A 115,343-nucleotide genomic window follows, 5' to 3' on the forward strand; every position below is an offset into this window, starting at 1 on the left:
CAATAAACCTGAATACATCGATAAACCTCTTTTCCGACATTACCTTTCAATATCCGAAAGCGGTACTTTGGTGTCCAGACTATATGATATTGACATCGCCAGAACACATGCGATGCTTGCTCGTATCTACTCATGTTATTTGCCTCTTTTGACTTCGCTAAAAATCAAAGATGCATTTAACATGGGTAGGTATACAGGCAAAGCCTCAAATGATGATAACCACCTACTGAAGTAGGTGGTTTTGGGCTAAAAATAAAATCCCGCTTTAGAGAGATTTAATTGGCCGCAACCTAATGCAGCCGATGGTTCTAAACTGGACTGACGCTATATCAACTAAGGTTAATTAGCCTAGGCTCATATGAACCTAGACTGCAATTAGCCTCCACTTCAATTAGCTAAGCTTGCTCGTATCTACTCATGTTATTTGCCTCTTTTGACTTCGCTAAAAATCAAAGATGCATTTAACATGGGTAGGTATACAGGCAAAGCCTCAAATGATGATAACCACCTACTGAAGTAGGTGGTTTTGGGCTAAAAACAAAAAGCCCTGCATTTGCAGGGCTTAAGCTATCTCACTAAACGAGATTATTTAGCATTCATTAACGCAACCGCGTTATCTAACATACGGTTACTGAAGCCCCATTCGTTATCGTACCAAGCCATGACTTTGACTAAACGGCCGTTAACACGGGTTTGCGTCGCATCGAAGTTAGATGAAAACGCGTTGTGGTTAAAGTCGATAGACACCAGTGGCTCTTTGTTAACAGCTAACACTTCGCTCAGTGGTGCAACCGCTGCTGCACGTTCGATAATTGCGTTAACTTCTTCAACAGTAGTATCACGTGAAGCAATGAAAGATAAATCCACTAAAGACACGTTAACGGTCGGTACACGTACCGCTAAACCATCGAATTTACCTTGCAATTCAGGCACCACTAGACCTACAGCCGCCGCAGCGCCCGTTTTAGTAGGGATCATTGACAGTGCTGCAGCGCGGGCACGGCGTAAATCTGTGTGATATACGTCAGATAAACGTTGGTCGTTGGTGTAAGCATGAATGGTAGTCATCAAACCTGATTCAATACCAATTTCATCGTTTAACGGCTTAGCGAAAGGCGCTAAACAGTTAGTGGTACATGACGCGTTAGAGATAACTGTCATATCCGCGGTCAACACATTGTTGTTAACGCCATAAACGACTGTTGCATCAACGTTTTTACCTGGTGCAGAGATAATGACTTTCTTCGCGCCCGCCGCTAAATGTGGCTGTACAGATTCTTTAGAAGTGAAGATACCAGTACATTCGAACACAACGTCAACTTGTAAGTCGCCCCAAGGTAATTTACCTGGGTCGCGTTCTTGGAAGGTGAGGATCTTGTCGCCGTTAACATAAATTGCTTCCGCATCGTGCTCAACTTTGGCATTGAAACGACCATGTACAGAATCGTATTTTGTCAGGTGAGCGTTGATTGAAGCGTCGCCTAAATCGTTGATGGCAACAATTTTGATTGGGTAAGCTTTTTCGCTTTCGTACAGGGCGCGTAATACGTTTCTACCGATACGGCCATAACCATTTATTGCTACACGGATAGTCATCTCATATCCCTCTGGTGATTATAAAATTCAACTGGTAGTAAAATTACCAAACTGACAGCTATCGTCAAGTTAATTCGGCTATTTTGCCGGGATTCGGTTAACAAATTAGGTGTTTTTTTTACATCGGTCGCGAAAACACCATTTTTAGCACGGCATTTGGATAAAAAATTACAAGATGGCAAACATTTTGCCGAGATTCCTCAAAACACCAGTTAAGGCGAATTAGGCTTCTCTGGCTCGACAGTTGCTGCCGCGGGCGCCTCGACGGATTGAGGCGCTAGCCAAAGCGCAACAGGACTAGTCGAATAGAGGCCATCTTCTAACGCATCGATCAAGTTCTGGGCGTATTCATCTAGTTTTGTCGCCAGTGTTTTGTTGCCACCGATTAAGGCTAGCATTTTATCTTCAGAATACTTCTGCTGCGTAAGTAGTAAATTGGCTTTTGTCAGCATATAAGTTTTTTCAAGCGCTTGGGTTTGGCGATAAGCAGAGGCAAGCCCAAGCAACCAATTGGGGTCAAAGTCAGCGTATTGGATCTCTGCGAACACTTTAAGGTAAAGTTGTTGCGCTTTGATGGCATTACGGTTGCTGTAGTAGGTAGCTATTTGCGCTAAAAGAAATGGCTCAGTGACTTCGCCAGCATTTTCTTGCGCCAAGAGTCGGTTTAACGCATCCGTGTCACCAAAGCGTGTCCATTGATAATAAGACATAAAAGGGTCTTGCCGCTCACGAGTTTCATCCTGTAGGCGACTGAGGTTTTGTGTACTTAGTCGAAAGGCTCTGGCTCTATCTGCTGTGCGGCTTGTATGGATAATGTGTTGAACGCCTGAAGCTAATTCAATACAACGACTATAATCTTCGAGGTAAGTTAACTGTTGATAGAGTTGCTTGCCTGTTGGATTTTTATTGTCCATTAGGTCGTATCGACTTTGGATCAGCTTTGTTTTCTCGGCTAAACACCAGCCATCCTTATGCAAATCGGCACAAATTTCAGGATTATTTTTACAAATCGTTTCGATGTTTCGGCCATTATCACAACCGAAAAGGCTTATTGCGAGGGAAAATGATGTAATTATTACTAGATTTTGTCTCAAAATACGCTCCAAAATGCAATTTTCTCTAATAAAATTACAGATTTACAGAAAATATCTTACTGGCAAGCTGGGTCAGTTTTCATTACAATGGCGCCGACCAAAACAGAGGGTTTCCCCTAAAACCTACATAAGATTATTGGTCTTTTCGTCATGTTACTCAAACCTTTCAATATTTTTAATTGAAAAGTGAGATAAAGGATCTGTAAATGAGCGCTGATAAACACCTACAAAGTTGGCAAGAACGTTTTGAAATGGCAGAGGCAATGCAACCTTTGCTAGGCAAGTTGTACCGTAACCAAGGCGTCGAAGTTGTGGTTTATGGTAAGCCATTACTCAATGCTTCTACTATTGAGATTATTAAAGCGCACCGTTTAGTTCGCCGTCATGTCGGCGAGAAATTACGTTTACGCGAGAGTTTCCCATTTGTTCAAGCCTTAAGCAGACTCGCTGTTAAACAATGTAAAGTGGATATTGGTAAGCTCGCCGTTAAATACTGGGCTGAACATACCGATACCAACGAAATTGAAAGCTATATGGCACGCGAATTAGCGGCGGCGATCGATCATGCTGATGATATCGCACCGCGTGATGTAGTGTTGTATGGTTTTGGTCGTATCGGCCGCTTATTAGCGCGCTTATTGATCGAACGTACTGGCCGCAGCAACAAGTTAAGACTGCGCGCTATCGTATTACGTGGTGGTAAGAAGGGTGATTTAGAAAAACGCGCTAGCTTACTGCGTCGTGACTCTGTTCATGGTCCATTCAACGGTTCAGTTGAAGTGGATGAAGAGAACAACGCCATTATCGCTAACGGCACCTATATCCAAGTCATTTACGCAAACTCGCCAGATGAAGTGGATTACACCAAATATGGTATTACAGATGCATTAGTGGTAGACAACACGGGTATTTGGAAAGACGAAGCTGGCCTTGGCTTACACTTAAAGAGCCCTGGTGCCAGCAAAGTGTTACTGACAGCTCCAGCAAAAGGCGCCATCAAGAATATCGTTTACGGCGTGAACGAAGGCGACGTTACGCCAGAAGACATTATTGTATCTGCGGCGAGCTGTACTACTAACGCCATCACACCAGTACTGAAGGCAGTAAACGATAAATACGGTATCGAAAATGGTCACGTTGAGACTATCCACTCATACACCAACGATCAAAACCTAATCGACAACTATCACAGTGCTGACCGTCGTGGTCGCAGTGCGCCATTAAACATGGTTATTACTGAAACAGGTGCGGCTAAAGCCGTTGCTAAGGCACTACCAGTATTAGCCGGTAAACTGACGGGTAACGCGATTCGCGTGCCAACACCAAACGTATCTATGGCGATCATCAGCATGAACCTCAATGCTGAGACCAACAAAGACGAATTAAACGAATACTTAAAAGATACGGCGTTGCAATCACCATTGCAGAACCAAATCGATTACACAGACTCAACTGAAATCGTATCAAGCGATTTAGTTGGTTCTCGCTATGCGGGTGTGGTTGATTCACAAGCGACTATCGCTGAAGGTAAACGTGCCATTCTGTACGTATGGTATGACAACGAATTTGGTTACAGCTGCCAAGTCGTTGGTGTCATGCAGACAATGTTAGGTCTGACAACACTGTCTCTGCCTGCTTAATTACACTCGTTCACAAAATAACAAAAAGCCCACGAATGTGGGCTTTTTCATGCATAACATTTCGATATTTAATCGGGGCTGAGTTCACCAACCAAGTTTTGCAACATCGCGGCTTTAATTTCGTTCGGCTTTAGATTTTTCGACAGCAGATAATGCAACTTAGCCAGTGCGGCTTCAATGGTCATGTCTGCACCACTGATCACCCCCGCTTTGGCGAGGGCATTGCCCGTAGCGTAACCCCCCATATTCACTTTGCCTTGGAAGCACTGAGTCAGGTTCACTAGCACAATTCCCCGTTCATCCGCTTGCTTTAGGGTATCGAGTAATGCCGCATCTTGGGGGGCATTGCCCACGCCAAAGGTCAGTAAAATCAGTGCCTTCACGGGTTGCTGTAGAATATTCTCAAAAATCTGCGTCGAAATGCCGGGGTAGAGAGTCACTACACCGACAGGCTGCGGGCTGATATTGGCGACTTCTAAGGCTTTATCGCTTGGCGTGGCAATTTTACCTGCACGCAGATTAATCTTGATCCCCGCTTCAAGCAGTAAGGGAAAGTTAGGCGAGGCAAAGGCATCGAAGCCGTCGGCGTGGGCTTTGGTAGAACGATTGCCACGAAACAGTTTGTTATTAAAGAATAAACACACTTCAGCCACCGGATAATTGGCGGCGATATACAAAGAGTTGAGTAGGTTGGTTTGACCGTCGGATCTCAGCTGTGCTAAAGGAATTTGAGAGCCGGTGACAATAACAGGCTTTGACAGACCTTGAAGCATAAAGGATAAGGCTGATGCGGTATAGGCCATGGTATCTGTGCCGTGGAGGATCACAAAGCCATCGTACTTGTCGTAATTTGCCTTGATATCATCGGCGATCATTTGCCAGTCGGTTGGTGCCATGTTTGATGAGTCGATGAGCGGGCAGTACTCGTGGATCACAAACTCAGGCATTTCGTCATGGTAAAACTCGGGCATGGATTGGACGCATTGGGTCAAAAAGCCTGCCACCGGTGCAAAACCATTCGCGGTTTTTTGCATGCCTATGGTGCCGCCCGTATAGGCGACGTAAATGGAGCGTTTAGTCATTCTTGTCGTTATCTTAGCTGCAAGTGAGCTAATTATACGATTTTGCAGGCATAAACCCAATAAAAAAGCCCGAGGCAATCGGGCTTTTGTGTCCTTCATCTTGAGTCTGCGTTAGTTGATCGCACAGCTGTCACAATATACATACACATGGTTAGGATCGTTAAAGGCCGCGATAGTCTTTAAGCTGCCAGTCCATTGAGCCAGCATTTGCTCAAGCAGTGTTGAATGGCTGAGTGATGCGGGTAAATAGGCTGACACAGAGGCAAACATTTGCTGCACAAAACGCTGCTCAGGCGTGAGTTCTTGTTCAATTACGCGGGTATCGAACAGGCTTAAATCCGCAAGTTTAGCGGCTTTGGCAACGGCTTGGTCGATATCGCCAAGTTCGTCCACTAAACCTAACTCTAGGGCTTTTTTACCACTCCACACTCGGCCTTGAGCGATGCTATCCACTTGTTCTAAGGTCATTTTACGTTCCTTAGCGACCAGTGAGATAAAGTCTAAGTAGCCACGCTCGATATGGCGCTGGATAACCGATTCAATTTGTGGCGAGAGGGTGCGAGTCACTGACAATCCCGCCCATTCTGAAGTCGATACACCATCGGTATGAATGCCTAAGCTGGCGAGTGAATCTTCGAAGGTGGTGATCATCCCGAAGATCCCGATAGAGCCAGTCAGCGTGGTTGGGGTTGCGAAGATATAATCGGCGCTGGCCGAAATCCAATAGCCGCCGGACGCCGCAAGGCTGCCCATACTCACCACCACTGGTTTACCCGCCGCTTTGAGGGCAAGTAATTCTTGGCGGATTTGCTCCGAGGCAAAGGCGCTGCCGCCAGGGCTGTCGACTCTAAGCACCAGTGCTTTGATATGTTTATCAAATCGCGCTTTACGTAACAGCTCTGCGGTGCTATCACCACCGATTTGGCCGGCGGGTTGGCTGCCATTTAAAATGGTGCCGCTGGCAACGATAATGCCGACACTGTCTTGTTCAACGAAGCTTGGCAAAGGCGTCACTAAGGTTAAATAGTCGTAGAAGCTGACTTGTTTAAAGCTGTCACCCGACTTCTCTTTACCCACGCTATCGAGCATGACTTTACGGAACTCTTCATCGGTCGCTAGGGTATCGACCCATTTCATATTGATGGCCATAGTGGCGGAGTCGCCTTCGGCCTTATCGAGTTGCGCGAGGTAGTTTGCCGAGTCGAGCACTAAGGTATTGGCATCGATTTGGCGATTTTTTGCCACCGTTTGAGTGTAGCTTTGCCAAACATCGGCGAGTAGGGCGCTGCTGGCCTCTCTGGCCGCATCCGACATATCGTCACGCATGTATGGTTCTACTGCCGATTTAAAGGTGCCGACGCGAAAAATGTGGGCCTTTATCTTGAGCTTCTCAAGGGCGGACTTGAAGTATTGGTTATACATACTTAAGCCATCGAGAGAAACACTACCTTGGGGATTGAGGTAAATGGTATCGGCAAAGCTGGCAAGAAAGTATTGGTTTTGCTCGTAATAGTTTCCAATTGCCACCACCTTTTTGCCGCTTTCTTTAAAACGGTTTAGGGCATCGCCAATGGATTGTAATTTGCTAATCCCTGCGCGTTTCAGCTCGGCTAAGTCTAAGACTATGGTGCTGATCCTGTTATCGTGCGTCGCGTTATCAATCACATAGATAATATCTGCCAGCAGGATTTCGCCATCGCTACTGCCGTTATTGCCTTGCTTTAGTGCGGCTTCAATTGGGTCGACCTGCTGTTTTTGATCGACAATGGAACCCGCCAGATTAAGCACCAATGCTGAGTTCTCTTCGACCTGAATATCCTCACTACTGCCAATAGTGATGAGGATGATGGCCAGGAAGCCAAAAAAAATCAGGTTGAGTATGAATTTACGGATCCCGTTGAGGGTGTTCCATATAAATAAACATATTCTCTTGAAAAACGATGGGTTAGCGGACATTAGCCACTCCTTTGCTTATCGAATGTGCCAATGCTAACTGAAAATCTCCTCACTGGCTAAACACAATTGTAAAGGATTTTAACTTTTAACCCCCTAGCAACAGTTGAGCTTACATTTGACTCAAGGTATGCTCATTTAAATCACTTGTTTAAAAAGGATGTTTGAATGTCGTTTCCCCATTTATTAGAACCCTTAGATCTGGGATTCACCCAGCTCAAAAATCGTGTGTTAATGGGCTCCATGCACACGGGTTTAGAAGAAGAAAAGGGCGGATTTGAGAAACTGGCAGCGTTTTATAAAGAGCGCGCGTTAGGGGGCGTCGGTTTAATTGTCACCGGCGGTATCTCACCAAACCTACGTGGCCGCTTGACTCCCCATGCGTGTCAGCTGAGTTTCCCCTGGCAAGTGGGTAAACACCGCATTGTGACTCAAGCGGTGCATGAGGCTGGCGGTAAAATTTGTATGCAAATCCTGCATGCGGGGCGCTATGGTTATCATCCTTTTTCGCAGGCGCCGAGTAAAATTAAGTCGCCTATCACTCCCTTTACGCCTTCTGCCATGTCGAGCCGTCAAGTTCGCGCCACCATTAAGGATTACGCCAGTTCCGCAGCGTTAGCGAAAAGAGCGGGGTACGATGGTGTTGAAGTGATGGGCTCTGAGGGCTATTTGATCAACCAATTTATCAGTTCGCGCACCAATACGCGCACCGATGAATGGGGCGGCAGTTTTGAAAAACGCGCGCAATTCCCGATTGAGATTGTGAATGCGATTCGTGCCAAAGTAGGCAAAGATTTCATTATTATCTTCCGCTTATCCATGCTCGACTTAGTCGATAACGGCTCCACTTGGGATGAAGTCGTGCAATTGGCCAAGTGGCTCGAGCATGCGGGGGTGTCGATTATCAATACAGGCATTGGCTGGCATGAGGCCCGTGTGCCAACCATTGCGACCAGTGTGCCCCGCGGCGCCTTTGCTTGGGTGACTGAAAAACTTAAACAGTCGGTTTCAGTGCCTCTGATTGCCACAAACCGTATCAATACGCCTGAGATTGGCGAGCAAATCATTGCCTCTGGTCAAGCGGATATGGTGTCTATGGCGCGGCCGTTTCTAGCCGATCCTGAATTTGTGAATAAAGCGGCGGCCAACACGCCAGAGCTTATCAATACCTGTATTGGCTGTAATCAGGCCTGTTTGGATCATACATTCTCTCTGAAACGTGCCACTTGCTTGGTCAACCCTCGCGCCTGTTATGAGACCGAAATTAACTTTTTACCCACCAGCAACAAGAAGCGTATTGCGGTGATGGGCGCGGGCCCCGCAGGGATGGCATTTTCGGTGTATGCGGCCATGCGTGGCCATGAGGTGGTGCTTTTTGAAGCAAAATCCGAGGTGGGTGGGCAGTTTAATCTGGCACGTAAAATCCCAGGAAAAGAAGAGTTTAACGAGACGATTCGTTATTTCCTCAATCAAATCAAACTGCATAAAATCGATTTGCGTTTAAATACCCGTTTGGATGCTAAGGTGCTGGAAACCGAAACCTTTGATGAAATCGTTATCGCCTCGGGCGTGGTCCCGCGTGAGTTAAGCTTGCCAGGATTTGATAGCCCCAAAGTGGTGGATTATCAACAGGTACTGACGGGCCAAGCCACGATTGGCAACAAAGTGGCCCTGATTGGTGCCGGCGGTATCGGCTTTGATATGGCGCATTACCTCTGCGAATCTGAGTCGAGCACCCTCAATCCTGAAAAATGGTTAAAGCAGTGGGGCATTGACAAGCAATATCAGCATGCGGGTGGGTTAGCCGAGCCTGAAGTTGATAATAGCGATCATAGACAAGTCTACTTGCTGCAACGTAAGACTTCTAAGATGGGCAAAGGCTTAGGTAAAACCACCGGTTGGATCCACCGCTTAGTGTTAAAACAGCACAATGTGAAGATGAAAACTGGCGTCAACTATGAAAAGTTTGATGACGCAGGTCTGCATATCCGCGTTGGAGAGCAAACTGAAGTGTTGGCCGTGGATAATGTTATCCTCTGCGCCGGACAAGAATCTAACCGCATCTTAGTCGATGAGATGAAAGCAACGGGTATTCCGGTGCATTTGATTGGCGGTGTCGATGTGGCCGCCGAGCTCGATGCAAAACGCGCCATTCGTCAAGGCGCCGAGCTTGCCATGCGACTGTAGTTGTTAAGAGGTTTACCAATAAAAAGCCTGAGTTTAACTCAGGCTTTTTTGTTGATTGATATGAAGATAAGAGCCTATCTGCATGAGTGGGTCATTTGCTTAGTTGGGTAAATGCCCATAACTGACGACCCGCGTGACTTGCCACTGGCCATTGGTGCGTTGCCAGACCATCAAAAATTTGGCCTTGCCGTCACAACTACCTGTTTCTTGGCTGCAAAATTTATGAATGCCCTCAGTTATCGCGCCAAAGTCTTTGATGGGATAGGCTTGAAAGCTTTCTTCAACCAGTGAGCGGGTGTATTTACCACAGGCATAGTTTTTAGTGTTGTTGATCATCGATTGGCGATCCCAAGTAACGCCACCATTATCATGGTAAAATTCGACCTTCTCGGCAAAGTAACTTTCGTGTAGCTTGAGTTGTTGCTCATCGGCACAATGATTAAATGAATCAAATACCTTACTATCCATGTCTTTCATCTCGGCAACGAGGTTATCTTCACTCGAAAATGCACTCATTGACACAAGCAGCAAGCTGATTGCGATTAACTTATCCATAGCTCTCCTTGGTATAAATGGGTCCAGCTAAACAAAGTAAAAGTAATTCAAAAGCAATAACATAATGATCTTTTGGCAAGCTAACAAGGGCGAGTGGTAAAGCGTTTGGGATGCTGTAAAGATTTGTCTTTCGCTTATCAGTAAGCGTTATACAGGGAAGAGGGTCGTGAATACCCATTTGTTGTAGACGACTCTGTTAGTCTTCTACTACTTCTTGCTGTGGCACGGCTTTTAGATTGGCGGATTTACGCGTCGATGGGGTTTGGCCGCGCCTGTTACCGCAAGGATAGGTCACCACGGCAGCACCTTGGGGGGATAAATCGAGTTCTAAATCTTCGCTAGGAATACAGCAGCAGGGCAGGCATTCGTCGGCATTAAGCTCGGCTAAAGGCTCGGTTAAATAGCTGACGCTGCCGCTAATAATACGGGTCTTGCAAGCGCCGCAAAAACCACTGCGGCACTCAGAGAAAATGGTCACTTTTTTGGCTTCGAGTGCTTGCAACAACGAATTGTGCTGCTCGGTAAACAGCAGCACAGGTTGCCCTTGAAGGCGCACAATGGGCGCCTTCGCAAAGGGGTTGTTTAACAGCAGGTTCGATTTAGCCATAAGCAATCAAATCCCGTTAGAGATCGAAATCGAGGAATTCGTCACTGTCGACGGCCGAATCGATTTGACCAACAAGATAAGATGACACTTCGACTTCCTGTGGCGCCACTTGTACCGCGTCACTCTCTAACCAGTTCTTCATCCAAGGCAGTGGGTTAGACTGCTCAGCATAAGGCAGTGGCAGGTTAACGGACTTCATCCGTTGGTTGGTGATGTACTCAACGTATTGGCAGAGGATTTGCTCGTTGAGACCGATCATCGAACCGTCTTTGAACAGGTATTTCGCCCATTCCTTTTCTTGCTCGGCTGCCTTGAGGAATAGGTTGTACGCTTCCTGTTGGCATTCTGCGGCTATCTCGGCCATTTCAGGATCGTCTTTGCCGCCCTGCATAATGGTTAAGATATGCTGGGTGCTGTTTAAGTGCAGCGCTTCATCACGGGCGATAAGACGAATAATTTTCGCGTTACCTTCCATGAGCTTACGCTCTGCAAATGCGAATGAACAGGCAAAACTGACATAGAAACGGATCGCTTCGAGGGCGTTCACTGACATCATGCACAGGTACAACGCTTTCTTCAGGGTACGAGTGTTGACTTCAATCGGCTCACCATCGATCACATGGGTGCCTTCGCCTAACAGGTGGTAAACTTGCGTCAGCTTGATCAAGTGATCGTAGTATTCGGCAATGTCAGTCGCGCGGCGTAGGATCTCTTGATTCACCACGATATCGTCAAAAATCACCGAAGGGTCGTTCACGATATTGCGAATAATATGCGTGTATGAGCGCGAGTGGATAGTCTCGGAGAATGACCAAGTCTCAATCCAGGTCTCTAATTCGGGCAGCGACACTAAGGGCAAAAAAGCCACGTTAGGCGAGCGACCTTGGATAGAGTCGAGCAGCGTTTGGTATTTTAGGTTCGAAATAAAAATATGCTTTTCATGATCTGGCAGTGAGTTGTAGTCGATTTTATCGCGGCTCACGTCAACTTCCTCTGGGCGCCAGAAGAAAGACAACTGCTTTTCAATCAGTTTTTCAAACACTTCATATTTTTGTTGGTCATAACGAGCGACGTTAACCGATTGTCCGAAGAACATAGGTTCACGGGTGGCATCGTTGGGTGTTTGGCAAAAAGTAGAGTAGGTCATGGTACGAGTATTCCAATAAGTCGGGATCCCTTTGGGATCCCGCAACCGTTAACATTGAAGATTAGATTTTGCAGGCGCCGCCAGCACAGCCGTCATCTTCTTTCTCTATGTTGGTAATGTCATCGTGTTGATCCGATGCACCATCGCGAGTGTTATGGTAGTACAGCGTTTTAACACCTAACTTATAGGCATTGAGTAAGTCTTTCAGCAGAGTCTGCATCGGGACTTTACGACCTTCAAAACGCGCTGGATCATAGTTAGTGTTGGCCGAAATGGCTTGGTCAACGAATTTTTGCATGATACCCACGAGCTGTAAGTAACCTTCGTTGCTTGGCATTTGCCATAACAGCTCATAGTTGTATTTCAGCTCATCAAAATCAGGCACCACTTGCTTTAACTGACCATCTTTACTTGCTTTAACGCTGATCAAACCGCGTGGTGGTTCGATACCATTGGTTGCGTTTGAGATCTGTGATGAAGTCTCAGACGGCATCAATGCAGATAGCGTCGAGTTACGTAAACCGTACTCTTTGATATCTTGGCGCAGTGTTTCCCAATCTAAATGCAATGGCTCGCTACAAATTTTATCTAAATCACGTTTGTAGGTATCGATAGGTAAAATACCTTGGGCGTAAGTGGTCTCATTAAATAATGGGCACGCACCTTTTTCCTTCGCCAGATTCATTGATGCTTTGAGCAGATAAAACTGAATCGCTTCAAAGGTCTTGTGAGTCAGGTTATTCGCGCTACCATCGGAGTACTTCATGCCATTCTTCGCTAAGTAGTTAGCGAAGTTGATAACACCAATACCTAAAGTACGACGATTCATTGAAGAAATCTGCGCCGCTTTGATTGGATAATCTTGGTAATCCAGTAGGTTATCCAGTGCTCGTACCGCTAAATCGGCTAATGGCTCAAGCTCGGCTAAGTTTTTGATCGCACCTAAGTTTAATGCTGACAGTGTACACAGCGCGATTTCACCGTTTGGATCGTCAATGTTGTTCAATGGCTTGGTCGGCAGCGCGATTTCAAGACAAAGGTTAGATTGTCTGATCGGGGCAACTTTCGAATCGAACGGACTGTGGGTGTTACAATGGTCGACGTTTTGGATGTAGATACGGCCGGTTGAAGCACGTTCTTGCATCATCAATGAGAATAGATCGACCGCTTTCAATGACTTCTTACGAATACTGCTGTCTTGCTCATATTGCAGGTACAGACGTTCGAATTCGTTTTGATCTTCGAAGAAGGCATCGTAAAGACCTGGTACGTCCGATGGGCTAAATAGGCTGATATTTTCGCCTTTGATCAGACGTTGGTACATCAGCTTATTGAGCTGCACGCCGTAGTCTAAATGACGGATACGGTTATCTTCAACGCCACGGTTGTTTTTTAGTACCAGCAGCGATTCAACTTCTAAATGCCAAATAGGATAGAAAAGGGTGGCTGCACCGCCGCGCACGCCGCCTTGCGAGCAAGACTTCACTGCGGTTTGGAAATACTTGTAGAATGGTAAGCAACCCGTGTGGAATGCTTCGCCGCCACGGATTGGGCTACCTAGTGCACGGATACGACCCGCGTTGATACCAATACCAGCGCGTTGGCTCACGTATTTCACGATAGACGATGCGGTCGCATTGATAGAATCTAAGCTGTCGCCACATTCAATCAGTACACATGAACTGAATTGACGCGTTGGCGTACGTACACCCGCCATGATTGGCGTGGGCAGCGAAATCTTAAAGGTCGATACCGCGTCGTAAAAATCTTTAACGTATTGCAGGCGCGTTTCCTTTGGATAACGGGCAAACAAACAGGCTGCCACCAGAATATAGAGGAACTGGGCGCTCTCGTAGATCTCGTGGGTCACACGGTTTTGTACCAGATACTTACCTTCGAGCTGTTTTACCGCCGCGTAAGAGAAGTTCATATCGCGCCAATGGTCGATATAGCTGTCCATGATATCGAGTTCTTCGCGGGTGTAATCCTGCAGAATATGCATATCATACTTGCCAAGCTCAACCAGTTTAGTCACATGGTCGTATAACTTTGGCGGTTCGAACTGACCAAAGGCCTTCTTACGTAAATGGAATACGGCTAAGCGCGCAGCCAGAAACTGATAATCTGGAGATTCTGGGGAAATTAAATCCGCCGCAGATTTGATGATCGTTTCGTGGATAGCTTCGGTTGGGATCCCGTCGAAAAACTGTAAATGCGTGCGAAGTTCAACTTCAGAAACAGAAACGTTGTTTAATCCCTTGGCTGCCCAAGTAATTACGCGGTGTATTTTGTCGAGATCGATTGTCTCACGTGCACCACAGCGTTTTGTGACTGTCATATTGCTATTCATTGAAGAGAGGCCTTGGTTCTGATATCTATTCAGGTGAACTCAATCACCGTACGTTTCCTTGTAAAACAATCAACCTGAAAACCCTTAATACTGCTGACTATGCAGGAGATAGTCGATTTAACGGGGAACTTCTAGTGTGTCTGATTGCTACCTATACACAAGATATGGTGTTTTAAATAATCTGAGATACAAGATAGTGAGGTTTGCCGTCATTTGCAAGTCTCAATTCAGGGGGTATCTTGTGGATATCTTGAGGATAAAGAAAAGCGTTAGTGATGACTAACCCTGAAGCTCAAATTGAGATTAGCGTGTGGCATTGGTGGCGTTTTTTCACTCAAATTTCACAGTGTGATCGATCGCTAAAATAAGCAGCGATCGGGATCGCAAGGATTGACCCTTAGCCTAAATTGCATTACCAACAAATGGGGCAGAATTTCGCCGTTAACGGTTCAGTTGCGCAATTAGCACGAGTCAATTCGTTACCGCTATTTCGCTAATGCTTGTCTTAATGCTGTATGCAAACTCGATGGCGAGTTAAATTGTGCATAGGCAGGCCATGCATCGGGCGTATCGGCTTCACCTAAGTATCCCCACAGCGCCACACCGCCGAGCATGCCCGCCGCTTGGGCCGCGAGTAAATCCCGCTCTGCATCGCCTAAATAGAGAATTTGCTGTGGCCGGCATTGTAATTGCTGTGCGCCCAATAGCATAGGTGCGGTATGGGGCTTAGGGTAACGAGTCGAATCGCCACTGATCATCACCGGCATACGCGAGCTGAGCTTAAGCTTATGTAATAGAGGTCGTGTAAAGCGAGCGGGTTTGTTCGTGATCACCCCAAATGGCACGCGGCACAACTCGAGCCAGTCGAGTAGGGGGGCGATACCATCAAACAACTGACAATGGTCGCCATTGATCCTTTGATAATGGGCGAGGAGTCCTTGCTGTACTTGAGTGCGCAGTGCGTTATCCGCGCCTGGAATCGCCGCATCGACTAAGGCAAAGCTGCCATGGGAGGCGGCGCTACGCATGTCTGCGATGGGTTTTGCCGCGATACCGACATCCGACAAACTGAGGTTAAGGGCCTGAACCAGATCCGGTGCGGTATCGGCAAGGGTACCGTCAAGGTCGAATAAGACCCCTTTAACCTCAGCTAAACTCATCTTAATCTACCTTTTGCGTCGCGATCATATAGTTAACATCGACCTTTGGGGTGTACTTAAAGATCCCCGTCAGTGGGTTATAGGTGATCCCAAGTGCATCTTTACAGAGAAGATCGGTGTTATCGACCAAGGCCATGAGTTCCGATGGCTTGATGAACTTATTATGGTCATGGGTGCCAATGGGCAGCATCTTTAATAGGTACTCGGCGCCGATAATGGTCTCGACGAAAGACTTAATGTTACGGTTGATGGTTGAGAAAAACACAAAACCGCCGGGTTTAACCATATCGCAGCAGGCTTGAATTACTGATTGCGGATCAGGCACATGCTCGAGCATCTCCATGCAGGTCACCACATCGTAGTATTCGCGGTGTTCTTCCCGATGGGCCTCTGCGGTGTTTTTGACATAATTGATGCTCACACCCGTTTCCAGTGCATGTAAACGCGCTACTTCTAATGGTTCTTCCCCCATATCGAGGCCGTCAACGATCGCGCCGATGCGCGCCATGCTTTCGGATAAAATGCCGCCGCCGCAGCCGACGTCGAGCACTTTCTTACCAAAAATCCCGCCTGCGGTTTGATCGATATAGTTAAGGCGCAGGGGATTTAATAGATGCAGCGGCTTAAACTCGCCGTTGAGATCCCACCAGGTTTCGGCCATACGTTCAAACTTTGCGATTTCCTGCGGGTCTACATTGGTATTCTGTTGCATGCTATTACCTATTACGGCTGTCATTGTGCGGCTATTATAACGACAATGGGGGATAAACACAGTATTGGCTAATCCTAAGTCTTTGTGGTTGAGTGAAATTTCAGCAATTATCATTAATTCTTAAACACTTTGTGAAGCAGAGCGGTTTTTCTGCTCAGAGATTAATCAAGTCTTGGCCTCAATTTCGCCATTAACAACGGATTTTATCGGGTTTAAAAGGGCAAATTGACAGTGTTTTCATCTATTAAGCCACATCCTTCGCAATTCACGTAGGATAGGTCTGGCGACATTAAATAACTGTGTTAGAATGCCAAATCACGTTTTTGGGCCGCTCAATGATACGGATTATACGTTGTCGGCTAATTTTCAGGGGAACGAGCAGTTTATGACTGATCTGGCATCATCTATTTCGCCAATTAATATCGAAGACGAACTAAAGAATTCGTACCTTGATTACGCCATGAGCGTCATCGTGGGACGTGCATTACCAGACGTGCGTGATGGCCTTAAGCCTGTGCATCGCCGCGTGCTGTTTGCCATGAGTGAATTGAAGAACGATTGGAACAAGCCGTACAAAAAGTCTGCCCGTGTGGTTGGTGACGTGATCGGTAAATATCACCCCCATGGTGATTCGGCGGTTTACGATACTATTGTACGTATGGCTCAGCCTTTCTCTCTGCGTTACACCTTAGTCGACGGTCAAGGAAACTTCGGTTCGGTTGACGGTGACTCCGCAGCGGCAATGCGTTATACCGAAATCCGTATGGACAAGTTAGCGCACCAGCTCCTCGCCGATCTTGAAAAAGAAACCGTTGACTATGTGCCCAACTACGATGGCACAGAACAAATTCCCGCTGTATTACCGACACGTGTCCCTAACCTGTTAATCAACGGTTCATCGGGTATTGCGGTAGGTATGGCGACAAACATTCCGCCTCACAACTTAACCGAAGTGGTCAAAGGCTGTTTAGCGCTGATCGCCGATCCTGCGCTGTCTATCGAACAGTTAATGGAACATATTCCAGGCCCTGACTTCCCAACGGCTGCGATTATCAACGGCCGTAAAGGCATTATCGATGCGTATAAGACTGGCCGCGGCCGTGCAGTGATGCGCGCACTGGCTGAAGTCGAAACCGAAGATAACGGCCGTGAACGCATTATCGTCACCGAAATTCCTTATCAGGTGAACAAGGCGAAACTCATCGAGAAAATCGCTGAGTTAGTGAAAGATAAGAAGATTGAAGGCATCAGCGGCCTGCGCGACGAGTCTGACAAAGACGGTATGCGTATCGTTATTGAAATCAAACGCGGCGAAGTGGGTGAAGTTGTCCTGAACAACCTCTATGCCCAGACACAAATGCAATGTTCTTTTGGTATCAACATGGTGGCCTTGACCAATGGTCAGCCTAAGTTGTTCAACTTAAAAGAGATGCTCGAGTGCTTTATCCTGCACCGCCGTGAAGTGGTGACTCGCCGTACCGTATTCGAACTGCGTAAAGCGCGCGAGCGCGCCCATATTCTTGAGGCATTAGCGGTCGCGCTTGCTAACATCGACCCTATTATTGCGCTGATCAAAGCGTCGCCAACCCCAGCTGATGCGAAAGTTAAACTGGTTGAGCAGGGCTGGGCACTGGGTCATGTACAGGGCATGCTTGAAAAAGCGGGTGATGATGCGGCGCGTCCTGAATGGTTAGAGCCAGAATTCGGTATCCGTGATGGCTTATATTACCTGACTGAGCAACAGGCTCAGGCGATCCTTGAGCTGCGTTTACACCGTTTAACCGGTCTTGAGCACGATAAGATCATCGCCGAATACGAAGAACTGCTCGAGTTCATCGCGGGTCTGCTGTTTATTCTGCGCAGCCCTGAGCGTTTGATGGAAGTGATTAAAGAAGAGCTGGAAGAAATTCTTGCTGAATACGGTGATGCTCGCCGCACTGTCATCAACGCCAATGAAATTGATATGAGTCTTGAAGACTTAATCAACGAAGAAGACGTGGTTGTGACCCTGTCACACTTAGGTTACGCCAAGTACCAACCGCTGAGCGATTACCAAGCCCAGCGCCGTGGTGGTAAAGGTAAAGCCGCAACTAAAGTGAAAGACGAAGATTTCGTTGAAAAACTGCTGGTTGCGAATACCCACGATACTATTCTGTGCTTCTCAGATTTCGGTAAGATGTACTGGCTCAAGGTCTATCAATTACCGCTGGCGAGCCGCACATCGCGCGGTCGTCCGATTGTTAACTTGCTGCCGCTGGCCGATGGTGAGCGCATTACGGCGATTCTGCCGGTGCGTGAATACGCTGAAGATAAGTACATCATTATGGCGACCTCTAACGGTACCGTGAAGAAGACTGCGCTAACGGCCTACAGTAACCCACGTGCAAACGGCATTATTGCCGTTAACCTGAAAGACGGTGACCAACTGATCGGTGTCGATATCACCAATGGTGATGATGAGATCATGTTGTTCTCCAATGAAGGTAAAGTGGTTCGCTTTAAAGAAGGCGAAGAAGTGGCCGTACTCGATGAAAATGGCAACCCAGTGTTAGACGAAGAAGGCAACCCACAAATCAACTTCAAGGGCGTGCGTCCAATGGGTCGCGGCGCGACGGGTGTTCGCGGTATCAAGCTCGAAGAAGGTCAAAAAGTAGTGTCTCTCATCGTACCTAAGGGCGATGGCGCTATCTTAACCGTGACCGAAAACGGCTATGGTAAACGTACTGAACTGTCTGAATACCCATCGAAGAGCCGCGCGACCAAAGGTGTGGTATCGATCAAGGTGAGCGAGCGTAACGGTGCGGTGGTTGGCGCGGTACAAGTTGGCGGTAATGATGAAATCATGCTGATTAGCGATAAAGGTACCTTAGTCCGTACGCCTGCGAATGGTGTGTCTATCATCGGTCGTAACACTCAAGGTGTGACTATTATCCGTACCGCAAGTGACGAAAAAGTGGTCGGTCTGCAACGTATCGATGAGATCCAAGGCGACGAAGATGAAGTCGAGCTGGATGAAAACGGTATGCCAATCGTCCCAGTTGTCGCTGAAGGTGACTCTGTTCAAGAAGAGCCTTTAGAGGAAGAGAATGAGCTGGAAGAAGAATTAGACGAAGACGAAGAGCTTGACGACGAGCAAGACGAAGACTAATTCGAGAGTATGAAAACGAGCGTCCAATTGGACGCTCGTTTTTTTCATGGCAACGTTTTATTTTATGAATTCTAATATCATGGTTTGTAAATAAGGAGAGTGGCAGTGAGCGCGATTTATAATTTCTGTGCAGGTCCTGCGATGTTACCCGCAGCGGTAATGAAAAAAGCACAACAGGAATTACTCGATTGGAATGGGCTAGGTGTCTCCGTGATGGAAGTCAGCCACAGAGGTAAGGAATTTATCGCGCTGACCAAGCAAGCTGAGGCGGATTTACGCGAGCTGATGCACATTCCACAAAACTATCATGTGCTGTTTATGCACGGCGGTGGTCGCGGTCAATTTTCTGCCGTTGTGAATAATTTTTTAGGTAACCAAGGCCGAGCCCTGTATTTAGTCAGTGGTCAATGGTCTTCTGCAGCATTAGCCGAAGCACAAAAGCTGGCGGGTGACACGCAAATTGATAGCCTTAACATTGTTGAAAAACATAATGGACTCAATGCGGTAGTATTGCCTGAACTACATAAGATTGATGCTGATTACCGTTATGTGCACTACTGCCCAAATGAGACAGTTGATGGTATCGAAATTTTTGATGAGTTAGACAGTCCATGGCCGATTGTCGCCGATTTATCGTCAACCATTATGTCGCGTGAAATTGATGTCAGCCGTTATGGTTTAATCTATGCTGGTGCACAAAAGAACATTGGTCCTTCGGGCTTATCCATCGTGATCGTGCGTGATGATATGTTGAAACTGCCGAGTTTAACCCAATCATCGATCATGGATTACCGTTTAGCGGTAGAGCATGACTCTATGTTCAACACCCCTCCAACCTTTGCTTGGTACTTAGCGGCGGAAGTGTTTGCTTGGCTCAAATCCTTAGGTGGTGTAGCCAGTATCGCGAAAATCAATCAGCAAAAAGCGCAAATGCTGTATGCCTGTATCGACGCCAATCCTTTCTATAAAAATGGTGTGGTGGCTGCGAACCGCTCACAAATGAACGTGACTTTCCAACTGGCGGATGAGTCCCTCGATGGCGCCTTCTTAAAAGAGGCCGAAGCGGCGGGCTTAGTGGCTTTAAAAGGGCACCGAATCGTCGGTGGTATGCGTGCAAGCCTATACAATGCAATGCCACTGGAAGGTGTTGCCGCGCTGGTGACATTTATGAATGAGTTTGCAGCGAAACATCACAAGATGTAGTCCGCGCTCGCCCAAGGCACATAAGTTTTAAGCTGTTATATGCAAAAGCGAATGCACATATGCATTCGCTTTTTTGTTGGCTGGATTTGGTTATACCAATCACATTAAATATCTAATCAGTTCAGAGCCTCACAGGCATCTCAATCCAAGGCGCATTGACGAAGAAATGGTTATTCCCTTTTAAGTCAATGTAACACGGGAGTGAGATGCCTGTGAGGCTCCCGAAGGGCGGGGTTGAACGGGCTTTATACTGCGTTTAAGGCTTTCGACAGAGCGCCACTATGTCTTCAAGCCTTAGCCTTGTCTAAAGCGCGTTTAACTCCCGCTGAATGAACAGATATTTAATACGATTGGTATTAGATGCAACCCAGATAAGCTTGGTGCAATGGCACTTGTACCGAGCAAGCCTGTGAGCCGGCACGCATAACAGACTAATATACTTAGCAATCTATTGGGTAAGTTTTATCTTATTGTTTATCATGATTAAAAGTTGATATTTTGATTTTTACATAAGATAAATTACTAGGAAACCACTGATGGATTTAGCCAAGCTTTCGCGCATTAGTATGAAGCACTTAATCACTTTGCATGTGATGCTCGATACTCTGAGCGTTACCGCTAGCGCCGAACGTTTATGCTTAAGCCCTTCATCTGTCAGTAAAACCTTAAGCCAGCTTCGAGACAGTTTGAATGATGAACTGTTTTACCGTAACGGTAACTCACTGGTTGCAACGCCTTTAGCCAAACGATTAGGCCCAAGCGTGCAACAAATGATCAATGATATGAATCAGATCATGAGTCAAGATGCGTTTACCCCAACAAACTATGAGGGGCGGTTTACACTGGCAATGCGCGAAAGTACTTTTGAGCTGCTGGCCGCCAAACTCAGCGCCCATATTTTGGGTTTGGCGCCCCATATTCATCTCGATATTTACAGCAAAGACAATATCGGTTTTGATGGACTCATTAATGGCTCGTTAGATTTTGTACTGTTACCCCATGATTTGAGTCAGCCTAATCCTTCGCAAAATGATCTCGTGTGGGAAACCTTGTTCAGCGATGAAATGATTTGCTTAATGAACTCATCCCATCCCTTGGCCAAACAATCGCATATCAGCTTTGATGATTATCTCAGCTTCAGCCATATAGGCATCACAGATACGGATCTGAGTACGCCTTATTTTGATATTTTACTCGCTCAGCAATCTCAAAAACGTGCGGTACCTATTTCGGTGCCAGACTTTGGCAGCGCGGCGTTAATGTGTCACCACAGTGAGCTGCTGTTTACCTGCTCGCGCCGCTGGGCATCTATCGCGAGCCAAGCCAAAGGTTTAACCGTCAAATCGTTACCCATCGAATATGGAAAAGTGGCTTATAGCCTCGTTTGGCATAAACAAAGTATGAAGGATCCCGCACTACGTTGGTTGTACGAGCAGATCCTGCTTTGTAGCCGTTAAAGGTAGATGGACGGTAACACGATATTTGTTAAACCTCGCTGGGCAAGGGAGGCCGCTAAGGCTTCAATATCAGTCTGTGTGCAACTAGACCAAGTTAACGCCTCATCAACCACGCCATGGTGGTGAAAGGCGTTTAATTTCACCCGGATATCGGCACCAAGTGTCAGTAAATAGCAAGATAGCGCGTCTATTTCCTGCTCAAAATCCGTAATACCCGGAATATGCAGCAATCTTACTTCATACAGTTTTTGCTGCTGCGCTAAGAGTTCAATCGATTTGAACACCGCATGGTTATCTCGCCCGGTAATGTATCTATGGGTCTCTCTTTGCCACGCTTTAAGATCCACCATAGCGCCGTCTAAAAAGGGCAGCAGTTTATGCCAGCCTGTGAGGCTCAAACTGCCATTGGTATCGAGCATACAGGTTAACTGTGATAACGACGTTGAGGCCTTAATTGCTTTAAATAATTCAATAATATATGGCAGTTGTAGACTTGCTTCGCCGCCGCTCACCGTAATGCCATTAATAAAGTGACGCTGATGGTGGATAATCGCCAAGATCTCTTCAACAGTGTATCGGGTGACTTTAGGATTGGCTTGTTTTGGACACACAGCAAGACAAGTATCGCACTGGCTACAACGATCTTTGTCCCAATGGATTTGATGCTTATTGTTAGCGGTTATCAACGTCAGTGCCTTGTCAGGGCAGGTGGCGATGCAATCGCCACAGCCATCGCATAAGCCTATGGTATGTGGGTTATGGCAGTTTTTACATTGATAATTACAGCCCTGCAGGAATAATACGAGCCTGCTGCCAGGCCCGTCGACGCAGGAAAACGGCAATAGCTGACTAACTATTGCCTGCTTATTTATGGCCGGTTTAGTAAATGACACAGGGAGAATGCTCATGGGCAATTACGCGTGCTTGGCGTTGTAATATGCCGGTATTTTGTGCTGCTTCAGCCCCTAACCCCGTGGTATTAAGGCGCGAACCGCATTGTTTAAATGCTTCAATATCTGAGCGTTTTACCATATAGCCAGTGACACGCATTAAATCGTTAGAGGCCACATTGGCGGTAAATTCCCTAAAGCCTAACTCCAGTGCCGCTTTACACAGCTGGAACATAGCTTGAGGATTGGATTTGACGGTTTCATCTATGGTCAAAATATCGCTGATCCCCGCCGTATAATACTGGTGATGCTGCGCGAGGGCTTGAATATGGGCGATGGGATTGGGTTCCGTACCATAGGGAATACGCACGCCGGGCGTCACGTCTTTATCGAGACTGATACCGCCCTGTGAATGCAGCAGCGCTCGTCCATGGTAGCCATAGGTGACGGGCGTGGATTTTACTATGCTATCGAGGGCGGCAGAAATACGGTAGCCAAGTTGGTTCGCATCCATGCTATGACCATAGCCTGTGGGTTTGTTTGATTGAGATGATGTGTCTGTCTCATTTGTCATCTGAGTTTGCAGAATATTCACCGCTTCAGCCATACCGTAAATACCAAACATGGGGGCAAAGCGCGATTCATCAATCAATTGTTCTTTAACTAAAAAGCTATCAAAGAAGTGCGACTCTTGATGTAAAAAGGCCGAACGCGCCTCGATAAGTTCGAAGGTGAGTGAGCAGTAATAGGGCAAGACACGCTCAAAAAAGTCATTGATTGACGTTGCCTTCAATGCCACTTCTTTCAGATTGAGTCTAACCAAGGTATTAGCGCCGCCTGCTAATGGTAAGGCATTGTAGCAACTCACAATACCAAAGCCGCGCTTGTCAAATGCACTGGCATGCAGAGGATAGTTGGCGATATGCGGTTTACTACACTGACAAATATTGGTTGCCGCAATTTGTAATAATTCATCCGGTGTGATGGCGGGGTCATACATAAAGGTCAAATTGGGGGCAACTTGTTTAAGTTCGGCATCAATGCGCAGTAGGGTTCGGCAAACAATATTGTCTGTTGGGCCAATATTGACGTGCATAAAGGCGTCGGGCAGGGTTCTGTCGAGCATGATCCAGAACAGCTTTAGTTTACGATAAAGGACATCCGCGTCCATTCCTTCCACGAAAGGCATCAAAATGTCGTCCAACTGACCTAAATACACGGGGATATTGGTCACCGATGGCACATGGTGATACAGAATCGTTAAGGCATTGAGGGCTTCGTCTAAATTCTGCGCGGTAACAAGCTCTAAATATTCAGAGCCTTGCTCAAGATAGCGGGCATAATCTGGCAATACATAGCGCGGTTTAAACGGTGTATGGCCTTCAAACATATCGCAAATAACGCCGTCTTTCATCGCTGTTTTTACTTCATCTGATATTGGCATGTAGGGCAAACTCGCCTCCGCCTCCAACGCTAAATAGTTAGATTTTTGCTTAGGAGAAAGCTGCGGACTGGTGACGATTTGCATTAATTTATCTTGTAATAACATGGCGAAATATCCACAAGTTCAATAATGATGATTAATCTACTGGGCGGCTTTGGCTTTAAAAAGTGAAAATTGCCGTAGCCCCGATTGATAAAATGGAAATCCGCCGATTGAGATCACAACGTGCGGTTTATTGTGATAAGACCGTGGTGTCAAAATCACTTGAATTAGTTTTATGATTGAAAATAAATGCTTAACGGTGAGGATGGCGTGGCTAATGAGGTTTTGGGGTGTAGAAACGAAAAGGAAGATTCGTTAATCCAAACTAAATAGACGAGTGTAATATTGACAAGCGGTAGAGCAACTCTGCTGCATCCTAAATCGAGAATACAGCAGAGTAAACTGTGTAGAAAAAATACTAAAGTGCTTGTATTTAAAGCACTTTAGCAATCGACTTGGCTAAGTAATCCACATTGTCTTCGCTAATGCCTGCAATGCTAATACGGCTCGAACCCACCATATAAATGCTGAATTCTTTCTGCAGGCGTGCCACTTGCTCAGGATTAACTCCTAGGAAAGAGAACATACCTTTTTGGCGAGCGATAAAGCCAAAGTCACGCTCAACGCCATTGGCCTTGAGTTTTTCCACTAAAATCGCGCGGTTACCATTGATGCGGTCGCGCATCACTTTGAGCTCATCTAACCATTCTTGCTTTAGTTCTGCCGAACCGAGAATGGTTTCGACAATCGCCGCGCCGTGGGCTGGCGGCATGGAGTAGAGGCAGCGAACCACGTAAAGCAGCACAGATTGCGCGATGTTTGCCGTGTTCGCATCCTTTGCAACCACAGAGCAAGAACCGATACGCTCACGGTACAGACCGAAGTTTTTCGAGCAAGAGCTACACAGGATCATATTATCGACCGCCGCGGCCATTTTACGCACGCCATAGGCATCGATATCGACACCATCACCAAAACCTTGGTAAGCCATGTCGATAAGCGGGGTAAAACCTTGCTCCTTGGTGAGGGCAACCACTTTATCCCATTGCTCTGTCGTTAAATCCATCCCGCTCGGGTTATGGCAACAGGCGTGGAACAGCACCACATCGTTCGGGCCAACTTGAGCAAGCGCGCTGAGCATCTCATCAAACTTTAATGATTTAGTGTCGTAATTATAGTAAGGGTAGGTTTTAACGGTAATGCCTGCTGCCTCAAACAAGCCTGTGTGGTTCGCCCAGGTGGGATCGCTCACCCACAGCACCGCATTAGGATTGCAGCGCTTAATAAAATCACCGGCAACGCGTAGGGCGCCCGTACCACCAGGAGTAGAAACAGTACGAATGCGGTTGGCGATAATCGCGCTGTGATCACTGCCAAAGGCTAATTCTGTTATCAGGGTATTAAACTGAGGTGAACCGGTTGGGCCGATATACACTTTGGTGGTTTCTGTGTCTAAACGGAATTTTTCGGCTTTTTTCACGCAATTAAGGATGGGAGTGTTTCCAGCGGGATCCTTATATACGCCCACACCTAAGTCGACTTTTTGAGGATGTGCGTCTTCACGGTATTGGGTTAATAGGCCGAGGATAGGATCCGCAGGCATTGCGACGAGTGAGTTAAACATGGCTCCATCTACCTTTTTGGTTATATTGCGACAACAGGAATTGCAAAGAATATGCGTGATTTATCGTTTGAAACCTAGAATAGCGTGGATAGATGAAAAATTTAAAGCAAAAACTGTGAACTATGGCCAATTAATCTGGCAAAAAAGCCTGCCAAAAAACGCTTTAGATCACAATTTAACCGCTGATATTTTGTATTTTTGTTATTTTTAGACTGACTTGAGTAATTTTCCGGTTTAAAAAGCCGTTTTTTAGTAAAAAACGGTTGAATCCTGCGTCACTATCGGTAATTTTATAACGACGAAGCACCAACAAGGTCCCCAATCTCCTTTAATTTGTAATCTTAACTTGACGCCATGTAGCGTGAGGTTGCCATTTACCTATTTTCAATCAGCGTGCCGTCGATGGTTACGCCCTAAGAGAAAGAAGATTTATTCATGAAGCAATTACGTCTTGAACCTGTTGTGCAAGTCCGCGGTGAGATCAACATTCCGGGCTCAAAAAGCATTTCTAACCGCGCGTTATTATTAGCGACCTTAGCCAAAGGCTCCACCACGCTAACCAATTTGCTCGACTCGGATGATATTCGCCATATGTTGGCGTCTTTAAAACAGTTGGGCGTCGAATACCGCTTATCGCAAAATAATACTGTCTGTGAACTGACTGGCTTAGGCGGCGTGATTTCTTCAGATACCGCGCAAACGCTGTTTTTAGGCAATGCGGGAACAGCAATGCGTCCATTGTGCGCTGCGCTCACCTTAGGTCGTGGCGAATTTACCTTAACTGGCGAGCCGCGCATGGAAGAGCGTCCCATTGGCGATTTGGTCGATGCTCTGCAACAATTGGGCGCCAATATTGTTTACCTTAAGAATGAAGGATTTCCGCCTCTAACCATCAATGCAACCGGTCTTAACGGTGGCGATGTGGAAATTGCTGGCGATCTGTCCAGCCAGTTCTTAACCGCGCTGTTAATGGTTGCGCCCCTAGCTAAGGGCAGCGTGAATATTCATGTTAAAGGTGAACTGGTTTCAAAGCCTTATATCGACATTACCCTAGCCCTGATGGCACAGTTTGGCGTTCAGGTGATTAACCATGACTATACCCGCTTTGAAATCCCAGCCGGGCAGCAGTATGTATCTCCGGGTAAAGTGTTAGTGGAAGGGGATGCCTCTTCTGCATCTTACTTTTTAGCGGCGGGAGCCATTAAAGGCGGTGAGGTGAAAGTCACGGGTGTTGGCCGTTTAAGCATTCAGGGCGATGTGAAATTTGCCGATGTGCTGGAAAAAATGGGCGCCGATATTGAGTGGGGCGATGATTACATTATTGCCCGTGGCGCACCGTTAACCGCGATTAATTTAGACATGAATCATATTCCCGATGCGGCGATGACCATTGCCACCGCGGCCCTGTTTGCTAAGGGCACGACCACTATACGCAACATCTATAACTGGCGCATTAAAGAGACCGACCGATTAGCGGCGATGGCAACAGAGCTGCGTAAAGTTGGCGCGTTAGTGGAAGAGGGCCACGATTATATTCAAATCACCCCGCCAGCGGTGCTCAATACCGCAGAGATTGACACCTATAACGACCATCGCATGGCGATGTGCTTCTCCATGATGGCCTTTGCCGATTGCGGGATCACCATTAATGATCCCGATTGCACCTCGAAAACCTTCCCTGACTATTTTGCCCAATTTGCCAGTCTCAAAGCCTAACCGCTTTCTGTAACAGACTGACTTTGAGTCATATCAAGATGATGAAGCCGCATTTGAGCGGCTTCTAAACTTCATAAAAAATCCACGGATTTTATTTGTATAGTATTGTACAATGCGGCGCTCATTTTCGGGGCTCTAGTTAAGAACTCACGGATGATGATTATTTTTTGCGGAGGAATGTATGTCTGAACGGGCTCCTGTAGTCACAATCGACGGCCCAAGTGGTGCTGGTAAAGGGACAATTAGCCAATTGTTGGCTAAGCATCTCGGATGGCAACTGCTTGATAGTGGTGCTATTTACCGAGTGCTTGCGTTAGCTGCAATTCACCACGATGTAGAACTGGAAAATGAAGAATCCATCACACTCCTTGCTGCTCACCTTGATGTGAAATTTTTAACCGGCAATGAGAAAGACCCAGTTCAAGTGATCTTAGAAGGTGAAGACGTCACTACTGCGATACGTACCCAAGAATGCTCAAATGCGGCCTCTAAAGTGGCGGCATTTCCCCGTGTACGGGAAGCCTTATTACGTCGTCAACGTGCCTTTAGAACGGCACCCGGATTAATCGCCGATGGCCGCGACATGGGCACGGTTGTTTTCCCAACGGCATCGGCTAAATTATATTTAACTGCTTCTGCAGAGGAGCGGGCTCAAAGACGCTATAATCAGTTGCAGGACAAGGGCTTCGATGTTAATATCGAGCGCCTTTTAGCTGAAATTATCGAGCGTGACGACCGCGATATGAATCGTCCAGTGGCCCCTTTGGTCCCTGCCGAGGATGCGCTCGTTATCGATACCAGCGATAAAGGTATTGATGAAGTACTTGAGCTTGCGCTCAACTACATCAACCAAAAATTATCCAACACTAACTAAGTTATTGTTTGGATAGGTATTCGTATTAAGGATGATACGGATAATTTGACTGACTCCACGTCTAGGATTGACTGTGGTTTATTACATTAAAGTAACTTAAACATGACTGAATCTTTTGCTGATCTATTTGAACAATCCCTTCAAACTCTGGAATTCCGTCCAGGCTCTATCGTTCGTGGTACTGTAGTTGCTATCGAAAACGGTATGGTTCTGGTTGATGCAGGTCTGAAGTCTGAAAGCCCAATCCCAGCTGAACAATTCAAAAACGCTCAAGGCGTTTTAGAAATCGCTGTTGGTGATGAAGTTGACGTAGCTCTTGACTCTGTTGAAGACGGCTTCGGTGAGACTCAACTGTCTCGCGAAAAAGCGAAACGTCACGAAGCTTGGATCGTTCTGGAAAAAGCTTACGAAGATGCTGAAACTGTAATCGGTATCATCAATGGTAAAGTGAAAGGCGGTTTCACTGTTGAATTAAACGGTATCCGTGCCTTCTTACCTGGTTCTCTAGTTGACGTGCGCCCAGTTCGCGACACCGCTCACTTAGAGTACAAAGAATTAGAATTCAAAGTTATCAAACTAGACCAGAAGCGTAACAACGTAGTTGTTTCTCGTCGTGCAGTTATCGAATCAGAAAGCAGCGCTGAGCGTGATGCACTGTTAGAAAACCTGCAAGAAGGTCAAGCAGTTAAAGGTATCGTTAAGAACCTGACTGACTACGGTGCATTCGTAGATTTAGGTGGCGTTGACGGTCTGTTACATATCACTGATATGGCATGGAAACGCGTTAAGCACCCATCTGAAATCGTAAACGTTGGTGACGAAATCAACGTTAAAGTTCTGAAGTACGATCGTGAGCGCACTCGTGTGTCTCTAGGTCTGAAACAACTTGGCGAAGATCCATGGTTAGAAATCAGCAAACGCTACCCAGAAAACACTAAGTTAACTGGTCGCGTAACTAACCTGACTGACTACGGCTGTTTCGTTGAAATCGAAGAAGGCGTTGAAGGTTTAGTTCACGTTTCTGAAATGGATTGGACTAACAAGAACATTCACCCATCTAAAGTGGTTAACTTAGGTGACGAAGTTGAAGTTCTGGTTCTGGACATCGATGAAGAGCGTCGTCGTATTTCTCTAGGTCTGAAGCAATGTAAGACCAACCCATGGGATGACTTCGCAACTCGTTACAACAAAGGCGACAAGGTTTCTGGTAAGATCAAGTCAATCACTGACTTCGGTATCTTCATCGGTCTTGACGGCGGTATCGATGGTTTAGTTCACCTGTCTGACATTTCTTGGAACGGCACTGGCGAAGACGCAGTATCTGAGTACAAGAAAGGCGACGAAATCCACGCAGTGGTTCTGTCTGTTGACCCAGAGCGCGAGCGCATCAGCTTAGGCGTTAAACAAACTGAAGACGATCCATTCAACGCTTACTTAGCTGACAAGAAGAAAGGTACTATCGTAAACGGTACTGTTTCTGCTGTTGACGCTAAAGGCGTTACTGTTGAACTAGCTGACACTGTTGAAGGTTACATCCGTGTAGCTGACATCAGCCGTGAGCGCATCGAAGATGCATCTACTGTTTACTCAGTAGGTGATGCTATCGAAGCTAAGTTCATGGGTGTTGACCGTAAGAACCGTTCTATCAGCCTGTCAATCAAAGCGAAAGACGAAGCTGAAGAAAAAGAAGTAATGGCGACCTTGAATAAACAAGAAGACGCTGTTATTAGTAATGCAATGGCTGAAGCGTTTAAAGCAGCTCGCAAATAATCGCCTGTTGTATGGGGAGTTTTTCTCCCCATTAGGTGACTGTGTTTGGCTTGATAATAGGGGATAGCTAGGATGACAAAATCCGAACTGATCGAAAAACTCGCCACCAGGCAGTCGCAGCTGTCGGCGAAAGAGGTTGAAGGCGCAATCAAAGAGATGTTGGAGCAAATGGCAACAACATTAGAAAGCGGAGATCGTATCGAAATCCGTGGATTTGGTAGTTTCTCGCTTCATTATCGTGCACCGCGTACTGGCCGTAATCCAAAGACTGGTTCATCAGTTGAATTGGAAGGCAAATACGTCCCGCACTTTAAGCCAGGCAAAGAACTGCGCGAACGCGTTGACGCAGTTAATGTATAATTGACCGCATTACAAAAAGCCTCCGTAAGGGGGCTTTTTTATATCTAATGCAAGGCAAAGCTGGTCAGCTCAGTAAATTTCTTGGATAATCAGAAAATTGAAAGGCGTTTAAGGGAGTGCGACGTGAAATCTTTTGTAGCGACAGTCCTTGTGGCACTGTTATTTATTGTGGCATTGATTTTTGGTGCGCGTAATGAACAAGTAGTGACGATCAGCTACTTTGTGGCTCAGGGTGAGTACCGTTTACCCGTAGTATTAGCCGTGGTTTTCTTTGCAGGCTTTATGCTGAGTTGGCTCGTGGCCAGTTATTATATTGTTAAACTGAAATTGGCTTTAGCGACGACCAGAAAGAAATTAACGGCCCAAACCGCTAAAACTCCTCAAGGTGTAGACGCCTAATATGCTTGAGATCCTCTTTCTGTTGCTTCCTATTGCTGCCGGTTACGGTTGGTATATGGGGCGGCGGAGCATAAGGCAAAACCAGAGTAATCAGCGTAAGCAATTAAGTCGTGATTATTTCACCGGCTTGAATTTCCTGTTGTCGAACGAGTCAGACAAAGCGGTCGACTTGTTTATCAGTATGCTCGATGTGGACGATGAAACCATCGATACCCATCTTTCCCTCGGGTCGTTATTCCGCAAACGCGGTGAAGTTGACCGCTCTATTCGTATCCATCAAAACCTAATCGCACGCCCAACACTCACCAATGAGCAGCGTGATATTGCGATGATGGAACTGGGTAAAGATTACCTTGCCGCAGGATTTTACGACCGCGCGGAAGAAATTTTCCTGAATTTAGTGAGTCAAGATGACCATAGTGAAGAGTCTGAGACGCAGCTGATTGCCATTTATCAAGTTATTAAGGAATGGCAAAAGGCTATCGATATCACCAAGCGCTTAAGTCGTAAGCGTCAGCAGGTGCTTAAACCGATTATCGCCCACTTTTATTGCCAGCTTGCGGATGAAACCAGCGACGATGCCGACAAGATCAAGTTATTACAACAAGCCTTAAAACAAGATCCTAAGTGCGGCCGAGCCTTACTCACACTAGCTAAAAAATTCCTCGACGCCAAGGATTACAACCAGTGTAAATCTATGCTGATGGCACTGAAAAAGGCCGACATAGAACTCTTTGCCGATGCCTTACCAACGGCCAAGCAAGTTTATCGTGATACCCAAGATAAAGAGGGCTATCAAGAATTATTAGCGGGCGCGATGGCCGAAGGGGCGGGCGCCTCCGTGGTGGTAGCGCTTGCTCAGCATATGATTAGTCTCGATGAGATAAAAGCTGCTGAAAACATGGTGTTAGATGCCCTGTATCGCCATCCCACCATGAAGGGATTTCAGCACTTAATGCAGATGCACCTGCGTCAAGCAGAAGAAGGGCAAGCCAAACAAAGTTTGACTATGCTTGAGCAACTTGTTGAACAACAAATTAAATTCCGTCCAAGTTACCGCTGTAAAGAATGCGGTTTCCCATCCCACACCCTGTATTGGCATTGCCCCTCCTGTAAAAAATGGGGCACCATTAAACGGATCCGTGGCTTAGACGGTGAATAACCTTTAGAAATACCTTGTTAGTGTAACTCAGTTGGAGAGATGATGACGACCAAACCTATCCTCGTAGCGCTTGATTACGATAATAAAAACCACGCCTTACAACTGATAGATCAACTCGATCCTAACATGTGCCGCCTCAAAGTGGGCAAAGAAATGTTTACCCTATTTGGCCCACAATTGGTTAAAGACATTCATGACCGTGGTTTCGATCTTTTCCTCGACTTAAAGTTTCACGATATTCCGAATACCGTCGCTAAAGCGGTCTCGGCCGCGGCAGAACTTGGCGTGTGGATGACAAACGTCCATGCCAGCGGTGGCTTGGCCATGATGGAAGCGGCGAAAAAAGCGTTGCAGCCCTATGGTAAAGATGCACCTCTGCTCATCGCAGTAACGGTTCTGACTTCAATGAGCGATGAGGATTTAAAACTCATTGGCATCGATGTCCCAGCCTTTGAGCATGTGCAACGTCTCGCTAAACTCACCAAACAGGCAGGCCTTGATGGTGTAGTCTGTTCGGCGCAAGAGGCGAGTGTACTTAAATCGCTCTTAGGCCGAGATTTTAAACTTATCACCCCGGGGATCCGCCCTGTGGGCAGTGACGTGGGTGACCAACACCGGGTGATGACGCCACCGGAGGCGCTTGCCGCTGGTTCTGATTATTTAGTGATTGGTCGACCAATCACTAAGGCCGCCGATCCTCTGGCGGTGCTGCAGGCGATTCATCAATCTCTCGCTTGAGTGGCATGATGAAAGCCATTGCGGTTTAAGCACTTGTTCGCACGTTAATTTGACCGTTCATGGAGAATGCCCATGCTGAATACTACGATGTTTAATTATCAAGGTAAGAATGTTGTCGTTGTCGGTGGTACGAGTGGAATTAACCTCGCGATAGCCAACGCCTTTGCGCAGGCTGGCGCGAATGTGGCGGTGGCGAGTCGCAGCCAAGATAAGATTGATGCCGCCGTGTTGCAGCTCAAACAGTCAAATCCAGATGGGCTCCACCTCGGGGTGAGTTTTGATGTGAGAGATTTAGCTGCGGTTGAGCAGGGCTTTGAAGCCATCGCCTCTGAATTTGGCTTTATCGATGTGTTAGTAAGTGGTGCGGCAGGTAACTTTCCGGCGACTGCGGCAAAACTCTCTGCTAATGGCTTTAAGGCCGTGATGGATATTGACCTGTTGGGCAGTTTTCAAGTGCTGAAGACGGCTTATCCTTTACTGCGTCGCCCCCAAGGGAATATTATTCAAATCTCGGCGCCGCAGGCATCGATAGCCATGCCAATGCAAGCCCATGTGTGCGCCGCCAAAGCGGGCGTAGACATGCTCACTCGAACACTGGCGATAGAATGGGGCTGCGAAGGGATCCGTATAAACTCCATTATTCCAGGCCCAATCGCGGACACTGAAGGATTTAACCGTTTAGCACCGAGCGCGGCGCTGCAACAGCAAGTTGCACAGTCTGTACCGTTAAAACGTAATGGTGTCGGGCAGGATATTGCTAATGCCGCGATGTTTTTAGGATCAGAGTATGCCTCGTACATTACAGGGGTTGTGTTACCCGTCGATGGTGGCTGGTCACTTGGCGGTGCGAGCATTGCAATGACGGCATTAGGCGAGTTGGCGATTAAAGCTCAGCAGTAATAGCGCAATATTTGAACGTTGTAACTTATTTATTTGATAGAGAAATCGGGTGAAAATCCATGGCGAATGCATTACAAGAGCAGCTGCTTAAGGCTGGCCTTGCCAGTAAACAAAAAGTACGTGATGTGAAGACGCAAAAACGTCGCGACAAAAAGGCGCGGGTGGATGATGGTTCGAGTGCATTGAAGAATGACATTGCCGAGCAAAAACGACTCCAAGCTGAAAAAGATAAGGCATTGAACGAGCAGCGCTTTGCCGAAGCGACGGCCCGTGGGCAAGTGCGTGGCTTGGTGAGTGAGTTTACTCAATTTGCGATTAAGATCCCAAGCCATGCCGAGGTTAAATTTAACTATACCCTCGACAATAAAATCTATTCAGTCTATATCGACGAGAAGATCCAATCAGAACTGCTTAAAGGCCTGTTAGGAATTGTTCGATATGAAGATAAGAGCTACCTAGTCCCCCATAAATTAGCCGAGCGCGTCAATCTCTTGGTGCCACAATGGTGCGGTTACTTGTGGCAACAGGATGAAGGTAAAGCGGTTGAGGTTGAAGATGACCCCTATGCCGATTATGCGATCCCAGACGATTTAATGTGGTAATCAATGCGTTAATCGTGAGCTAAGCCGACGACGCATCGCTTATCTCTGGCTACACTAAAACCCTTAAGGCAACTTAAGGGTTTTTTATTGCCCGTATTTCACATTAACGGTTTTGCTAGTTCTGAGTTGCAAAGTGAATTTGTAATGAGATTGTTTTCTGTATTGAACTGGTATAAATTAAAACAACTGTTTAAATCCTACGTTTAAGAGTCTACCCATGAATCCTTACCAAGCTCCGTTAGCGGATATGCGTTTCTTATTGGAACAGGTTTTTGATGCGCCAAATACTTGGGCACAACTCCCTGATATTGCTGAAATGGTCGATATGGATACGGCCGGCGCGATTCTCGAAGAAGCCGCGAAAATCAGTGCTGAATTAATCCATCCGCTTAACCGTGCTGGCGATGAGCAAGGCGTTCTTCATCAGAATAATCAAGTAATTACGCCCGATGGTTATAAAGCCGTTTACGATCAATATTCCCAAGGCGGCTGGGTGGGCCTGTGTGGTGAACCCGAGTTCGGCGGTATGGGCATGCCGAAAATGCTTGGGGTGTTAGTCGATGAAATGGCTTATAGCGCCTGCAATGCATTCACTCTGTATGGTTCACTTACGGCGGGGGCGGCATTGTGTATTAATGCCCACGGCAGTGAAGAGATTAAAGAAACCTATTTGCCAAAACTTTACAGCGGTGAATGGGCTGGGGCCATGGACATGACGGAGCCTCAGGCAGGCTCAGATCTACGTAATATCCGTACCCGTGCTATCCCACAGGATGACGGCAGTTATGCCATTAGCGGCAGCAAAATCTTTATCACGGGTGGCGATCATGATTTGACCGAGAACGTCATTCACTTAGTGCTGGCAAAGCTTCCTGAAAGCAAAGGGATTTCGCTGTTCCTCGTGCCTAAAACCACGGTCAATGCCGACGGCAGTTTAGGCCAAGCGAACGGTGTGAGCGTGGGTTCCATCGAACATAAAATGGGGCTTAAGGGCTCTGCCACCTGTGTAATGAACTTTGATGAGGCAAAAGGTTACCTGATTGGTGAGCCAAATCGTGGTTTAGTGTGTATGTTCACTATGATGAACTACGAGCGCTTAGCCATCGGTATTCAAGGGCTTGGCAGTGCGCAGGCCGCTTATCAAATGGCCGCCGATTATGCTAAAGAGCGCAACCAAGGCGTTGCCGCAGGCGGCTCGCCCACGGGGAGCGACTCCGATCCTATTATCGTGCATGGCGACGTGCGTCGTATGTTGCTGACCATACGTGCGATGACGGAAGCGGGGCGCGCACTCTCGGTATTTACCGGTAAACAACTCGATTTAGCAAAATATGCCGAGGATGAGGTTAAAGCCAAGGCTGCTCGTTATGTGGGCTTGTTAACACCCGTGGCGAAAGCATTTTTAACCGACAGAGGTTTAGATACCACTATCATGGCGCAGCAAGTGTTTGGTGGCCATGGCTATATTCGCGAAACCGGTATTGAACAGTTAGTGCGTGATACCCGTATTGCCCAGATTTACGAAGGTACTAACGGTATTCAGGCCATCGACTTCTTAGGCCGAAAAGTCACTGGCGATAACCTGGCAACGCTCAAGGAGTTTGTGGCCGAATTAAAGGCGCAAATGCGCGAATTTACTCAGGTCGATGCGGTAAAAGTGTCCGCCGTTTGTGCCCGTTTGGATGCCTTAGTCAATGTTGCCGAATCCATCAATGAGCAAAAGTTGACTCAGCCAGCGCTTATTAACGCCAGTGCAGTGGACTTTTTAGATGCCTTCGGTTACACCCTCTACGGTTACTATTGGTTAGCCATGTTGGATAAAGCAGTGAGTGCAGAAGATAAACTGTTTGCCGAGCAAAAATCCTACCTCGCCAAATTCTATTTCGACAAGCTGCTACCTAAGGCTGAGTATCACTTAGCGCAAGTGCGTGCGGGGGATACCAGCACTATGGCGATGCCTGCAGAGCTGTTCTAACCCAAGCTTAAAGATGGTTAAAATTCGATTTAGCCTAACAAAAAGCACTGATATTCAGTGCTTTTTTCTTTTAAATACTTTTCATATTGCTATGCACGTTATTGGATATTAATCACTTAACTTAAGGGTGTTGAGCTCGGTGGCCGTTGTTTGGCTGGCTTGGGTTTGAGTTTCGATGGCGTTAAGCAACAGAGTTAAAAAGTCGGCGCTAAAGGCGGGCTTACGTTGCTTTTTGGTCTCAGGGCTTATGCCATTCTCGAGCACGACAAAGAGAATATCCCGCTGCTGCGCTAAACGCATAAAGCCAGCTAAATTGGCGACTCCCTGCATCGAACCTGTCTTGGCAAACACTCGATGTTTTAAGGGCGGTTTAGTGTATCCCAAGCGGTATTGCAGTGTGCCGCTGACACCGGCTTCGGGCAAACTGTCAATGAGGCTGCGAAAGCGAGCATCTTGGTAAATGAGCGCCAGCACATCGGCTAATTGTTTTGCGCTCAACAGGTTATAGCGAGAAAGCCCTGAACCATCGACAATATTGGCGTTGGTTAAATCAACCCCAAGCTCTGTCAGAATATGGCGCATCGCCGCAGCACCATTAGTAAAGCTGCCTTGGGTTTTGTAATAACTTTGCCCTACGCGCTTAAACAAACTATCGGCAATCAGATTATCCGACTTCAGCAGCATGGTTTTGAGTAGCTCAGGTAAGGGCGCGCTGCTATGACTGGCAATGAGTTTTGCCTTAGAAGGGATGGTCTTGCCTATCTTCACTTTACCTGAGAGTGACATTTCCCCCTTGAGCGTCGCTGTTAGGGTGTCCATGGCAAATTTTTCGGGATCGCTAATGGCAATCGCTAGTGGTATCGCTTCACTGCCGGGATAGCAGCCCCGAAGATGATACTGATTCTGGCCAAGGCGCACTAAATCGAGCTGGCAAAAATCATGACCTGCTTGTGGGGAGAATATGGCGTCGCTAGTCACTTTTACCCCAAAACTCGATGCCCTTAATTTGACCTCAGAAGCATGCTTGGCTGAGCTTGGGGCAAACAGCCCGTAAACGCAGTTTTGATTGATGATATAACTCGACACTGGCGCGGCAAAGCAAATCCCAAGGTCATCCCACACCCAGCCAGGTGCTTGTAATTGCTCTTGTTTATCCCCGATTAGATAGAGATGTCCCTCAACGCTTTTTATGCCTTGTTTTTGTAGATGGGCAAACAAGGCCTTAAGATCGTCCTGAGTCAGTGTTGGATCGCCGCTAAAACGCAGATAAACACTGCCCGCAATATGACCTTGGCGAATAGGCGCATCACTCCAAAGCTCAGTGACATAGCGAAAATCTGAGCCAAGGCTAGCCATAGCGGTAACGGCGGTCAGCACCTTTTGTGTGCTGGCGGGGATAAATAAGGTATCGGCTTGCTGGCTGTATAACAGGGTATTAGTGCTTAAATCACGGGCCAGCAAAGCGACTTGCGAATGACGCGGGGCAATATCTGCGATTTGCTTGGCAAGCAATGTCTGGCTAATTGTGGGGGACGCCCCTAATACACTCGAAGGGGATAAACTGGTTACTAATACTGCCAGTATTAGGGGCATTACACGGGAGTGAATGAGGTTTGGGGATAACATTTCCATGTCAGTATTGCACGTTACCTTATGATATAGAGGGATGATTAGCTGTCATTACTGCCATCGTCTTTTTCCATCAAACGATACAGTCTTAGAGTGACAAATAACACTAATCCGATAAAAAGCGGCAAAATCAGTAAGCCTAGCTGCGCTTTAAAATGAAAAATGCCCCAAGCTAAGGATAGGGTGAGGGCAAGGGTCAGTAAAATTTTTTTGTTCATAGTGTTTGGTTATTCGGCATTTGGCGCTTTAGTTTACGCTAAAACATTCAGGCTTGGCACGCTTGCCCTTCGGCTAACAGTTTTTTTGTGATTAAACGCATCATTTTACGCCACTAAATGATATCGACGTTTAAGGTGTTATTGGCTATCTCAGTACCAAGTCTGTGTTGGGTGGTTATTTTAATGGGATGATAACGCAGCACAAATTCAATAAAACGCTTGGTAAAGGCAAGCTCATTCGCATATTTGTAGAGGCAAACACATTTATTATTTGCGTACGGCCAATGCATATGGCTACTCGCTTTACGGATATAAACTGGTATTAACGAGTAAAATCTAATCTCAAAGGTCAACAGGCCTTGCTTATACCAGTAATGCATTGTCATTAGACAGGTTTAAGCCTCATTGCAGCAATTTGATACCGAACATTCCCCATGCGTCGCTCCAGGTCAAATTAGCAGCAAAATAGGCGGCTTACTGCGCTCTTTTCGTCGAAAAGGCTTGCCGAGTGGCTGTGAAGTCGGTAATTTCTACCCCTTACGATTTTAGGATCTCAGGTAACCACTAAAACCATGCCTCATATTAGTATGCGCGGCTTGCCACAGGCAGTTGTTGCAGAGCTTAGCCAAACATTACTGCAGTCTTTGGCGGCTATATGTAAAGGTAATGCAGAGAGTTTTACATTAGATTGGATCCCAAGCATCAGCTACCGTAATGGCAGAATTGATCAGCGTTTTGTCCAAATCGAATTGCTTTGGTTTCCGGTCGACCCTGATATCCATCTTAAAGTAGAACAAACGATCAGGCTGGCAGTGACAGAAGCCTATCCAGAATTAACCCAAATTGCTGTGATGTTTTTGTCACTGACCCCAAGTGCTTCCTATCGGGGTGGTCAGCATGTTTAAAGGAGGATGCCTTGCTAGATAAGCTTGGTGGAATAGCCGTTCAACCCGAGGCTTTAACGTGGTTGCTTACTCCATGCCGGTTTAAGGCAGAATTGCTTAGCCGTATCGAAAATGCCAAGAACAGCATTTATATTGCAGCACTTTATCTTGAGGATGATGAGGCAGGGCGTGAAGTTTTACAGGCCTTGATGACGGCTAAGGCAAATAATCCTGCATTGGATGTCAAGATTTTGGTCGATTTCCATCGTGCCCGACGCGGCTTGATTGGTCATAAGGGCGACAGCGGTAATTATTTGATGTACCGCAAGGTCATGGCAGAGGCAGAGCATCCTATCGACATTATGGGTGTGCCGGTCAAATCCCGTGAGTTTATGGGCGTACTGCACCTTAAGGGCTTTGTGATCGATGACGCCGTGATTTACAGCGGTGCCAGCCTGAATAATATTTATCTACAACAAAACGATAAATACCGTTTCGACCGTTACCATGTGATAGAGTCGGCCGAGTTAGCGCGCAGCATGCGCGCTATGATCCAGCGTTACATTATTGCCGATCCGGCGGTTACTTCGCTCACTCAAGACCCGCAGCAAGAAGTTTTGCCCCCAAAAACCGATGTTCGTAGTTTTAAACTCAGGCTATCCCAAGCTCAGTATGAGTTTGACGCGACACGCAGTGGCAACCGTGTTACCCCTTTGCTGGGATTAGGTCGCAAACATAATCTGCTGAATAAAGCCGTGGTTGCCATGGTGGAAGAGTCAAAAGACAGGTTATTTATTTGCACGCCTTATTTTAATCCTCCCTATATTTTGGTGCGTGCCTTGGCTAAGCACCTGCGTAAAGGCAAACGAATCGACATAGTCGTAGGGGATAAAACGGCGAATGACTTTTACATTCCGCCCGAGCAGGATTTTTCTACCATAGGGGCCTTGCCGTATCTCTATGAGCAATCGCTGCGTAAATTTGCTAAGCGTCAGCAATGGGCAATCGATAATGGTCAGCTTAATATTCATCTGTGGAAACATGGCATCAATAGCTATCACCTCAAGGGGATCAGTGCCGATGGCCGTAAGCATTTGATCACAGGCTCAAACTTAAACCCAAGAGCATGGGCGCTGGATTTAGAGAATGGGTTGCTCATTCACGACGAAAGCGGTAGCTGGAAGGCACAATTTGAGGCCGAACAAAGCCATATCCTCGAACACACGCAACGCCTGTATCACTACAGTCAAGTGGATACCTTACAAAGCTATCCCGCGCCAGTGAAGAAGATTATGAATCGCATTAGAAGGCTAAAGGCAGATTTCCTGCTCAGACGTATTCTCTAATCGCCACTAATGAAATAGCCCACATCTGTGGGCTATTTTATTACTCGCATTACTCGCAACCTGCCTACTATGGATTTTGCGGCAACAGGGTGTGGTGGGTATCGTTTTGATCCCTTGCATAATGCAAGGCGACAATCACTAGCAGCACCATCAGCGCGCTCAGTAAACCAATACTTAACTGGCCGCCCATTGGCACGAGCGACATAGTTAAGGCAGCGAGTCCCGCACCGAAGTTTTGTAAGCCACCGAGTAGGGCACCCGCAATACCTGCTTGGCGTGGGAACGGCTCTAGCGCCGCTGAGGTTAATGTCGGAAATAACATACCTGCGCCACTGAAAAATAGAATCGATCCAATCAACAAACTCCATCCCACGACCAGTTGAAATATGCCAGGGATCAACATAAACAAGGCGCCTGCGCCCAAGAGTGCAACTCCTTGCAACACCGTGCGCTGCGCCTGTTTTTGTCTACCAGCAATAAGAGCCCCGAGTAAATAGCCGGGGATAGGCGCCACAAAATAACAGCTCACCATAAACGGTGAGAGTTGCAAATATTGGCCATAGAGTACGCCTGCGATGGCTTCGAAGGCGGCAATGCCGGCAAAGGTCGCGATAAGGGAAAGCAAATAGGCTCTAAAGCTGCGGTGGCGCAGTACATGACGATAGGATGCCAAAATGGGTTGTTGTTCTCGCTTATCCTTGGGTAAGGATTCCCTAAAGCCAAAGCAAAGGAGTAGCCAAACCAAGCTGCCGAATCCAAACAGTACCCAGTATACGGCCTGCCAACCCCAGTAAGCGGAGGCAAAGCTGCCTAAAAAGGGTGCGACCAAAGGCAAAAACACCACGGCCATGGACACATAACTGTTAAATCTAACTAAGTTATCGCCGAAGTAATGATCCCTTGGAATACTGCGGCACAGGGCGCCAGCACTCGCGGTGCCAAGCCCCTGTAGTAGGCTTGCGAAAATCAACTGGCTAAAACTTGTGGCATTTGCCGCCATCAACGCACCTAGGATAAAAATCCCAATGCCAATGAGCAGCGGCATTTTACGCCCAACTCGGTCGGATAATGGTCCATAGATAAACTGACATAGGCCGTAGGCGAGCAGATAGCAGGCCATAACCGCCTGCAATTTACTGGCATCCACAGCTAAGCCTTGGGCGATAAGGGGGAGTGCGGGGACAAAAATAGTTTGTGCCATCTGCCCACAGGCCACCATAAATACCAGCATAAAGAGTAACTGAGTGGCGCTGCCTGCGGCGGGTGTCGGCGCTTTTTGTGAGATTAAAGACGGTGTGTCGTCTGACATCATAATTCCATTAAAAAGCAGAGTTGAACGATGGCGCGCATCTTACCCCTAAAACATATCAGTTCAAGTGGCAATCATGTTGATTTACTGAAATATTTTTTAATCTTATTCATAAGTTTTTCTATCGAATTATCATTGTCAAACTAAGCTTACACTTAGTGAGTAACTTGTTAATTGGGTTTTGATTTTGATAAATAGCGGCTGCTTAAATTAATCAGCGCAAGTCATTTATTAACAAGATTTTTTATATGAGCCGATGCGAATAAGAAGTCTATCGTTCAGATAGTACAGAGATAGAAACGTGATGCTGTATGCGGGTTAACAATTAAAAAGATGGAAAGCAGAATTTGCCTTCCATCGAATGAGGGCTGCTAAGGGATCATTTTGCTGGCAGTGCATCTAAGGCCGTTAATATCTGATAGCCAACAGTCACCCGAGGCGGTACGGGATAATTTTTATTGCTAAGTAACACTATGCCCAGTTTCTTCGCGGGAATATAAGCCACATAGGCTGCAAAACCGCCAGTTGAACCTGTCTTATTTATCCATAAATCAGGCTGTGGTACTTGCGGCGGCTCGATTGCTTTCACTGGTACGCTGCCAAACACCACTTCTTGGGTATGTCCCGCAAGCAGCTTATCGAGGGCTATAGGATAGGGATAATGCTCCCAAATCATCTCTTGGGTCATCATGCCGACATCAAAGTAGCCAACGTGAGTTGCATCGATAGCCTGTTGTAATGCGGGAGAAAGAGGATGTTGCTGCATATTGGTTTCAACAAAACGCAGCAAATCCACGGCCGAGGTTTTTATCCCGTAAGCCTCGTCGGCTAACACACCGGGATTCAGGCGTACAGGCTGATCTTGCTTATTATAACCTTGGGCATAATCGGCCATCTTGTTGCTTGGCACTTGAAGATAACTATGAGTCATACCCAGTTGTGGAAATAGGGTTTGCTCCATTGCGTTTGGAAAGCTTAGCCCTAACTGTTTAGCCGCAATTAAACCGAGTAATCCAATGCTGGGATTGGCATAATTTCGGTGTGTTCCCGCGGCATAGGCGGGTTGCCATTCTTTAAAATAACGCATCAATTCTGTATTGTTGGTCACTTTATCAGGCACTTGCATGGGCAAGTCACCCGCGGTATGGGTCGCGAGATTGATAAGATTGATCTGGTCAAAGGCACTGCCCGTTAATTCGGGCAGGTATTGGCTTACTTTATCAGTCAAAGTGAGCTTACCTTCGACTTGAGCATAGTTTGCGAGTGTCGCGGTAAAGGTTTTGCTGATAGAACCAATCTCGAACAGGGTATTCACGCTGACATCTTGCCCAGTGGTTTTTGAGCTCACACCATAGGGGAAGAAATACTGTTGACCATTCATACTGATCCCAACAATGGCCCCAGGGATCCCATATTCCTTCATTAAGGGATTAACCGCCGAATCGACAAGGGTTTGGATGGCTTCAGTTTGAAACTGTGGTGCAGCATTGGCCACTAATGGCGCCGCCGTAATCAGCATTAAACCGAGAAGGGGTGATGGGTTCGATAAACGCAAAGTGCTCGCTGTTTTTACGGCTGGCTGAATAGACTCTGGCATACAATTCCTTTCACGATGATGGCATGATTGAACGGCACGGATTAACAATCTTCGCCATTTGAAACTCGATAATAACGAAAGGTTTAGCACGATTTAGGCTCGACTCGCCATTTAATTTCGCTTGGGTGACAGGATTAACGGCAAAAATTTAGTAAAGGGTGAACAAGAGGTTGATGCCCATATCAAAATGCTGAGTTTTTGATCTGATTTAATGGTGTTTTTGTTGTGTAGAGTCGTGAAATACCCAAAGGGAAATTTAAAGGCAATGCCACTTTTACACTAGGCTAATTGCGCCTTTCCCGGCCAAAGGATACACTGCGCCACCGCACGCTAGTACACGCATAAATGTCGTATACTGAGTCGCGCCTTTAAAAACAAGTTTGACCGAAATAGACTGAGAATTGGCTGCCATGGCTCTAGCCCCCCACGCTGTACATCGCTTATATGAATACCGTAAATCCATATCGACTAAGCCCTTTGGCGCCCGCGGTAAAAAACTGATCCGCTGTCATTTATGCCTATTGGGTGAGCAATTTTGTACCTGTTCACTGCGTAAACAGTTGACCACACAGGCCAGTTTTCTGCTGCTGATGTATAACGATGAGGTTTTAAAGCCGACCAACAGCGGTCGCTTAATTGCCGATCTTATCCCGGATACCCATGCCTTTCTCTGGTCGCGCACCGAACCCGCCCCTGAGCTGTTGGCGCTATTGGCTTCAAGCGACTATCAACCCTTTTTAGTCTTTCCGGCACAATATGCCGATCAAGGACAAACCGTATTGTCTGAGGTGCCCATGGAGAGTCTTGCCGAGGGGAAACGACCTTTGCTGATTATGCTCGACGGTAGTTGGCGTGAGGCAATTAAGATGTTCCGCAAAAGCACTTATTTGCAAGGCTTGCCAATGTTGTCTTTCGACCCCGATACTTTAGCGACCTACGCCTTACGTAAGGGCAGTCATGACTTTCAATTAGGGACGGCAGAAGTTGCTTCCCTTGCGCTTGCAGCAATGGGCGAGGAGGCTAATGGTAAGGCATTAACTGCATGGTTCGATCTATTTGTGGAGTCCTCGCTGCTTGGGCGTAACCGTCGTTGCCGTGAAGATATTTTACCCATCAGCAATTTTACCGATGCTTTTGAAACGGCCTACATTGAAGCTATCTCAAAGTAGCTGGTTATTAGCAGTGCATTTTGCTGTGTGAAATCGACATTAATTACAGCTCAATCGCTCTTAAAGAGACGATTGAGCTGCTTAATGTTCAGCTTTAGGCAAGTCAATTAAACCGCGACAGCTTTACCATCGAGTTTACGGATCACCACAGTTGCCGCACGTGGGCGCAGTACGGTACCTGCTGGGGTAACTTCTGCCGCGTTATTCGAATAGGGCCAGTTGCCCGGATGCTGAATATTGGCAAAAACCGAAGTGTAATCTGGGCTGATAGCAAAGCCTGTGACTTCACAATCATTTGGCCCGACAAAGAAACGCTTTAATTCCATTTGGTTTTCGGCCGTGACACTGGCTTGCTTGTTTGCGCTGTCGACTAAGGTCGATGGCACAATTGCCAACATTTGATCGTTGGTTTCCTCGGCGACTTCTTTGGCACCATTATCGGTTTGCACCCATAAAATGCCGCGGGCGTCGAAGGCCAATCCATCGGGGCTTGCAAACTGGTTTAAATCCGTTAAGCCTGACAGGTTGGTCTCGGCATTACCATCACTCGGTGAGCCGAAGACAAAAATATCCCATGTAAACTCAGTATCTTTGTCGCCTTCATCCCAACGAATAATATGTCCAAAGTTATTTTTAAGCCTTGGGTTAGCAGGGTTGGCTTCGGTGCGTTTGGAGTTGTTGGTTAGAGTTAAATAGGCTGAACCTGTGAAAGGGTCAACCGCACACCACTCTGGGCGATCCATAGGCGTTGCGCCGACTAAATCCGCCGCACCCGCTGTATTTAAGATAATCTCGGCAAGACTTGAAAAGCTATCACCTAAGGTTTTACCGTCTGTCGTTTGGCTATCTAAGGTTAAAGGCAACCATACACCAGCGCTATTTTCGTTAAACTTAGCGGCATACAATGTTCCTTCATTCATATATTTATCACCCATTTGCAGGCGATTTGCGCTGTTTGCATCCTGTGGATCCCACACTGCATTCGACACAAATTTATATAAGTATTCGAATTGAGAATCGTGGCCAGAGTAGAACACCACAGGTTTACCTTCGGTTAATTTTCCGAAGGTACATCCCTCGTGGCGGAAGCGACCAAGGGCAGTCCGTTTGATGGCGCGTGAACTTGGATTGTATGGGTCAATTTCAACGATATAGCCGTGACCATTAGCCTCGTTGCGGTAATCATCTTGTGCACTATTGCCCTTTGGTGTGACATCAAAACGCGCGAACTCATCGAGACGCTCCTCGGCGTGACCCGCTAAATCATCCCAGCCATAGCGAGTGCTTTTTTTGCTGATCCCGATACGGGCTTGATCGGCGGCTAAAGTGCCACGGTTGGCAAAGTAACCCGGCCAGTTTTCTTCACAGGTCAAATAGGTGCCCCAAGGCGTGTAACCATTGCCGCAGTTATTTAAGGTGCCGCGTGCTTGACTGCCATCGGGCGAATAACGGGTTTCGAGTAGCGGTGAATAAGCTAGGGGGCCTGCAATATCCATCACTGTTGCGCCTGTAAAGCGGCGGTTATGTTTGTCGTTATACACCACTTCCCACTGATTATTAGTCAATTTGATTCGGACAACAGACACGCCGTGGGCATTAATTTCTTTGCGCACTTCATCGACAATAGTACGTAAACCTGTCGTTGCATCAACCGTTGGACCATTAGGATGTAAGGCTATTTCATCGATATATTCATGGTTAATACACAATAAACCATCATCACCGGCTTCGTTCAGCGGGAAGAAATGCATGCCATCATGGTGCATACCGACTGAGTTTGCTTGGTCATCTGCGGTATTAGTACCATCGGCTTTCCATGGAGCTGCTTTAGCATTTAACGGTGTGCCCCAAGGCGCAAGAACCTGCGCGCTGTATCCTTCTGGTACCACAACGGCATCTAATCGAGAACCAGCTACTGATTTGAAGTTTAATTTAGCGCTACTTTGAGTCGGTGGTAATGGTGGTACAGGATCAACAGGTGTCGGAGCCGGTGAACTGTCTGAACCGCAACCTACTAATCCTACACCAGCAAAGGCTGTCATCGCTCCTAGACCTAGCCCACTTTTAACAAAATTACGGCGGGATAAATGTTTATCCAACACTTGATTAAAAGGTTCGTTATTACTTTTATTATAGCGTGTAGGATCAAAGGTGGCCTTACTCATATTTTACTCCAGCTAGTACGAAGAATGAAATTTCGTGCCTAAGCCTAGAGTATCTATATGACACTAAAGCTGAGTTTTTATGACATTAATACTGCAATATAAAACTTTTATTTTTTATTAAAAATAACTTAAAAATAAAATGATTTTTAATATAAAAACTGAACACGGTGTTATTAATTAAGCGCTAATGTAAAGATTAATCTTCTTTTGGCTTGAGGTAATGGCGTAATGAGCGTGGATCAGTATGCCCAGTTCTTGCCATGATATAAAATGTATCTTTATTATTTTCATGTAGTTGCGTTACGCATCCGCTGCGCAAACTGTGAGCGCCATAATATTGTGCGGGTAATCCCGCTTTAACGCAATATTGCTTAATGATCCGATAAATATCATCACCATTTAAAAATCCACTGTTTCGAACAAGTGATGATTTTGATGTAACCTTATCACTGACTTGATAAGGCCTTAAGGATTTTCCGTCGCGGGAAATGGAGCGAAATAAATGACCTTCGGTAATTTTACTTTCATGTAACCAGTCCTTGATGGCATTATAAGCGGCAAAGGGTTCAGATTCGGGTAAATTCTTCCACTCCCTTAATCCCTGTTGATTACTTTTAGAAAAGGGCAACCGTACTTTTAATTTATCCCGCATAAAACTTAAATATTGTACTTTTAAGTTCGCCAATTCGGAGCGGCGAAATCCGCCTTGTAGTCCAAGCTGAATGATGGCTTTATCCCTAGTGCGCAGCAGCGGATGGGGTTGCTGCTCTATCGCTTGGATCAGTAGCTCGACCTCATCGTACATGATTGGCTGCTGATCATAATCTTGAACTTGTCTATGGTGATTACGACTAAGACCACGCATCACTCGGATCACCTGCGGGTGTTCGGTGGGGGATGGAAATCCAGCCTGAATATGGTAGTAACGGACTGCGGCTAGCCGAGTTATTAAGGTTTGCTTTGATAGCTGAGTCCCATTGCTTGCTTGGAGCAATTCTTTTTGATGACCGATAAAAGAAATAATACTGCGCGGATCGGCAGGTAAGGATTGCAACTGATGCGTCGCGCAATATTGCTCAAATAGGCCAAAGCTGGTCCGATAAACCCGACGGGTATTGCTGGAGATTTCGTATTCAGTTTCGGCGGCCGCATTAAAAAAATCACTGTGAACCGATTGGGGCAGTGAGCTTTCCTCAAAAAATGGCGAATCAGTTTGTTTATAAACGGGTGTGATAGTTGATGCCATGCCTGAGATGCGGGTAGGAGTATTGTCACCTGCGAAATAATGGTTAAGCGATTTAGACATGAAGAGTATTTTACGGCTGAGAAACTGCCGCAATTATACGTAAAACCTGCGTTTATCTACCAGTGATAATCGTCATTATCACTGGTAGAGGTGTTATTTGTGTTTTAATTAATCGCATCGGTTAAAAAGAAGGCATTATTTAACGTGGAACTGTTGGGAAGGCGGGCACAAAACTAACTCGAAGTATAAGATGCGTTCAAATAACACATTAATAAGAGATAAAGAGGAGCTTAGTTTTGTTGTTTGTTATTTAGTCAACTAGAGTAATTAGAGTTAAATTTGTCTATGAAATAATCAGTATTTATTTTGCTAGTTGGCTAACTTTGTAGGTTAGTGGCTTTATTTTTAAAAGATGGTTTAACCATTTTATGTGGTTGAAAAGTGGCAGCCAAACTTAGCTAATGTTTTGGTGATATCACAGTGATTTCAATTTAGCCTCGCTAAAACAGGAGATTAGTAGACATGATAAGTGTGTGCTCAAGCTCGTGTGTTTCAGGAGTGGGACGTATAACCTTTTGTGGTAAAAACGAACTTATAAAATGGTGTAACCATTCTTTTAATCTATACTGTTTATCGGTATCATGAGTCAATTCATAAATCATTATTAGAAAGTATAAAATCATACCAATGATGACAAAAACGCTATGGGAATATCATTATGTCGCACCTTCTTCGGGGCGAAAATTATTACTACTCGATAAAACGGAATTAGTGTTTGCCTTGCCGTTAATTTATCGGATGGTTCATCCTGAGAGTGTCGCCGAGCGGGCAGAGTGGTTTCAGTTAAATCAGTCCCAATTAAGTTATACCGAATTAATTGCTAATTTAAATTTGCTGGTTCAACTGCGGAAAAAAAATCAATCTGTTGATGTGCAGTTGAAATTGGTAAATAGACAACTTAATCAGTATTTCAGTGATTTGGGTTGGCGCATGGTGCGAAAGGAACTTTCTCAGATTAAAAAACGCCAGAAAAAATCCCATATCGAAGTCAGTAAAGATATTATTTTGCGATTAAAACGGTACATGGAGTTAGAACGTTTAGACAGTTTTGATCAAGCGCTCGATACGCTATTATCTGAACATGCTGCGGCAGTCGCAGCGCAAAGGGATGAACAAATTCCGTCTTGAGATTGTATGCCGATTCTGGTGTAACCTTGTGATGCATAGTGTATTCATATTAAATATATTGAATAACCGGTTGCCAAAACACACTTCAGACTGAACGTATCTCACTTACAACTCATTATTATTTAAGTATGTTGGATAGGGAAAACGTATGCCAGAACATCGAATAGTCTCAGTACTTTGCCGAATCGAGCCAGGATGTTTAGGGCCAGATGGACGTGAACATATTGAAGCTTTTTGTGCATTAGCCCAGCAGGCGATGAAGCATTTTGCCGCTGATGTGGTGACTTGGACGCTAGTGCCTCGGTACGATAAAACGCTGCCTGAAATGGAATACAGTGTCGCCAATAAAAGCCTGTCCCGCGCGCAAGTAATACAGTATTTCAATACGTTAGGCCAAGATGTCGATACCTTTGAAGAAACCTTCAACGACAAACTCACCGCTTTTATCAATTTATATTTAGCCAGAAAATAATTGCGACTCGTTTAAGCGCATTCATTTTTTGCGTTGCCGCCACTGCCTCCACCATTGTGGTGGCATAAGGATTTGTTTATGTCTTATTCAACAACGCCGTCAGCTAACGCCATAGATTATGCGCCCTTATTACAGCAACAGTTTGGTTTTGATGGATTCAGGCAAGGTCAACATGATGTTGTCTCACTGCTATTGTCAGGTCATTCGAGTCTTGCCATTTTCCCTACTGGGTCGGGTAAATCACTTTGCTACCAATTTACAGCACTTCAACTACCTCATCTCACCTTAGTTGTGTCCCCTTTACTGGCGTTGATCAAAGACCAACTAAGTTTTTTGCATGAGAAGGGCATTAAAGCGGCAAGTATCGATTCGACCTTAACGGCTGAACAGACCCAACAGGTGATGCGTGAGGCTCGCTCAGGCGAGCTAAAGTTGCTAATGGTTTCGGTGGAGCGATTTAAAAATGAGCGATTTAGGCAATTTATTCAATCCATCCCTATCTCTATGCTAGTTGTCGATGAAGCGCACTGTATCTCAGAATGGGGGCATAATTTTCGTCCCGACTATTTAAAACTTCCCGATTATCGCCGCGAATTAGCGATTCCATTGGTGCTGTTACTCACGGCCACAGCAACACGGAAAGTGAAATTGGATATGGCGGCGCGTTTTGAAATTAAGCCACAACATATTGTTCAAACAGGCTTTTATCGCTCTAACCTCGACCTGAGCATCATGCCTGTGACAAGCCAACACAAACTGATGGCACTACAACAGCAGCTGCAAAGCTCTACCGGAGTGGGAATTATCTATGTAACTCTACAGCATACTGCAGAGGAGGTAGCTGCTGAACTTTGTCGTATGGGGTTTGATGCAAGCGCCTATCATGCAGGTCTTGAGGATCACACTCGTCAGCAAATTCAGCAGGATTTTATGCAAGGTAAGATCCGCATCGTGGTTGCGACCATCGCCTTTGGAATGGGCATAGATAAAAGTAATATTCGCTTTGTGATCCACTACGATCTGCCTAAATCCATTGAGAATTATAGCCAGGAAATTGGCCGCGCAGGACGGGATGGCCAACTTTCCCATTGCGTCACCTTAGCCAATTTAGATGGGATCAACACTGTCGAAAATTTTGTTTATGGTGATACGCCTGAACTGGCAAGTATTGAGGGTGTAATTAATAACATTCGCGAAGAAACCCACAATGGACGTTGGGAACTGCAACTTCATCAACTGTCAAATGTGAGTAATATTAGACAACTCCCTCTGAAAACGTTACTCGTGCAGCTTGAAATGCAAGGCGTTATCAAACCACTTTATGCTTATTATGCTGACATCAGTTACCGATTTATTGTGCCGCAAACGCAAATTTTGTCGACTTTTTCACCGGAACGGCAGGCATTTTTAACTGATATTTTCGCCCATACCCAAATGAAGCGCATTTGGGGTAGTTTGGATTTTGCTTCATTGTATCAAGCTACGGGGGCTGAACGGGCTCGAGTAATGGCTGCATTAGACTATCTTGCGAGTCAGCAATTCATTGAATTAGAAGCAAAGCAAGTCACTGATGTTTATCAAGTCAATGAAAAAGGCTTAGTAGAGGACAATCTAGCAGAACAGCTTTTCCAATATTTTACTGATAAAGAAGCAAAAGAAATTGCCCGCATTGAACAGTTAGTGCGATTTTTTGAGCTAACAAGTTGTTTAAATTACAATTTAGCACGATATTTTGACGATAGTGCAGCGCCTAAATCCTGTGGTCATTGTAGTGTATGCCGTGGCCAAGTGGCTAAATTGACCTATTCTAAAGAGCCAATATGGCCTGATGATACGCAAATTAGTGCCGATTTAAGCGAGCTTAAACTCGCAGCAGAAGCTAAGGGTTTAGCACCTTTGTCCTTAGATACCCAATGCCAATTTTTAGCAGGCCTGACTCAACCTATCTTGACTCGTTTGCAAGCCCGAAGACTACAAGGCTTTGGACGTTTAGAAAAATGTAGATACGCCGATATCAAACAAAAGCTAGAAAAAGCGGGTACTTAATGGATTAATGATTGAAGGCATATCTGCTATGCCTTTCGTCATTAGATGCATTTAGCGGGTTTAGGTAACCCTGCTATTTTTGTTGCTTGTTTTGCAGGACCCACGGGGAAAAGGGTATAGAGATATTTTGAGTTACCTTTTTCTGGCCCTAAGGTTTGGCCTATCGCCTTGACTAGCACGCGAATGGCAGGACTCGTTTTATATTCCAGATAAAAATCCCGAACAAAATTAACCACTTCCCAGTGGGCGCTGGTCAGTTCAATCTGTTCCTCTTGGGCCAACAACGGCGCCATATCCGGCTGCCAGTCAGCGATATTCTTCAAATAACCTTGATGGTCGCGTTCAATTTCGACGCCATTGAATATAAGCGGGTTTACCACGTGATCACCTTATCGTGCTGCAAAGATTGAGCGACAAACTCGCTGTAATCAATCTGACTAATGTTTTTAAGACGTTCCGTTAGGCCGCGGGCGATGACATCGTCTTTCAGCACCATCACCTTAAAGGGCGATAGCGCCATGGCCCATTGGCGCAGTAATAATGCGTTAACGCCATCGCTCGAGAGTAAAATTGCATCCTCTTTGCAAGCATAACGCAGGCAAAGTTTGAGGGCATTATCTCGGCTGGGCGAGGTTTGGATATGATGTAAAATCATTAGAATACTAAGACCTCATCGACGGCTTTTAAGTAAGCTGAAATGGCTTCATCATTTAAGATAGTCACCGGAATCGACAGCAAGCCATGGCTTAAACCGTAGTCACCTAATGACTGTTTGCAGGCGAACACTGATTCGATGTCGTACAGCGGGAGCGCTTTTAGCGCCGCGAGGTAATCTTTACCACCGATAAGTTCGGGCTGTTGGTCTTTAAGCAGATGCAACACGCCTTCGTCGACAAACACTAAACTCACTTCTTGCTCAAAACTGGCGCTTAACAGGGCAAAGTCTAAGGCTTCGCGGCCTTTAGTGGTGCCATGGGGCGCGCTTCGGAACAATATACAGATTTTTTTCATAGCATTTCCGAAGCTTAAAAGCAGATCAAACGATCGGCTGATTCAATTCCTGTGACCAGTTCACCCAGTCCACCCATGATAAAAGAATGTTCAACATTCCAGTGGCTTAGCCCATTCTCTGTAGCTTCTTGCTGCGAGACTATGCCGCGTCTTAATGCCGCAGAAACACAGTTAACTAACGAGACTTGATGCTCGGCCGCGAGTTGTTTCCAGCCTTTAACCACATCATATTCATCGGATGCGGGTAAGTTAAAGTCCGTCGAGTTATACACGCCATCCTGATAGAAAAACACACAGACAATCTCATGTCCGCTTTGCAGGGAGGCTTGGGTGAAACGTAGGGCATTCACACTTGCCGACGTGCCATAGGCTGGCCCGCTTACTTGGATAATAAATTTGCTCATCATAAAAAAAATGGCCCTAAAAGTAGGGCCATTTTAGCGTAAGTTTCCCGAAAAGGGGATTAATCATCGTTACCAATGCCAAGCAAATGCAAAATGGCAATAAATAGGTTTAAAAAGTCCAGATACAAGGAGATAGTGGCGCGGATATAGTTAGTCTCGCCGCCATTCACGATACGGCTAGTATCGAACAGGATAAAGCCGGTCATTAACAGCGCAAGACCCGCGTTAATTGCCATAAAGGCCACACTGTTACCCACGAAAATGTTAATCAGCGCAGCGGCGATCACGACAATCAATCCAGCGAACAGGAAACCACGTAGGAAAGAGAAATCTTTTTTCGTTGTGACTGCATAGGCCGAGAGCGCAATAAAGATAACCGAGGTTAATCCTAAAGCTTGCATGATAAGCTCAGAGCCATTGGTCATGCCGGCGTAGTGGTTAAGCATGTAACCTAATGAGGCGCCTTCCATACCCGTAAAGGCAAATACCCAGAAGATCCCCGCGGCCGAATCGGCTTTGCGTAGGGTAACAAACAGCAGCACCAAACCACCGATAGATAAACCGAGTGACATCAGTGGGCTGATGTTAAGCGCCATCGCTAAGCCTGCACACACTGCCGAGAAGGCGAGGGTCATGGCTAACAATAAATAGGTATTTTTAAGAAGTTTATTCACTTCTAAGGTGGATGCACTCGCTGAGTACAAAGTTTGCTGAGTCATATCTTTCTCCATTAGCTTTTAAATCCAAACTGATCATTTTGATTTTTAACGGGGACGAGAGTTCCCATTAATATCGTAAATCCAGTAAAACTGGGTGAATACTACCGAAAACTGCGCTGTGCTTAAAGGATTCACACCACAAATAACAAATTGTAATGACTGATTTTTCTGCGCTACCAAACGATTCAGCCGTATTTCGTTACACCAGTGCAACACAAAGACTTTAAAACAAGCTTAATTCTGCGGTAATGCAGTAATATTACGCCAGCCATTCACGGTGTAATTTATCGGTATCCCCTAAGTAATCGAGCACCCAGGCGAGGGCGGGCGACATCTTGTCGGCGTTCCAGGCCAGGCAGCATGGGCTGGTTAATTTCGGATTTTCAAGCTGCTTTTCAACCAAGGCGCCCGCTTTGATAAATACGCTGGCTAAATGAACAGGCATATAGCCGATACCTAGTCCCTCTCTAAAGCAGTTAATCGCGCGGATCCAATCCGGCACTACGAGTCTGCGTTGATTCTCCAGTAACCAGGTCATGCGCTTAGGTATTTCCCGCGAGGTATCTTCCAAACAAATGGAGGGGAAGGGACGCAGCTCATCATCGGTCAAGGGGCGATCAATACTGGCTAAGGGATGGTTTTTACTCACCAAAAACGCCCATTGAATATCGCCCATATCTTTATATTGGTATACGCCCCCCACTGGGATAGCCGTTGTTGCACCAATGGCGATATCACTGCGACCAGTCGCAAGCGCCTCCCACACCCCGTTAAAGACCTCGATGCGGATGATAAGCTCAATATCATGGAAATGACGGTAAAAGTCGGCGATTAATACGCTAATTCGGTCGGCACGCACTATGTTATCTAAGGCGATAGACAATGTGGGCTGCCAGCCGTTGGCCACACGTTGGGTGCCGCGTTTCATCTCATCCATTTGAGTCAGCAAGTTTCTGGCTTGCTTAACAAAATGCTCTCCCGCAGGGGTCAAGGTCACGCTGCGGTGGTGGCGCTCAAATAACACGACGCCAAGTTCTTCTTCGATTTGTTTAACCGCATAACTGACCGCAGAAGGGACCTTGTGCAGTCGATTGGCTGCCGCCGTAAAACTCCCCACCCGGGCCACGATATCAATGAGTTCTAACGCTTGTTCCGAGAGCATAGCTGACATCCATTGTGATGAAAATAATTGATAGCATCTGTCAAAAATAAACGTTTCCAATCAAATTAACAAGTATTTAGACTGCACGCCTTAAGTCTTTTGACATGATTATTTTATGAAAACGTCTAGTAATATCTTTGTAAATATGAAGTTTTTTATATTTTTATTCTATTTAGCCTTATTAAGCATGTTAGGTTTTATTGCCACTGACATGTATTTGCCTGCTTTCAAAGCAATTGAAAGTTCGTTTAATGCTTCACCGTCTCAAGTGGCGATGTCGCTCACCTGTTTCTTGGCTGGTTTAGCCTTAGGGCAACTGATTTATGGCCCTTTGGTGAGTAAACTCGGCAAACGTTACGCCCTAATCCTCGGCCTTGGCATTTTTGCGCTTGCCAGTGTGGCCATCGCCAATAGCGATTCGATACTGATGCTGAACATCGCTCGCTTCTTCCAAGCCGTAGGCGCCTGTAGTGCAGGGGTCATCTGGCAAGCAATTGTGGTCGAGCAGTATGATGCCGAAAAAGCGCAGGGGATTTTCAGTAACATTATGCCGTTAGTGGCATTATCACCCGCATTAGCCCCCATCCTTGGTGCTTATATTCTGAACGATTTTGGATGGCGTGCAATCTTTATCTCATTGTGTGTGATTGCCTTTTTGTTGGTATTGATGAGCTTATACTTCGTGCCGAGCCACGCACAGCATCAGGATACTAAGCCAAGCGCGGTTTCCTACGGGCAGATTTTGAAAAATACTCGTTACCTTGGCAATGTGGTGATATTTGGTGCCTGTTCGGGTGCATTTTTCGCATACCTTACTGTATGGCCGATTGTGATGGAGCAACACGGCTATCAGGCAACTGAGATTGGGCTGAGTTTTATTCCGCAAACCATCATGTTTATCGTGGGCGGATACGCGAGTAAGTTATTGATAAAACGCATTGGTGCCGACCGTACACTCAACGTATTGCTGGCCATTTTTGGGCTCTGCGTTATCTCAATTGTGTTTTTCACCTTATTAATGAAGGCGGAAACCATTTTCCCACTGCTGATTTCCTTCTCGATACTCGCAGCGGCGAACGGGGCGATTTATCCGATTGTGGTGAACAGTGCTTTACAACAATTCACGCAAAATGCGGCAAAAGCGGCAGGATTACAGAACTTTTTGCAAATCACCATCGCCTTTGGCGCCTCTAGCTTAGTTGCACTCTGGGCAAGTTCAGGAGAAGTTGCCATAGGTTGGGGGATTCTGAGCTGTTCGTTAGTAGTGATCTTGGGTTATCTGTTAAAAACCGAGCAAACTTGGGCTGATTTTGCTAAACACTTTACTGCACCAGATCCTGCTCGTCTTGGGATCAATGCAGATACGAAGCAAAATCAAGCAGATTGAATGTAATACGAGCAGTTAGCGCAGAATTATCAGTTAGTGCTTTACAGTCAGTAAACTAACTTATATTATGCGCATCGTTCGGAGGGGTGGCAGAGTGGTTTAATGCACCGGTCTTGAAAACCGGCGTGGGTTTATAGCCCACCCAGGGTTCAAATCCCTGCTCCTCCGCCATATTCTACGGAAAAGCCATCAGCAATGATGGCTTTTTTGTTTTGGCATTTCGGAAGTTGAACCTAGGGTTCCTCATGCAAAGCGCAGCTCATCCGCAATATTCCACAAACAAACCATCAGTAATCATGACTTTTTGTTTTGGAATTTGCCCCTAAGGCTATTTCCTTCTAAGCGCAGCTCCTTCACCAAATCCGGATAAATATGCTTGCAAAGTATTAGTGGCCTTTTTATGTCATATATAGATGTTATTTCCTATTAGCTTGGTTTTTAAATAGCATGAAACTAGGGCGGTTGACGTTTCGAGATTAGATTTTGTCCGTTCTGGCAAGTACATGCTCGCGAAACGAGGAATGATGTGTCGTTAATCTACTCAAATGACGAGCGGCGCTTATGTCAGAAAGTCAGAGCAAGGGCTTGCCAGACGAACTCTTCAGGCAGCATTTGGCTGCAAAAACAACACTGAAACGTCAACACGTCCTAAATAAATCCTCACAATATTTAGGTGTGTTTAATAACCTACTCAAGTCTGAATGGTTAAACTGATGCATTTACGACCCTATAATTTCTCTTAAATTGTGATCTTGCTCTAAAAGTGCCTAATCGGTATTTTCATTCATATTTTGACCAATCGCCGTCACTTTTGTGATACGCGTCAACAATAAGATTTACCCCAAATGGAACTTGGTACAAAGTGGACAAAATGGCTAATCAAAATGTCCATACTTGAAAAATCATTTAAATATCGCTACCTGTAATATATATGGATTTAAATCCTGATAAAGACTGTTGAAGTAACTTATTTTAGACAAATATTCTTTTGAAAGCTTAATGTGATTTTGATCACCTGTTAGAAATTGTCATTATTAGTCACTTTTTTATACTCGCACCATGAGTAGGGTTAAGTTCTCTACTCAAGCCTGCAGCGTACGCGCTGCAACTTAGTGAGCACATAAAAGAGAGTGTGTGAAATGACAATGAATAGACGACAGTTTTTTAAACTCTGTGCTGTGGGAGCCGCGACTTCTGCAATTTCTGCACTGGGGTTGATGTCCGAAAAGGCATTTGCATCCGTCAGAGGTTTTAAATTGCTGCGCGCAAAAGAGACGCGTAACAATTGTTGCTACTGCTCTGTGGGTTGTGGGTTGTTGATGTACAGCCAGAGCAGCAACGGGAAGAATGCGGAGCAGAGCATTTTTCATATTGAGGGCGATGCCGATAATCCGATTAACCGCGGTGCTCTGTGTCCTAAGGGCGCAGGCTTGGTTGACTATGTAAACAGCCCGCACCGTTTGAAATATCCTGAAGTGCGTTTACCCGGTTCGGATAAATGGCAGCGCATTAGCTGGCATGAGGCTTTTAAGCGTATCGCAAGACTCATCAAAGACGAGCGCGATGCCAATCTGGTTGAGAAAAATGCCCAGGGTCAAACCGTTAACCGCTTAGTCAGCCTAGGCATGATGACCTCATCGGCCCAAGCAAACGAAGGCTGCTACATCACCCATAAATTTGGCCGTGCCATTGGTATGCTAGGGATAGATAATATCGCCCGCGTTTGCCACGCCCCAACACCGGCCGCAATGGCGCCCACCTTTGGCCGCGGTGCTATGACTAACCACTGGGCAGATATGAAAAATACCGATCTGGCCATTGTGATGGGCGGTAACGCTGCCGAAGCGCACCCCGTTGGCTTTGGTTGGGTGACAGAGGCGATGGAGCATAACAACGCCAAGTTGATTGTGGTCGATCCGCGTTTTAACCGCAGTGCTGCCGTCGCCGATTTATATGCACCTATTCGTTCGGGCACCGATATTGCCTTCCTGCTCGGCATGATCCGCTACCTACTCGAAACCCAGCAAATCAACCTTAATTATGTCAAAGCCTATACCAATGCCTCGTTTATCGTGCGGGAAGACTTTGAATTTAATGACGGTTTATTCAGTGGCTATGATGAGGCTAACCATAAATACGACCAATCCACTTGGTTCTATGAGTTAGATGAAGAGGGCTACGCAAAAGTTGACCCAAGCTTAAGCCATCCTCGCTGCGTGATTAACCTGCTGAAAAAACACGTCGATCGCTACGATCCTGACACGGTATCCAGCATCACAGGTACGCCTAAAGAAGCCTATCTTGAAGTGTGTCAGCAAATTGGGGCGACCCATGTTGACCATAAAGCCGCCACCTTCCTCTATGCACTCGGTTGGACACAGCACAGCGTTGGCGCGCAAAACATCCGCACCATGGCGATGATCCAATTGCTGCTTGGCAATATGGGGATCATGGGCGGCGGCGTGAATGCGCTGCGCGGTCACTCAAACGTACAGGGCGCGACGGACTTAGGTTTATTGTGCCAAGGATTACCTGGCTACCTAAAACTGCCACAAGATAAAGATATTGATTTACAAAACTATTTAGCCCATTACACCCCTAAAGCCTTAAGACCAAACCAAACCAACTATTGGTACAATTACCCAGCCTTTACCGTGTCGTTGTTAAAAGCCTTCTTCGGTGAACATGCAACGGCAGAGAATGATTATGGTTATGACTGGCTGCCAAAATGGGACCAACAGTACGATATCAACAAGCAAATCGACATGATGGTTCACGGTGAGGTTAACGGCTACTTTATCCAAGGCATCAACGCGCTTAACTCCCAGCCCGATAAGCAAAAAGTGTCTAAGGGCTTATCGAATCTGAAATTCTTAGTAGTGCTCGATGCGCTCGCGAACGAAACCTCGAGTTTCTGGCGCAATGCGGGTCAATTTAACGATGTCGATACCGCCAGTATCCAAACCGAAGTATTCCGCTTACCAACGACCTGTTTTGCTGAGGAAAGTGGTTCAATTGCTAACTCGAGCCGCTGGTTACAATGGCACTTTAAGGGCGCTAATCCTCCCGGTGAAGCCTTGTCTGATCCTGCGATCCTTTCTGGCATCATGCTGGAATTAAAACGTTTATACCGTGAAGAGGGCGGCCGTTTACCTGCGCCTATCGAAGCCATCAAATGGGACTATGCGATTGAGCATGAACCCAGTTCAGAGGAAATCGCGCGGGAGATGAACGGTTATGATCTCACGACCAGTAAGCTGCTCAATGGTTTCTCCGAATTAAAAGCCGATGGCTCAACCTCATGCGGTATTTGGGTTTACTCAGGCATGTGGACCGAAGCGGGCAACCTCATGGCACGTCGCGATAATAGCGATCCATCCGGCAAAGGCATTACCCCGAATTGGTCATTCGCTTGGCCTGCAAACCGCCGTATTTTGTACAACCGCGCCTCCTGCGACGTGCAAGGTAAGCCGCGCGATCCTAGCCGTGTGCTGCTCGAATACAAGGACAACAAGTGGCAGGGCATTGATGTGCCAGACTTTAATGCCAAGTTGAATGCGGAAGATTCGGCCCATCCTTTCATCATGCAAGCAGATGGCGTTGGCCATTTATTTGCCCTGCGTGACTTAAAAGATGGTCCATTCCCAGAGCATTATGAGCCGTTCGAATCACCACTGGCGAGTAACCCACTGCATCCTAAAGTCACCAATAACCCGGTGGCGCGGATGTTCAAAGGCTTACGTGAAAGCTTTGGTACCAACGAAGAGTTCCCCTATGTCGGCACTACTTACTCGATGACGGAGCACTTCAACAACTGGACCACGCATTGCCAGCTGGCCGCAATTACCCAGCCACAACACTTTATCGAAATCGATGAAACCTTGGCGGCAGAAAAGGGCATCAATAACGGTGATTGGGTCAAAGTGAGCTCTAAACGCTCGCATATTGTCACTAAGGCCTATGTCACTAAACGACTCCAACCCATGATGGTTCAGGGCAAAAAAGTCCACACCATTGGTATTCCACGCCATGGCAGTTACGAGGCCTTGACGCAGAAGAGTTATATCGTCAACGAGCTAACTTCATCTGTGGGCGATGCCAACACCCAAACCCCTGAATATAAAGCATTCCTTGTGAATATTGCCAAAGCGGAGGGCTTCTAATTATGGCTTCTCAAGATATTATCCGCATCTCAGGCACCACGGACATCACCCCCGCGTCTCAAGCACGCATTGGTGCGGTCCAGCAGGTGACTAAGCTGTTTGATGCGACTAAATGCACCGGCTGTAAGGCCTGTCAGGTTGCCTGCTCCGAATGGAATGACCTTCGTGAAGATGTCGGTACTTTCCAAGGCAGTTATCAGAACCCGATGATACTGTCACCCGAAAGCTGGAACATTATGCAATATCACGAAGTGATGGATAACAATAAGTTGCGTTGGCAATTTACCCACACTGCCTGTATGCACTGTGCCGATCCAGCCTGCTTAAAAGCCTGCTCAACTAGCGGCGCGATTGTGCAACATGCTAATGGCACAGTGGACTTTGACTCGAACAAATGTATTGGCTGCGGCTATTGCGCCAGTGCCTGTCCTTTCAATGTGCCTAAGATCAGCGCCAAAGATAACAAAGCGTATAAGTGCACCCTGTGCTCCGATAGGCTCGCCGTTGGCCTAGAGCCTTCCTGCGTTAAAACCTGCACCGTGGGAGCACTGCGTTTTGGTACCCGCGAAGACATGTTGTTCTATGCCGAAAAACGCGTCGAGCAGTTAAAGGAGCGTGGTTTCAGCAAGGCGGGACTTTATAACCCCGAAGGTGTTGGCGGAACGCATATGATGATGATCCTCCACGACATCACGCAACCCGAAACCTATGGTATGCCGAAGGATCCGCAAATCCCCGCCGCCACCGAATGGCGTCAAGATTGGCTCAAACCTTTGGGCACCGCAGGCTTGCTCGCAACGGCGGCGTTCGCCCTGATGCACCGCATTGCGGTAGGGCGCAACATCGTCGAGGAAGATCAGCCCGGTTACATTGATGCCGGTGTCAAAGAGGAGGAAAAGCAATGAGTCATAAAGAGATGATAGTGCGCCATAAGCTCGTTGATCGTCTATGTCACTGGACCATAGTCTTTGTGGGCTTAGTGACCTTTCTAACGGGATTCTCGTTTTTTTATCCTTCGTTCCAGTGGCTGAGTGGCATTGTTGGCACCCCACAACTGGCAAAAGTGATGCATCCATTCTTCGGGATCGCCATGTGTTTGCTGCTGGCGGTGATGCTGATCCGCTATTACCAGCACAATAAGTGGAATAAGTACGATTTGCCCTGGATGAAAGCCGTTGTGTGGGTGTTACTGCAAAAAGAAGAGAACATTCCGCCCGTGGGCCATTACAACCCAGGTCAGAAAATGTTATTCCGCGCCTTTGTGGTTTTTGTACTGGCGTTTCTGATCAGCGGCATCATGATGTGGCAACCTTACTTTGCCCCCATGTTCTCGGCAGAAGCCGTCAATTGGGCCACCTTAGTCCACTCGGCCTGCGGCATATTAATGCTGTTATCCCTAGTGGTACACGTATGGATGGCCTGCTGGATTGAAGGCTCTATCACTGGGATGCTCTATGGCAAAGTTTCTAAGGCTTGGGCCCGTAAGCACCACCCAGCCATGTTAGAAGAACACGAGGAAAAATAGCGATGAAGATGGCCAGCGATATCCCGTTAAGTTTTGTTGATAAATCCCCCTTAGCATTAAAACCGCTAAAAGCGGCAAATCCTGAGAAAATTTATCAACATAGAGCACGTCGTTTAGCCCAATTAGCGCAGGATTCTCCGCTGGCGGATTATCTCAAGCTCTGCCAAATCCTAGTGTCGACGCAGCAAAAACTTGCGGCAATGGATATGGGCCCAGCACCAATGATTGACGCTGAGGTGCCATATCCGTTGTCCCTAAGCCAAACTCAAACGGCTCAGGATTGGTTAAAAGCATTGCAAGCATTGCTAACAGAATTGGTATCTCAAGTGCCCGCGTATTTAGTGCCTGTTCTACAGGAGTTACAGCAGCAGTCGCCAACTCAATTGCTAGAGTGGGGCACTCAACTGAGGCAAGGGGAGTTTAGTGCCGTGCCTGCACAGTTCAGCCTATTTATTTGGGCGGGATTGTCCTTGTATTGGTCACACTGGGCACCCATGGTGATTGCGCGAATGGATGTGAATAAGGTTAAACAGTCTAGCCTTTGCCCGGTGTGCGGCAGTCATCCCGTCGCCAGCATGATTGTCGATGAGCCGCGGGAAGGGCTGCGCTATCTGCATTGCAGTCTGTGTGAAAGCGAGTGGCACTATGTGCGCGCCCATTGTACTTGCTGCGAGCAATCCCGGGAAATGTCGATTTGGTCGTTTGATGACCATAAGGCAGCCGTGCGGATTGAGAGCTGCGAGGCGTGCAAGGGATACACTAAGATGTTGTTTACCAACCGTTTGCCATTGTTAGATGCGGCAGCGGACGATATTGCATCGATAGGATTGGATGCCGAACTCAATGCAAAGGGCTATGGTGCCACAACGGTAAATCCACTGTTACTTGCACATGAGGCCTAAACAATCAAAAGGATTGAATAAACAAGGCCATGGATGGTTTTGATAATCCATGTTCCATTCGGTCACCACCTAGGGTGTGACCGAATGGTCATCGACTGTGATATCAAACTAACTGACTCAAATCTCATTCGTGCGCTACGTGAAATCTGCAAAACTTACAGGGGCAATCTTGCCAAATATTCACGTAGGAACGCCTTGAAAATAGCGTTGAAATATCCCCATCAAATGTATCTATCCCTTGATAAGACCAAAAATCAACAGTAAGCGCTAAACGTGGACAATTAGACGCATAGGGAATGATAGCTTTCCGTATTCATCTATACTTAATTTAACATAATACACATTGTACGCAGTTTTGTATGGGAGGAATTTGGGAGGCCAACACAGCACTAGCCAATGCCTTGTAGATGGTCTAATGGCTTATTGAATGCGCTTTCGTGTCTTTCGATTTGTGTGGTGTGCAAATATTTCGATGTGGTGTCGATACTCTCATGGCCTGCATCGGCTTGCACGTGTGACAACGGTCGACGATTGATATTGATATCATGGGTGATCCCTGTGTGCCGGATATTATGCGCAGTGAGTTTTCGCATTTGCTCGGCATCGTGATTAAAACCATCTGTTTGCGCATTATCTGCTGCGAGATTAATAATGGTCTGAATATCTTCACGGATTTGCCGGATCCCAAGATTGGCATTCACAAGACCTGCATCTCGGCCTCGACCAGCGGCACGATGACGAACAAATAAAGGATGATGTTCACCTTGACTGGGAAAATCTGACAGCCCTAGAAACTGCCGATATTTTACTAGGCTATCGAGTAATGCTTTGGAAATCGCCACACTGCGCTTTTTGCCGCCTTTACTGAGCGGAATGTGAAAACTCCATATACCTGTCTGTGGATTTTGCCTAAATTGCCCCATAACCGGTGAATAGCCGACCCGCGCCGAAACATCAGAAATGCGCAGATAACAGGAATAAACCAATGAAATCAAGAATAAACTACGTTGATGCAATTCTGGGAACTCAGTTGCCAACTGAGTGACTGTACTCATGACATAGGACCATTGTAATTCTGTGAAAGCCAAGCTGTTTTCATCTTCATCAGTTTGTCTTTGATACTGCTTATTCTGCGCAAAACGGCTGTGATTCAACCAAATTTGCGCGGGATTACGCTCACAAAACTCCTCGCTTATTAAGTAACTATAAAACGAGGATAAAATAGCAATCTTGGTTTTTAGCGCATTATCGCTCAACACATAGGGTTGAATTTGCCCTAACTGTTTCTTGCCCACAAATGGCCGCCAAAGGCTGTTTGGTACCCGTTCATCGCGCAATTTGTCCAATTTAAATTGCGGCACATTAAAATAACCGATCAGTTCTAGCGGCGGCGTCAAACAGTAATCCACATAACGACTCATATCCTTACGTAGCACCTGTGTGGGCGACATTTTCGCGACATCAAAGCACCAATGCAGGAACGTGGTCAGTTCACTTCGATAGGCTTTATAATTGTTTTCACTGTGTTTTTGCTCAAACAACCAATCGGTTGCGTGTTCCATCACTAAACCTGCATCGGGTACATCAGATAAGCTAACTTGAGTGATGTATTGATTCACCACACTGTTGCCATATTGTATGAATTCAATTGAATCAAACAGAGGTAAAACTGGAGGAAGCTGCATATAAACTTTAAAATTTAACTATTTACTGCATGATAATACTTAAAGGCAAATGCCGATAACGTTATTTATCGGCATTAACCCAAATATCAATTTTTGAACAACTGGGTTGCGTACATTGACTGCAGCTCAATCGTTTTTGACAACAAATAAGACATAATTGCCAGACTTTTTGTTTTGATTGAGCATCTAAGCATCTGAAGTCAGAGGCGCATAAACTGCCATCACGTATGAGTTGGGCTAACTTTTCTTCTGAGATCGATAAGTTGATCCTTTCAGTTGTATATGCCATATAAATTAAAAAATGAGTTGGTTTACTTTGATATTATACAGATGAGAATAATTATCAATAACATTATTAAAGGTTGTGACCTACCCTTACAAACAATTATTTTTTTACTGATTTTATTAGCTTCAACTACACTCTAATTGTGCGTTGTAACTTTAGCAATGAGGCCTCTGATGGTGATTGATCTTTCAAAGAAAAAGCCGCTCTTCTCAGGAAAAAAAACAATAGAAACTTCTGCATCTCTTGCACCTTGGAAAATTCTCGTCGTCGATGACGAACCAGATGTTCACACCGTTACCAAACTTGCACTTTCCCGTTTTAAGCTCGATGGCCGAGCGCTCCACTTCATCAATGCTTACAGCGCCGAACAGGCAAAAGAGTTGTTAGCCAAAGAACAAGATCTTGCGATAGCGTTTATTGACGTTGTCATGGAAAGTGACCATGCAGGATTAGAATTAGTTAAGTGGATCCGTGAAGAGCATAAAAACAAAACGATTCGACTCATTTTACGTACAGGACAACCAGGACAAGCCCCTGAAGAAGATGTCATAGTCAATTACGATATCAATGATTATAAAGCCAAATCTGAGTTAGACTCCCGTAAACTCATGACGAGTGTATACTCTGCCCTACGTTCGTATAGGGATATTATGGAGATTGAGCAAGCAAGGCGCGCTCAGGTGAATCATCGAAAGGGATTAGAGCGCGTTCTTGAGGCCACCTCAGGATTATTTGAGCTCAGAACCTTGTATAAGTTTGCCGATGGCTTGTTAACACAGGTTGCTACCCTGCTTAATCTTGATACAGAAACCCTGCTGCTAACGTGTAATGCGATGGATGCGATTAGTGGCCATGTAGACTCTGCGGAAATAGAAATCCTCGCTGGCACAGGTCAATTTGCTGATAGCCCTCCAAATAAAGCGCTCCCGATGCATATCGACAAATTGCTTCGCACCGCATTGGTGCAAAAACGCTGTTTATACGAAGATAATTGCTTTGTAGGCTACTTCCCTACTAAGAGTGGCCTTATCAATCTATTGTATATGGATGGGATTGATAGAATTGATGATTTAGATAAAAAACTCATTGATATATTTGCGATAAATGTGGGGGTCGCTTTCGAGAATCTACTCCTAAATCAGGAGGTTGAAGATACTCAATCTGAATTGATCCTACGTTTAGGGGATGTGGTTGAAAGCCGTTCAAAAGAAGCCGCAAATCATGTGAAACGCATGGCTGAATACTGTGCCCAACTAGCCCTACTCGCAGGATTATCTGAAACAGAAGCGGAATTATTACGTCGCGCTTCACCTATGCACGATATTGGTAAAATCGCCATCCCCGATGCGGTGTTACTCAAACCCGGTAAGTTAGATGACCAAGAATGGTCAGTGATGCGACAGCACCCAACTATTGGCTATCAAATCCTCGCCAATTCAGAGCGGCCAATCCTTAAAGCAGCGTCGATTATCGCCTTACAACACCATGAAAAATATGATGGCTCTGGCTATCCAGGTAATTTAAAACAAGATCAAATTCACATTTTTGCCCGCATTGTAGCCATCGCAGACGTGTTCGATGCACTCTCTCACGCCCGTTGCTATAAAGCTGCATGGCCACTAGAGGAAGTGATCGATGAAATGCGCAAAGGAGCGGGTAAGCATTTTGACCCCGATTTACTCGAACTTTTTATCAATAACATCGATATTTTCGTGCGGGTCAAAGAGAGTTGGAAGGATCATGATGAATAATGAAATAAGCTGAAAAATCAGTAGAGAACCCATCATCAATCGTTATTTCAACGCGTTTATTGGTTTAAATTGACCAAAAGAGGTTTAATGGGAATTAATAACCCTCTTTAGTGAGGATTATCGGCAAGAAAGTCAAAAATAACGGCGTGTTCCTCTCCGTTTCGGTTAAAACGGATAAATCCTCGCCACACCATGTATCCACTGCTGCAAGAACCGTAAATCATCTGTCCTTCATAGTGAGTTTTATTCAGTTCATTAAGATTGACAGGAATAACACCCATAAACATATCTCGACCTTCTAAACGTATTTGAAGATTGTCAATCGGCTCTGAGGTTAATAGCTTCAATGTTAATGGCTTTTCGCTCGGCGCATGGGCTGGTGATAGGCTAATTCGCAGTTCAACACCTGCGACATTTTTAATGCAATCACCCAGTGTAAAAGCACAAAGTGTTGGGTCTACAGCCTTTGTTTCGGCCTGTTGCGTTGCTTTTTCATTACAAGCAGTGAGATTCATCATAACTAGTATGATGGTGAGCGGGATAAGTTTGCGAGTAAGCACAAAAATTAACCTTGTGATGCAAGATGTTAACATTCTATGGCGTAGGTTGATCTAGATCAACTTTCCAGACCCCATCTTTGGTATCTTTTTTGACATGGCTCAAGTATCATTGCGAAACCTCATATTTGAGCACAAATGTGTAGGGTAACGCATTGACATAGCTTCACAACCCTAATAGGGAAGTGGGCTTTGTGTCATATATAACAGGTAAAGCTTGTCTTTACTAAAAGTAAAAGTAATAAGCAGTGGAAGCATTATGATGAACCATTCCCAGCCAACAGGCGCTGATTACAATTACACCATTGTCCGCCAATTTGCCTTAACCACAGTTTTGTGGGGTATTGTTGGTATGTCAGTCGGTGTATTAATTGCGGCTCAGTTAATCTGGCCACATCTGAACTTTGATACTCCTTGGTTTACGTATAGTCGCTTGCGACCATTACATACCAATGCGGTTATCTTCGCGTTCGGAACATCAGCCCTCTTTGCAACATCCTATTATGTCGTACAACGCACCTGTCAAACCCGACTATTTGCACCTAAATTAGCTGCATTTACGTTTTGGGGATGGCAAGCCATCATTCTGTCAGCAGCAATCACTCTGCCAATGGGTTACACCAGTGGTAAAGAATATGCTGAATTAGAATGGCCAATCGATATCGCCATCACCATCGTTTGGGTTTCCTATGCAATAGTGTTCTTCGGCACTATTATCAAACGAACAACATCGCATATTTACGTAGCGAACTGGTTCTTTGGTGCATTTATCATTACGGTTGCCGTGCTTCACATCGTGAACTCTATGGCCGTTCCTGTTAGCTTGTTCAAGTCATACTCTATGTACAGTGGCGCGGTCGATGCCATGGTGCAATGGTGGTATGGTCACAACGCAGTAGGCTTCCTGTTAACAGCAGGCTTCTTAGGTATGATGTACTACTTCGTTCCTAAGCAAGCGGGTCGTCCTGTTTACTCATATCGTCTGTCTATCGTGCACTTCTGGGCACTGATCGCACTGTACATTTGGGCTGGTCCTCACCACTTACACTACACTGCCCTGCCAGACTGGACTCAGTCTTTAGGTATGGTGATGTCACTGATCCTGTTCGCACCATCTTGGGGTGGTATGATCAACGGTATCATGACCTTATCTGGCGCATGGCATAAACTGCGTACTGACCCAGTACTGCGTTTCTTAGTGGTTTCGCTGTCTTTCTACGGTATGTCGACCTTCGAAGGTCCGATGATGGCCATCAAGACAGTTAACGCTTTATCTCACTATACAGACTGGACCGTGGGTCACGTTCACTCAGGCGCGCTAGGCTGGGTGGCAATGGTGTCTATCGGTTCTCTGTATCACTTGATCCCAGTACTGTTCGGCCATGGCCGTATGTACAGCATCAAGTTAGTTAACGTGCATTTCTGGTTAGCGACTATCGGTACTGTTCTTTACATTGTGTCTATGTGGATTTCGGGTGTAATGCAGGGTCTGATGTGGCGTGCAGTTAACGCTGACGGTACTTTGACTTATAGCTTTGTTGAAAGTCTGGAAGCTTCTTATCCTTTCTACTTCGTACGTTTCCTCGGCGGTTGTTTCTTCTTAACCGGTATGCTGATCATGGCATACAACGTGATCCGTACTGTGAAAGCCTCTAAAGATTCATTGCCAGCACTGGCTGAAGCAAAAGCGGCTTAAGGAGCAAACTCGATGAAATTTAATCATGAGATAGTCGAAAAAAACATCGGTTTGTTAGCGATCTTCACTGTTATCGCTATCAGCTTCGGTAGCTTGGTAGAAATCACACCGTTGATTTTCCAAAAAGATACCACTGAGCCTGTTGAAGGTTTAAAACCTTACACTGCCCTGCAACTTGAAGGCCGTGACATCTATGTGCGTGAAGGTTGCTACAACTGTCACAGCCAGATGATCCGTCCTTTACGTGCAGAGACTGAACGTTACGGTCACTACTCTGTTGCCGGTGAGTCTGTTTGGGATCACCCATTCCAATGGGGTTCTAAGCGTACTGGTCCAGACTTGGCCCGTGTTGGCGGTCGCTACAGCGATAAATGGCATGAAGTTCACTTAATCGATCCTCGTGCTGTGGTCCCTCAATCGAATATGCCAGCCTTCCCATGGCTTGCCGAAAACAAGTTAGACGGCAAGTTAACCGGCGACAAGATGACTATTCTGCGTAACATGCACAAAGGCGGTTACAAAGGTAAGGATCTTTACACCGATGAAGAAATTGCAGGCGCGCAGAAAGCTGTTGAAGGTAAGACAGAGCTGGAAGCCTTGATTGCATATCTTCAGTCTTTGGGTCACGCACTCAAATAAGGAGGCAATATATGGATTACGGCACATTACAAGGTATTTTAACCATCATTGTGATGCTGACCTTCGTCGGTATATTTGCTTGGGCATATAGCTCGCGTCGTCAAAAATCCTTTGATGAAGCAGCAAACCTTGTGTTTTCCGATGAGGAAATCAGCAAGGAATCGAAGGACTCAGGAGAGAATAAGTGATGAGTAGCTTCTGGAGTATTTGGATTAGCGTACTCTCGTTAATTGTGATCGCAGGATGTTTTCTGTTGCTACGTGTGTGTTCAAAGAACACCACGGATGTCAAAGAAGGCGAATCCATGGGTCACAGTTTCGATGGTATCGAAGAACTCAATAACCCACTGCCAAAATGGTGGAGTTATATGTTCTATATCACTATCGTGTTTGGCCTAGTGTACTTAGCCCTGTTCCCAGGTTTAGGTAACTACAAAGGTCTACTGAACTGGACCAGCTCTAACCAAAGCATTGGTACAGAGAAAGGGATTAAAGCCGATTCTGCTGCCGCGATTGAGCTGGCGGCAAAAGAAGGCATGTACGTTCAGTACGATCAAGAAGTTAAACACGCTAACGAAAAATATGGCCCAATCTTCGCGGCTTACTTGGCAACACCACTCGAAGAGTTAGTGAAAAACCAAGAAGCGTTGAAAGTGGGCGGCCGTTTGTTCCTACAAAACTGCGCGCAGTGCCATGGCTCTGACGCACGTGGTAGCAAAGGCTTCCCTAACCTGACCGACAGTGATTGGTTATACGGTGGTGATTTAGCCACTATCAAGACCACTATCATGAACGGTCGTCATGGCATGATGCCACCAAAAGGTGGTTTGCCAATCGACGATAGCGAAATTGCAGGTCTGGCCGAGTACGTGGTTAAGTTATCAGGCCGTGAGCACGACGAGAAACTCGCCGCTCAAGGTCAAGGTTCATTCATGAAAGGTTGTTTTGCGTGTCACGGTATGGACGCAAAGGGCAACAAACTCATGGGCGCACCTAACTTAACTGACGATGTTTGGTTATATGGTGGTAGCCGTGGTGTGATCGAAGAAACGATCAAACACGGCCGTGCCGGCGTGATGCCAGCATGGAAAGACGTTCTCGGTGAAGAGAAAGTCCACGTGATCGCAGCTTATGTTTATAGCTTGTCAAACAAGTAATTAGATGTGAGTAACGCTAAGGCCTCGATAACGTCGAGGCCTTTTTTTTAAAGTGCTAAAGCCACCTTTTAACGGTAAAATGGCGCAAATTTTTATTATGGGTATTTAACATGAGCGAACAACAACCCTGGTATAAGCAGTTTTGGCCTTGGTTTTTAATTATTCTTCCTTTGTGTGCCGTCGTCGCAAGTTTTACCACGCTAAAAATTGCCCTCTCGAACTCTGACTCTCTGGTCGCCGAGGATTATTACAAAGAAGGCAAAGCCATCAATATGGACTTGAGTAAAGTCAAATATGCCAAGCAGCTTGGCATGCAATGGCAACTCGAACAAAATCATCATGAACTCCTCTTCACTCAACACGGCGGTCCAGCTTACCAAGCCGCATTAAAAGTTGAATTTTATCACCCAACAATTGCTGAAAGAGACATTAAGACCACAGTCACCGCCGATGCCAACCATGTGTATCGCATTACTCTACCCGATGTATTAACCGGTGCTTGGGAAGTCCGTCTGGAAGGTTTTGATGGCAAATGGCGTATTCATCAACGTGTCGAACTCAAAGACAACGTCCAATTGTGGTTGAACTAATTGTGGTTGAATGAATATTGCTATGACACATCCAAGTTGTTTTCACTGTAATGAGCCCGTGCTCACGGGCACTCAGTTTGTCACCCGTATTAATGATCGCGATGAACTCATGTGTTGCCCAGGCTGCCAAGCGGTATCTCAAGCCATTGTGGATGCAGGCTTATTAAGCTATTACAAGTTTCGAACCGAACCCGGCAGTAAGCAGACGGCACTGGTACCTGATGAATTAAATCAGTTTAGTGCCTACGACTTGCCCGAAGTACAGCAGGACTTTGTCCACTCAGAGGAAAATAGTGACTCTGTGTCGCTGTCCATCGATGGCATTACCTGCGCCGCCTGCGCCTGGTTAATCGAACATAAAGTGAAACAACTGCCTGGCGTGAGCCAAGTGATGGTCAACTCCACCACCCAAAGGGCGATGATAAGCTGGAATAAACAGCAAGTTAAACTCAGTGATATTCTTGGGCAAATTAGCCGTATCGGTTATCAAGCCGCGCCCTATCAAGTGGATGAGCAAGAACTGACCGCCAAGCAAAATAGCCGCAAATTCTTACTGCGCTTAGGCTTGGCGGGTTTTGCGACTATGCAAGTGATGATGTTCGCCCTCGCCCTTTATACCGGTTACTTTACCGATTTGGATGTGCAATATCGGGATTATTTCCGCTGGGTGAGCATGATTTTCGCCACGCCCGTGGTGCTGTATTCGGCGCAGCCCTTCTATTTTAGCGCCATTCGCACCCTGCTCAGTGGCAAACTCAATATGGATGTGTCGGTCTCTATCGCCATTGGCGGCGCCTATATCGCCAGTTGCTTTGCCACCGTTAACGGCACAGGTGAAGTCTATTTTGAATCCGTTTCCATGTTTACCTTCTTCCTGCTGCTTGGGCGTTATTTCGAGCAGAAGGCAAGACAAAAAGCCTCCGTCAGTTCCAGCAATCTCCACAAGTTAGTACCATTGACGGCGCACCTGGTCACCACGCAGGGGCAAGAAGAGATCCCCGCTAAAAAATTACGCCTCGGGGATATTATCCTCATTAAACCCGGCGAAATGGTCGCCGCTGACGGCATCGTGGTTGACGGCCACACCAGCATCAATGAGGCCATGCTCACCGGTGAGCAAATGCCGATTGAAAAACCCGTCGATAGCCAAGTGTTTGCTGGCACTATTAACCTAGACCAGCCTATCAAGGTAAAAGTCACCGCCCTTGGGCAAGATCAATTGGTTGCCGAGATTATTCGTCTGCAGGAGTTAGCCTCAAACACTAAGCCTGCCGTCGCTATGCTGGCTGATAAATTGTCGCGTTATTTCTCGGGCACTATTTTATCGATTGCGACGGTCACCTATCTGGTGTGGCTGCAAATCTCCCCTGAAGATGCCTTTTGGGTCACCTTATCGGTATTAGTGGCCACCTGCCCTTGTGCCCTTGCGCTGGCAACCCCCACAGCTGTCACTTGTGCGACCGCGATTTTTACCCGCCTTGGGATTATTACCCGCAAAGCTGGCGTCTTTGAAAAACTGCCACAAATTAAGCATGTGGTATTTGATAAAACTGGCACCCTCACCTGTGGCACCCTATCGATTGCCAAAGTTGAGTGCCATAACGATTTCACCAAAGAGCAAGCACTGGCGATTGCAGCGGCGCTAGAATCAGGTTCTCGCCACCCTATCGCCGCAGCCTTTGCCAGCTTTAGCCAAACCGATGTAATTGCCGAGCAAGTTCACCATGAAGTGGGCTTCGGAGTAAAAGGCCTGATTAATGGCACCGAATACCGCATTGGTAACGCAAGCTTCACGGGTGCTACCGCCAAGCCCAAGCTTGCAAATCAGCTGATTTGGCTCGCCTGTAGCAACAATGACCAGCTAGATGTCATCGCCACTATTGAGATCCAAGATAATATCCGCGTCGATAGCAAAGAAACCGTCGATATTTTGAAGCAACAAGGTTGCAAGGTCAGTATCGCCAGTGGCGATAGCTCAGGACATGTGCATCAATTGGCGAAAGAACTCGGGATTAGCGATGTCCACAGCGGACTCACTCCAGCCGATAAACTGGCACTGGTGACTAAATTGCAGCAATCTACACCGGTCGCGATGTTCGGCGATGGTATCAATGATGCGCCAGTACTCGCGGGTGCAGATTTATCCGTGGCTATGGGCAGCGGCAGCGCGATTGCCAAAAACAGCGCCGATCTTATTCTGCTTGGCGATCATCTCTCTCGCTTCACCCAAGCAGTTAAGGTTGCTAAACTGACCACACAAATTATTCGTCAAAACCTCGCTTGGGCATTAGGCTATAACGCGCTGATTTTACCGCTGGCGGTAACTGGGCATGTTGCGCCTTATATTGCCGCCCTTGGCATGTCGGCAAGCTCTTTGATTGTTGTGGGTAACAGTTTGAGATTATTACGAATTAAATTATAACAACGAAATAGGCTTAGGTTATGAGCATCATTTATGTACTAATTCCTATCGCGATGATCTTTGTGTTGATCGCCGTAGCCGTGTTCTTTTGGGCAGTAAAATCCGAACAATTCGATGACTTAGACCGTCAAAGCGTGTCGATTCTCTTCGATGAAGATGCCGATAAACCGAGCCAAGCAGCTAACCCGAATCAAGAGAAAATCACAAGCCAAGACAAAGGCATGCCTCTGTGATTGAGTATAACGTCACAGGTGCATTTCTAGTGGGGTTAATGGGCGCTGCCCACTGCTTTGGCATGTGTGGTGGCCTTGTCGGCGCTTTTTCCTCCCAGCTTCCGAATCCGAAACAGGGCAATCACTTAGCCCATCAACTCACCTACTTATTAAGCTATAACCTCGGCCGGATTTTAAGTTACACCCTCGCGGGCGCCTTAGTGGGTGGCTCATCGGCCATGCTTGGGCACTTATTCGAACTCGACAGTTACCTGTTAATCCTGAGAATAATTGCTGGTGTTATGATGATCGCGACCGGACTTTACATTGCCAAAATCTGGGTGGGGATAGTGCAGATTGAGCGCCTCGGCCAAGTGTTGTGGCGATACCTTAAACCCTTAGCTCAACGTCTCGTGCCCATCACCTCACCATTGCAGGCCATCACCGCTGGATTGATTTGGGGCTGGCTGCCCTGCGGGCTAGTGTATAGCACTTTAACCTGGTCGGTGGCGGCTGGATCTGCTAGTCAAGGCGCCTTGATTATGCTTGCCTTTGGTTTAGGAACACTCCCTGCGCTCTTAAGTGCCGGAGTGGCTGCCAAACGCTTAGCCAATTGGGTGCAGCAAAAAACCGTTAGATTATTGAGTGGCTTACTTTTAATTGCCTTTGGTGCACAAACTTTATATATCGCCCTGTCGCAGCTAAACTAGCCCAAGCGAATGAATTGGTTTAACATGACTGCAGTGGATTAACTTGAGAACCGACATGACAATAGAGCAGAATAAAAACCGCCGTCCCGCCGCGAGTGGGTGCACAATTCATTGTCACGATTGCAGTATGGGTACGCTTTGTATTCCGTTTACCCTTAATGCCAATGAGCTCGACCAACTCGACGATATTATTGAGCGTAAAAAACCAATTCAAAAAGGTGAGCAGATTTTTAAATCAGGCGATCCTTTGAAATCCCTGTTTGCCATCCGCTCTGGCACCATCAAAAGTTATACGATTACCGAACAGGGCGATGAGCAGATCACGGGTTTTCATTTAGCGGGTGATGTGATTGGTTTTGATGGTATTCACGCTCAGTCCCATCAGAGTTTTGCCCAAGCCTTAGAAACCTCAATGGTGTGTGAAATCCCCTTCAATATTCTCGATGAGCTTTCAGGCAGTATGCCAAAGTTACGTCAGCAAATCATGCGCTTAATGAGTAATGAAATCATGAGCGACCAAGAGATGATTTTACTGCTCAGCAAGAAAAACGCCGAAGAACGCCTCGCCGCGTTTATCAGTAATCTTGCTAACCGTTTTGGCAACCGTGGTTTCTCCCCTAAAGAATTCCGTTTAACCATGACACGTGGTGACATTGGTAACTACCTAGGTTTGACGGTAGAAACCATCAGCCGGTTATTAGGCCGTTTCCAAAAGTCAGGTTTGATTGAAGTCAAAGGCAAATATATCACCATAGTTGACCACCACGAGCTCAATCTCTTGGCGGGTAATGCCAGAATCGCCAGATAAGTCACCCCCTCCCACATTAGTGCTTTGAACATGGCAAATTATGCGCTAGGCACTGGTTTTGAAAAGATTTTTGATCTAGAACAATACAGATAATTGCCAAAGGCTCATGATGAACATGAGCCTATGACTAAAGGAACATGTTATGAAGGATTATCAAAAAATACTGGTAGTAGTCGACCCCACGACAGAGAATCAAGTTGCACTCGCCCGAGCTGTTACCTTGGCCAGTAAAAGTAACGCCCATGTGACTGTGTTTCTGTCTATTTTTGACTTCTCCTATGAAATGACATCGATTCTATCGAGCCAAGAGCGCGAAGCTATGCGCCAAGGCGTGATTGATCAGCGCCTAGCGTGGATCCAAGATCTGCTAGCTACTTACAACCATCTGCAACTCGATATTGATACTCAAGTGATTTGGCACAATCGCCCATTTGAAAGCATCATCAATCATGCGATTGCCGGACAATATGATTTGATCGTTAAAGGCACCCACGCCCACGATAAGTTAAAGGCGGTGATCTTTACTCCAACCGATTGGCATTTGATGCGTAAAGCGCCTGTACCTGTGTTGATGGTCAAAGATCATGATTGGCCGGAAGCGGGTAAAATCCTCTGCGCCGTCAACGTGGCGACTGAAGACACCGATCATCAAATGCTGAACGGCAAGATTATCGAACATGCCAAGGATTTAGCCGCAAAATTTGCCGCCGAAGTGCACTTAGTCAATGGTTATCCAGGTACACCGGTAAATCTTGCTATTGAATTGCCCGATTTTGATGCACAAACCTATAACGACACTATTCGCATGCAGCACGAACAACGAGTGCAATATCTGGCCAATGCCTACGGTATTGATACCCTGCACTGCCATGTGAAAGAAGGTTTACCAGAGGATGTTATCCCTGAGCTTGCCGAACAGCTTGATGCTGAGCTGGTGATTTTAGGCACTGTCGGTCGGACTGGATTCTCGGCGGCACTTATCGGCAACACCGCAGAGCATGTAATTGATAGCATTAACTGTGACTTATTAGCCATTAAACCCGATGGTTATAAATCGCCGCTTGAAGAGGCGTAACGCACGCCGCTCTTTACCCCGCCTTCGATAGCTGGAATAATACGCGCCCTGAAACTGAGTTACTGGGCGCTTTTTTATGTTGCAAGCTATGTCTGAAGTTACGGCGAGTCAAATGCCTGAAGAATTATCAAAAAAACAAACTACCCGTCTGAATAAATTACAGAAGCGTCTACGCCGTGAAGTCGGTAGTGCCATTGCCGACTACAACATGATTGAAGATGGCGATCGTGTTATGTGCTGTTTGAGTGGCGGTAAAGACAGCTATGCCATGCTTGATATTCTGCTTAATCTGCAGCAACGCGCACCTGTGCAGTTCGAAATTATTGCCGTTAACTTAGATCAAAAGCAGCCTGGTTTCCCTGAACACGTGCTGCCCGCCTATTTAGACAGCTTGAATGTTCCCTATCACATCCTCGAGAAAGACACTTACTCGATTGTGAAAGAGAAGATCCCTGAAGGCAAAACCACTTGCTCGCTGTGCTCACGCCTGCGTCGCGGTACCCTCTACGGCTTTGCTCAGCGCATTGGTGCTACCAAAATCGCGCTAGGCCACCACAGAGACGATATTATTGAAACGCTATTCCTCAATATGTTCTACGGTGGCAAGATGAAAGCTATGCCACCTAAGTTGCTTTCAGACGATGGCGCAAACGTAGTTATTCGCCCACTCGCCTATTGCCGCGAAAAGGATTTAGAAGAATATGCGGAATTGAAAAAATTCCCCATCATCCCATGCAACCTTTGTGGCTCGCAGGAAAACCTCAAGCGCCAAGCTGTGAAAGACATGCTTAATCAGTGGGATAGACTCTATCCTGGCCGTATTGAAACCATTTTCACCGCCATGCAAAATACCGCACCTTCACAGGGTGTTGACCGTGAGCAGTTTGACTTTGTGTCTTTGAAGCGCGATCCCAACGCACCGATGAAAGGTGATGTGGCCGAAGCCGATTTACCTGCGTTTGACTTTCTGGATATCGCCAACAGCGGCCATATCGATTTAGATGCGGCAAAACGCATCAATATCGTCAACGTTTACGAAGCGTAAACGCAACACAGCTAGAAAAGCCCATTTATGTGGTACGCTTGCCAGTTATTGAAGGCCTAATCGCTTCGTGATTAGGCCTTTTATCCCCCCTTGAATAGCTTCGTTTCGGTAATACAAAACTCTTCGCCAACTTCAACATTTTGGGGTTCGTCCTGCTGCAACCTTGGGAAGCATTTATCATTGGCTGACGATGAAAATTGACGCGGCTTTGAATCCCTGCCAATGAATGAGCCATTTGGAGTCCAAAAGCATCGCCCGTTACGTCTGCTTGATTAGTGCTAAAGTTTTGCTTTTTAACGTGAGTGCTACTCGGCTGAAAACTGATGGAATCTTATTAAATATCTGTTCATTCAGCGGGAGTTAAACGGGCTTTAGACAAGGCAAAGGCTGGCACTCTCGAAAGCCTTAAACGCAGTATAAAGCATGTTCAACCCCGCCCTTCGGGAGACTCACTGACATCTCACTCCTGTGTTACATTGACTTAAAAGGGAATCACCATTTCTTCGTCAATGCGCCTTGGATTGAGATGCCTGTGAGGCTCTGAACTGATTAGATATTTAATGTGATTGGTATTAGAAGCATAAAAAATCCGAATGCTGTTATACACTCGGATTTTGGCAGTATGGAAAAAACAGTCAACTGTTCATTTAACGATAAATGGTTTTGCAGGATTGGCTGTAAGTATCGGCTGAAAGCCGATTAGCGCATGGCTAATAGCATATCCTGCGGCTGCTCAAGGTATTGTTTCCAAAGGTTACAGAAACGGGCAATGGTGCCGCCATCGATTACACGGTGATCCCCAGACCAACTCACTTGCATGATCTGACGCGCTTCCACTTCACCTTTCGCATTAAAGCGAGGCAAGGTTTGTAACTTACCTAATGCGACAATCGCGACTTCCGGTTTATTGATAATCGGCGTTGCGACTGTGCCACCCAATGCACCGATATTCGAAATCGAAATCGTGCCTTCTTTAAGATCTGCCGGCGCCACACGGCCGCTACGGGCGGCATTGGTTAAGCGAGTGATTTCGGCAGCCACCTCAAGGATGCTCTTATCTTGCACATCCTTGACGTTTGGTACCAGTAATCCCACCTTAGAGTCGACCGCCATACCGATATTATGACGCGCCTTGTAGGTGATTTCCGTACAATCAGCATTCACTTGGCTGTTAAGCACTGGGAACTGCGTTAAGGCTAACGACATGGCCTTCATAAAGAATGGCATCATGGTCAGCTTAACTTCGTCGGAAGAGTACTTGGCCTTCATGCTTTCACGCAGTGCGACTAAGTCAGTCAAATCAAACTCTTCGCAATAGGTGAAGTGAGGAATGGTTGATACTGATTCCACCATCATTTTCGCCATCACGGCTTTCACGCCACGGATAGGTTCAACAATGTCAGCCCTTACAGAGCTTGCCACCGCGGTAGATACGGTCGATTGAGCCACAGTTGAGGCTACCGCCACTGGCGCAACGGCAGGCACAGCGCCGCCTTGCGCTTGGAAGCGAGTAATGTCTTCCTTATACACACGGCCATGTTTGCCACTACCAGGTACGCGACTTAAATCGATATCTAAGGCTCGCGCCATACGGCGAACGGCTGGGCTGGCTAAGGCTTTACCTTGGCGAGCAGGCTCCGAGGACACCGCCGCGCTAGCTGCTGGTGCAGCGGTATTCACAGCGGCGGCGCTTAGTTCCTGTGCATGGCTGACTGGTGCACTAACACCACCTTCAACCTCAATCGCAAATAGTGGCGCATGTACCTTAGCTAACTGGCCCTTACGGTAGTGCAATTTGACAATTTTACCCGCTTTGATGGCGGGAATTTGCACTAGGGCTTTATCTGTCATCACATCGGCGATGGGTTGGTCTTCAACCACAGTATCGCCTTCTTGGACTAGCCATTCGACCAGTTCACACTCAACAATGCCTTCGCCGATATCGGGCAGCAGGAACTCTTCGACGCTAGTACCAGACGCGTTGGCTTCGCTTACGGATGTTTGCGTCGCTGTGTGTGTTTCAGGTTGAGACGCAGCAACAGGCGCGGCTTCGTCAGCCTCAATCTGCACGGCATAAAGCGGTGCATGTACCTTAGCAATATCGCCTTTGGCGTAATATAGTTTGGTCACAACTCCTGCAAAAGGCGCCGGAATTTGCACTAAGGCTTTGTCAGTCATCACATCGGCGATGGGCTGATCTTCAGCAATGGTATCGCCCTCTTGCACCAACCACTCGACGAGTTCGCACTCGACAACGCCTTCACCAATGTCCGGCAAAATAAAATCTTTAATCATACCGGACTCCTAGAAGTTCACCGATGCCTTAATGGCTTCAAAGGTCTTGAGCGCATCGGGCATGTATTCTTTTTCGTGGACCAGTGGATATGGAGTATCTAGACCACATACACGGCTGATGGGGGATTCTAAATATAAGAAACATTCCTGCTGAATCGTGGCGGCGATTTCACCGGCAAAACCACCTGTCAATGGCGCTTCGTGGTTGATCAGTAAGCGGCCGGTCTTCTTCACAGAATCGGCAACTGTATCCACATCCCAAGGCGCGAGTGTACGTAGGTCGATAATTTCGCAGGAAATCCCCTCTTTTGCCGCCATGTCGGCCGCTTTTTCGATGATTTCCATCTGTGCGCCCCAAGCCACTAAGGTGATATCTTTCCCATCACGCACCACTTCGGCTTTACCCAGCTCGATTTCATACTCGCCCGCAGGGACTTCCCCCACAGAAGCACGGTATAAACGCTTAGGCTCGAAGAACACCACAGGGTTTTTATCGCGAATAGAGGCTAATAATAAACCTTTGGCTTGAGCAGGATTACGCGGCACAACCACTTTTAAGCCTGGGGTTTGGGTAAAATAGGCTTCTGGCGATTGTGAATGATAATGGCCGCCCGCAATACCGCCACCATAGGGTGTGCGGAACACTAGACTTCCCACATTAAACTCATTACCGCTGCGGTAACGGAATTTAGCCGACTCGTTTACGATCTGGTCAAACGCCGGAAAGATGTAATCAGCAAACTGGATTTCCGCTACGGCAGTCATACCATTAGAGGCTAAACCGTTGGCAAAACCCGCAATGCCTTGTTCCGTCAGCGGCGTATTAAAGCAACGGCTACGACCAAACTTTTCCTGTAAACCAGAGGTTGCGCGAAACACACCGCCAAAGTGGCCAACGTCTTCACCAAATACCACCATGCGCTCATCAGATTGCATGGCGATAGACAAGGCCTCATTGACGGCCTGTAACATATTCATTTCTGCCACGGCTTATAGCCTCCCTGCACTTTTGGGATAGGATTGCGGATATTTCTTGATGTGTTCTTTAAGCTCACTCAACTGCTTTTTCAGCGCTGGCGTCGGCTTGTCGTACACGTCTTCAATAATCTCATCCAGCATAGGGATAGGTAATTTTTCAGCGACTTTAACGGCGGCTAACACTTCTTCACGGTACTTTTCGTAACGCTGAGCATCATCGGCCTCGGCCAACCAGCCTTTGTTGATTAACCACAATTTGAAGCGTTTGACCGGATCATGTTGTTGCCATTTCGCCTCTTCTTCTTTTGAGCGATAACCAGAAGGATCGTCAGAAGATGAGTGGGCGCCCAAACGATAAGTCATGGCCTCAATCAACACGGGGGCATTGTGCTCAATCGCATAGGCACGCGCCTGTTGCGTTGCCGCTAATACCGCCAGCATATCGTTCCCGTCGACACGAATGGTGTGCATACCGTAACCCACACCGCGGCTAGCAATACCGTTACCAGCAAATTGCTCTTCGGTTGGAGTGGAAATCGCATATCCATTGTTACGGCAGAAGAAAATCACGGGGCATTTTAACACCGCCGCCATATTCAAGCCGGCGTGGAAGTCGCCTTCAGACGCAGCGCCTTCACCGAAATAACAGACGGCGACATTACGTTTGCCCTGCATTTTCAAGCTATAACCGACACCTGTCGCTTGCGGAATTTGCGTGGCCAGTGGCGATGAAATGGTTTGGTAGTTTAACGCCGCGCAGCCGTAGTGGATTGGCATCTGGCGACCTTTACCTAAGTCCTTCTCATTGCTGAACATTTGGTTCATAAACTGCTCAGTGGTAAAACCACGGTAACGCAGCGCCGCATGTTCGCGATATTGCGCGAGGATCACGTCCTCAGCGTCCAGCGCCGCGACACTACCGACGATCGCCGCTTCTTCACCCGTACAGGTCATATAGAAGCTGATCCGTCCCTGACGCTGCGCGCCTAACATACGTTCGTCGAGTACCCGCGTGAATACGCAAGTATCGTAAATTTTGGTGGCTAAGGCTTCATCTATTACAGGCAAAACCGCGGTTTCATAGGTAGTGCCGTCTGCTTGTAGAATTCGAAGGATAGGAATGTGAAGCGATGCCTTATCCAAGAAGCCGACACGGTGCACTGTATCAGTGTTGAGTGTTGCTTTGCTCATATTGTGCTCTTGTTATCTCGTTACGCCATGGAAAATCCACAACGCCTAATTTATACGAATATGCCGGATGAACATTACGTTAACGTAAACTACCTATCAACCGTTGGCACAGTTCAAACGACAACTAATCCCCTGTGGGCATGTATATAATGCTTTACAAAACTAGCGAACATCTGGCGCGACTGAAGGGATCAGGCATATCACAGTGCGATTGCCGATGGGCACCTTAGCATTAGGGAAAACAATCGCTTCAAATTCCTGTTCGACTTTAATTTCCTGTCCACCCTCTCGGGCCAATACAAAGCCTTTCGGGAACGATCGGAAGTTTTCGACATCGGTCGCGAAGGTAAATTCAAAATCATCAAAATGTTTGTTAATCACCCGACACACTTGATACAAATTCACCTTATTCGCCGAGAATGGCTCAAGCGCTAAGGGTTTGTCTGTGATAAGGCGCATAAACATCTCTTGGGCGGCAATAAAACGCGTCATATCGTTTTGCCCCATGGGATATACCTTACCTAATTCAATGGTAAAGGCATCGGCGCCATACTGCTCGGAGGAAAAATAACTAAAGGTCGTCGTCGGCTCGTGGTGAAATAACACGGTATCCACGCCACTGGCCGCTAAAAACATGATTTGCTCGGCGCTGTAAGCCCGACCGGGACGATAGGGATAAATCGCAAACTTTTCGTGTTTTGAAGCACGCATCGCCGTGTGTAAATCGTAGTGGATCCGCTGGCGCCCTGCGGCTGCGCCCTTAAAGAAGCGGTCTACATAGGCTTCTAATTTTTTCGCCCGTACCCGCTCTGGATTCACTAATCCCGGCGGATTTGAATGCTCACCACTAAAGAGACGATTCATATTCTCGTCGATAATACGAGTGCCATTATTAATCGCTAAAGGGTTGCCAATAAGAAACAGCGTGCGTTGTTTGGCGATGATTTTTTGTTGGAGAAGCTGTTTGATTAAGGTATTGCAGAGTTCGATGGGGGCGGTTTCATTACCGTGGACACCGCAGGAGAGAATGACATCCTTACCTTGGGCTTGTGCTGGCTCAAAAACGATGACCCCCGTGTCCCACACCTCGACTCGAGTATGTTCCCCTAAGGTGAAACCAAACTCATCCCCGAGGGTTTCAGGATTGGCGAGGGTCAGCGCGAGAAAATCCTTCGAATCTAACAGAGCTTGTAACACAGAATTCTCCTTATAATAGCGTGTTAGAGACGGGAGTGATGGCAATAACTACCTGTTTCATGGCACTTATCGTTACCCGCCTTAAAAAGCGCATCCATACTAACACAAGTTTTTGGGCCGTTACTCTGTCATTCTGGTCAAACAAGCGCATTTCACGGCAAAACAACAGCATCTTAGCCACATTTGGTCGACATAGGATTAATTTTGTCGACACACTTGCTTTTAGGCATGAGTTTTATCACAATCCTTAGCCATCTAGACTTCTATCAGGATTTATCATGGCGTTAGCAACTTTCGGTGCCGGCTGTTTTTGGGGCGTGGAGTATTTCTTTAGACAAGTCAACGGCGTGACCAACGCGACCTGCGGCTATATGGGTGGCAATAACGAAGCGACCACCTATGAGGAAGTCAAAAAAGGCAAGACAGGTCATGCCGAAGTCGTACAAGTAGAATTTGACCCTGCAATTGTCAGCTACGACGAGTTACTGGATGTGTTTTGGAAAAACCACAACCCGACCACGCTCAATATGCAGGGCGGCGATATCGGCACTCAGTACCGCAGTACCATTTTCTTCCACGACCGTGAGCAAAAAACCGCGGCCGAAGCCTCCAAACTGGCCTTTGCCCGTTCAGGTCGTTGGGGATTGCGTCATATCGTCACTGAGATTGTGCCGTTACAGCAATTCCATGTGGCAGAGGAATATCATCAAAACTATATCGATAAGAACAACTTACCAAGTTGCCATCTCGAGTACTGATCATAACCATTTAGCATCCGAGTGAGCAGCTTTTGCTTCTCATCGCTGCCAATAAAAACGCACCCATAGGATTTCTATGAGTGCGTTTTTTATCTGTAAAAAGAATGCGTAAACGCTAAATCAGGCGCTAAGCGCCTTATCGATTAAGACCTGTGCGTCCTTAATGATATCGGCAAGATGCTGCTCACTGATAAAGCTCTCACCGTAAATCTTAAATAACGCCTCAGTACCCGACGGCCGCGCCGCGAACCAACCATTGGCCGTCGTCACTTTGATGCCACCTATCGAGGCATTGTTACCTGGGGCGTGGGTTAATACGGCATCAATCTTCTCACCCGCCAGCATAGTGGCGTTTAAGGTTTCGGCATTAAGCTTGGCAAATTTTGCTTTGTTCTCAAGGCTAATCGGACTGTCGATACGCTTGTAGAAGCTTTGACCGAACTGCGCCACTAATTCTTGATGGCGTTGCCCCGGCGTCTTGCCAGTAACCGCAAGCATTTCGGCCGCAAGCAGCACCAGAATAAAACCGTCTTTGTCGGTACACCAAGTCGTGCCATCACGGCGCAGGAAGGCGGCGCCCGCACTCTCCTCACCGCCAAAGGCAATAGTCGCCTCAGCTAGCCCATCGACGAACCACTTAAAGCCAACGGGGACTTCGAGTAATTTTTTGCCGTGGAAGGCACAGATTTTATCGATAAGCGCGCTCGATACCAGCGTCTTGCCGATAGATAACTGCTCGCTCCATTCAGGTCTGTGGGTCAGCAGATAATCAATCGCGACCGCTAAATAGTGGTTAGGATCCATCAGCCCCGTGCCCGGACACACAATACCGTGTCTGTCGTAGTCAGGGTCGTTACCGACACATAAATCGAAGGATTCTTTGTGGGCCAGTAAACCTGCCATCGCATAGGGCGAAGAGCAATCCATGCGGATCTTGCCGTCTTTATCCAGCGACATAAAGCTAAAGCTTGGGTCGACCTTATCATTAACTAAGGTGATATCGATGCGATAGTGCTTGGCAATCGGCGCCCAATAATGGATACCCGAACCGCCTAATGGGTCAACGCCCAATTTCAGCTTAGCCTTGGCGATAGCGTGCATATCAACCACATTGACTAAATCCGCCACATAGGGGGTAATCAAATCGATGGCATGCACATAACCCGAGGCTAACGCGTCGGCATAGGTGAGCTTATTAACGCCCTTCAGTCCTGCGCGCAGGTAATCATTGGCGCGGGATTCAATCCATGCAGTAATATTGCCTTCGGCCGGGCCGCCATGGGGAGGATTGTACTTGATGCCACCATCCTGCGGCGGATTATGGGATGGGGTAATAATCAAACCATCGCTTAAGGCGGCACCCGTCAGTGCCGCTTCTCGATTGGCGCAAATAATCGCATGGGACACCACTGGTGTTGGCGTAAAACCATCATGTTGCTGGATATGCACAGTCACCTTATTGGCCGCTAACACTTCAATCGCCGACACGTAAGCCGCATAAGATAAGGCGTGGGTATCAATACCTAAAAAGAGTGGCCCTTCGATATTCACCGATTGGCGATAATCGACAACGGCTTGGGTAATCGCCCAAATATGGTCTTGGTTAAAACTTGCTTGAAACGCAGTTCCACGGTGCCCAGAAGTCCCAAACGTCACACGTTGCTCGGCAGCATCCACATTAGGTTTGATGCTGTAATAATGGCTCATCAGCTTTGGAATATTCACCAGATCCGTCTGACTCGCGGTTTGTCCTGCCCGTTGATGTATTGCCACCTGATCCTCTCCTACTGGAAAATCGGTTAATTAAATGGAAACGCCGCATCATTGCGGCGTCGATAAAGGCGTTATACGCGTTCGGCAATGCCGTTGGCGATTTCGGCATCGCAACCAAATTGCACTAAGGCTTCGACTAAAATCGCCCGTTTTTTGGCGGTGTTATTGTTGGTCGTCACCCAAAATCCGGTATTACCGATTTCCTTCGGGTTGGCAGTAGCACTCGCCTTGAGTAATTCTTCCCGAGAGCGCGCAAAATAGAGTCGATCGCGACCTTGGATCTGTAAAATTTGCGAGAATTGCGCTTGGCTCTGTTGATATAAACTCTCGAGCAAGAATAAGAAACGGCCCACGGCGCCTTTTTGCTGCGCTAACTTATGCTCATCCACCAATTGATTGAAATCGGTCGCAGAGACTAAGGTTTCTACCTGAGGTGCAACCTGTGGCTCAGGCGTCGCCGCCTCTAAACTCGGTTGGCTAATGGCCTGTGGCTGCGTTTGTTCAACCGCATCGATGGACAGGCCGAGTAATCGACGGAGAATGTCAGAGGCGCTCTCACCAATACGTTCCGTTTTGCTGGCAATATGACGATAGAGCTCTTCATCCACTTCGATGTATTTCATAACCTTATTATCCTTTGTTATTCGATAGGCTTAACCGAAAAAGTGCACCACAGGCGATCCTCGCAAAGGATCTGTGCGATCGTTGCCCCAGTGTATCTATCTCTATCAATCTGATAAAGCATCATTAATCTAAAAATGCGTGAAATCGCACATCAAATTAGCACAAGCGCGTTAATCGCTGAAAAAGCCAGCAAGTTCGGCGCACTACGCCTCAAAATCGCCTCAAGACTTGTCAAACTTAACCCATTAGGGGCACAATCCGCAGCACTTTATGTACCACAGCACAGGCGACTTCATGAATTTTGCATCCACAGGTCAAGGAGAAGCAGTCCTCCTTATCCACGGACTCTTTGGCAATTTAGATAATCTTAAGGGGCTAGGACAGGTCCTCGAAGCAAATCATCAGGTTATTCGTGTCGATGTGCCTAATCACGGCTTAAGTGAACATTGGCAAGAGATGGATTACCCAAGCTTAGCCAAGGCGATGGTGGCATTGTTAGATGAACTTGCGCTTGAGCGCGCGCATATTGTTGGTCACTCCATGGGCGGCAAAATCGCCATGGCAACTGCCCTTGCCTATCCAGAACGCATCATCAGCATGGTGGCCGCCGATATTGCCCCTGTTGCTTATAAACCGCGCCATGATGCGGTATTTGCCGCACTCGAAAGTTTGCCACTCGAAGGGCACACCGACCGCCGCTTTGCGCTAGCGCATTTATTAGCGAGTGGCATCGATGAGCCGACCGCGCAGTTTTTACTTAAAAACCTTCAGCGCACCGATACTGGTTTTCGATGGAAGATGAACCTCACTGGCTTAAAAAGCTGCTATCCCAACATCATTGGTTGGCCTAATCAAAAGCACGAAACACAGCAAGTCTTTAACGGACCGAGTCTTTTTATCCGTGGTGGCGAGTCCAATTATGTGACCGCCGAGCACCGCGATGAGATCATGCGCCAATTTTCCGCGGCGCAGGCCAAAACATTAGAAGGTTGCGGCCATTGGCTACATGCCCAAAAACCGGCTGTTTTTAATCGAATTGTGTCTGAATTTATTGACAAACACTCAGTGTAAATGACAATGATTCTCGACCTAAATCATATAGCCGACACCTTGCTGATGTGATATATTCGCGCCTCTTTTAGCCTTAGAAGACTCTAGAGGACTAAGAAAGTATGTTATCTCAGTACATGGAACAAATTGAAACCATCGGCCTGAACCTGTTTTTTGCCGCGATATTTTTCTTTATCGGCATGGCCATCCACGATGTGCTTAAACAAGGTAATGTGCCGAAATTTGGTCGATTTATTGTGTGGTTAGTGTTATTTCTCGGCTGCGCCGGGTTTATTGCAAAAGGTATTATCCAGATGTCCTGGGAAGGTTCAGGCGTCGGTTAAACAATAAGAACATGGCAAAAGAAGCAACAGATAGAACTACCATTGACCTTTTTGCCAATGAAAAGCGCCGGGGCCGCCCACGTAGCAATCCTTTGTCCCGTAGCCAGCAACTTAAGGTCAATAAGCGCAACCAGATCCAGCGGGATAAAGCCAAAGGATTAAAGCGAATAGAGTTAAAGGTGTCACAAGATTTATATGACGCCTTGAATGAGCAGGCATTGGCCAGTAACATCAGCCGAAGCCAGTTAATCGAATTAATTCTTCAGCAAAAAATAGAATGCTGAGCAATCGATAGCAGCAAGATTAACGTATAAGTGAACTAGACATAAAGGATAGACAATGGCAACTGTAGGTCTTTTTTTCGGTAGCGACACAGGCAACACCGAAGCTGTCGCCAAGATGATCCAGAAGAAACTGGGTAAGAAAATGGTTGAGGTGAAAGATATCGCCAAGAGCACCAAAGAACAGATCGCAGAATATGACCTGCTGCTGTTCGGCATCCCAACCTGGTATTACGGTGAAGCGCAGTGCGACTGGGATGACTTTTTCCCTGAGTTAGAACAGATTGATTTTACTGACAAACTGGTTGCTATCTTCGGTTGTGGTGACCAAGAAGACTACGCAGAATACTTCCTCGATGCCATGGGCATGATTGGCGATATCGTTCAAGCCCGTGGCGGTATCATCATCGGCCATTGGCCAACTGCTGGTTATAATTTTGAAGCCTCTAAAGGTTTAGTCGATGACGACCACTTCATCGGTTTAGGAATTGACGAAGACCGTCAACCCGAGCTGACAGAAGAGCGTGTTGACGCTTGGGTTAAGCAAATCTACGAAGAAATGTGCTTAGCTGAGTTAGAAGATTAAATTTATTACCGTAAAAAAAGCGGCCTAAACGCCGCTTTTTTTATGCTTATTTTACGTAATATCAAAAGTGATAACTCCGATGACAACATACCACCAAGATCGACACTGGGACATCTTCTGCACTGTCGTCGATAACTACGGCGATATCGGTGTCACTTGGCGTTTAGCCAAACAGTTAGTCAATGAATATCAGATCCCAATAAATCTTTGGGTTGATGACTTAAACAGTTTTTCGCATATTTTACCGAGTCTTGACCCAAAGCTTAGCAGCCAAGTCTTTAACGGCGTCACCATCAATCATTGGACAACGCCCCTGCCCGTGGCATTTGTGCCTGGTGCGGTATTAATTGAAGCCTTTGCTTGCGAATTACCCGAAGCAGTAAAACAACAACTTACAGCACTGCATATTCAAACGCCTAAATCTGTGCCTTTATGGCTTAATTTAGAGTATTTAAGTGCAGAAGATTGGGTTGATGGCTGCCATGGTTTACCGTCGATGCAAGCAAGCGGCATCAAAAAGTATTTCTTTTTCCCAGGCTTTACACCTAAAACGGGTGGACTGATATGTGAGCGGGAGCTATTTGCCGAGCGCGATGCATGGCAGCGGGATAGCGCAAATAAATTGCAATTATTTGAACGGCTTGGCCTTAAGGATATTCAAGCCCAAGATACTGTCTATAGCGTCTTTAGCTATGAAACGGTTTCTCTGCCCGCGTTATGCGAGCTCTGGCAAGCCAGTGCAACAAGCGATGACAAAATCCATGCACTCATTCCCAAGGGACGCAGCTTAAATAGCTTACAACACTTATTGCCCTGCAAGGTTGATGAACTCAGTCCTGGGCAGCAAATTAAGCTTGATAATTTGACCTTGCATATTTTGCCAATGACGGACCAACAAGGGTTCGATCGCCTGCTGTGGAGCTGCGACTTTAATATTGTTCGCGGAGAAGACAGTTTCCTTAGGGCACAATGGGCTGCTAAACCCTTCATTTGGCATATTTATCCGCAAGAAGATGATTATCATCTCATAAAATTAGAAGCTTTTATTAAACTTTACTGCGATAATCTGCCCCCTAATATTGCTGATACTTGGTCTAAATTGAATGTTGCATTTAACCAAGGTGAGCAATCTGCCGTGAAGAATCACTGGCAAAACATTAATCCAGTCAGTTTGCCACTCTTGCAACATGCTAAAGATTGGCCAATTGACGCAATAAATGCTGCAGATCTTGCGACTCGGCTAGTCCAATTCGTGAAAAAAAGCTATGATGCTGCGCTGATATAGAAAATCGACATATAGGAAATTGTGTAATGAAAACTGCTCATGAAGTCCGTCCTGGTAACGTGATCATGTTTGAAGGCAGCCCATGGGTTGTACAGAAAACAGAAACAACTCGTTCTGGCCGTAACGCTGCTATCGTTAAGTTAAAGCTGAAAAACTTACTGCTTAACTCTGGTACTGAAACCACTTTCAAAGGTGAAGATAAGTTAGAAGACATCATCCTAGATCGTCTGGATTGTACTTATTCTTATTTTGCTGATCCTATGTATGTGTTCATGGATGCAGAATACAACCAATACGACGTAGAAGCTGAAAACTTAGGTGATGCAGCAGCTTACATCGTTGACGGTATGGAAGAAACTTGCCAAGTGACTTTCTACGAAGGCAAAGCAATTTCTGTTGAAATGCCAACCACTATCGTACGTGAAGTGATCTACACTGAGCCATCAGCTCGTGGCGATACTTCAGGTAAAGTGATGAAGCCAGCAACTATCACTGGTGGCGGTACAATCAGCGTGGCTGACTTCGTTAAAGTTGGCGACAAGATTGAAATCGACACTCGTACTGGCGAATTCAAGAAGCGCGTATAATCGCCCTTCCCAGTCCCAGATAAAAAAGCCAGTGCCTGCACTGGCTTTTTTATTGCCTAGGGCGTGTTGACGTTTCGAGATTAGATTTTGTTCGTTCTGGCAAGCACGTGCTCGCGAAACGAGGAATGATATGTCGTTATTCTACTCAAATGACGAATAGTTCTGTTATCGTCCGTTTATGTAGAAGGCATGGACTTTGCCTTGCATAAAAGCTAGCCAAATTGCTGCAAAAATACCCCTGAAACGTCAACACGCCCTAGTAAAATTGATTATTTCTTCCGCTATATTGGCTAAAGCCACTTGTCTGTTTGCTGCTCCAAGCTTTACAGCTTCTTTTGGCATACCGTATACAACACAACTGGCTTCATCCTGTGCTAATGTTGTCGCGCCAGCCTGATGCATGTCTAATAAACCGCGCGCGCCATCATCGCCCATTCCAGTCATTATAATTCCAAGAGCGTTGTTACCAGCCGCATTTGCCACTGAGCGAAATAGCACATCAACTGATGGTCGATGCCGACTAACTAAAGGTCCATCCTTTAACTGCACGCGATATTGAGCTCCACTACGTTGGAGAAGCATATGTTTGCCGCCGTTAGCAATCAAAACCAGCCCGGGCATTACCCTATCATTATCCTCAGCTTCTTTAACTTCCATTTCACATAGCGCATTTAATCGGCTAGCAAATGCCGCGGTAAAATGCTCTGGCATATGTTGGACCACAACAATGCCCGCGCATGTGCGTGGTAAAGCGGTTAGCACATACTCTAGTGCGTGGGTTCCACCGGTTGAAGTACCTATAGCAACGACTTTATCCGTTGTCTGATGCAATGCTTGAGGTGAAGAAGACAGTAGGATATCTGCATCGTGCTTAGCAACTACGGGCATGGGTTTTACAGGAGCTGCACGTAGCTTTGTAACAGAAGCTTTTGCAGCGGCACGCACGGCTTGTAATAAACGAGTCTGTGATTCTTCTAAGAACCCTTTTAACCCAAGTTTTGGTTTTGTAATGATATCAACCGCACCGGCTGCAAGTGCCGAAATCGTTACTGAAGCGCCTTGTTCCGTCAGCGTAGAACAGATCACTACAGGTGTTGGCTTTTCTGACATAATTTTTTTCAGAAAAGTAATTCCATCCATTCTTGGCATTTCAATGTCGAGAATAATGACGTCAGGCCATTGCTGTTCAAATAGTTTTAAGGCAAAGAGAGGATCGCGAGCACAGCCTAAAAGAGTAATATCCGGCTGATTTTCTAACATGCTGCTGAGCACTTGCCTAACAACAGCAGAATCATCGACGATGGCAACCTTTATCACATTATCTCCTTGGTTATTCAGTATCCTGCCAAATCACTACTGGCACGCCAGCAGAATGAATATCTTCGCTAGCCTGATTAAAGTACCGATATTCTTCATCTTGAAGCGAGACAATTTCTTCATATTTATTTTCGATTAAACTACGATAAACAGAAAAATCTGTGGGATCGAAGTAAATTATTCGACCAGAATGTCCCCCAAGATCTTCGCTCACGATTGGAATTTGTTCTCGTTTTAAAAACTGCCTAACAAAATCAATGTTCATCCCGCCAATATCATAGTGATTGAGAATATTATCAGCACACAAAGACAGTACATTTGCACCTCCAAATATTTTACTTTGCAAATATTGCCTTTGAGCACCTAGCTTTAACATTGCATTGATTAAGATCTCCATAGCATGTACACCATAATATCCTGCACGGGAATCAAGAAACTGTGTGACTTTTCGACGATCTGCGGCTAACAAAAAATGGTTCATGCCAATGACTTCAGCCTTAGGGTCAAATAAACAAACCGCAACGCATGAACCCAATAAGGTCTTTATAACCTCATTTTTTGCTGTGGCGTAATGTTGGCCAGGACCTATCATGATCACATTTCTTTGATTGAACTCTATTCTTCCCACATTAAATCCTCTGATAAATCGAGGGTTTAATTTGCTTCAATCTATGATTTACATGCATCAACGATTCAGTGTGTGAGATAAAGAGGTAACCGCCAACCTTTAACTGTTTTACCACGTTATTTATGACCCGCTGTTTAGAATCTGCGTCAAAATAGATCATCACATTACGAATAAAAATAACGTCACACATTCCAACACTTTCGCAGGATTGGGTTAGATTCATCGTAAAAAAAGAGACTTTATTTTTTAATCTATCATCGATTAAAAAAGTACCACTTTGCCTGCCCACTCCTTTTAAACAGTATTTTTGTAGTCTTTCAAAACCAATCCCTTCATTTCGCTCAAGTAGATAGTGTGCCAATTCCGCTTTTGCCAACACCCGTTGACTGATATCAGAGCCTTGAACCTGCCATTGCCCATCAATACCTAAAATATCTGCAAATAACATTGCTAAGCTATATGCTTCTTCTCCCGAAGAACAAGCCGCCGACCATGCTTGCCAAGATTTTTTTTGTGAATGGTCTTTGATTAATTGTTTTACGAAGTCAAAGTGTTCATTTTCACGAAAAAAAAAGGTTTCATTTGTCGTTAAGGCATCGATAAAATGATGGTATTCAATATGTTGTAAGTTATTCTTAACGAACTCAAAATAATCTCCATAATTCTGATAACCAGTTTCCTTCAATCTCTTGCATAAGCGACTCGCAACTAATGACTTCTTGATATCACTTAAGAATATGCCTGCTTCTTCATATAAAAATTGCCGAATTTGCTCAAATTCCCTTTGTTTTAAGATTGAAAATTCAATAGGGAGTTGTTGATAAGGTTTCATCATTCTTCATTGACAACGTCAGTAGCATGAAAACTCAGCTGACTGATTGCACTAATATCAGCAACCGAAAGCACATAATTAATATCAAGCAATATCATAAAGTGTTCACCTACACGTCCCATTGCACGAATAAAGTCAACACGAAGATCAGCGCCAAAATCTGGTGGAGGTTGTGTATGCTCATCATCTATTTCAAGGATTTCATTCACTTCATCCACTAGCATACCTATGATTTGTTGCTCTTCCTCATGACTCACCTCCACCAACACGATACAACTTTTTTTGGTCATGACCGTTGTATGGCGACCCAGCCTTTTGGATAAATCAATAACAGGTACGACTCTGCCCCGTAAATTAATAATACCGCACAAAAACTCAGGCATCATAGGCACTCGAGTGATACCTTCTATTTCAATGATTTCCTTTACATCTAGGATATCAATGGCAAAAGTATCATTTGCTGATTGAAAGGTCAGATATTGGGTAATATCGCCAGCAGTGCTAGCTTGGGCCATTTTCATTAACTGATCCATGATATTGCCCCTTATCAGAATCGCTCAAATTCAGAACGTTCAACATATTGCTTGGTTTTTGCTGATTTACGCCCAGAAACAGTAGCACGAGTCGATTTTCCTTGTGACGGTCTTTCATTATTGGTGGCAAGTTTAAAAAACTCTACAGCTTCAAGGAGTTGATTTGCTTGGCCATTAAGCTCTTCCGATGTAGCAGCCAACTCCTCTGACGCCGAGGCATTCTGCTGGGTTGCTTTATCGAGTTGCAGCATAGAATCATTAATTTGACTAATTCCAATTGCTTGCTCATCGGAAGAAGAACTGATTTCCTGGACCAAATCAGATGTTTTTTGAATATTAGGCACAATATTGGCAATTAATCGGCCAGCATTTTCAGCAATTCCAACACTCTCACTGGCGAGCTTATTAATTTCCTGTGCAGTGAGACTGCTATTTTCAGCCAGCTTTCTGACTTCAGAGGCGACCACGGTAAAGCCTTTTCCATGTTCACCAGCCCTTGCGGCCTCAATTGCGGCATTAAGACTAAGTAAATTGGTTTTATAAGCAATATCCTCAATAAGACTAATTTTCGCGGCGATTTGTTTCATTGCGGCTACGGTTTGTTCAACCGCAATTCCGCCTTGCCTTGCTTCTTCAGCGGCAACCGTTGCCATGTTATTTGTCACTCTGGCATTTTCTGAGTTTTGTTGTACTGAAGCATTGAGCTCTTCAACGGCACTGGTCGTTTCTTCTACGCTAGCCGCTTGCTCAGTTGCACCTTGACTTAAACTCTGTGCTGTACTGCTGACTTGCGATGAAGCGCTCGATAAATTATCAGCCCCGCTTCGCACCTGTGCGATTACTGAGGTAAGGCTGTCAATCATATCAATCATTGCCTTATATACCCCTGTAGCCTGTTCACTCTGTTTTAATTCTACCGTTAAGTCCCCATTGGCAATTGCACGTGCAATGGTTTCCATATCCCTTGGTTCACCACCCAATGGTTTTTTAATTATTTTCACTAAAAACCAAGCCAGTAAAATGCCAATAATGATTGCCGCGAGGGAAACGCTAATCACTGTATTAAGGGTTTGCTCGTTTTGCGCTTTTACGAGTGGACCAAGAGCATCTTGTTTTTTCAGTATACTTAATTTGATATCTTCAGTAAGGCGTGAAACTTCACCACCGATACGGTCAAGTTGGTTCTTTACAATATCATTTCGCTCGTTGATGGTGTTGTAAACCACTTTTAAGGAAGCAGCATAACTATCTAAACTGCTTGCAAATTGAACCAATTTAGCCTGTGTATCTAAATCAGTTACAGTAGCTTTTAACGTTGAAAGCCTCTCACCTTTTGCAAGCTCTAATGCTGCTAATGCCTGCTGTAAATCTGTATCTAAGTTAGTATCTAGGAATTTAGCTGCTGCCAATCGAGCACTCAATACCGATTCAAGTACCTCCCCAGCGCGATAGGCAACTTCAATTTGTCCCTTATTAAAAGAGTGATGCATTGTATCTGAGGCTAGAGCAACGATCTCGATACCCTTTGGAACTAATACATTAGTGACCTCATCATTTCTAAGTTTAATTAGCTTAACGATTGAATCAAAGTAACTATTATAATCAACAATATCTTTGCGAATATCGGCAATCTGTTGACTTAATTCTGGGTCACTAACTTCAGTCATCGCCTTCTGGATGACATCGTTAACCGTTGCATTTCGGTCATTAAATTGTTTATAGGCAGATTCTTTATTTTGGAAAATATAATCGTATGCTTGTATCTGGATAGTCAACATATTTGCTTGGATCCTGCCCGCCATATTCGCATCGCGTGCTAATGTGCGGTAATCATTAAAACCTTCAATGGCTTTATTCAATCCAAAATAAGCGGCTAGAGATATTACTAATAACAGCAATAACACTAATGCATATCCGCCAGAAATTTGCATACTGAGCGTCATCTTCTTAAACATAGTCAATATTCCTTTTCAACATAAGCTAGTCATCAATCATTGCGACATGATGATGTTTTTTCGCGCCAATACTTACTTCCGTAATTAAACCTTGAATATCGAGAATTAGAGCGATATCCCCCGTTCCGAGAATGGTGGCACCACTTAATCCTTTTAGATGTTGAAACATTTTCCCCAGGGGTTTAATCACCGTCTGTTGCTCACCAAATAACTTATCAACAACTATTCCAGCCTTAGAACGACCAAAGCGAACAACGACAAGGCTCTCTCTTTTATGTTGATTGGTTTGGGAAATGTTGAAAAAACTAGTAAGACGTATAAATGGCATCAGTTCACCCCGTAAACTGATGTAGTTTTTTTGTTGCTCATGCCATTCCCCCTGATTAAGCTCGACGCATTCTTCTACCATGTTCAAAGGAATGACATAGTTTTCGTTTGCGGCTCCGACCATAAAACCATCAATGATGGCAAGGGTTAATGGCAAGGTAATTGTAACTTTTGTGCCTTTACCTAATTCACTATCGAGCTCAACAGAACCACGAAGCGCTTCAATATTGCGTTTAACGACGTCCATGCCAACACCACGGCCAGAAAGATTACTGGCTTTTTCCTTAGTGCTAAGACCTGGCTCAAAGGCGAGTCTTAATATTTCAGCATGACTAAGTACTTGGTTTGCCTCAATGACTCCTAATGACTCTGCTTTGCGACGGATACGTTCAGGATCAAGACCTGCACCATCATCTGTCACTTCAATAACAATATGACCCGAATCATGGTATGCATTCAGCATCAAATGACCTGTGGGGCTTTTTCCTTTACTGATTCGTTGCTCTGGTAACTCAATTCCGTGGTCGAGGGCATTGCGTACTAAATGAGTCAATGGATCGTTAATTTTTTCGACGACAATTTTATCGAGTTCAGACTCTCCTCCCTGGATAGTCAATTCAATTTGTTTACCTAACTCATTACTGACATCTCTAACTACGCGTCTAAATCGCGAGAAGGTTTCACCAATTTGAACCATTCTTAGCTGTAGGGCATTTTCTCTAATCTCTTGAACTAAATGCTCAACACTGCTGACCTGATCATTGGCATCCAGCAGATGATATTTATCGACCATCACCCTCATTGCTGCACTGGCAGTGACTAATTCTCCCACCAAATTAATTAACTGCCCGAGACGATTCGAATCAACCCGGATTGTTTGAGCCTGCTCCCTCGCTTGGGTTTGTTTTTTTAGGGCTTGCTCAACAACTGGTTGATCGACAAGTTGGTTTGCTATTAATACTTCACCGAGTTTTTTTGATGCGCATTCTGGAATATGGCCGGATTGAAGATTCAGTGATTTGGTTAATTCCCTTTCAGTAATAGCACCAATTGTCAGTAAAATTTCACCTAGCCGTTGATTTTCTGATGGATTGAGTTCATCAATGAGGTTTTGGAATGACTCAGAAATCTTTTGTGAAGGTAAAATCAGAATATCACAATCATCTTGGGCAAATTCAAAAACAGCTTCTATCTGCTCTTTAGAGCAATCACCTGAAAAAACAATTCGGTAACTCAAGAAACAGCTTTCAAAGTCGCACACTTCAAATGCGGGTAATCTATTACTTAAGCAAATAACCTCAAGCACTTGACCCAATTGTTGCAAATAACGAATAAAATTTAACGGGTCTAGACCATTACGCAATGCATCAACTGTAAAGTCTAACGAAATGAGCCAATGACCAGAATCAGTATAACGCTCATCGATGCGTTCTGGACTAATTGTCTGAGTTTCAAAGGGTTGTGGACAACTCGGTAATGCTGGCGAGATTGGTTCACTTAGGTTGAACTCGGCTAGGATGTTTTGACTTTGGATCATTAAACTTGTTAGGTCTAACTCATCTTCGGCCACAGAAGCATTAACCAGCGCCCATGTGTGGTCTTTACATTTGAGGAGTAGCGCAATCAGTGTACTGTTGATCTTTAATTCATTTTTACGAACTCGATCAATTGTCGTTTCAATAGGATGAGTAAAATCAACAATAGCATTGTAGCTAAAAATACCTGCCGCACCTTTAATGGTGTGCATCGCTCTAAAGAGTTGATTTATTAATTCTATGTTTTCAGTATCAGACTCTAATGATAATAAGGCATCCTCCATGTCTAGTAATAATTCTTCGGTTTCTGTCATAAACAGTTTTTGAACTTCAGTCGTGGCGCTCATGACCGAGCCTCCGAGGCTAACACGATAGTATCGTCAAATGTGCCTGATAACCCTGACAGTTCGAGGGCATCAACGATAGCCTTACTGTGATGACAAAACTCAACACTTTGCGCCATGCTCAATGCTTTGACGGCGAGTAGCCATTGGAGACCCGCAGTATCAACTTCTGTCACTTGGGAAAGATTTACACTAATATCAACGCTTGGCTTAAGATGACTGATTAATGCATCTCTAAACTCGATAACACTGTAAATAGTTAATTCTTCACTCAAACTAACTCTTACACTTAGATCATTCGTTGTGATGTCGATCGGCATAAACAGCTCCCTTTACGGCAAGCAAAGCTTTGCTACGGCATCAAGCATTTGCGGGGGCTGAAATGGTTTAACCACCCACGCTTTTGCGCCTGCCATCCTTCCCTCTTCCATTTTATCTCGACCAGCCTCTGTCGTGAGCATGATGACGGGCGTAAACTTATAACGTGGATGCTTTTTAACTTCTTTAAGGAAACTAATGCCATCCATATTAGGCATATTCACATCACTAATAATAAGATTAATTTTTTCACCATTGAGTTTATTGAGCGCATCTTTACCATCGCAGGCATCAATCACTTCATAACCTGCACCACGAAGCGCAATGCTCACAACATGTCTGATTGATGCTGAATCATCCACTACCAGTATTTTTTTCATGTCAACTGCCATCCTTGCATTAGAAATCTGAACTAAAAGAAATTAATGGAACTTTTCTCTGCGTGTTTGAATTGGTGATCACTTGTTGCACCATGGTGAACGTGCTGCTCAGTAGCAACATACCTTTGCTTCATCATGGCCAATAAAGACTCAACATCTCCTTCAGGAATGGGTAACCCCTCTTCCCTTGCTTGCTGCTGTACACGGATAAGCTCAGTAAGTTCTTCAATACTTGCGACAAGTTGTCTGAGCATTTGGTCACAACGATCTTGAAATTGAAAATCCACTAAAATTTGCTCAATTTCTCTTTTAACTTGACGACCGAGTTCTAGTGCTTGAACTCCTTCATCTCTCATTTGCAAGGTACGATTCTCTAAGTGTTCAATCACTCGACTCAGAATTGATTCTCCGCCCTCTAATGCCTGAGTTTCTTGTAAAGTTGCCGCATTCGTTATCTGATAAAGCGCCGTCATTCGTTGATTTAACTCATTGATTTGTTGAGTTATCCGCTCACCGGTCTGTCCTGATTGTGCCGATAAAGTTCTAACCTCATCCGCAACAACAGCAAAACCTCTCCCCGACTCGCCCGCCCTAGCGGCTTCGATTGCAGCATTTAGAGCAAGTAAATTGGTTTGTTGTGCAATTTTTCTCACTTCAGCGGCGAGGCCATCGAGCGCTTTGGTATCATTAACTAAACCAGTTAGCTGTTCTAGATGTTCCAGCTTGGCAGTGTTCATTCGGTTAAGATCATTGAATAACGCAGATAACAGTGCCTTATCATCCTCTATCCCAGGTGCAATAGATTGACTTGAAATCTCGGTAGAGTTCGTTATCACTTTTTCAATTTCATTAATTATGGAGGCAAAACGTTCTGTCATGTTGGCAACACTTTGGTTCATCTGTTGGTCTACGGAAACTATATGTCCTTGCCAAACAGGTACTAAGCGTGAAATTATCGCTTCGAGTTTTGCGACTTGCTGATCAACATGGCGGCGTTTTTCATTTTCATAGGCGAGTTGTCGTGATTCGTACAGATGAGTAGATTTGTTGATTTGAGTGCGAAGTACCCAAGCAAAACCTAAGGTGGAAACTAAACATAATCCCGCAGGCCACCATAATGTGAGCCAGATTAACCAACAAAAGAGAATGGCTCCAACCATGAAGGTTAAGGTCGTGATAGAAAAAAAATGGCGCTCCATGCTTGTCATTTTAACTGTCTCTTTTACTTATATTTCTGCTTTACGTTGAGTAAAAACTTTTCCCTGACATTAAACGTAGTACCTTTTTCTGTATTACGCCAAATGACTCATTACTTCATGAGCAAGATCACACAATATATTCTGCATCGTCATGGTTTGGTTTAAGGGAGATGGATAGCTATGGGAATATTTGGTCGAGAAAGAATGCTTAAACTGAGTTAAAGCGCTATCGATTGGTATCAATGTCCATGTAGGATATGAACTGCGCAGCAAGGCAGATAGAACTCCTTTCAGATATAACAGCTAAAAATCCATAAAAAACTTTTGCGCAGTAGTAAATTGTCACCTTCAGTTTTTACGGATAGCAATTGAGCAATAGTCAAAAACGCTGTTTTACAACTTAATACAGAGTTTTTATTTAACTATTAAGGTATAAATATGGCATTCATCCTTAAATGATATTTTTTTAAATTATTAACCCTTTTTTTCAGCAGTAGCGTTTATAGGTAACGTAATGATGCCCAAAATGGCAGTACCTTGTACCTTGTACCTTGGGCCGCCATTTTTAACACTAAGGAGAAATGAATGAAATTAACTCAATTGAGTCGCCTTGCGGCAGTACCACTGGTCTTTACCTTGCTTTCTGTTAATGCCGAAGCCGTCAGCCCGCCTCACCCCACAGGACTTAACGCCCCAATGATTAGTGTTTTAAGCATGAATGCCAATAATTATGCTCCAGTGGAAGCTGTTAAAATGTTCCCAGCCCCCAAGAAAGGCATGGTTCAACATATTTTGACATTACCTAAACTTGAGAATGAAGCTGACTACATGGTCGAGATCCAGATTGGTCAAACTCAGTTGGTTGACTGCAATAAACATGGACTTAATGGCCAACTTAAAGAACTCGCTGTTGATGGATGGGGTTATAACTACTATCAGGTAGATGAAATATCAGCGGGTCCAAGCACTATGATGGCCTGTTTTGAATTAGCCAAAAAAGAAGCCTTTGTGCAAATTCCTGGTGAATTAACACTGCGTTATGATAGCCGTTTACCCAAAGTATTTTATTTACCCGAAGGTGCCGAGCTTCGCTTTAGGACATGGAAAGCGGATTCAACCTATCAATATTCGAAATAAGCGAGTTGAAAAAAGGGATATCTAATATAGATATCCCTTTTTTAAGTCAAATAACAGATTGTGCTAATTAACGTTTTCTAACACAACCCAGACGGCTTTGCCTAACGTAGCCAGCATAACTGCACCAAAGATAGCGATGATGGCGGTATAGGAAAGCCAACGAAGATAACGTTGACCTTTATCCATGGTGTTGTGTTACGCCAATTATCCTATCTGAGTCAGTCCACCCATGTATGGGCGCAGTGCTTCAGGAATTGTTACGCTACCATCGGCATTTTGATAGTTTTCTAAAATCGCAACTAAGGTACGACCTACCGCCAAACCAGAACCATTCAAGGTGTGTAGCAAGGCTGGCTTGTTATCGGCCTTAACGCGGTAACGTGCTTGCATACGACGTGCTTGGAAGTCCTTCATGTTTGAACATGAAGAGATCTCACGGTAAGTGTTTTGGCCTGGTAACCACACTTCGATATCGTAGGTTTTGCTTGAGCCAAAGCCCATGTCACCAGTACATAAAATCACTGTGCGGTATGGTAGACCGAGGCGTTGCAGTACAGTTTCAGCGTGACCGGTCAGTGCCTCGAGCGCCGCCATTGAGTCTTCGGGCTTAACCAGTTGCACTAATTCCACCTTATCGAACTGGTGCTGACGGATAAGACCACGGGTATCTTTACCGTATGAGCCCGCTTCACTGCGGAAACAGGCGGTATGTGCGGTTAACTTAATTGGTAATTCGTCTTCATCGACAATGCTGTCACGCACTAGGTTTGTTAATGGCACTTCTGCGGTTGGGATCAGGCTTAAACCTTGGCCTTCTTCGGTCGCAGGTTTAGTGTGGAATAAATCTTCACCAAACTTAGGTAATTGGCCAGTACCCAGTAAGCTTGCTTCGTTAACCAGTAATGGCACGTAAGCTTCGGTGTAACCGTGCTCAGTGGTGTGCAGATCTAACATGAACTGACCTAATGCGCGGTTTAAACGGGCGATTTGGCCCTTCATGACGATAAAGCGCGAGCCAGTGATTTTCACTGCGCTCTTAAAATCTAAACCGTTTAGGCCTTCACCTAAATCGATATGGTCTTTAACTGGGAAATCGAAGCTGCGTGGTGTACCCCAACGACGGATTTCGACGTTTTCAGTCTCGTCAGCACCGACAGGCACAGACTCATCCGGCAAGTTTGGCATCGACATGGCAATCGCGTTCACTTCTTCAAGTACCGCGGCCAGCTCGACTTTCTTCGCATCTAATTGTGCACCTAAATCGCCAACCTGCGCCATGATGGCATCCACATCTTCGCCGCGGGCTTTTGCTTGTCCGATGGACTTGGAAATAGTATTACGCGAAGCTTGTAACTCTTCAGTCGCCACTTGCAGTGACTTACGTTTTTCTTCTAATTGAGTGAGATGAGCGACATCTAAAATAAAACCACGGGTAGCTAATCGCTCAGCGGTAACTGCTAATTCGTTGCGCAAAAATTTAGGATCTAACATGTGATATATTCTTAATAGTTAAATGCGAGAAAAAACCAGTTGTTGGCCTAAGTAAACCATAAACAAACATAGACTTAGGTTCAACACCACATTCAAAGCCGCCTTCAACCAATCTCCTTCTTGCATCAGCAATAAAGTTTCGTTTGAGAAAGTTGAAAACGTTGTCAAAGCGCCTAACAGGCCAACACCGATCAGGGCTTTGAGTTCTGGGCTGATATGACTCATTTGTCCCAGTGCGTAAATGACGCCCATTAAAAATGAACCGAGGACATTGACCAACAGTGTACCAAAAGGAAAACTGCTGCCAAATACTTGGATCATGAATATTGAAATAAGATAGCGAAAAACCGCACCAATGGAACCACCCAAGGCCACAAGTAGGAGATTATTCATACCTTTTTCTCCCACTGGCTTGATCTAATTGCGCTAATTGCGCCAATTTGTCCTTAATTCGCTTCTCAAATCCGCGTTCTGTCGGGAAATAAAATTGCGATGCTTGTAAGGATTCAGGGAAATAATTCTCGCCACTGGCATAGGCATTGGGTTCATCGTGGGCATAGCGATATTCTGCGCCAAAACCCATTTCCGCCATGAGTTTGGTCGGCGCATTGCGCAGATGATAGGGCACGGCCTCTTGGCCCGTTTCGCGTGCCAGTGCCCTCGCCGCTTTGAAGGCGGTGTAAACGGCATTACTCTTAGGCGCACTGGCTAAATACACAATTGCTTGGGCAATCGCCCGCTCACCTTCGGCAGGTCCGACGCGGTGGAAACAATCCCAGGCATTGAGCGCGACTGTCATAGCATTAGGGTCCGCATTGCCCACATCTTCCGAGGCTATGGCTAATAAGCGTCTGGCGACATATAGCGGATCGCCGCCGCCTTCTAAAATACGGCAGAACCAGTACAGCGCGGCGTCGGGCGCAGAGCCACGAATCGATTTGTGTACTGCCGAAATCAGATCGTAAAACTGATCGCCATTTTTATCGAACCCTGCCACTTGATGGCCGGCAACTTGCACTAGCATCTCAGTGGTAAAACTGCCGCCATCGGCCACCATATCGCTCATCAATTCAAGCAGGTTTAGCGCTTTGCGCGCATCGCCGTCACAGAGCTGCGCCAGCTTATTAAGCACATCCGTTGGCATGACTAACTGACGTTGTCCTAACCCACGCTCGGGATCTGTTAAGGCTTGGGTGATGATATGGACTATCTCATCTTGGCTTAAGCGCTTGATAAGATAGACACGCGCCCGCGACAGTAAGGCGTTATTGATTTCAAATGAAGGGTTTTCAGTGGTCGCCCCAATAAAAATCACAGTGCCATCTTCAATGAAGGGCAAAAAGGCGTCTTGCTGACTCTTATTAAAGCGATGCACTTCATCGACAAATAACAAAGTGCGTTGGCCACGGGATTGGGCAACGGCTTGGGCCTGCTCGATGGCGGCGCGAATATCTTTAACACCCGATGTGACCGCCGAGATGCGTTCAACATGGGCATTGGAATAATGGGCGATAAGTTCGGCAAGTGTCGTTTTACCTGTGCCCGGCGGTCCCCATAACATCATCGAATGGGCACGGCCCGCTTCTAATGCTTGGCGCAGTGGTTGGCCTTCCCCCAACAAATGGGCTTGACCTATATACTCGGCAATCGTCCTTGGCCGCATACGCGCGGCTAAGGGACGAAAATCAGGCGCAAAATTAAACGATAAACTGCTCACGCGTAAACCTATCGGGTTCTAATACGTTGATCATCCACATCAACGTTTTCTGGTAACACAAACTTAAACAGCGCTTTATCCGCGGCGCTAATGCTGTGTTGATTGCTCAAATCAAACTGGCTTAGGTTGCCCTTATCATCGAGCACATTGAATTTATTCAGTGTGCCTTTGTTAAAACAGACATTGACTGAGGAGATCCCTGCATCCGTGGCTTTAGATTTGATTTCATAACAGTCTTGCTGCTTGGTGACACTATATTGCGACCAAGTGGCGTCATCGCGGTGAACCAATAAGGCAATCGGCGATGCATTAATGGCTTCGGCAAAATCCATGATCACCACTTCTTCGGCGAAGGGATTATAAATCCATAAATCTTTACCGTCGGCGACAATTTGGGATTCATCGGGTGCGGTTAAATGCCAATAGAACTGGTTTGGATGGGCAAGTGCGAATACACCCGCGCCCGTTTGGATAACCTTTTTATTGATATCGGTAACGGTTTGCTTGAAATCCGCCTTGAGTGACTCAGTGCCGTTTAAGGTTTCGCGCAATTGCGTTGCGTCATCGGCCAATACTGCATTGCTGTATAACAATGGTGATAACAACACAGCACACAACAGTTTTTTCATAGGTATCCTTTGGACTAAAAGTTGAACTCGCCGCATTATGGCGAGTTCAAACTGACATGTAGCTTAACATTAATAGTGTTTCGGGGCCGGCGGTGCCAGCACTTCGCGGTTACCATTATGGCCCTGCGCCGAGACCACGCCCTGCATTTCCATTTGTTCGATAATACGCGCCGCACGGTTATAACCAATCTTAAACTTACGCTGCACGCTCGAAATCGAACCACGGCGGGTTTCGGTCACGAAGGCGACAGCCTCATCGTAAAGCGGATCGTATTCTTCATCGGATTCGGCGGTTTCACCCGGCAAGAGTACTTGCTCGCCCTCACTCACACCATTGAGGATCTCATCAATGTATTGTGGCTTACCACGGGCACACCAATCGGCCACCACACGGTGAACTTCATGGTCATCGATAAAGGCACCATGGACACGGTTTGGCACCGCGGTGCCGGGCGGTAAATACAACATGTCACCCATGCCCAATAAGGTTTCAGCACCCTGCTGATCCAAAATAGTACGGGAGTCGATACGGGAAGAGACTTGGAACGCCATCCGTGTCGGGATGTTGGCCTTGATTAAGCCCGTGATCACATCCACCGATGGACGTTGGGTCGCAAGGATTAAATGGATACCTGCTGCACGGGCCTTTTGGGCGATACGGGCGATCAACTCTTCCACTTTCTTACCGACAATCATCATCATGTCGGCAAATTCGTCAACGACAACAACGATAGAAGGCAACTTATCTAGCGCTGGCGCCTCTGGCTCCATGCTATCTGATGACTTCCACATAGGATCAAAAATTACTTCACCATTGGCTTTTGCTTCAGCAATTTTTGCGTTATAGCCCTTGATGTTACGAACGCCCATCATAGACATGAGCTTATAACGACGCTCCATCTCACCCACACACCAGCGCAGCGCATTGGCCGCTTCCTTCATATCAGTGACAACTTCGCAGAGTAAATGTGGGATGCCTTCGTACACCGATAATTCCAGCATTTTCGGGTCGATCATGATAAAGCGAACATCCTCAGGGCCAGACTTATACAGTAAGCTAGTGATCATCACGTTTACCCCGACCGATTTACCCGACCCCGTGGTACCGGCTACCAGTAAGTGTGGCATTTTACCTAAATCAACCACCACAGGTTCACCGGAGATATCTTGCCCCAGCACCATGGTCAGGTTCGATTTGCTCTCGGTAAAGGCTTCACAATCAAGTACATCGCGCATGTATACGGTTTCGCGGAACTTGTTCGGCAGTTCGAGACCCACATAGGACTTCCCCGGAATCACTTCAACTACACGAACACGCTCGGCCAAAAGTGAACGTGCTAGGTCGTTTGCGAGGTTTGAAATCTTAGAGGCTTTAATGCCTGGCGCTAAATCCAGCTCAAAACGGGTGATTACGGGGCCGGGATAAACTCCCACCACAGTGGCCACAATGTTAAAGTCAGCAAGTTTAGCTTCAACCAAACGGGCAACTTGCTCTAATTCCTCTGGGCTTATCGGATTCTTTTTACGATTAGGCACATCCAGCAAGCTGATGCTTGGCAGCGGATCCATAGGTTTTGTAGGAGCAGGTCTATCTTCTTGTCCCGGTAACACCACAATCCCATCGACAATCTTCGCTTTTGGCGCTTCTTTTTGACGTTGCGCCTGAGTCACCGCGCCCGTTGAGGCTTTAGTATCAAAATCGATGACATCTTCATCGTTGAAACCTAATTCGTCTTCATCCTCATCATCCAACATGGTTTCACGGTGGAATACGGGCTCATCATCGCCATCGTCATCTTCGAATAGGTGCGCTTTGAACTCAGTTTCATCCTCTAAATCTAATTCGGCTTCTTTGGGTTTAGCCACCCAAGGCGGCGCCTCAAAATGACCATGTTCAGCCACGGCGCTAGCTTGATCCAATTGGGGCTCAACTCGTTGCTGGCCTTTAGGTTCAGCCTTGGTTTTATTGCTGTTTAAACTCAAGATTTTTGCGAGCGCCGACAGCTTGCCCTTGCCAGTACTCGCTTCGGTGATGATTTCGTCGCTGACTTCTTCTTCCTTTTCTTCCTTCACCGGGCGACTGGTGAATATACGACTCGGTGCGACTTCAGGCTCACGCACTCGGGCTTTTTCAAGCTGATGCTGTGAATCACGGCGCTGCTTAAACTTATCAACGACCGTCATGAAGCCACGGGTATCTTCGGTTTCGTGCTCACGTTTAAACGCCTGTGGCAGACGTTTTAGCTGTCTAAAGCACCAAATGGAGACAAAGCCGACCTTCTCGACCACAGTTAACCAGCTGATCCCCGTTAATAGCGTAAAGCCCGAGCCTAAAAAACACAGTAGCAATAAAGTCGTGCCGAGCTTATTAAAATACGGCAACATGGCTTGGCCAATAACATCCCCTGCCACGCCGCCTGCGGAAAACTCATAGATATTATTGGCGTTCATACTGGCTAATGCCGAAAAACCAAGAATAAGCAGCAGAAAACCTATGATGCGCAGTGCAACTGAAAAGTAATCAATTTCCAATAAATCATGGGCGCGTTTGAAAAGCAGCCAACCTGTCGAGGCCACAATGATCGGCATGATGTAGGCAGTGATGCCAAAAAAGTACAACAGAATGTCGGCAATCCACGCCCCTACCGCGCCCGTCCAGTTTTTGATATCGCCTTGAAAATGAGACTGGCTCCAGCCTGGATCCGACGGACTAAAACTGGCTAAGGCAAGCAAAATATAGGTGGCTAAAACACAGCAAATGATGAGTCCACCTTCGAGCAGACGCTGCAGCCCTGAGAGCGTGCGTACACTATTTCCTTGAGACAAACGACTTAATCCATAAAAATGAAAACAGGTGGGCTAACGATACCAGAATCCCACTAAATGTGGAGCATCTTAGGGCGTTTTTATCCTAAGAATTACTGGTACAAGGCAAAAAATCGGCGCTAATGACCTAAAGCACAGGTATTCAGCACTAACTGGTTATTACGCAACCAATTTACCAGCTGAACAGAAGATAAAAATTCGCCCTTAAGCTGGCAAACCTAAGGGCTAAACAAGGTCATTTTTGAGTTCGAAACGGCGAGCGTAGGAATAAATAAGGGGCCTAGGCCCCTTATTGTAAACGTTCAGGGTATTAAATATCGGAGAGCAAATGGTTTATTGCGACGCGACTAGTATGTTTCACTTCTTCCATCACCACGTAAGTGCGGGTATCGGATACTGAAGGTAGTTTAAGCAGCGTTTCACCTAACAAACGGCGATAAGCTGACATATCAGAAACACGTGTCTTTAATAAGTAGTCAAAGTCACCAGAAACCAGATGACACTCTTGAATATCATCTAACAGTTGCACAGCGCGATTAAACTTATCAAATACTTCGGGAGTATCACGGCTTAATGTGATTTCCACGAATACCAGTAGGGATGCACCCAAGAAATGAGGATTGACCAAGGCGGTATAGCCGTTGATATATCCTTGCTTTTCGAGTCGTTTCACTCTTTCTAAACACGGAGTAGGACTTAATCCTACTCTTTTAGATAGTTCCACATTTGAAATGCGTCCATCAATTTGTAATTCATTAAGAATGTTGCGATCGATGCGATCCAAGTCTTTTACAGGACTCTTTTTATTATATGCCATTTATTTAACCTTGCTTTATCACTAAAACAACATTTTATTCTACGTATGTCAAAAGTTCAGCAGCATAAACTGCGTCGCCGATACTATACTAGATATCCCTGAATTAATCACGTTCAGGTCACGATAAAATAACAATTATGCCCATTAAAAGTGGGTTTTTCAGGCAATTGAGGCTCAAAAATGATTATTGGTGTACCAAAGGAAATTAAAAACCACGAGTATCGTGTCGGTATGGTTCCTTCAAGCGTTCGTGAATTGACCATCAAAGGTCATGAAGTGTTTGTCGAAACGAATGCCGGCACGGGAATTGGTTTTTCAGATCAGGATTATGTTGATGCAGGCGCCAAAATATTAGCAACTGCTGCTGAAGTCTTTGCTAAAGCAGAGATGATCGTAAAGGTAAAAGAGCCTCAAGCAGTTGAACGCGCTATGCTGCGTCATGACCAGATTTTATTCACTTATCTGCATTTAGCGCCGGATTTACCACAAACTGAAGATTTAATTAAAAGTGGTGCCGTATGTATCGCTTACGAAACAGTAACTGATGACCGTGGTGGCTTACCTCTGCTAGCACCAATGTCAGAAGTGGCTGGCCGCATGTCTATCCAAGCGGGTGCGATGGCGCTGGAAAAATCTTCCGGTGGTCGTGGCATGCTTTTAGGCGGTGTTCCAGGTGTTGAGCCAGCAAAAGTGGTGATCATCGGCGGTGGTATGGTCGGTACCAATGCTGCACAAATGGCTGTGGGTATGGGCGCTGATGTTGTAGTGCTTGACCGTAGCATCGATGCACTGCGTCGCTTAAACGTACAATTTGGTTCTGCAGTTAAGGCTGTTTACTCAACTGCCGATGCGATTGAGCGCCATGTATTAGAAGCTGATCTCGTGATTGGTGGCGTATTAATTCCAGGTGCTGCGGCGCCTAAGCTTGTGACACGTAGCATGATCGCTCGCATGAAACCAGGTAGTGCTATCGTTGACGTAGCAATCGACCAAGGTGGTTGTGTAGAAACTTCACATGCAACGACTCACCAAGATCCAACCTACATCGTTGATGACGTAGTGCATTACTGTGTGGCAAACATGCCAGGTGCTGTTGCCCGCACTTCAACCTTCGCCCTGAATAACGCGACTCTGCCTTATATTCTTAAGTTAGCTAACTTAGGTTATAAAGCTGCCCTACTACAAGACAAACACTTACTGAACGGCTTGAACGTGATGCACGGCAAACTGGTTTGCAAAGAAGTGGCGCAAGCATTAAATCTTGAGTACACCGCGCCAGCAAGTTTATTAGCTTAATCATATGAGAGCCTAGGTCCTTCTGACCTACTCTGCTTTGTTCGGCCTCACTCTGTTGAGGCCGATTTTTTATGCTGATCACAAATATCTTCACCCGTGCGGGGTTTAATACCAATCGTATTAAATATCTGCTCATTCAGCGGGAATTCAACGCGCTTTAGACAAGGCGAAGGCTTGAAGGCATAGTGGTGCTCTGTCGAAAGCCTTAAACGCAGTATAAAGCGCGTTGAAACCCACCCTTTGGGAGCCACACAGGCATCCCACTCCGGTGTTGCATTGACTTAAAAGGGAATGACCATTTCTGCGTCAATGGGCCTTGGATTGAAATGCCTGCGAGGCTCAGAACTGATTAGATATTTAATGTGATTGGTATAAGCCAAAGCCTTAGTAAACTCAGGCTGACAATTCGCCTTAGGATTCGATTAGCATAATCTAAAAGAATCACCAAACAGCGCTTTACCCCTACAGGTAAATTCCCTACAATCCATGCAATTTGCTAAAGGCACGGAGAGAAAAATGAGCCAAGTCAGACACAGTAACCTATTGATTTTAGGTTCAGGTCCCGCAGGATACACGGCCGCAGTTTATGCTGCGCGCGCAAACTTAAAGCCTGTGATGATCACAGGTATGCAGCAAGGTGGGCAGTTAACCACCACTACTGAAGTTGAAAACTGGCCAGGTGATGCAGAAGACTTAACGGGTCCCGCATTGATGGAACGTATGCAAAAGCATGCGGAAAAGTTTGATACTGAAATCCTTTTCGACCATATCAATGAAGTGACGCTGACAGAGCGCCCTTTCCGTCTAAAAGGCGATAACGGTGAATACACTTGTGATGCGCTGATCATTGCGACAGGTGCCTCTGCCCGTTACTTAGGACTTGAGTCTGAAGAAGCGTTCAAAGGACGCGGCGTATCAGCCTGTGCGACCTGTGATGGTTTCTTCTATCGCAATCAGAAAGTTGCTGTCATTGGTGGTGGTAACACAGCCGTTGAAGAAGCGCTGTATTTGAGTAACATCGCCGCCGAAGTGCACTTAATTCATCGCCGTGACACCTTCCGCTCAGAGAAAATCCTTATCGATCGTTTAATGGATAAAGTAGCTAACGGCAACATTATCCTGCACCTAGATCAAACCATGGAAGAAGTGGTTGGTGATGCTATGGGTGTGACTGGCCTGAAAATGAAGAGCACCAAAGATGGCGCTATCACAGATCTAGCCGTTGCCGGTGTGTTTGTGGCTATTGGTCACAGCCCAAATACTGGGATTTTCGAAGGCCAGTTAGATATGAACAACGGCTATCTGAAGGTCCAAAGTGGCCTTCAAGGTAATGCGACTCAAACCAGCATCGAAGGTGTGTTTGCCGCAGGTGACGTTATGGACCAACATTACCGTCAGGCGATTACCTCTGCGGGTACAGGCTGTATGGCAGCATTAGATGCCGAGCGTTACTTAGACGCTAAAAAATAATCACGCGCAGAAACAATCGAATCTGGTTCTTAGTTTTAGCGAGATTCAAATAAAAATAGCAGGCATCGGCCTGCTATTTTTTATCTGTTTTTGTGACTCGCTTGAAGCAAGTCTGAAAAACAGCAACAAAAAAAGGGACCAAATGGTCCCCTCTTAAGTGCGACAAACTAATTGCTTAGTTTAACGCTTCTTTTGCTTTTTCAACTAAAGTTGCGAATACAACTTTGTCGAATACAGCGATGTCAGCCAAAATCTTACGATCGATTTCGATAGACGCCTTTTTCAGACCGTTGATGAAACGGCTGTAAGACAGACCATTTTGACGAGCTGCAGCATTAATACGTGCAATCCACAGTTGACGGAATTGACGTTTTTTCTGACGACGGTCACGGTAAGCATATTGACCAGCTTTAGTTACTGCTTGAACAGCAACGCGGTAAGTACGGCTACGAGCGCCATAATAACCTTTAGCTAATTTTAAAACTTTCTTGTGACGAGCACGTGCGGTTACACCACGCTTAACTCTTGGCATTTTCTAATCTCCTAAATTAAGCGTATGGTAATTGACGCGCGATTGCTGGAACGTCAACTTTAGCAACTAAACACTTGTTACGTAAGTGACGCTTACGCTTAGTGCTCTTTTTGGTCAGAATGTGACGTAAATGGGCTTGCTTGCGCTTGAAACCATTAGCGGTTTTCTTAAAACGCTTCGCTACACCTCTGTCGGTTTTCATTTTAGGCATTACTAAAACTCCGCATTGGGATGTTAAATAAAAAGCAAGGCGAGCGAAGGCATATAGCCTTCGCTACTTTTATAGGTTGCCCTACTTATTTCTTTTTAGGCGCGAGCACCATAATGGCTTGTCGGCCTTCCATTTTCGGGAAGGATTCAACAATTGCATACTCATCCAAATCTGTTTTGATACGGTTCAATAGATCCATACCCAGGTTTTGGTGAGCCATTTCGCGGCCTCGGAAACGCAGCGTAATTTTCGCTTTGTCCCCGTCTTCCAGAAAACGTATCAGGTTGCGTAGTTTTACCTGATAGTCGTTTTCGTCAGTTCCAGGACGGAATTTGATTTCCTTAACCTGAACCTGTTTTTGCTTCTTCTTTTGTTCCTTTTGAGCTTTCGCTTTATCAAACAGGAACTTACCGTAGTCCATAATGCGACATACTGGAGGTTCAGCATTTGGACTAATTTCGACTAGGTCTACACCCGCTTCATCTGCCAAATTCTGAGCATCTCTGATGCTCACCACACCAATAGCTTCACCATCAATGCCGGTTAAGCGTACTTCTGGTACACCTGTGATTTCTTCATTGATTCTATTAGGGGCCAGCTGACGCCCTGCTGTTTTCTTGATCTTTATGACCTATTCCTCCAACAATTTGAGACTACGGAGCGAAATTTGTTGATGGATCTTAGCGGCGAAATCTTCAATTCGCATCTTACCTAAATCAACGCCATCACGTGTACGCACCGCAACTTCCTTATTTTCCATTTCCTGATCGCCAACGACCAATAAATAAGGAACACGCCTTAAGGTGTGCTCGCGTATTTTAAAGCCTATTTTCTCATTCCTCAAGTCAAATGAGGCGCGAATACCTTGTTCTTTGAAGAATTTGACCACTTCTTCAACATAATCAGCCTGTTTGTCGGTGATATTCATCACGACAACTTGCATTGGAGCCAACCAAGTTGGGAAACGACCTGCGTATTCTTCGATCAAAATACCTAAGAAACGCTCCAACGAGCCTAAAATCGCACGATGGATCATTACAGGCGTTTGACGGCTGTTATCTTCGGCAACATAAGTTGCACCCAAACGGCTCGGTAATGCGTAGTCTAATTGCACAGTACCGCATTGCCATGCACGGTCTAAACAGTCGTGCAGCGTGAACTCAATCTTAGGACCATAGAAGGCGCCTTCACCCGGTAAAATGGTGAATTCGATATTGTTCGCACGTAAGGCTTGCTTAAGAGCTTCTTCGGCTCTGTCCCACATTGCATCGTCACCGATACGCTTTTCTGGGCGAGTCGACAGTTTTACAACGATATTTTCGAAGCCAAATGTCGAGTAAGTGTCGTATACCATTTGGATACAAGAGCTAACTTCTGCTTGAACTTGATCTTCAGTACAGAAGATATGGGCATCGTCTTGAGTAAAACCACGTACGCGCATCAAACCGTGAAGTGAACCTGATGGCTCATTGCGGTGACAGCAACCAAATTCCGCCATACGCAGTGGCAGATCACGGTAAGATTTCAAGCCTTGGTTGAAGATCTGTACGTGGCCTGGGCAGTTCATTGGCTTAACCGCGTATTCACGATTTTCACTGCTAGTTGTGAACATGGCTTCTGAGTATTTATCCCAGTGACCAGAACGTTCCCACAAAACGCGGTCCATCATCAACGGACCTTTCACTTCTTGGTAAGTGTATTGATTTAACTTACGGCGAATGAAACGTTCTAATTCGAGGAAGATGCTCCAACCGTCGTTATGCCAGAACACCATGCCTGGTGCTTCTTCTTGCATATGGTAGAGGTCAAGTTGCTTACCAATTTTACGGTGGTCACGTTTAGCCGCTTCTTCGAGGCGGGCTAAATGGGTGCTCAGGGCTTTTTTATCCGCCCATGCTGTACCGTAAATACGTTGCAGCATCTTGTTTTCAGAGTTACCGCGCCAGTAAGCGCCAGCAATGCTCATCAATTTGAAATGGTGACAGAAACGCATGTTTGGCACGTGTGGACCACGACACATGTCGGTGTATTCTTCGTGATGATACAGCGCTGGAGTTGCATCTTTGCTGATGTTTTCATCAAGAATCGCGATCTTGTATTCTTCACCGCGGGCGGCGAAGGTATCACGGGCTTCTTGCCAGCTCACAACACGTTTGACTACGTCGTAATTGGTTTTCGCCAGTTCCAGCATACGTTTTTCAAGGGCTTCGATATCTTCTTGAGTCAGTTTGTGCTCAAGATCGATGTCATAATAGAAGCCGTTATCGATCACAGGACCGATCGCCATCTTGGTTTGTGGCCATAATTGCTTGATTGCATGGCCTAATAAATGCGCGCAAGAATGGCGAAGGATTTCAATACCTTCTTCGTCTTTAGCGGTAATAATAGAAAGTTCAGCATCGGTTTCGATAAGATCGCAAGCGTCTTTGAGCTCGCCATTCACGCGACCAGCGATACAGGCTTTAGCAAGACCAGGGCCGATATCAGCGGCAACATCGAGAGTCGATACGGGATGTGCAAACTCGCGCTTGCTACCATCAGGAAGTGTAATTACAGGCATGAAATATCCTTGTCCAGTGGTGACCCACACGTAGGGCCACATGGTGATTAAGTAAAAAGAGAATGCTCGCGAGGTTAAGACAGTACAGGAGTCTTAGCCGCCTTGCGTAGCAGGACAGTTATTCTACGGGATAGTCTTTAAGGCGCGCAAGTTAAATGGCCCAATTGCGGGGCTTAGCACTCAAATCAGCTTCTTTATTAACACCAATCCGCAAAGTTTGCCGTGAATTCATCATATTGCAGTCAATCGTTCATGTGGCAGTCATCTAACGCCCCTACGCTATGCGCGTTAAATGATTGCGGGTTGGTTTAAGGATTCCACCATGCCTACCACGCAGTCATATTGCCGTAAATGATGAAGCCAAAGGAGTTGGTATGTTCACGAGTATCCTATTGACGGTTGCACTTAGCCAAGTCGCCCAGAACCCAATCCCAGTTAGCCCCACGCCACTCACACTACCTGAACCCCGAGCGGTTCTGCGCCCAGTGGTGCAATTCGACGCCATAGGCTTACAGGCCGATATCCACGCCGAGCTTTTGCAGCAGATAGAACAGCTATCGCAGGCCATTAGTGACAATATAGAGGAAGGCATATTACCGACAGCGCCTGTCGAACTTATGACGGTAACGGATTGAATTAACTTAACTTAACTTAACTTAACTTAACTTAACTTAACTGGTACGCATTGCTTGACGGTTCTTACGCGAGATAAATTTCAGTGAAAAAAGTACCCCGCGCTGAGCGGAACGGAAAAATCTAGTTACAGAGATTTTGATACC

Annotated in this window: 106 protein-coding genes and 1 tRNA gene; 51 read left to right on the forward strand and 56 right to left on the reverse strand. The window is 46.0% G+C overall.

What is annotated here, in order from left to right; translation table 11 throughout:
• The 3 genes from EYR25_RS14445 to EYR25_RS14455 form a co-directional block, all read right to left on the reverse strand.
• Window positions 1-134, reverse strand: a 134-nt coding sequence (locus EYR25_RS14445; RefSeq protein WP_207953692.1) for a transposase, incomplete at its 3' end; no start/stop codon positions are given.
• Window positions 135-585: 451 nt separating this feature from the next.
• Window positions 586-1,596: a type I glyceraldehyde-3-phosphate dehydrogenase gene (gene gap, locus EYR25_RS14450; protein WP_023267067.1), complete on the reverse strand. Its 1,011-nt coding sequence runs from the start codon at window positions 1,594-1,596 to the stop codon at window positions 586-588.
• Between the two features lie 212 nt (window positions 1,597-1,808).
• Entirely contained in the window at window positions 1,809-2,690 is an 882-nt protein-coding gene (locus EYR25_RS14455; RefSeq protein ID WP_133180987.1) for a DUF2989 domain-containing protein, read from the reverse strand.
• 206 nt (window positions 2,691-2,896) lie between these two features.
• Here EYR25_RS14455 and EYR25_RS14460 point away from each other — a divergent pair, with 206 nt between their 5' ends.
• Window positions 2,897-4,330 carry a glyceraldehyde-3-phosphate dehydrogenase gene (locus EYR25_RS14460; RefSeq protein ID WP_133180989.1) on the forward strand — a complete coding sequence of 478 codons (1,434 nt, stop codon included), beginning with the start codon at window positions 2,897-2,899 and terminating at the stop codon, window positions 4,328-4,330.
• 68 nt (window positions 4,331-4,398) lie between these two features.
• On the opposite strand, the gene ansA is transcribed toward EYR25_RS14460, so the two are convergent.
• Both ansA and sppA read right to left on the reverse strand, forming a co-directional pair.
• Complete coding sequence (gene ansA / locus EYR25_RS14465; RefSeq protein ID WP_133180991.1) at window positions 4,399-5,412, reverse strand: asparaginase; 1,014 nt, start codon at window positions 5,410-5,412, stop codon at window positions 4,399-4,401.
• Window positions 5,413-5,523: 111 nt separating this feature from the next.
• Window positions 5,524-7,368, reverse strand: a complete 1,845-nt coding sequence (gene sppA / locus EYR25_RS14470; RefSeq protein WP_023267063.1) for a signal peptide peptidase SppA — start codon at window positions 7,366-7,368, stop codon at window positions 5,524-5,526.
• Window positions 7,369-7,533: 165 nt separating this feature from the next.
• Between sppA and EYR25_RS14475 the strand changes: the two genes are divergently transcribed.
• Entirely contained in the window at window positions 7,534-9,552 is a 2,019-nt protein-coding gene (locus EYR25_RS14475; RefSeq protein WP_133180993.1) for an oxidoreductase, read from the forward strand.
• Window positions 9,553-9,651: 99 nt separating this feature from the next.
• Here the strand turns inward: EYR25_RS14475 and EYR25_RS14480 are convergent, their stop codons facing one another.
• The 6 genes from EYR25_RS14480 to ubiG all read right to left on the reverse strand — a co-directional run bounded on the left by EYR25_RS14480 (window position 9,652) and on the right by ubiG (window position 16,083).
• Window positions 9,652-10,107 (reverse strand): nuclear transport factor 2 family protein, encoded by a 456-nt coding sequence (locus EYR25_RS14480; protein WP_243729896.1) that lies wholly within the window; start codon window positions 10,105-10,107, stop codon window positions 9,652-9,654.
• 196 nt (window positions 10,108-10,303) lie between these two features.
• Window positions 10,304-10,714 (reverse strand): class I ribonucleotide reductase maintenance protein YfaE, encoded by a 411-nt coding sequence (gene yfaE / locus EYR25_RS14485; RefSeq protein WP_133180997.1) that lies wholly within the window; start codon window positions 10,712-10,714, stop codon window positions 10,304-10,306.
• A gap of 16 nt (window positions 10,715-10,730) precedes the next feature.
• Window positions 10,731-11,861: a class Ia ribonucleoside-diphosphate reductase subunit beta gene (gene nrdB, locus EYR25_RS14490; protein WP_088211170.1), complete on the reverse strand. Its 1,131-nt coding sequence runs from the start codon at window positions 11,859-11,861 to the stop codon at window positions 10,731-10,733.
• Window positions 11,862-11,922: 61 nt separating this feature from the next.
• On the reverse strand, window positions 11,923-14,211 hold the full coding sequence (gene nrdA / locus EYR25_RS14495) for a class 1a ribonucleoside-diphosphate reductase subunit alpha (protein WP_023267058.1): 2,289 nt from the start codon (window positions 14,209-14,211) through the stop codon (window positions 11,923-11,925).
• 485 nt (window positions 14,212-14,696) lie between these two features.
• Complete coding sequence (locus EYR25_RS14500; protein ID WP_133180999.1) at window positions 14,697-15,371, reverse strand: HAD family hydrolase; 675 nt, start codon at window positions 15,369-15,371, stop codon at window positions 14,697-14,699.
• Window position 15,372: 1 nt separating this feature from the next.
• Window positions 15,373-16,083, reverse strand: a complete 711-nt coding sequence (gene ubiG / locus EYR25_RS14505; protein WP_133182890.1) for a bifunctional 2-polyprenyl-6-hydroxyphenol methylase/3-demethylubiquinol 3-O-methyltransferase UbiG — start codon at window positions 16,081-16,083, stop codon at window positions 15,373-15,375.
• Between the two features lie 385 nt (window positions 16,084-16,468).
• Between ubiG and gyrA the strand changes: the two genes are divergently transcribed.
• From gyrA to EYR25_RS14520, 3 genes are all read left to right on the forward strand, one after another.
• Window positions 16,469-19,231, forward strand: coding sequence for a DNA gyrase subunit A (gene gyrA, locus EYR25_RS14510; protein WP_039978115.1), 2,763 nt, complete (start codon window positions 16,469-16,471; stop codon window positions 19,229-19,231).
• 105 nt (window positions 19,232-19,336) lie between these two features.
• Entirely contained in the window at window positions 19,337-20,434 is a 1,098-nt protein-coding gene (serC, locus tag EYR25_RS14515) for a 3-phosphoserine/phosphohydroxythreonine transaminase (RefSeq protein WP_133181001.1), read from the forward strand.
• 536 nt (window positions 20,435-20,970) lie between these two features.
• Window positions 20,971-21,891, forward strand: coding sequence for a LysR family transcriptional regulator (locus tag EYR25_RS14520; RefSeq protein WP_133181004.1), 921 nt, complete (start codon window positions 20,971-20,973; stop codon window positions 21,889-21,891).
• Here EYR25_RS14520 and EYR25_RS14525 read toward each other — a convergent pair.
• The 3 genes from EYR25_RS14525 to EYR25_RS14535 form a co-directional block, all read right to left on the reverse strand.
• Window positions 21,888-22,799, reverse strand: a complete 912-nt coding sequence (locus EYR25_RS14525) for a YjjW family glycine radical enzyme activase (protein ID WP_207953659.1) — start codon at window positions 22,797-22,799, stop codon at window positions 21,888-21,890. The genes EYR25_RS14520 and EYR25_RS14525 overlap by 4 nt on opposite strands.
• Window positions 22,771-24,330 (reverse strand): YjjI family glycine radical enzyme, encoded by a 1,560-nt coding sequence (locus EYR25_RS14530; RefSeq protein ID WP_133181006.1) that lies wholly within the window; start codon window positions 24,328-24,330, stop codon window positions 22,771-22,773. Before EYR25_RS14530 ends, EYR25_RS14525 begins: the two co-directional genes overlap by 29 nt.
• Window positions 24,331-24,700: 370 nt before the next feature.
• Window positions 24,701-25,891 (reverse strand): amino acid aminotransferase, encoded by a 1,191-nt coding sequence (locus EYR25_RS14535; protein ID WP_133181008.1) that lies wholly within the window; start codon window positions 25,889-25,891, stop codon window positions 24,701-24,703.
• Here EYR25_RS14535 and EYR25_RS14540 point away from each other — a divergent pair.
• The 11 genes from EYR25_RS14540 to EYR25_RS14590 all read left to right on the forward strand — a co-directional run bounded on the left by EYR25_RS14540 (window position 25,890) and on the right by EYR25_RS14590 (window position 36,387).
• Window positions 25,890-26,102: a hypothetical protein gene (locus tag EYR25_RS14540; protein ID WP_133181010.1), complete on the forward strand. Its 213-nt coding sequence runs from the start codon at window positions 25,890-25,892 to the stop codon at window positions 26,100-26,102. The two genes, EYR25_RS14535 and EYR25_RS14540, sit on opposite strands and share 2 nt — an antisense overlap.
• A gap of 224 nt (window positions 26,103-26,326) precedes the next feature.
• Window positions 26,327-27,607, forward strand: coding sequence for a 3-phosphoshikimate 1-carboxyvinyltransferase (gene aroA / locus EYR25_RS14545; protein WP_133181013.1), 1,281 nt, complete (start codon window positions 26,327-26,329; stop codon window positions 27,605-27,607).
• A gap of 181 nt (window positions 27,608-27,788) precedes the next feature.
• Entirely contained in the window at window positions 27,789-28,481 is a 693-nt protein-coding gene (gene cmk, locus EYR25_RS14550; protein ID WP_011622694.1) for a (d)CMP kinase, read from the forward strand.
• Between the two features lie 102 nt (window positions 28,482-28,583).
• Window positions 28,584-30,251 (forward strand): 30S ribosomal protein S1, encoded by a 1,668-nt coding sequence (rpsA, locus tag EYR25_RS14555; RefSeq protein ID WP_011622695.1) that lies wholly within the window; start codon window positions 28,584-28,586, stop codon window positions 30,249-30,251.
• Window positions 30,252-30,323: 72 nt separating this feature from the next.
• Window positions 30,324-30,611 carry an integration host factor subunit beta gene (ihfB, locus tag EYR25_RS14560; protein WP_011072380.1) on the forward strand — a complete coding sequence of 96 codons (288 nt, stop codon included), beginning with the start codon at window positions 30,324-30,326 and terminating at the stop codon, window positions 30,609-30,611.
• 123 nt (window positions 30,612-30,734) lie between these two features.
• The gene (locus EYR25_RS14565) at window positions 30,735-31,010 is read left to right on the forward strand and encodes a LapA family protein (RefSeq protein ID WP_039978099.1); all 276 of its coding nucleotides are present in this window, start codon (window positions 30,735-30,737) and stop codon (window positions 31,008-31,010) included.
• Between the two features lies 1 nt (window position 31,011).
• Window positions 31,012-32,172 carry a lipopolysaccharide assembly protein LapB gene (lapB, locus tag EYR25_RS14570; RefSeq protein WP_023267046.1) on the forward strand — a complete coding sequence of 387 codons (1,161 nt, stop codon included), beginning with the start codon at window positions 31,012-31,014 and terminating at the stop codon, window positions 32,170-32,172.
• Between the two features lie 42 nt (window positions 32,173-32,214).
• A complete protein-coding gene (gene pyrF, locus EYR25_RS14575) occupies window positions 32,215-32,910 on the forward strand; it encodes an orotidine-5'-phosphate decarboxylase (protein WP_133181015.1) in 696 nt (231 codons plus the stop codon).
• Window positions 32,911-32,982: 72 nt separating this feature from the next.
• On the forward strand, window positions 32,983-33,810 hold the full coding sequence (locus EYR25_RS14580; protein WP_133181017.1) for an SDR family oxidoreductase: 828 nt from the start codon (window positions 32,983-32,985) through the stop codon (window positions 33,808-33,810).
• 59 nt (window positions 33,811-33,869) lie between these two features.
• Entirely contained in the window at window positions 33,870-34,412 is a 543-nt protein-coding gene (locus EYR25_RS14585) for a DUF2058 domain-containing protein (RefSeq protein WP_133181019.1), read from the forward strand.
• 217 nt (window positions 34,413-34,629) lie between these two features.
• On the forward strand, window positions 34,630-36,387 hold the full coding sequence (locus tag EYR25_RS14590; protein WP_133181022.1) for an acyl-CoA dehydrogenase family protein: 1,758 nt from the start codon (window positions 34,630-34,632) through the stop codon (window positions 36,385-36,387).
• A 108-nt stretch (window positions 36,388-36,495) separates the two neighbouring features.
• Here the strand turns inward: EYR25_RS14590 and dacB are convergent, their stop codons facing one another.
• The gene (gene dacB / locus EYR25_RS14595) at window positions 36,496-38,019 is read right to left on the reverse strand and encodes a D-alanyl-D-alanine carboxypeptidase/D-alanyl-D-alanine endopeptidase (protein WP_133181024.1); all 1,524 of its coding nucleotides are present in this window, start codon (window positions 38,017-38,019) and stop codon (window positions 36,496-36,498) included.
• Between the two features lie 38 nt (window positions 38,020-38,057).
• The gene (locus EYR25_RS14600) at window positions 38,058-38,234 is read right to left on the reverse strand and encodes a hypothetical protein (protein WP_133181026.1); all 177 of its coding nucleotides are present in this window, start codon (window positions 38,232-38,234) and stop codon (window positions 38,058-38,060) included.
• A gap of 572 nt (window positions 38,235-38,806) precedes the next feature.
• Between EYR25_RS14600 and EYR25_RS14605 the strand changes: the two genes are divergently transcribed.
• Entirely contained in the window at window positions 38,807-39,139 is a 333-nt protein-coding gene (locus tag EYR25_RS14605; protein ID WP_011622704.1) for a DUF1904 domain-containing protein, read from the forward strand.
• Window positions 39,140-39,150: 11 nt separating this feature from the next.
• On the forward strand, window positions 39,151-40,464 hold the full coding sequence (gene pssA, locus EYR25_RS14610; RefSeq protein ID WP_133181028.1) for a CDP-diacylglycerol--serine O-phosphatidyltransferase: 1,314 nt from the start codon (window positions 39,151-39,153) through the stop codon (window positions 40,462-40,464).
• 67 nt (window positions 40,465-40,531) lie between these two features.
• Here the strand turns inward: pssA and emrD are convergent, their stop codons facing one another.
• Window positions 40,532-41,776 (reverse strand): multidrug efflux MFS transporter EmrD, encoded by a 1,245-nt coding sequence (emrD, locus tag EYR25_RS14615; RefSeq protein WP_133181030.1) that lies wholly within the window; start codon window positions 41,774-41,776, stop codon window positions 40,532-40,534.
• Between the two features lie 376 nt (window positions 41,777-42,152).
• Window positions 42,153-43,292, reverse strand: coding sequence for a class C beta-lactamase (gene ampC / locus EYR25_RS14620; protein WP_133182896.1), 1,140 nt, complete (start codon window positions 43,290-43,292; stop codon window positions 42,153-42,155).
• Between the two features lie 488 nt (window positions 43,293-43,780).
• Between ampC and EYR25_RS14625 the strand changes: the two genes are divergently transcribed.
• Entirely contained in the window at window positions 43,781-44,539 is a 759-nt protein-coding gene (locus EYR25_RS14625) for a tRNA-uridine aminocarboxypropyltransferase (RefSeq protein ID WP_133181032.1), read from the forward strand.
• 107 nt (window positions 44,540-44,646) lie between these two features.
• On the opposite strand, the gene EYR25_RS14630 is transcribed toward EYR25_RS14625, so the two are convergent.
• Window positions 44,647-46,704 carry a PhoX family protein gene (locus tag EYR25_RS14630; RefSeq protein WP_133181034.1) on the reverse strand — a complete coding sequence of 686 codons (2,058 nt, stop codon included), beginning with the start codon at window positions 46,702-46,704 and terminating at the stop codon, window positions 44,647-44,649.
• A gap of 196 nt (window positions 46,705-46,900) precedes the next feature.
• The gene (locus tag EYR25_RS14635; RefSeq protein WP_165953581.1) at window positions 46,901-47,950 is read right to left on the reverse strand and encodes a tyrosine-type recombinase/integrase; all 1,050 of its coding nucleotides are present in this window, start codon (window positions 47,948-47,950) and stop codon (window positions 46,901-46,903) included.
• 687 nt (window positions 47,951-48,637) lie between these two features.
• On the opposite strand from EYR25_RS14635, the gene EYR25_RS14640 reads away from it, so the two are divergent.
• The 3 genes from EYR25_RS14640 to EYR25_RS14650 all read left to right on the forward strand — a co-directional run bounded on the left by EYR25_RS14640 (window position 48,638) and on the right by EYR25_RS14650 (window position 51,656).
• Window positions 48,638-49,138, forward strand: a complete 501-nt coding sequence (locus EYR25_RS14640; protein WP_133181039.1) for a hypothetical protein — start codon at window positions 48,638-48,640, stop codon at window positions 49,136-49,138.
• 148 nt (window positions 49,139-49,286) lie between these two features.
• Window positions 49,287-49,610: a hypothetical protein gene (locus tag EYR25_RS14645; protein ID WP_133181041.1), complete on the forward strand. Its 324-nt coding sequence runs from the start codon at window positions 49,287-49,289 to the stop codon at window positions 49,608-49,610.
• 78 nt (window positions 49,611-49,688) lie between these two features.
• A complete protein-coding gene (locus EYR25_RS14650; RefSeq protein WP_133181044.1) occupies window positions 49,689-51,656 on the forward strand; it encodes a RecQ family ATP-dependent DNA helicase in 1,968 nt (655 codons plus the stop codon).
• A gap of 41 nt (window positions 51,657-51,697) precedes the next feature.
• Here the strand turns inward: EYR25_RS14650 and EYR25_RS14655 are convergent, their stop codons facing one another.
• From EYR25_RS14655 to punR, 6 genes are all read right to left on the reverse strand, one after another.
• Window positions 51,698-52,036 carry a TusE/DsrC/DsvC family sulfur relay protein gene (locus EYR25_RS14655; protein WP_023265496.1) on the reverse strand — a complete coding sequence of 113 codons (339 nt, stop codon included), beginning with the start codon at window positions 52,034-52,036 and terminating at the stop codon, window positions 51,698-51,700.
• Complete coding sequence (tusB, locus tag EYR25_RS14660; protein ID WP_023265495.1) at window positions 52,030-52,311, reverse strand: sulfurtransferase complex subunit TusB; 282 nt, start codon at window positions 52,309-52,311, stop codon at window positions 52,030-52,032. The genes EYR25_RS14655 and tusB overlap by 7 nt, the downstream gene beginning before the upstream one ends.
• Window positions 52,311-52,667 carry a sulfurtransferase complex subunit TusC gene (gene tusC / locus EYR25_RS14665; RefSeq protein ID WP_133181046.1) on the reverse strand — a complete coding sequence of 119 codons (357 nt, stop codon included), beginning with the start codon at window positions 52,665-52,667 and terminating at the stop codon, window positions 52,311-52,313. Before tusC ends, tusB begins: the two co-directional genes overlap by 1 nt.
• Window positions 52,668-52,681: 14 nt before the next feature.
• Window positions 52,682-53,071: a sulfurtransferase complex subunit TusD gene (gene tusD, locus EYR25_RS14670; protein WP_165953582.1), complete on the reverse strand. Its 390-nt coding sequence runs from the start codon at window positions 53,069-53,071 to the stop codon at window positions 52,682-52,684.
• A 59-nt stretch (window positions 53,072-53,130) separates the two neighbouring features.
• Window positions 53,131-53,790: a Bax inhibitor-1/YccA family protein gene (locus EYR25_RS14675; protein ID WP_039977077.1), complete on the reverse strand. Its 660-nt coding sequence runs from the start codon at window positions 53,788-53,790 to the stop codon at window positions 53,131-53,133.
• A 259-nt stretch (window positions 53,791-54,049) separates the two neighbouring features.
• Window positions 54,050-54,952, reverse strand: a complete 903-nt coding sequence (punR, locus tag EYR25_RS14680; RefSeq protein ID WP_039977075.1) for a DNA-binding transcriptional activator PunR — start codon at window positions 54,950-54,952, stop codon at window positions 54,050-54,052.
• 115 nt (window positions 54,953-55,067) lie between these two features.
• Here punR and punC point away from each other — a divergent pair, with 115 nt between their 5' ends.
• The 6 genes from punC (at window position 55,068) to fdhE (ending at window position 62,929) form a co-directional block, all read left to right on the forward strand.
• Window positions 55,068-56,339, forward strand: coding sequence for a purine nucleoside transporter PunC (gene punC, locus EYR25_RS14685; protein WP_133181051.1), 1,272 nt, complete (start codon window positions 55,068-55,070; stop codon window positions 56,337-56,339).
• Between the two features lie 80 nt (window positions 56,340-56,419).
• A tRNA-Ser gene (locus EYR25_RS14690) sits at window positions 56,420-56,510 on the forward strand.
• A 974-nt stretch (window positions 56,511-57,484) separates the two neighbouring features.
• Window positions 57,485-60,502 carry a formate dehydrogenase-N subunit alpha gene (fdnG, locus tag EYR25_RS14695; RefSeq protein ID WP_133181053.1) on the forward strand — a complete coding sequence of 1,006 codons (3,018 nt, stop codon included), beginning with the start codon at window positions 57,485-57,487 and terminating at the stop codon, window positions 60,500-60,502.
• A 2-nt stretch (window positions 60,503-60,504) separates the two neighbouring features.
• The gene (gene fdxH, locus EYR25_RS14700) at window positions 60,505-61,407 is read left to right on the forward strand and encodes a formate dehydrogenase subunit beta (protein ID WP_133181055.1); all 903 of its coding nucleotides are present in this window, start codon (window positions 60,505-60,507) and stop codon (window positions 61,405-61,407) included.
• Entirely contained in the window at window positions 61,404-62,027 is a 624-nt protein-coding gene (locus tag EYR25_RS14705) for a formate dehydrogenase subunit gamma (RefSeq protein WP_023265795.1), read from the forward strand. Before fdxH ends, EYR25_RS14705 begins: the two co-directional genes overlap by 4 nt.
• 2 nt (window positions 62,028-62,029) lie before the next feature.
• Window positions 62,030-62,929: a formate dehydrogenase accessory protein FdhE gene (gene fdhE / locus EYR25_RS14710; RefSeq protein WP_133181057.1), complete on the forward strand. Its 900-nt coding sequence runs from the start codon at window positions 62,030-62,032 to the stop codon at window positions 62,927-62,929.
• Between the two features lie 389 nt (window positions 62,930-63,318).
• Here the strand turns inward: fdhE and EYR25_RS14715 are convergent, their stop codons facing one another.
• Together EYR25_RS14715 and EYR25_RS21385 are read right to left on the reverse strand one after the other, a co-directional pair.
• Window positions 63,319-64,614, reverse strand: a complete 1,296-nt coding sequence (locus EYR25_RS14715; RefSeq protein ID WP_133181059.1) for a tyrosine-type recombinase/integrase — start codon at window positions 64,612-64,614, stop codon at window positions 63,319-63,321.
• Between the two features lie 61 nt (window positions 64,615-64,675).
• Window positions 64,676-64,903 carry a hypothetical protein gene (locus EYR25_RS21385; RefSeq protein WP_133181061.1) on the reverse strand — a complete coding sequence of 76 codons (228 nt, stop codon included), beginning with the start codon at window positions 64,901-64,903 and terminating at the stop codon, window positions 64,676-64,678.
• Window positions 64,904-65,073: 170 nt separating this feature from the next.
• On the opposite strand from EYR25_RS21385, the gene EYR25_RS14725 reads away from it, so the two are divergent.
• Window positions 65,074-66,651: a DUF3369 domain-containing protein gene (locus EYR25_RS14725; RefSeq protein ID WP_133181063.1), complete on the forward strand. Its 1,578-nt coding sequence runs from the start codon at window positions 65,074-65,076 to the stop codon at window positions 66,649-66,651.
• 107 nt (window positions 66,652-66,758) lie between these two features.
• Here the strand turns inward: EYR25_RS14725 and EYR25_RS14730 are convergent, their stop codons facing one another.
• Complete coding sequence (locus EYR25_RS14730; RefSeq protein ID WP_133181065.1) at window positions 66,759-67,244, reverse strand: hypothetical protein; 486 nt, start codon at window positions 67,242-67,244, stop codon at window positions 66,759-66,761.
• 223 nt (window positions 67,245-67,467) lie between these two features.
• On the opposite strand from EYR25_RS14730, the gene ccoN reads away from it, so the two are divergent.
• The 11 genes from ccoN (at window position 67,468) to ttcA (ending at window position 77,561) form a co-directional block, all read left to right on the forward strand.
• Entirely contained in the window at window positions 67,468-68,904 is a 1,437-nt protein-coding gene (ccoN, locus tag EYR25_RS14735; RefSeq protein WP_011072351.1) for a cytochrome-c oxidase, cbb3-type subunit I, read from the forward strand.
• Between the two features lie 12 nt (window positions 68,905-68,916).
• The gene (gene ccoO, locus EYR25_RS14740; RefSeq protein WP_023265294.1) at window positions 68,917-69,543 is read left to right on the forward strand and encodes a cytochrome-c oxidase, cbb3-type subunit II; all 627 of its coding nucleotides are present in this window, start codon (window positions 68,917-68,919) and stop codon (window positions 69,541-69,543) included.
• An 11-nt stretch (window positions 69,544-69,554) separates the two neighbouring features.
• Window positions 69,555-69,731, forward strand: a complete 177-nt coding sequence (locus EYR25_RS14745; RefSeq protein ID WP_011072349.1) for a CcoQ/FixQ family Cbb3-type cytochrome c oxidase assembly chaperone — start codon at window positions 69,555-69,557, stop codon at window positions 69,729-69,731.
• On the forward strand, window positions 69,731-70,699 hold the full coding sequence (ccoP, locus tag EYR25_RS14750; RefSeq protein WP_023265292.1) for a cytochrome-c oxidase, cbb3-type subunit III: 969 nt from the start codon (window positions 69,731-69,733) through the stop codon (window positions 70,697-70,699). The genes EYR25_RS14745 and ccoP overlap by 1 nt, the downstream gene beginning before the upstream one ends.
• 110 nt (window positions 70,700-70,809) lie before the next feature.
• Window positions 70,810-71,289, forward strand: coding sequence for a FixH family protein (locus tag EYR25_RS14755; protein WP_023265291.1), 480 nt, complete (start codon window positions 70,810-70,812; stop codon window positions 71,287-71,289).
• 22 nt (window positions 71,290-71,311) lie between these two features.
• Window positions 71,312-73,711, forward strand: a complete 2,400-nt coding sequence (locus tag EYR25_RS14760; protein WP_133181067.1) for a heavy metal translocating P-type ATPase — start codon at window positions 71,312-71,314, stop codon at window positions 73,709-73,711.
• 20 nt (window positions 73,712-73,731) lie between these two features.
• Entirely contained in the window at window positions 73,732-73,944 is a 213-nt protein-coding gene (gene ccoS / locus EYR25_RS14765) for a cbb3-type cytochrome oxidase assembly protein CcoS (RefSeq protein WP_023265289.1), read from the forward strand.
• The gene (locus EYR25_RS14770; protein WP_023265288.1) at window positions 73,941-74,633 is read left to right on the forward strand and encodes a sulfite exporter TauE/SafE family protein; all 693 of its coding nucleotides are present in this window, start codon (window positions 73,941-73,943) and stop codon (window positions 74,631-74,633) included. The genes ccoS and EYR25_RS14770 overlap by 4 nt, the downstream gene beginning before the upstream one ends.
• Before the next feature lie 55 nt (window positions 74,634-74,688).
• Entirely contained in the window at window positions 74,689-75,441 is a 753-nt protein-coding gene (gene etrA / locus EYR25_RS14775; protein ID WP_039976890.1) for an electron transport transcriptional regulator EtrA, read from the forward strand.
• A 142-nt stretch (window positions 75,442-75,583) separates the two neighbouring features.
• Window positions 75,584-76,516, forward strand: coding sequence for a universal stress protein UspE (gene uspE, locus EYR25_RS14780; RefSeq protein ID WP_133181069.1), 933 nt, complete (start codon window positions 75,584-75,586; stop codon window positions 76,514-76,516).
• Window positions 76,517-76,592: 76 nt separating this feature from the next.
• Complete coding sequence (ttcA, locus tag EYR25_RS14785) at window positions 76,593-77,561, forward strand: tRNA 2-thiocytidine(32) synthetase TtcA (protein ID WP_023265285.1); 969 nt, start codon at window positions 76,593-76,595, stop codon at window positions 77,559-77,561.
• A 699-nt stretch (window positions 77,562-78,260) separates the two neighbouring features.
• On the opposite strand, the gene EYR25_RS14790 is transcribed toward ttcA, so the two are convergent.
• The 4 genes from EYR25_RS14790 to astE form a co-directional block, all read right to left on the reverse strand.
• A complete protein-coding gene (locus EYR25_RS14790) occupies window positions 78,261-79,856 on the reverse strand; it encodes a dihydrolipoyllysine-residue acetyltransferase (protein ID WP_133181071.1) in 1,596 nt (531 codons plus the stop codon).
• A 9-nt stretch (window positions 79,857-79,865) separates the two neighbouring features.
• The gene (locus EYR25_RS14795) at window positions 79,866-80,843 is read right to left on the reverse strand and encodes an alpha-ketoacid dehydrogenase subunit beta (RefSeq protein ID WP_133181073.1); all 978 of its coding nucleotides are present in this window, start codon (window positions 80,841-80,843) and stop codon (window positions 79,866-79,868) included.
• Window positions 80,844-80,846: 3 nt separating this feature from the next.
• Window positions 80,847-82,025: a thiamine pyrophosphate-dependent dehydrogenase E1 component subunit alpha gene (locus EYR25_RS14800; protein WP_023265282.1), complete on the reverse strand. Its 1,179-nt coding sequence runs from the start codon at window positions 82,023-82,025 to the stop codon at window positions 80,847-80,849.
• 162 nt (window positions 82,026-82,187) lie between these two features.
• Window positions 82,188-83,222 (reverse strand): succinylglutamate desuccinylase, encoded by a 1,035-nt coding sequence (gene astE / locus EYR25_RS14805; protein WP_133181075.1) that lies wholly within the window; start codon window positions 83,220-83,222, stop codon window positions 82,188-82,190.
• A 278-nt stretch (window positions 83,223-83,500) separates the two neighbouring features.
• On the opposite strand from astE, the gene msrA reads away from it, so the two are divergent.
• A complete protein-coding gene (gene msrA / locus EYR25_RS14810; protein ID WP_133181077.1) occupies window positions 83,501-83,980 on the forward strand; it encodes a peptide-methionine (S)-S-oxide reductase MsrA in 480 nt (159 codons plus the stop codon).
• A gap of 120 nt (window positions 83,981-84,100) precedes the next feature.
• Here msrA and pgm read toward each other — a convergent pair whose 3' ends face one another.
• Both pgm and seqA read right to left on the reverse strand, forming a co-directional pair.
• Complete coding sequence (gene pgm, locus EYR25_RS14815) at window positions 84,101-85,753, reverse strand: phosphoglucomutase (alpha-D-glucose-1,6-bisphosphate-dependent) (RefSeq protein WP_133181079.1); 1,653 nt, start codon at window positions 85,751-85,753, stop codon at window positions 84,101-84,103.
• Between the two features lie 71 nt (window positions 85,754-85,824).
• Entirely contained in the window at window positions 85,825-86,376 is a 552-nt protein-coding gene (gene seqA / locus EYR25_RS14820; RefSeq protein ID WP_023265278.1) for a replication initiation negative regulator SeqA, read from the reverse strand.
• Between the two features lie 295 nt (window positions 86,377-86,671).
• On the opposite strand from seqA, the gene EYR25_RS14825 reads away from it, so the two are divergent.
• From EYR25_RS14825 to efp, 6 genes are all read left to right on the forward strand, one after another.
• Window positions 86,672-87,448 carry an alpha/beta fold hydrolase gene (locus tag EYR25_RS14825; protein WP_133181081.1) on the forward strand — a complete coding sequence of 259 codons (777 nt, stop codon included), beginning with the start codon at window positions 86,672-86,674 and terminating at the stop codon, window positions 87,446-87,448.
• A 101-nt stretch (window positions 87,449-87,549) separates the two neighbouring features.
• Entirely contained in the window at window positions 87,550-87,771 is a 222-nt protein-coding gene (locus EYR25_RS14830) for a DUF2788 domain-containing protein (RefSeq protein WP_039976885.1), read from the forward strand.
• 11 nt (window positions 87,772-87,782) lie between these two features.
• Entirely contained in the window at window positions 87,783-88,055 is a 273-nt protein-coding gene (ybfE, locus tag EYR25_RS14835) for a LexA regulated protein (protein ID WP_011622798.1), read from the forward strand.
• A gap of 55 nt (window positions 88,056-88,110) precedes the next feature.
• Window positions 88,111-88,638, forward strand: coding sequence for a flavodoxin FldA (gene fldA / locus EYR25_RS14840; RefSeq protein ID WP_023265275.1), 528 nt, complete (start codon window positions 88,111-88,113; stop codon window positions 88,636-88,638).
• A 79-nt stretch (window positions 88,639-88,717) separates the two neighbouring features.
• Window positions 88,718-89,923, forward strand: a complete 1,206-nt coding sequence (gene earP / locus EYR25_RS14845) for an elongation factor P maturation arginine rhamnosyltransferase EarP (RefSeq protein ID WP_133181084.1) — start codon at window positions 88,718-88,720, stop codon at window positions 89,921-89,923.
• Window positions 89,924-89,949: 26 nt separating this feature from the next.
• Window positions 89,950-90,510 carry an elongation factor P gene (gene efp, locus EYR25_RS14850; protein WP_023265273.1) on the forward strand — a complete coding sequence of 187 codons (561 nt, stop codon included), beginning with the start codon at window positions 89,950-89,952 and terminating at the stop codon, window positions 90,508-90,510.
• A 246-nt stretch (window positions 90,511-90,756) separates the two neighbouring features.
• On the opposite strand, the gene EYR25_RS14855 is transcribed toward efp, so the two are convergent.
• From EYR25_RS14855 to EYR25_RS14895, 9 genes are read right to left on the reverse strand one after another with little or no spacing between them, the layout of a single operon-like run.
• Window positions 90,757-91,827, reverse strand: a complete 1,071-nt coding sequence (locus tag EYR25_RS14855) for a protein-glutamate methylesterase/protein-glutamine glutaminase (RefSeq protein WP_133181086.1) — start codon at window positions 91,825-91,827, stop codon at window positions 90,757-90,759.
• Between the two features lie 13 nt (window positions 91,828-91,840).
• Window positions 91,841-92,455, reverse strand: coding sequence for a chemotaxis protein CheD (locus EYR25_RS14860; RefSeq protein ID WP_023265271.1), 615 nt, complete (start codon window positions 92,453-92,455; stop codon window positions 91,841-91,843).
• Window position 92,456: 1 nt separating this feature from the next.
• Window positions 92,457-93,287, reverse strand: a complete 831-nt coding sequence (locus tag EYR25_RS14865; protein ID WP_133181088.1) for a CheR family methyltransferase — start codon at window positions 93,285-93,287, stop codon at window positions 92,457-92,459.
• Window positions 93,287-93,820 (reverse strand): chemotaxis protein CheW, encoded by a 534-nt coding sequence (locus EYR25_RS14870; protein ID WP_133181090.1) that lies wholly within the window; start codon window positions 93,818-93,820, stop codon window positions 93,287-93,289. The genes EYR25_RS14865 and EYR25_RS14870 overlap by 1 nt, the downstream gene beginning before the upstream one ends.
• 14 nt (window positions 93,821-93,834) lie before the next feature.
• A complete protein-coding gene (locus EYR25_RS14875) occupies window positions 93,835-95,775 on the reverse strand; it encodes a methyl-accepting chemotaxis protein (RefSeq protein ID WP_133181092.1) in 1,941 nt (646 codons plus the stop codon).
• 25 nt (window positions 95,776-95,800) lie between these two features.
• Window positions 95,801-97,984 carry a chemotaxis protein CheA gene (locus tag EYR25_RS14880; protein ID WP_133181094.1) on the reverse strand — a complete coding sequence of 728 codons (2,184 nt, stop codon included), beginning with the start codon at window positions 97,982-97,984 and terminating at the stop codon, window positions 95,801-95,803.
• Window positions 97,981-98,301, reverse strand: a complete 321-nt coding sequence (locus EYR25_RS14885; RefSeq protein ID WP_133181096.1) for an STAS domain-containing protein — start codon at window positions 98,299-98,301, stop codon at window positions 97,981-97,983. Before EYR25_RS14885 ends, EYR25_RS14880 begins: the two co-directional genes overlap by 4 nt.
• Before the next feature lie 12 nt (window positions 98,302-98,313).
• Window positions 98,314-98,679 (reverse strand): response regulator, encoded by a 366-nt coding sequence (locus tag EYR25_RS14890; RefSeq protein ID WP_039976876.1) that lies wholly within the window; start codon window positions 98,677-98,679, stop codon window positions 98,314-98,316.
• 32 nt (window positions 98,680-98,711) lie between these two features.
• On the reverse strand, window positions 98,712-99,887 hold the full coding sequence (locus tag EYR25_RS14895; protein WP_133181098.1) for a methyl-accepting chemotaxis protein: 1,176 nt from the start codon (window positions 99,885-99,887) through the stop codon (window positions 98,712-98,714).
• A gap of 576 nt (window positions 99,888-100,463) precedes the next feature.
• Here EYR25_RS14895 and eco point away from each other — a divergent pair.
• On the forward strand, window positions 100,464-101,015 hold the full coding sequence (gene eco, locus EYR25_RS14900) for a serine protease inhibitor ecotin (RefSeq protein WP_133181100.1): 552 nt from the start codon (window positions 100,464-100,466) through the stop codon (window positions 101,013-101,015).
• 63 nt (window positions 101,016-101,078) lie between these two features.
• Here eco and EYR25_RS21505 read toward each other — a convergent pair whose 3' ends face one another.
• From EYR25_RS21505 to lrp, 7 genes are all read right to left on the reverse strand, one after another.
• On the reverse strand, window positions 101,079-101,201 hold the full coding sequence (locus tag EYR25_RS21505; protein WP_023265262.1) for a hypothetical protein: 123 nt from the start codon (window positions 101,199-101,201) through the stop codon (window positions 101,079-101,081).
• Window positions 101,202-101,219: 18 nt separating this feature from the next.
• Window positions 101,220-102,506, reverse strand: a complete 1,287-nt coding sequence (gene serS, locus EYR25_RS14910; protein WP_133181102.1) for a serine--tRNA ligase — start codon at window positions 102,504-102,506, stop codon at window positions 101,220-101,222.
• An 18-nt stretch (window positions 102,507-102,524) separates the two neighbouring features.
• Complete coding sequence (crcB, locus tag EYR25_RS14915; protein WP_011622732.1) at window positions 102,525-102,899, reverse strand: fluoride efflux transporter CrcB; 375 nt, start codon at window positions 102,897-102,899, stop codon at window positions 102,525-102,527.
• Window positions 102,892-104,223: a replication-associated recombination protein A gene (locus EYR25_RS14920; protein WP_039976868.1), complete on the reverse strand. Its 1,332-nt coding sequence runs from the start codon at window positions 104,221-104,223 to the stop codon at window positions 102,892-102,894. The genes crcB and EYR25_RS14920 overlap by 8 nt, the downstream gene beginning before the upstream one ends.
• Before the next feature lie 8 nt (window positions 104,224-104,231).
• Window positions 104,232-104,852, reverse strand: a complete 621-nt coding sequence (lolA, locus tag EYR25_RS14925) for an outer membrane lipoprotein periplasmic chaperone LolA (RefSeq protein WP_133181104.1) — start codon at window positions 104,850-104,852, stop codon at window positions 104,232-104,234.
• A gap of 69 nt (window positions 104,853-104,921) precedes the next feature.
• Window positions 104,922-107,678: a DNA translocase FtsK gene (locus tag EYR25_RS14930; RefSeq protein WP_133181107.1), complete on the reverse strand. Its 2,757-nt coding sequence runs from the start codon at window positions 107,676-107,678 to the stop codon at window positions 104,922-104,924.
• A gap of 310 nt (window positions 107,679-107,988) precedes the next feature.
• A complete protein-coding gene (gene lrp, locus EYR25_RS14935; protein ID WP_007647640.1) occupies window positions 107,989-108,495 on the reverse strand; it encodes a leucine-responsive transcriptional regulator Lrp in 507 nt (168 codons plus the stop codon).
• A 180-nt stretch (window positions 108,496-108,675) separates the two neighbouring features.
• Between lrp and ald the strand changes: the two genes are divergently transcribed.
• The gene (gene ald, locus EYR25_RS14940) at window positions 108,676-109,791 is read left to right on the forward strand and encodes an alanine dehydrogenase (protein ID WP_011622728.1); all 1,116 of its coding nucleotides are present in this window, start codon (window positions 108,676-108,678) and stop codon (window positions 109,789-109,791) included.
• A 47-nt stretch (window positions 109,792-109,838) separates the two neighbouring features.
• On the opposite strand, the gene EYR25_RS21390 is transcribed toward ald, so the two are convergent.
• A complete protein-coding gene (locus EYR25_RS21390; protein WP_133181109.1) occupies window positions 109,839-110,042 on the reverse strand; it encodes a hypothetical protein in 204 nt (67 codons plus the stop codon).
• Between the two features lie 265 nt (window positions 110,043-110,307).
• Between EYR25_RS21390 and trxB the strand changes: the two genes are divergently transcribed.
• Complete coding sequence (trxB, locus tag EYR25_RS14950) at window positions 110,308-111,261, forward strand: thioredoxin-disulfide reductase (protein WP_133181111.1); 954 nt, start codon at window positions 110,308-110,310, stop codon at window positions 111,259-111,261.
• 175 nt (window positions 111,262-111,436) lie between these two features.
• Here trxB and rplT read toward each other — a convergent pair whose 3' ends face one another.
• The 4 genes from rplT to thrS form a co-directional block, all read right to left on the reverse strand.
• Complete coding sequence (gene rplT / locus EYR25_RS14955) at window positions 111,437-111,793, reverse strand: 50S ribosomal protein L20 (protein ID WP_006081652.1); 357 nt, start codon at window positions 111,791-111,793, stop codon at window positions 111,437-111,439.
• Window positions 111,794-111,809: 16 nt separating this feature from the next.
• Window positions 111,810-112,004, reverse strand: coding sequence for a 50S ribosomal protein L35 (rpmI, locus tag EYR25_RS14960; protein ID WP_011072303.1), 195 nt, complete (start codon window positions 112,002-112,004; stop codon window positions 111,810-111,812).
• An 85-nt stretch (window positions 112,005-112,089) separates the two neighbouring features.
• The gene (gene infC / locus EYR25_RS14965) at window positions 112,090-112,632 is read right to left on the reverse strand and encodes a translation initiation factor IF-3 (protein WP_084294816.1); all 543 of its coding nucleotides are present in this window, start codon (window positions 112,630-112,632) and stop codon (window positions 112,090-112,092) included.
• A gap of 3 nt (window positions 112,633-112,635) precedes the next feature.
• A complete protein-coding gene (thrS, locus tag EYR25_RS14970; RefSeq protein WP_011622724.1) occupies window positions 112,636-114,564 on the reverse strand; it encodes a threonine--tRNA ligase in 1,929 nt (642 codons plus the stop codon).
• A 374-nt stretch (window positions 114,565-114,938) separates the two neighbouring features.
• Between thrS and EYR25_RS14975 the strand changes: the two genes are divergently transcribed.
• On the forward strand, window positions 114,939-115,199 hold the full coding sequence (locus tag EYR25_RS14975; protein WP_243729897.1) for a hypothetical protein: 261 nt from the start codon (window positions 114,939-114,941) through the stop codon (window positions 115,197-115,199).
• The last annotated feature ends 144 nt before the right edge of the window (window positions 115,200-115,343 follow it).

It is taken from the genome of Shewanella decolorationis (assembly GCF_004354305.1).
GTDB classification, from domain to species: domain Bacteria; phylum Pseudomonadota; class Gammaproteobacteria; order Enterobacterales; family Shewanellaceae; genus Shewanella; species Shewanella decolorationis.

Excerpts from the sequence above, each read along its gene's own strand:
- EYR25_RS14500 (WP_133180999.1), bottom strand. The coding sequence starts at position 15,371 with ATGAGTTTAGCTGAGGTTAAAGGGGTCTTATTCGACCTTGACGGTACC.
- EYR25_RS14645 (WP_133181041.1), top strand. The coding sequence starts at position 49,287 with ATGCCAGAACATCGAATAGTCTCAGTACTTTGCCGAATCGAGCCAGGA.
- crcB (WP_011622732.1), bottom strand. The coding sequence starts at position 102,899 with ATGAATAATCTCCTACTTGTGGCCTTGGGTGGTTCCATTGGTGCGGTT.
- sppA (WP_023267063.1), bottom strand. The coding sequence starts at position 7,368 with ATGTCCGCTAACCCATCGTTTTTCAAGAGAATATGTTTATTTATATGG.
- EYR25_RS14475 (WP_133180993.1), top strand. The coding sequence starts at position 7,534 with ATGTCGTTTCCCCATTTATTAGAACCCTTAGATCTGGGATTCACCCAG.
- nrdB (WP_088211170.1), bottom strand. The coding sequence starts at position 11,861 with ATGACCTACTCTACTTTTTGCCAAACACCCAACGATGCCACCCGTGAA.
- yfaE (WP_133180997.1), bottom strand. The coding sequence starts at position 10,714 with ATGGCTAAATCGAACCTGCTGTTAAACAACCCCTTTGCGAAGGCGCCC.
- ccoN (WP_011072351.1), top strand. The coding sequence starts at position 67,468 with ATGATGAACCATTCCCAGCCAACAGGCGCTGATTACAATTACACCATT.
- EYR25_RS14530 (WP_133181006.1), bottom strand. The coding sequence starts at position 24,330 with ATGTTATTACAAGATAAATTAATGCAAATCGTCACCAGTCCGCAGCTT.
- EYR25_RS14725 (WP_133181063.1), top strand. The coding sequence starts at position 65,074 with ATGGTGATTGATCTTTCAAAGAAAAAGCCGCTCTTCTCAGGAAAAAAA.
- EYR25_RS14890 (WP_039976876.1), bottom strand. The coding sequence starts at position 98,679 with ATGAAAAAAATACTGGTAGTGGATGATTCAGCATCAATCAGACATGTT.
- tusB (WP_023265495.1), bottom strand. The coding sequence starts at position 52,311 with ATGATTTTACATCATATCCAAACCTCGCCCAGCCGAGATAATGCCCTC.
- EYR25_RS14830 (WP_039976885.1), top strand. The coding sequence starts at position 87,550 with ATGTTATCTCAGTACATGGAACAAATTGAAACCATCGGCCTGAACCTG.
- EYR25_RS14790 (WP_133181071.1), bottom strand. The coding sequence starts at position 79,856 with ATGATTAAAGATTTTATTTTGCCGGACATTGGTGAAGGCGTTGTCGAG.
- EYR25_RS14460 (WP_133180989.1), top strand. The coding sequence starts at position 2,897 with ATGAGCGCTGATAAACACCTACAAAGTTGGCAAGAACGTTTTGAAATG.
- cmk (WP_011622694.1), top strand. The coding sequence starts at position 27,789 with ATGTCTGAACGGGCTCCTGTAGTCACAATCGACGGCCCAAGTGGTGCT.
- uspE (WP_133181069.1), top strand. The coding sequence starts at position 75,584 with ATGAAGGATTATCAAAAAATACTGGTAGTAGTCGACCCCACGACAGAG.
- ccoS (WP_023265289.1), top strand. The coding sequence starts at position 73,732 with ATGAGCATCATTTATGTACTAATTCCTATCGCGATGATCTTTGTGTTG.
- EYR25_RS14715 (WP_133181059.1), bottom strand. The coding sequence starts at position 64,614 with ATGCAGCTTCCTCCAGTTTTACCTCTGTTTGATTCAATTGAATTCATA.
- EYR25_RS14745 (WP_011072349.1), top strand. The coding sequence starts at position 69,555 with ATGGATTACGGCACATTACAAGGTATTTTAACCATCATTGTGATGCTG.
- punR (WP_039977075.1), bottom strand. The coding sequence starts at position 54,952 with ATGCTCTCGGAACAAGCGTTAGAACTCATTGATATCGTGGCCCGGGTG.
- EYR25_RS14625 (WP_133181032.1), top strand. The coding sequence starts at position 43,781 with ATGGCTCTAGCCCCCCACGCTGTACATCGCTTATATGAATACCGTAAA.
- EYR25_RS14875 (WP_133181092.1), bottom strand. The coding sequence starts at position 95,775 with ATGTTTAAGAAGATGACGCTCAGTATGCAAATTTCTGGCGGATATGCA.
- EYR25_RS14975 (WP_243729897.1), top strand. The coding sequence starts at position 114,939 with ATGTTCACGAGTATCCTATTGACGGTTGCACTTAGCCAAGTCGCCCAG.
- ansA (WP_133180991.1), bottom strand. The coding sequence starts at position 5,412 with ATGACTAAACGCTCCATTTACGTCGCCTATACGGGCGGCACCATAGGC.
- efp (WP_023265273.1), top strand. The coding sequence starts at position 89,950 with ATGAAAACTGCTCATGAAGTCCGTCCTGGTAACGTGATCATGTTTGAA.
- ald (WP_011622728.1), top strand. The coding sequence starts at position 108,676 with ATGATTATTGGTGTACCAAAGGAAATTAAAAACCACGAGTATCGTGTC.
- eco (WP_133181100.1), top strand. The coding sequence starts at position 100,464 with ATGAAATTAACTCAATTGAGTCGCCTTGCGGCAGTACCACTGGTCTTT.
- dacB (WP_133181024.1), bottom strand. The coding sequence starts at position 38,019 with ATGGAAATGTTATCCCCAAACCTCATTCACTCCCGTGTAATGCCCCTA.
- etrA (WP_039976890.1), top strand. The coding sequence starts at position 74,689 with ATGACAATAGAGCAGAATAAAAACCGCCGTCCCGCCGCGAGTGGGTGC.
- EYR25_RS21385 (WP_133181061.1), bottom strand. The coding sequence starts at position 64,903 with ATGGCATATACAACTGAAAGGATCAACTTATCGATCTCAGAAGAAAAG.
- pyrF (WP_133181015.1), top strand. The coding sequence starts at position 32,215 with ATGACGACCAAACCTATCCTCGTAGCGCTTGATTACGATAATAAAAAC.
- ccoO (WP_023265294.1), top strand. The coding sequence starts at position 68,917 with ATGAAATTTAATCATGAGATAGTCGAAAAAAACATCGGTTTGTTAGCG.
- EYR25_RS14480 (WP_243729896.1), bottom strand. The coding sequence starts at position 10,107 with ATGGATAAGTTAATCGCAATCAGCTTGCTGCTTGTGTCAATGAGTGCA.
- EYR25_RS14600 (WP_133181026.1), bottom strand. The coding sequence starts at position 38,234 with ATGAACAAAAAAATTTTACTGACCCTTGCCCTCACCCTATCCTTAGCT.
- trxB (WP_133181111.1), top strand. The coding sequence starts at position 110,308 with ATGAGCCAAGTCAGACACAGTAACCTATTGATTTTAGGTTCAGGTCCC.
- lolA (WP_133181104.1), bottom strand. The coding sequence starts at position 104,852 with ATGAAAAAACTGTTGTGTGCTGTGTTGTTATCACCATTGTTATACAGC.
- EYR25_RS14730 (WP_133181065.1), bottom strand. The coding sequence starts at position 67,244 with ATGTTAACATCTTGCATCACAAGGTTAATTTTTGTGCTTACTCGCAAA.
- EYR25_RS14580 (WP_133181017.1), top strand. The coding sequence starts at position 32,983 with ATGCTGAATACTACGATGTTTAATTATCAAGGTAAGAATGTTGTCGTT.
- EYR25_RS14585 (WP_133181019.1), top strand. The coding sequence starts at position 33,870 with ATGGCGAATGCATTACAAGAGCAGCTGCTTAAGGCTGGCCTTGCCAGT.
- gap (WP_023267067.1), bottom strand. The coding sequence starts at position 1,596 with ATGACTATCCGTGTAGCAATAAATGGTTATGGCCGTATCGGTAGAAAC.
- fdhE (WP_133181057.1), top strand. The coding sequence starts at position 62,030 with ATGAAGATGGCCAGCGATATCCCGTTAAGTTTTGTTGATAAATCCCCC.
- aroA (WP_133181013.1), top strand. The coding sequence starts at position 26,327 with ATGAAGCAATTACGTCTTGAACCTGTTGTGCAAGTCCGCGGTGAGATC.
- ttcA (WP_023265285.1), top strand. The coding sequence starts at position 76,593 with ATGTTGCAAGCTATGTCTGAAGTTACGGCGAGTCAAATGCCTGAAGAA.
- EYR25_RS14535 (WP_133181008.1), bottom strand. The coding sequence starts at position 25,891 with ATGTTTAACTCACTCGTCGCAATGCCTGCGGATCCTATCCTCGGCCTA.
- EYR25_RS14540 (WP_133181010.1), top strand. The coding sequence starts at position 25,890 with ATGGCTCCATCTACCTTTTTGGTTATATTGCGACAACAGGAATTGCAA.
- EYR25_RS14895 (WP_133181098.1), bottom strand. The coding sequence starts at position 99,887 with ATGACAAGCATGGAGCGCCATTTTTTTTCTATCACGACCTTAACCTTC.
- ubiG (WP_133182890.1), bottom strand. The coding sequence starts at position 16,083 with ATGCAACAGAATACCAATGTAGACCCGCAGGAAATCGCAAAGTTTGAA.
- EYR25_RS14635 (WP_165953581.1), bottom strand. The coding sequence starts at position 47,950 with ATGGCATCAACTATCACACCCGTTTATAAACAAACTGATTCGCCATTT.
- ampC (WP_133182896.1), bottom strand. The coding sequence starts at position 43,292 with ATGCTGATTACGGCGGCGCCATTAGTGGCCAATGCTGCACCACAGTTT.
- EYR25_RS14885 (WP_133181096.1), bottom strand. The coding sequence starts at position 98,301 with ATGCCGATCGACATCACAACGAATGATCTAAGTGTAAGAGTTAGTTTG.
- EYR25_RS14825 (WP_133181081.1), top strand. The coding sequence starts at position 86,672 with ATGAATTTTGCATCCACAGGTCAAGGAGAAGCAGTCCTCCTTATCCAC.
- fldA (WP_023265275.1), top strand. The coding sequence starts at position 88,111 with ATGGCAACTGTAGGTCTTTTTTTCGGTAGCGACACAGGCAACACCGAA.
- msrA (WP_133181077.1), top strand. The coding sequence starts at position 83,501 with ATGGCGTTAGCAACTTTCGGTGCCGGCTGTTTTTGGGGCGTGGAGTAT.
- EYR25_RS21505 (WP_023265262.1), bottom strand. The coding sequence starts at position 101,201 with ATGGATAAAGGTCAACGTTATCTTCGTTGGCTTTCCTATACCGCCATC.
- tusC (WP_133181046.1), bottom strand. The coding sequence starts at position 52,667 with ATGAAAAAAATCTGTATATTGTTCCGAAGCGCGCCCCATGGCACCACT.
- EYR25_RS14525 (WP_207953659.1), bottom strand. The coding sequence starts at position 22,799 with ATGAGCATTCTCCCTGTGTCATTTACTAAACCGGCCATAAATAAGCAG.
- ihfB (WP_011072380.1), top strand. The coding sequence starts at position 30,324 with ATGACAAAATCCGAACTGATCGAAAAACTCGCCACCAGGCAGTCGCAG.
- rpmI (WP_011072303.1), bottom strand. The coding sequence starts at position 112,004 with ATGCCTAAAATGAAAACCGACAGAGGTGTAGCGAAGCGTTTTAAGAAA.
- ccoP (WP_023265292.1), top strand. The coding sequence starts at position 69,731 with ATGAGTAGCTTCTGGAGTATTTGGATTAGCGTACTCTCGTTAATTGTG.
- EYR25_RS14605 (WP_011622704.1), top strand. The coding sequence starts at position 38,807 with ATGCCTCATATTAGTATGCGCGGCTTGCCACAGGCAGTTGTTGCAGAG.
- EYR25_RS14865 (WP_133181088.1), bottom strand. The coding sequence starts at position 93,287 with ATGAAACCTTATCAACAACTCCCTATTGAATTTTCAATCTTAAAACAA.
- earP (WP_133181084.1), top strand. The coding sequence starts at position 88,718 with ATGACAACATACCACCAAGATCGACACTGGGACATCTTCTGCACTGTC.
- tusD (WP_165953582.1), bottom strand. The coding sequence starts at position 53,071 with ATGAGCAAATTTATTATCCAAGTAAGCGGGCCAGCCTATGGCACGTCG.
- EYR25_RS14675 (WP_039977077.1), bottom strand. The coding sequence starts at position 53,790 with ATGACTCAGCAAACTTTGTACTCAGCGAGTGCATCCACCTTAGAAGTG.
- fdxH (WP_133181055.1), top strand. The coding sequence starts at position 60,505 with ATGGCTTCTCAAGATATTATCCGCATCTCAGGCACCACGGACATCACC.
- ybfE (WP_011622798.1), top strand. The coding sequence starts at position 87,783 with ATGGCAAAAGAAGCAACAGATAGAACTACCATTGACCTTTTTGCCAAT.
- seqA (WP_023265278.1), bottom strand. The coding sequence starts at position 86,376 with ATGAAATACATCGAAGTGGATGAAGAGCTCTATCGTCATATTGCCAGC.
- EYR25_RS14800 (WP_023265282.1), bottom strand. The coding sequence starts at position 82,025 with ATGAGCAAAGCAACACTCAACACTGATACAGTGCACCGTGTCGGCTTC.
- fdnG (WP_133181053.1), top strand. The coding sequence starts at position 57,485 with ATGAATAGACGACAGTTTTTTAAACTCTGTGCTGTGGGAGCCGCGACT.
- EYR25_RS14640 (WP_133181039.1), top strand. The coding sequence starts at position 48,638 with ATGATGACAAAAACGCTATGGGAATATCATTATGTCGCACCTTCTTCG.
- EYR25_RS14705 (WP_023265795.1), top strand. The coding sequence starts at position 61,404 with ATGAGTCATAAAGAGATGATAGTGCGCCATAAGCTCGTTGATCGTCTA.
- lapB (WP_023267046.1), top strand. The coding sequence starts at position 31,012 with ATGCTTGAGATCCTCTTTCTGTTGCTTCCTATTGCTGCCGGTTACGGT.
- EYR25_RS14520 (WP_133181004.1), top strand. The coding sequence starts at position 20,971 with ATGGATTTAGCCAAGCTTTCGCGCATTAGTATGAAGCACTTAATCACT.
- rplT (WP_006081652.1), bottom strand. The coding sequence starts at position 111,793 with ATGCCAAGAGTTAAGCGTGGTGTAACCGCACGTGCTCGTCACAAGAAA.
- rpsA (WP_011622695.1), top strand. The coding sequence starts at position 28,584 with ATGACTGAATCTTTTGCTGATCTATTTGAACAATCCCTTCAAACTCTG.
- gyrA (WP_039978115.1), top strand. The coding sequence starts at position 16,469 with ATGACTGATCTGGCATCATCTATTTCGCCAATTAATATCGAAGACGAA.
- EYR25_RS14650 (WP_133181044.1), top strand. The coding sequence starts at position 49,689 with ATGTCTTATTCAACAACGCCGTCAGCTAACGCCATAGATTATGCGCCC.
- nrdA (WP_023267058.1), bottom strand. The coding sequence starts at position 14,211 with ATGAATAGCAATATGACAGTCACAAAACGCTGTGGTGCACGTGAGACA.
- punC (WP_133181051.1), top strand. The coding sequence starts at position 55,068 with ATGAAAACGTCTAGTAATATCTTTGTAAATATGAAGTTTTTTATATTT.
- lrp (WP_007647640.1), bottom strand. The coding sequence starts at position 108,495 with ATGGCATATAATAAAAAGAGTCCTGTAAAAGACTTGGATCGCATCGAT.
- EYR25_RS14590 (WP_133181022.1), top strand. The coding sequence starts at position 34,630 with ATGAATCCTTACCAAGCTCCGTTAGCGGATATGCGTTTCTTATTGGAA.
- emrD (WP_133181030.1), bottom strand. The coding sequence starts at position 41,776 with ATGATGTCAGACGACACACCGTCTTTAATCTCACAAAAAGCGCCGACA.
- EYR25_RS14870 (WP_133181090.1), bottom strand. The coding sequence starts at position 93,820 with ATGGATCAGTTAATGAAAATGGCCCAAGCTAGCACTGCTGGCGATATT.
- EYR25_RS14760 (WP_133181067.1), top strand. The coding sequence starts at position 71,312 with ATGACACATCCAAGTTGTTTTCACTGTAATGAGCCCGTGCTCACGGGC.
- EYR25_RS14755 (WP_023265291.1), top strand. The coding sequence starts at position 70,810 with ATGAGCGAACAACAACCCTGGTATAAGCAGTTTTGGCCTTGGTTTTTA.
- serS (WP_133181102.1), bottom strand. The coding sequence starts at position 102,506 with ATGTTAGATCCTAAATTTTTGCGCAACGAATTAGCAGTTACCGCTGAG.
- EYR25_RS14880 (WP_133181094.1), bottom strand. The coding sequence starts at position 97,984 with ATGAGCGCCACGACTGAAGTTCAAAAACTGTTTATGACAGAAACCGAA.
- EYR25_RS14630 (WP_133181034.1), bottom strand. The coding sequence starts at position 46,704 with ATGAGTAAGGCCACCTTTGATCCTACACGCTATAATAAAAGTAATAAC.
- thrS (WP_011622724.1), bottom strand. The coding sequence starts at position 114,564 with ATGCCTGTAATTACACTTCCTGATGGTAGCAAGCGCGAGTTTGCACAT.